The following is a 115,343-nucleotide window of genomic DNA, read 5'->3' as shown; positions in this document are numbered from 1 at the left end:
GCCGCGAGCAGCGCGGAGGATTTTTGCAAGATTTTATTTTTCATGGTTTCCTTCTTGTTATCATTTTCATCCTTTAATTTTACAACAAAGCACGCATAAAATCAATGCGCTTGCTTAAGTCCCTGGCCGGCCAGAGCGGTTTACAGACGGGCGAATGAAAATGTAAGAATTTTTTAATGTTCATTTATCGGGTGTTGTGGTAAAATATTACTCGGTTAAAAAATCAATACGTAAGGAGTTATTAATATGTTTTTAGAACTGCTAAAAGCGGCCTTTTTCGGGATCGTTCAGGGGATCACGGAGTGGCTGCCCATCAGCAGCACAGGCCATATGATCCTGTTTGAACAGTTTATCCATATGAATGTATCCAAGGATTTCTGGGACATGTTCCTGGTGGTCATCCAGTTTGGCTCCATTCTGGCCGTTGTTCTGCTGTATTTTCATAAACTCAATCCTTTCTCGCCTAAAAAATCGCCGGTGCAGAAACGGGATACCTGGTCCCTCTGGGGCAAAGTACTGGTCGCGGTCATTCCGGCTGCTGTTATCGGACTTTTATTTGATGATTTTATCACAGACAAGCTCTACGGCTATGTGACGGTAGCCATCACCCTGATCGTCTATGGGATCGCCTTTATTGTGGTGGAAAACATGGACCGCACCAAGCGTCCCACCATCCGCCATTTTGAGCAGCTGGATTACAAAACGGCTCTGTTTATTGGTGTGTTCCAGATCCTGGCCCTGATTCCGGGCACCTCCCGCTCCGGCTCCACCATCATCGGCGCCACCCTGCTGGGCTGCTCCCGCTATGTGGCGACAGAGTTCTCTTTCTTCCTGGCGGTGCCGGTTATGCTGGGCGCCAGCCTCTTAAAGATCGTAAAGTTCTTTATCAAAACCGGCATTGGCTTTACGGGCACAGAGATCGGCATTCTCTTAGTCGGTATGATCGTAGCCTTTGTGGTCTCTGTCTTTGCCATCAAGTTCCTCATGGGCTATATCCGCAAGCACGATTTCAAGGCTTTCGGTTACTACCGCATTGTGCTGGGGATCATTGTCATTATCTACGCGGTGATGTTCGCATAAAAAATTTAAGCGGTATGCTCAAAAGGCTCAAAACTTCCACGCTGTGGGGTTTTGAGCCTTTTGAGACTGTGGGCTGGGGCGCGGATAAATTTTGTTCTTCAACTTTCACGATTTTTCCCTTGACAAACTCGTTTAAAATGATTATGATTATCACAACACCTTGATGAGGAGTAGTAGGATTCCCGGAACATCCAGAAAGCTGCTGGTTGATGCGAAGCAGTTGGGAAAGGCGTCTGAACTGGCCTCGGAGTGGCACGCTGAAATCTGTGAGAGTAGGCGGAGCCGGTTCCTGACCGTTACCCCAGGAGGATATAAGGCCCATAAGGGTCCGTATCTGCCAACGAGGCAGCACCTACGCTGTAAAATTAGAGTGGTACCACGTAAGATAAAATCTTCCGTCTCTATACGTCATTGATAAAATGCATGTAGAGGCGGTTTTTTGACGTTTTGTCCAAATTTTGAAAAAATTTGGCAGCGAGTAAGGAGCGTTAGCGGACGAGCGGCAACAAAACAAACGTCTTTTCATTCGATCATTCTCCTGATCAGCATCAAAATGATTGAATGAAAAGATGATCCTTTAAACTGTCCAAATTTTGAAAAAATTTGGCAGCGAGTAAGGAACGTCAGCGGACGAGCGGCAACAAAACAAACGTCTTTTCATTCGATCATTCTCCTGATCAGCATCAAAATGATTGAATGAAAAGATGATCCGATTAAAATTTACAAAAAGGAGAACAACACCCCATGATGAACCCAACAAAATACAAACGCGGTTATTTTATGCCCCCGGAAGAATCCACCGACTGGGTGCACAAAGAGTATATTGAAGAAGCGCCGATCTGGTGCTCCGTGGATCTGCGCGACGGCAACCAGGCCCTCATTATCCCCATGAGCCTTGAGGAAAAGATCGAATATTTCAAGACCCTGGTGGCCGTAGGTTTTAAGGAAATCGAAGTCGGCTTCCCGGCTGCCTCCGAAACCGAATATATCTTTTTGAGAACCCTCATCGAGCAGGACCTCATTCCCGACGACGTCACCATCCAGGTGCTCACCCAGGCAAGAGAGCACATTATCCGCAAAACTTTCGCGGCGCTGGAGGGCTGTAAAAAATCCGTCGTCCACCTTTACAATTCCACCTCAGTGGCCCAGCGCGAGCAGGTCTTTCGGAAATCCAAGGAAGAGATCATTAAAATCGCTGTGGACGGCGCCGTCATGCTCAGAGACCTGGCGGCTGAAACCGAGGGCAACTTCCAGTTCCAGTACTCTCCCGAGAGCTTTACGGGCACCGAGGTCGATTTCGCCCTGGATATCTGCAACGCTGTGCTGGACGTCTGGCAGCCCACCGCTGACAATAAGGTCATCATCAATCTGCCCGTCACAGTCTCCATGTCCATGCCCCACGTGTACGCCAGCCAGATCGAGTACATGAGCAAGCACCTGAAATTCCGGGAAAATGTCATTGTCTCCCTGCACCCGCACAACGACCGCGGCTGCGCCATCGCCGACACCGAGCTGGGCCTTCTGGCCGGGGCAGACCGCATCGAGGGCACCCTCTTTGGCAACGGCGAGCGCACCGGGAATGTGGACATCATCACCCTGGCGCTGAACATGTATACCCATGGCGTCGATCCCAAGCTCCATTTTGATAACCTGCCTGAGATCACCGAGGTCTATGAGCGTACCACCCGGATGCATGTGTACGAACGCCAGCCCTACAGCGGCGCCCTTGTTTTCGCAGCCTTCTCCGGCTCCCATCAGGACGCCATCGCCAAGGGAATGCAGTGGCGTGAGGAAAAACACTGCGACCAGTGGACTGTGCCTTACCTGCTCATCGACCCCACCGACCTGGGCCGCCGCTACGAAAAGGATGTGATCCGCATCAACAGCCAGTCCGGCAAAGGCGGCATCGGCTATGTGCTGGAGCAGAAATACGGCTACGACCTGCCAAAGGGCATGCGCGAGGACCTGGGCTACACCGTCAAGGATGTCTCCGACCACAAGCATAAGGAGCTCTCCGCCGAGGAAGTCCGGGATATTTTCGAAAAAACCTATGTCAATATCCAATATCCAGTCACCTTGCCAGAGTACCACTTCGAGCAGGTGAGCGAACACATCAAGGCCACCATCACCATTGAGCGGGACGGCCAGAAAACCATGGTATCCGCAGAAGGCAACGGCCGTTTCGACGCGGTCAGCAACGCCCTCAAGGATTATCTGGATACCCCCTATACTGACCTGATCTACAAGGAACACGCGCTGGAAGAGGGCTCCACCTCCCGTGCCGCCGCCTATGTTGGCATCACCATGCCCGACGGCCGCACCGTCTGGGGCGCCGGGATTCACAACGATATTATCGTCGCATCGGTCACCGCGCTGGTGTCTGCCATCAACCGCGCCCTCTAAGAGGGATTTCCCTATCACTGAGAGCTGCTTACGCGGGCAGCTCTTCTTTTTTCTTTTCGCTTGTGGTTTAATTGTATTAGCGGTATAATGGTAGGAGTATACTGTATTTTGAAAACGCTGTCTCCGTTTTAAAAAGCTGTTTCCCCCATAAAGTGATTTTGAGGATAATCACGATTATAATTTGTTAGAAGAGGTGTAAGGATGAGCATCGATCGCATGACAAGGGCCTTTGTCAAGGAATTACAGCGGGCCTATTTTGAGATGAGGGATACCGAAAAAATTCTCTCAATGACCACAGAGGATGTGCTTTGGTCCGGCCTGTATCACAGCAACATCCATGATAACAGGCAGCTGAAAGCTGTCCTGGAATCCGATTTCTCCCGTTTTCCCTATCCCTTTACCATTTTGGACGCGTCTGTCGAGACCCGTGTCCTGTCCGATACCCATTGTCTGGCAGACTGCCAGATGCGCCTGCGCGCAGACACCCCCGGCCTGCCAGCGCCCGAGGTACAGCTGTCCGGCAGCCTGGCCTGCAGCCTGGTTGACGGCGCGGTCCGGCTCCAACAGCTGCACATTGCCCGGATCGACAGCAGCGCCCACCTGCCCGGCCTCAGCCAGAATGTACTCACCGCTTCCGACCCCCATATTCAGCAGTTCATTGAAAAAACCACCCGCGAGCTGCAGGACCGGAACCAGGATTTACAGCAGCTGACTGAAAATATTCCCGGCGGTATTTTTCGCTGCCTCTACGACGAAAAGCTGACCATCCTCCAGGTCAACGACGGCTTCCTGTCCATGTTCGGCTACACCCGCGCCGAGATTCATGAGCGCTTTGACGACAGCTTTATGGCCATCATCGACCCGCGTGACCGCTCCTCCACGCTGCTGGAGGTCAAACGCCAGCTGCGGCACAAAAACACCAAGCAGATCGAGTACCGCGCAACCCGCAGCGACGGCAGCACCATCTGGATTCTGGACAAGGGTCAGCTCATCAAAAGCGAGAGCGGCCCGGATTCCTTCTACTGCATTCTCATCGACGACACAGTGGGCAAGGAAGCCCAGGAAAACCTGCGGCTGAGCCTTGAGCGGCACGAGATTATCATGGACCAGACCACGGACATTATCTTTGAATGGGATATCAAAAAGGACTCCTTTATCTTTTCCCACAACTGGCAGAAGAAATTTGGCTACGAGCCCATAACTGAGAACATCAGCACCGTCACTGGCGCCAATTCCCATATCCTGGCTTCAGACCTCCCGGCCTTCACCGGGATTCTCGAGGATATCCGCCAGGGCAGCCCCTATGTGGAAACCGAGGTGCGCATCAAGAAGGCCGACGCCCTTTATATCTGGTGCCGCATCCGCATCACCGCCCAATACGATGAAAACTGCGAACCCTTCAAGGCAGTGGGCGTCATCGTGGATATTGACAATGAAAAGCGGCAGTCCCAGGAGCTCATGCAGAAGGCCGAACGCGACACCCTCACAAAGCTTTACAATAAAGGCACGACTGAAAACATCATTGAGAATTACCTGTCCCGCTGTCCTAAAAACAGCCTGTGCGCCCTGCTGATCATTGATATCGACGACTTTAAGACCATCAACGATACCCGGGGGCACCTGTTCGGGGACGCCTTTTTAATGGAGATCGCCGGCAAAATCCAGACCCTGTTCCGGAGCGACGACGTGGTAGGCCGCATCGGCGGCGACGAATTCATCGCCTTTATCCGCGATATCCCCTGTGTCAGTGTGGCTGCCAATAAGGCCCGGCAGGTCCTTGAGAGTTTTCACGGCCTCGACGAGTTTAACGCCGGCGGCCAGACCTCGTGCAGCATTGGCATCGCCTGCTATCCCGACCACGCCCAGAGCTTTCACGAACTGTATCAATGCGCCGACTATGCCCTCTACCAGGCCAAGCGCCAGGGCAAAAACCAGTTTGTTGTCTTTGATGACGCCGTCCGCGATATGGCCTTTAAAAACGCGGCGGCAGGCGTGTACAGCGCTGTGGGCTCCCACATCGATTCGGACAGCGACAACCTGCCCCAGACCCTGAGCAGCCAGCTTGTGGAGTATGTGTTCCGCATTCTCTACCAGTCCATCGACCTGGACGCGGCGGTCAACTCCATCTTTGAGATTGTGGGCCGGCAGTTTGATGTCAGCCGGGTTTATATCTTCGAAAACTCTGAGGATGACACCTACTGCACCAATACCTTTGAGTGGTGCAACGAGGGCATTCCCCCGGAAATCGACAACCTGGGCCACCTCTCCTACGAGGAGGACCTCAAGGGGCACTACCTGGATAATTTTGACGCCAACGGCATCTTTTACTGCCAGGATACTCAGACCCTGCCCGGTCCCGAGTACGCTATTCTGGCCCCTCAGGGCGTCAAATCCCTGCTTCAGTGCGCCATCAACGACAATGGCCGCTTCATGGGCTATGTGGGCTTTGACGAGTGCCGCAGCAACCGGCTCTGGACTCAGGAGCAGGTGAGCGCCCTGTCCTTTATCGCGGAGATTTTGAGCACCTTCCTGCTCAAGAAACGGGCCCAGGACCGGGCTGAGCAGTCCCTGGATGCCCTGCGGGAGGTGCTTGACAGCCAGAACGCCTGGATTTATGTGATCGAGCCAGACACCTACCGTCTGCTGTACATCAACCGCAAGACCAAGAGTATCGCTCCGTCTTCCGGGGTTGGCATGACCTGTCACCAGGCCTTTTTCGACCGTCCTGCCCCCTGCGAGTCCTGCCCAGTCCATGGGCTTGATTCTGAACACACCAGCTCCAGCCTGGAGGTTTACAATCCGCTGCTAAAGGTCTGGTCAGCCGCCGACGCTGCTGTGATCTCATGGAAAAACCAGCCCGCCTGGCTGCTGTCCTGCCACGACATCACCCGCTATAAAGAAAATCAAAATAAAAAAGACGCTTAAAAATAAAAGCTCAAAAGACTCAAAAGCCCTTTGGCAGGGTTTTGAGTCTTTTGAGCCTGTTTTTATTGTCTGGTCATTTTAACTGTTTTTATACTTTTCCCAGAACGACACACCGCCCTTTAGCACGCGCAGGTCCGTAAAGCCCTCCTGCGCGAGCAGCTTCTGGGCCCTTGACGCCCGCATGCCCGACCGGCACACCAGCACAATGGTCTTATCCTTAAAAGGCGCGAGGGCCTCCAGCTGCGAGGGCAAAAGCTTGAGCGGAATGTTCACCACACACGCCTGATCCTCAAATTCATTGTGAATTTCCATTTTGTCCCGAATATCCAACAAGACGGTGTTCCCGTCATTTTTTTCCAGTAAAGCATCCAATTCGTCCGGTTCAATATTTTTTAATTCCCGACTCATGTCATTCACTCCTTTATATTTTTAATTTATGAATCTTCCAAATCCCTGACCTGGATAATCTCACGTTGTTCGGCCGCCTGCTTTCGGGCAATCCGGTCATTTGTCAGCGTCCGCACCACAGAGTACAGCACCGCGAAGCCCGGTATGCCTAAAATCATGCCCGTAAAGCCGAAGAAGCTGCCGCCCAGCAGCATGCCGATCAGCACCCACAGCCCCGAGATCCCCACCGAGGTGCCCACCACCTTGGGGTAAATCACATTGCTTTCCACCTGCTGCAGACAGATGATATAAACAATAAAGATCAGGCAGTACACCGGCTTAACCACCAGCAGAATCAGCCCGCTGGGCACCGCACCCAGAAAGGCCCCGAAAATGGGGATAATGCTGGTCACCCCCACCAGCACGCCGATGAGCAGGGCGTAAGGCACCCGCAGGATGGCCAGCCCGACAGCGCACAGGGTTCCGAGGATAAAAGCCTCCGTAATCTGTCCGGCAATAAAGCCGTGGAAGGTCTGGTTGGCCGTGCGGCCCACCTCATTGATAAACGCCCTGGCCTTATCCGGGATATAAGCGTACATGAGCTTATCCTTGAGCGCCAGCAGACGCTCCTTGTCTGCCAGCATATAGACTGAGATGATAAAGCCCATGAGAAAATTGAACACGCCCTGGGTGATGCTGACCGTTGTGTTGACAATCTCAGGCATGGCCCCGATGAGGCCGCTGCTGATTTTGGGGAACAGGTTCTGCCACTGGCTTGAGAGCTGGTTCCAGGCGTCCTCGGGCAGGTGCAGCCATTCCAGAACCTGGTTGACCCAGAGGTTAAAGCTGGCCACATAGCCCGGAAATTTAGTGATGAGCATCTCGACGCTTTTCTGGAGCTGAGGGATCACAAAAGTGACCACTCCAGTGATCAGAAGCCCGATAAAGATAAAGGTCAGCACAATGGCCGCGGCCCGCTTCCCTTTTTCCCGAAGCCTTCTGCCCCGTATCCGGTTCATGAATTTAAAGACATAGCGTTCGCAGAAGCTCATGGGGATATTGAGCACAAAAGCAATGGCGATCCCGATAAGAACCGGCATGATAATATCCACCAGAATCCCCAGGCCGTTCCAGATATACCGGATATTGACAAGCGCCATGAGCAGACAGACAGCATATGTGATCAAAAGGATAGAATCCTTCAAATTTTTCTTCTTAAACACCCTCTGCCGCTCCTTTCATTTTTGTTCTCTCTCTAGTATACCCACTTTGTATTAATTTTGTCTGAGAAAAAAAGAACCCGTATCGCGGCGATACGGGTTCTCTCTTTTATATTAGTTTCGTCTGTCTCTTCTTCTGTCAAGCTCGGATAAAATCTTTTTGCGGATACGGATATCCGTTGGGGTGATCTCAACCAGCTCGTCGTCATTGATAAATTCCAGCGCTTCCTCTAAGGTAAAGACCTTTGGATCAATGAGCTTTAAAGCTTCATCCGCTCCCGAGGAACGGGTGTTGGTCAGTTTCTTATTTTTAATGGGGTTAACGACCATGTCGTCGCTGCGGTTGTTAATGCCGATGATCATACCCTCGTAAACCGGGGTGCCAGCGCCTACCATCATGGTGCCGCGGTCGCTCAGGTTAAACAGCGAGTAGGCCATGGTCTCGCCGGTAACGCCGGAGATCAGCACGCCGTTCTGGCGCTGTGGAATCTCCCCAAAATAAGGCTCGAAAGAATCGAAGCGGCGCACCAGGGTGCCCTCACCGTGGGTATCGTTGATGAATTCGCTCTGGTATCCCAGCAGGCCGCGGGTCGGCACCAGATATTCCAGCTTGGTCCAGCCCTCCTCGGCGGACATGCTCACCATGTTGCCCTTGCGCACATTCAGCTTGGAGATGACCGTACCGGAATACTCGTCCGGCACATTGATGATCACGCTTTCCACAGGCTCCAGCTTGCGGCCCTTTTCATCGCGGTGCATGATAACCTCCGGCTTGGAGACTGCTACCTCGTAGCCCTCACGGCGCATGTTCTCAAGCAGAATGGATAAGTGCAGCTCGCCGCGGCCTGATACGCGGTAACCCTCTGTGGTGCCCTCCAGCGGCTCAACCGTCATCCCAACGTTAACCTCCAGCTCCTTCTCAAGGCGTGCCTTGATGTGGCGGGTGGTCACGAATTTACCGGTTTTCCCGGCAAAGGGCGAGGTGTTGACTAAGAAGTTCATGGACAGGGTCGGCTCCTCAATCTCGATGAGCTCCATGGGCTGTACCTGGTCCACTTCACCGATAGTTTCCCCGATCATAATGTCCGGAATCCCGGAGACCACGACTATGTCGCCGGCCTTGGCTTCCTTGACCTCAACCCTTGAGAGGCCACGGTACACAAAGATCTGCCCGATCTTCACCCGCTTAAAGCTGCCATCACGCTTGCAGACCTCCAGGTTGTCCCCGGTATGGATGGTGCCCTTGTCGATGCGGCCAATGCCCAGACGGCCGATATAATCGTCGTAGCCCAGGGTGGATACCTGCATCTGCAGCGGTTCCAGGCTCATATCCTCCGGAATGCCTACATGCTTCACGATGGTCTCAAACAGCGGGGTCAAATCCGTGCTGTCGTCGTCCATGTCGTACTTGGCGATCCCCTGCTTGGCAACCCCGTAAAGGATCGGGAAGTCCAGCTGTTCGTCATTGGCCTTGAGCTCTACAAAGAGGTCGAAAACCATGTCGACCACTTCCTCGGCCCGCTGGTCCTTCTTGTCAATCTTGTTGATAAACAGAATCGGGCGCAGTCCCTGCTCCAGGGATTTGTTAAGGACAAAACGGGTCTGGGGCATGGGGCCTTCGCTGGAGTCTACCAGCAGAATAACCGTGTCAACGGTCTTTAGGATACGTTCAACCTCGGAGGAGAAATCCGCATGGCCCGGGGTATCCACAATGTTAATCTTGATATTATCATGCATAATGGAGCAGTTTTTGGAATAGATGGTGATCCCACGCTCTCTCTCCAGATCATTGCTGTCCATAATGCAGTCAACCACTTCCTGGTTATCTCTGAAAACGCCGCTCTGGTTCAGCAGCGCGTCGACCAGCGTCGATTTACCCGCGTCAACGTGGGCGATAACCGCAATATTGATAATTGGTTGTTCTTCTTTCATATGTTTCCTGCTTTCTTCATTTAAAAATTTTAGCTGTATCCGGTGTTTTGAGTCTTTTGAGCATGGGGTTAAATGTTTTCCGCATACAGTCAAGAGGTATAATCAGAAAAAGATACCCAGGGCCTCCCCCTGGATATCTTTTCAAAATTGCATTGATTGAAAATTAATCCGTCCTTTATTATACTTCAAAAACAGCCTCAGCACAAGTGTTTTATGAAAAAAACTGAAAACTGAACACCGTTCCTTTATTTTCTGCTCAGATTCTCATAAATCCTGCAGAAAGCCGTCATAAACGCTTCGCGCTCGGTCTCTGGAATGCCCTCAAAAGCCTCGCGCTCCAGGGCTTTAAAGGCATCCTCGATCTGGGCTGCGCGGTCCCTGCCCTTATCCGTCAGATAAACATACAGAGAGCGGCGGTTACCGTTCTCTGAGCGTCTTTCGATGAGCCCCGCTGCCTCCATCCGGGGCAGCAGGCTGGTGACGGTCGCCGGCTCAATCTGGCATCCGGCAGCGATATCCTTCTGGACACTGCCGTCGTTGCGGCTCAGGTACTCCAACACCTTGGGCTGCCCGGAGGACAGTCCCGTGCCCTGCAGGGCCGCGTAAAGACGCTTGTTAAAAAGGCTCTGGCTGACAAACAGCAGGTTGTGAAAGCTCTGGTTCATTCTCTTTTCCTTTCCAGGAACGCTCAAAGGCGTCCTCAATCACCGCGGCGGCGCCCTCAACGCCAAAGACGGAGGTATCCACCGACAAGCTGTAATTTCCGGCGGCGCCCCAGGTCCGTCCGGTAAAGTGCTTATAATGGCTGGCCCGCTCCCGGTCCTTCTCAGCGATCTTCTGTCTGGCGGCCGCCGCACCACAATTTTCCTTTTCCATGATCCGGCGGACCCGGTCCTCCAAATCCGCGCTGAGATAAACATGAAAGCAATCCGGCCGGTCCCGGAGCACATAATCGGCACAGCGCCCCATGATCACACAGGGGCCCTGGCAGGAAAGCTCACGGATAACCCGGCTCTGGACTTCAAACAGAGCGTCCAGCGGCGGCACCTCGCCGGGCGCCATGGCATAATTGGAGGCCACCAGGTCGTAGAGCAGGCTGTTGGTGTAGCGCTGCTCCTCCTGCTCGACATATTTCTTGGTATAGCCGCCCTCGGCGGCAGTGCGCCGGCTGATCTCATTGTCATAGAAGGCCATCTTCAAATCGTCGGCCAGCTGCTGGCCCACCTCATTTCCACCACAGCCATACTGGCGGCTGATGGTAATCACCGGGCAGCGGCAGGGCTTGTCCTCCGCCGTATCGTCCGCTTCCCGCACGCCAAAGAGCTTGTCCCGCAGAAAGCCGAGGTGCCGGCTGTAAAATTTGACAATGGTTCCCACAATCAGGGCCGAGATAAGTGTCCCCTCCCGGATACCCTGCAGGCCGTGGAAAAAGACCAGCGACAGGATGCAGGCCGTAGACATCAGGGTCACGTCAAACCCCACCTTGACCGATCCGAACTGCTTTTTAAAGGTCACCGCAATGGCATTCACAATCCCCTCGCCCGGTACCAGTATCACATCCGCAAAAACCTCCAGCGTAATGCCAAAGGCCAGAATCGCGCAGCCGATCAGCAGAAAGGCCAACTTCATGGCATAGTTCCCCGGGTTTAAGCCCCCGAGCAGCAGCATACTGATATCAATGAAATAACTGAACACCACGTTAACCACAATCTGCAAAAGCTGAATTTTCTCAAATTTTCTGCGCAGCAGAGCGATCTCCAGAATAATGAAGATCATATTGAGCACGAATGAGAATTCACCCAGGGTCGGCTCAAACCGCAGGCTCAGCACATAGGGCACACTGGAAATCGGCGAAGTCCCCAGGCTGGCCTTTGTGATAAAACTGATGCCAAAAGAGTTGATGAGAACCCCGATGGTAAAGACAATATAGCGCTTAATTTTTTCTCCTGCTGTCATCCTCCACACTCCTTTTAAATAATTAGAACTCTAATTATTATACTTCTAATCATTTGAAAGTCAAGGCGATTCAGACGTGTTTTTATTTTTAAACACGACCGTGTTCTGCTATAATAAGGGCAGACGAAAAGGAGTTGACCATGATTTTTCAAACACCCGAAATCTTTGACACTTTCAGCTGCCTGGCCGGGGACTGCCCGGATACCTGCTGCGCAGGCTGGGAGGTCGTAATCGATCCAGAAACCGAGAAACGCTACCAAAAAACTGACGGCCCTATGGGGAACCGTCTCCGGGAGGCCATGACCCTGGACGCGGACGGCGACTGTATTTTCATCAACCAGGCTGGCCGCTGTCCCTTTCTCAACCATAAAGATCTCTGCGATATCCAAATCGCCCTGGGCGAGGATGCCCTGAGCGAGACCTGCCGCCTCTACCCGCGCTTTTATGGGGACTACGGAAACCTCCAGGAGGCTGGCCTTTCCCTGTCCTGCCCAGAGGCCGCCAGGCTCATTCTGTCCGATCCAGCGCCCATGCGCTTCGTGACCTCCCAGAACGACGCGCCTTCCCGTTACGATCCAGAGCTCGATGCGCTGTTCTGCACGCGCATGCTCAGAGCGCGGCGTCTTGGCCTTGCCCTGCTGCAAAACCGCCGATTCACAATCTTTGAGCGGCTAACCCTGCTGCTCCAGTTCGCCACCCGGCTCACCGCCCTTCTCTTTATCAGCGATGAGGCGGCCGAAAGCGCTCTTTACACAGCATTCTCAGAGGATAAACAGCTCACCCAGACCCTGTCCGCCCTGCGAAGCACACCTCAGCCCGCCGGCTTGAGTCCCCATGACACATTCTCAGCCCTCTTCAGCTGTCTCGGCCAATGCGAGCACCGCCAGCGCAGCTTCACCAGTCAGCTGGAAAAGGTCCAAACGTGCTTCAGGACAGTGCCCAACCTGCCGGACAACACCGGATTTCAGCGTCTACACGCCCATTATTACGAGCATTTGAGCGTGTACCACCTGTTCCGCTACTTTATGGACTGCGCCTGGTCCTGCGAGCCCCTGCTGCAAGTTCAGCACATTGCCCTGGCCTGCCTGTCCGTCTACGCCCTCTCCCTGAGCCAATGGTTTGAAAATGGCCGCTCTCTGTCCGAAAAGGAGCATCAGGCTGTCTTCTGCGCTTACTCCCGCGAAATCGAGCATTCTATCCCAAATCAGGCCCTTCTGAGCGAGCACCTGACCCTCGACCTGGAGCTGAGCGCCCCAGCGCTGACCGGTCTGCTGATGACCTTTCCATAATTTTTTAAAACTCCCATTCCATGCTCAAAAGTCTCAAAACCTCTAAAAATTAAGTTTTGAGTCTTTTGAGCATGGAATCAAAAGATTAAAAATAATTTGATACATAAAAAACCCCGGAATGCATTTTCCGGGGTTTTGTGATTTTGGTATAATTAACGTTTTGAGAACTGTGGCGCACGACGTGCTTTTTTGAGACCGTATTTCTTTCTTTCGGTCATTCTTGGGTCACGGGTTAAGTAACCGGCTTTTTTCAGTTCTGGTCTTAAGTTGGCATCGGCTTCGAGTAAAGCTCTTGCGATACCATGACGGATTGCACCAGCCTGGCCGGTGAAGCCGCCGCCGTATACATTGACGATTACGTCAAAAGTATCGGTGGTTCCTGTTAAGGTTAATGGCTGTCTTGCGATCACTTTTAAGGTTTCCATACCGAAGTAATCATCGATATCACGGCCGTTGATGACGAATTTGCCTTCGCCTGGTAATAAACGAACTCTGGCGACAGAGGTTTTTCTTCTACCTGTTCCAAAATATTGTACTTTTGCCATTCTATTTTTTCTCCCTTCTTAGCATTAAATTTCTAAAGCTTCTGGTTTCTGCGCAGCATGAGGATGTTCATTGCCTGCATAAACCTTTAATTTGGTCATGATCTGGCTACCCAGTTTATTGTGGGGAACCATGCCTTTAACCGCTTTGGTAACCAGTAATTCTGGCTTGTCTGCTAAGAATTTTCTGTATGTTACTTCCTTTAATCCGCCTGGATGTCCGGAATAAGTTTTGTATAATTTCTGATCTAATTTGTTACCAGTTAATACAATTTTATCTGCATTGATAATGATCACAAAGTCACCGCAGTCTACGTGTGGTGCAAAATAGGGTTTGTTCTTTCCTCTTAAAATGTTGGCTACTTCTGTTGCTAAACGGCCTAATACTTTTCCTTCGGCGTCAACAACGTACCATTTACGCTCTATTTCATGAGATTTCGGCATTTTTGTTGCGTTTGAATTCATCTCAAGCTCCTCCTTCATTCTTCTAAAAAACTCGGTTATTCTGGGTTTAATCTATAGTGTCTTTCCGGTAAAAGTGGGGGTTACCGGAACACGTTCATCAATGTATCGGGGCTAGTGATACAATAACGTCCACGCTATATTCTATTACATCTCACCTGGTGTGTCAATTCTTTTTTGCTTAATTTTCCGGCTTTTTTGATGTTTTTTCAATACAGCACTTCCCGCAGAAAAAGCCCCTGGGGCGGGGCGGTGATTCCCGCCTGTTTTCTCTCACAGGAAGCGATGATTCCCGGCAGCGCTTCTGCCTTTATCCTGCCCATGCCAATTTCCGCCAGGGTGCCGGTCATAATCCGGACCATGTTATACAGAAAGCCATTGCCTGTATAGGTCATGCGCAGCAGTGCTCCCTCTTGCTCGAAGGCGATGGCGCGGATGGTACGGACTGTCCCCCTGACGCTGCTGCCAGCAGCCATAAAGCCGCGGAAGTCGTGCTCACCCAAAAAAGCCACTGACGCTGCCTTCATGCTGGAAACATCCACAGGGTAGTGGATATGCCAGCTGTATTCGGCGTAAAACGGGCTCGAAACCGGGTTTAAATAGAGCTGGTAGGTATAAACCTTGCCTTTCGCCGAATAACGGCTGTGAAAGCCTTCTGGCGCCTCACAGCTTGACAACACGCGGATATCTCCGGGCAGTCTAGTATTGATGGCGACCGCAAAGCGTTCGGGGGGCACGCGGCTATGGGTATGAAAGTTTGCGCTTTGCCCAAGGGCGTGGACGCCCGCATCGGTACGGCCGGAACCGTAAAGGGTGACTGCTTCACCGGTCACGTCCTCGATGGCGCCTGTCAAGACCTCCTCGACGGTGAGTGCGTTTGGCTGGCGCTGCCATCCGGCGTAGCGGGTGCCTTTGTAGGCGATGATCAGCTGAATATTCTTCATAGTATGCTTCCTTAAATAAATCGGGACCGGCAGATTTTACCGGTCCCGGATGTTTTTTATGCTCACGCTGGGAAAATCAGCGGTATGGTGATAAACCGCGACAGAATAAAGACAGCGATCATGACAAACATGACCACAAAGGCCCAGCCGTCGCGCTTTGCGAATTTGAGCTGGTTCATGCGGGTGCGGTTTTCGCCGCCCCGGTAGCACCGCGCTTCCATGGCGGTTGCCAGCTCATCGGCCCGCCTGAAGGCGCTGATGAACAGCGGCACCAGTATGGGAATCAGGGCTTTGGCCCGTGAAATGATGTTGCCGGTCTCAAAATTGGCGCCTCTGGCCTTCTGTGCTTTCATAATCCGGTCGGTTTCTTCCATGAGCGTCGGAATAAACCGGAGGGCGATAGACATCATCATGGCCAGCTCATGGGCATAGCGGCGCACAAAGGGAATGCCCTTCATGCAGAACTCCATACCGTCGGTCAAATCGATGGGTGAGGTGGTCAGGGTCATGATGCTGGTGCCCACGACTAAGAAAATCAGACGCATGGCCATAAAGACGGCGACCTTTACCCCTTCCATGGTAATGCGCAGCGGTCCAAGGCTGGCGATTTCAGTCCCTGGCGTCATAAACAGATTGAGAATGACGGTCAGCAGGATAATAAAGATCAGCCCCTTGACACCGCGCACAATGTAGGACAGCGGAATCCGGGAGGCGATGATCACGCCGACCAGCAGCGCGAAGGCCGCGATATAGCCCCACAGGTTGTTGACGACAAAGAGCATGACAATGTAGGCAAAGGTAAAAATGATCTTGGTCCGGGGGTCGAGCCGATGGATGATGGAATCGGTGGGATAGTACTGTCCGATGGTGATATCTTTAAACATCGCTTTCCCTCCCCACAACCCGCTCGATCTCCTGCCTTGCAGCTTCGACGGTAAAGATATCCTCCCGGATATCTGGATATTTTTTCTTAAGCTCACGCATGAGGTAGGTGACCTCCGGTACGGCCAGCCCGATGGACTCGAGGATGTCGATTTGGGTAAAAACCCTGGCCGGGGTATCGAAAAAGACGACTTCTCCGGCGTGCATGACAATGATTTTATCCACCAGCTTACCCACGTCCTCCATGCTGTGAGACACGAGGATAACCGTGATTTTCTTTTTTTCGTGCAGGGTCTTGATCTGGTTTAAAATCTCGTCCCGTCCGCTGGGGTCCAGGCCTGCTGTGGGCTCGTCCAGGATGAGCACATCGGGGTCCATGGCCAGGACACCGGCGATGGCCACTCGGCGCATCTGCCCGCCGGACAGCTCAAAGGGCGATTTGTCCTTAACTTTTTCATAATTCAGGCCAACCATCTTGATGGCGTGCTTTACCCGCCGGCTGATCTCCGCTTCGTCGAGCCCCAGGTTTTTAGGGCCGAAGGACACGTCCTTTTCCACGGTCTCCTCAAACAGCTGGTGCTCAGGATATTGGAAAACCAGTCCAATTTTATGGCGTATCTGGATCAGGGCTTCCTTTTTCTCGGTAAAGATGTCTGCCCCGTTAAACAAAACGGTGCCGCCTGTGGGCTGAAGCAGCCCGTTGAGGTGCTGGATCAGGGTGGATTTTCCAGAGCCGGTATGGCCGATGAGTCCCACAAACTGGCCGTCCTCAATGTTCAGGTTGATGTCTTTCAGTGCCTTAAACTCAAAGGGGGAGCCCGCGGAGTAGGTATGATCTAAATGTCGTATTTCTAGTGGCATAGCGCATTCACCATTTCTTCGATATGAAGGATATCGTCGGGAATATTGTAGCCGGACTGGCGTAAATCATGGGCCAGCTCGGTCATCTGTGGGACGTCGAGTCCGATTTCTTTCAGCTTGTCCACCTGCCGGAAGATTTCTTTGGGTCTGCCCTGCATGACGATTTTACCTTTATCGAGTACAATGATCCGGTCTGCGTCAATGAGCTCATTCATATAATGGGTAATGTGCAGCACGGTCATTTTCTTTTCTTCGTTCAGTTTTTTGATGGTCCGCATGACTTCTTTTCGGCCGGATGGGTCGAGCATGGCGGTAGGCTCATCAAAAATGATGCAGTCGGGTTCCATGGCCAGTATGCCGGCAATGGCGATCCGCTGCTTCTGGCCGCCGGACAGCTGGTGGGGCTTCTGCCTGCGGTAGGCTTCCATGGCGACGGTGCCGAGTGCCTCGTCCACGCGCCTGCGGATTTCCTCCGGCGAGATGCCCAGGTTTTCCGGACCAAAGGCCACATCCTCTTCCACGATGGTGGCCACCAGCTGGTTATCGGGGTTCTGGAAAACCATGCCCGCGGTCTGGCGGATATCCCAGAGGTGTTCGGGATCTTTCGTATTCATGCCATTCACAATGACGTCGCCGTCTGTGGGCTGGATGATGGCGTTGAGGAGCTTTGACAGGGTGGACTTACCAGAACCGTTATGGCCGATAATGCCCACGAACTCCCCGCGTTCTATACTGAAATCGACGCCTTGCAGCGCGATGGTGTTTTCATTTTCATTGGTTTTGGGGTATTCATAGAACAGGTTTTTAACCTCGATGATTTTTTCCATGAGCTTCTCTTTCTGTTTAATGCAGGGCACGCTCTGTGCTCCCACTTAATTTTCGATAGCATTTTAAAATTTTCACTAAATCGTCAAAAGGGATTAAACCTTGCGCAAGGCTTAATCCCATTTTCGTTTATACTAATTCAATTACTGCCATTTCAGCACCGTCGCCTCTGCGTGGTCCAACACGGTAGATGCGTGTGTATCCACCCTGTCTTTCGGCGTATTTAGGTGCAATGTCATCGAACAGGATCTTTACAACATCATCTTTTGTAATGTATGCTAACGCCTGTCTTCTGGCATGTAAGTCGCCTCTTTTACCCAAGGTGACCATTTTGTCTGCCATTCTTTTTACTTCTTTTGCGCGGGTAACGGTTGTCTCGATTCTACCGTGCTCAAAAAGTGAAGTGGTCAGATTTCTGAGCATTGCTCTTCTTTGATCGGTTGGGCGGCCTAATTTTCTGTATCCAGCCATTATTCTATCACTCCTTTGTCTTTTCGTCTTCTTGACTCAGAGATAACCCGATTTCAGCCAGCTTGTGCTTGATTTCATTTAAGGATTTACGGCCAAGGTTACGCACTTTGATCATATCCTCTTCGGTTTTCTGAGTTAATTTTTCAACGGTATCAATATTTGCCCTTCTCAGGCAATTGCTTGAACGCACGGATAATTCCAGCTCTTCGATGGACATTTCACGGATACGTTCTTTTTCATTCTCTTCTTTTTCAACCATGATTTCGACACTGTTTGCATGGTCGGTTAAATCAATGAAAAGATTCAAATGTTCATTCAGTACTTTTGCTGATAATGACAGGGCTTCTTCGGGTGTAGTGGTCCCATCGGTCCACACTTCCAGAGTCAGCTTGTCAAAATCGGTTATCTGACCGACACGGGTATTTTCCACCAAAAAGTTGACCTTACGGATTGGTGAGAAAATGGAGTCAACCGGTAAGGTACCGATTGGCATACCCGGGTATTTATTTTTATCAGAAGCGACATAGCCGCGGCCCTTTTCCAGACGCATTTCCATGTTCAGGGTTGCGCCCTTTGCGAGGGTTGCGATGTGCATGTCGGGATTTAAGATTTCCACATCAGCGTCGGTAATGATATCACCAGCGGTGATCTCGCCTTCGCCTTCTGCTTCGATACGGACGGTCTTCGGTTCATCTGAAAAAATTTCAGCAGCCAAACCTTTCATGTTCAGCAGGATTTCCACAACATCTTCCCGTACGCCGGGAATGGTTGAGAACTCATGAAGAACACCGTCTATTTTAACGGAAGTGACGGCAACGCCCGGGAGGGAGGAGAGCATGATCCGTCTTAAGCTGTTGCCTAAGGTTGTACCATAACCTCTTTCCAAGGGTTCGACGACAAACTTGCCGTAGGTTTCATCTTCTGATTTTTCAACGATTTCGATAATTGGTTTTTCAAATTCGATCATTTAATCTTGACCCTCCTAAATTTAAATTTTTCAGTTCCATAACGTGAGGGTTACGCGTACCGGCGCAGAGCGCCGGCGAATGTCTCATTGTCATTTTATCCTATTATTTAGAATACAATTCGACGATTAGATGTTCAGCAATTTCAACATCAATATCTTCTCTTGTCGGTCTTCCGATAACTTTTCCGCTTAAAGTATCTAAATCTGCTGATAACCAAGGAGCGACAGCTCTGTTTTCAGTTGCTTCAAGAATTTCTTTAAATTTAGGTGATTTTTTGCTTTTTGCCTTTACTTCGATGGTATCGCCTTCCTTGATCAGGTAAGAAGGTACATTGACCTTTTTGCCGTTAACCAGGAAATGGGCGTGCTGTACGAGCTGGCGGGCTTCTTTTCTGGATGTTGCTAAGCCAAGACGGTAAACAACGTTGTCCAAACGGGTTTCCAGGATTTCTAACAGGTTAGAACCGGTAATCCCCTTCTGTTTTTCAGCTAAATCAAAGTAATGTGCGAACTGTTTTTCCAGAACGCCATAGATTCTTTTAACTTTCTGTTTTTCACGTAACTGTAAGCCGTATTCAGATAATTTTGTACGTCTTTTACCATGCTGTCCTGGTGGTGTCGGTCTTCTTTCAAACGCGCATTTGTTTGTAGAATAACATCTTTCACCCTTTAAGTATAATTTCATGCCTTCACGTCTGCACTGACGGCATGATGCTTCTGTATATCTTGCCATACTATTCTTTACACCTCCTATTAGACTCTTCTGCGTTTAGGCGGACGACAGCCATTGTGCGGGATTGGGGTTACGTCTCGGATGAGGGTAATTTCAAGGCCCGCTGCCTGTAAGGCACGAATCGCTGCTTCACGACCTGAACCTGGTCCTTTGACCATTACTTCAACACTCTTTAAACCGTGTTCCATTGCAAGCTTTGCAGCCTGTTCAGCAGCCATCTGAGCTGCGAAAGGTGTGCTTTTTCTGGAACCTCTGAAACCTAATTCTCCGGCACTTGCCCAAGATAAGGCGTTTCCTGCAGTGTCAGTGATGGTCACAATGGTGTTATTGAATGAAGATTGAATGTGGGCCTGGCCGCGTTCAATATTCTTTTTGATTTTTCTTTTCTTAGAACGGATAACTTTCTTAGCCATGATTCAACCTCCTATTTGCTCTTTCTTCCGACTGTTTTCTTCGGACCTTTGCGGGTGCGGGCATTGGTTTTAGTTTTCTGTCCACGGACAGGTAAACCTCTGCGGTGTCTTAAACCTCTGTATGAACCAATTTCGATCAGTCGTTTAATATTTAAATTAACTTCACGACGCAAATCACCTTCTACGGTGTATTTTTCATCGAGAATGTTTCTTAATGCGTTAACTTCATTTTCGGTTAAGTCTTTAACTCTGGTGTCAGGGTTAATGTTTAACTCTTTTAAAATCTTATTGGAAGTGGGACGACCAATTCCATAAATGTAGGTTAAGCCTACTTCTACCCTTTTATCTCTGGGTAAATCGACGCCGGCAATTCTTGCCATATGGTTAGTACCTCCTAAATTTTATTGGTCATGTATATGATGACCTGGAACCCCGGATTCCTTGCTTATTTTTCCTAGTCCCATGTTCGACAGGCCCCTTGTGGGTTATGCAATCAGACCTGTGCCTCTATATCATGCGTGCGGATTAATTGCCGCGGCCGCACGCTTGTTTTAGTCCAAAGGGTTCTATTAACCCTGTTTCTGTTTGTGTTTAGGATTTTCACAAATTACCATTACACGACCGTTTCTCTTAATGATTTTGCATTTTTCGCAAATCGGTTTTACTGATGGTCTTACTTTCATTGTTTGTTTCCTCCTTTATGATCTGCCTTTTCCCCGCCATACGATACGCCCACGGGTCAAATCATATGGGGACAATTCTAACATAACTTTGTCTCCAGGTAAAATCCGAATGTAGTTCATTCTTAATTTTCCTGAAATATGCGCCGTTATCTGATGCCCATTCTCTAATTCTACTAAAAAAATCGTATTTGGTAAAGCCTCAATGACTTTACCTTCGACTTCAATCACGTCTTTTTTGCCCATTGATCAAACCTCCTCACTTTTACCGTCATCAATCTCGCCTAAAAATGGTTCAAGACATTTTCTGATTTCGGCATTGTTTACTTTATCACCGTTTTTCAATTTCTCATGCAATATTGTGACGATCTGGTTTGTCTTTGCCAGGTGCCTGACCTTTTTCTTTTTGGGGTTACTTACTTTTCTAAGCTTTCCATCACAGATCGTTACGTAGTTCTGATCCAGAATCTCGTAGACAACCATGACCTGGCCTTTATCCCGTCCGGCTAATGGCCGGACAATCTGTCCCACTTTTAAATCATCCATCTTCATTACCCTTAAAGCATCGTGAGTATCTCAGGCGCTTCTTTGCCTGTAATGTAAATTGTATTTTCATAGTGAGCGGATAAGGAACCATCCGCAGTCACAACGGTCCAGTCGTTCGCTAAAAGTTTTACGTTGTAAGTCCCCGCATCGACCATCGGCTCGATGGCAAGGCACATTCCCTGGCGCAGTCTAGGCCCGTGACCGGGTTTACCGTAGTTTGGAATGGGCGGATCTTCGTGCATTTCGCGTCCAATGCCATGTCCCACATAGTCCCTTACCACTGAGAACCCGTTTGCTTCCACAACTTCTTGTATCGCATGGGAGATGTCTGACAGGCGGTAACCTTCTCTGGCATACTCGATGCCTTTAAAGAAGGACTCTCTGGTCACATCAATGAGTCTTTGCGCTTCCTCGGAAATTTTACCCACCGCATGGGTTCTGGCAGCGTCGCCGACATAACCGTCTAACGTCGCGCCGAGATCCACGGCGATAATATCCCCTTCCTTTAACTTGCGGTTCCCGGGAATGCCGTGAACCACCTCGTCGTTAACGGAAGCACAAATGGAATTTGGGAAGCCCTGGTAACCCAGGAAGGTTGGGTACGCACCCTGTTCCCGGATAAACTTTTCAGCGATCCGGTCCAGATCCAGGGTTGTCATACCCGGTTTTATTTTTGATTGAATGAGCTCGTGGCACTCGGCGACAATTCTGCCGGCGCGCCGCATCGCTTCAACCTCATTTTGTGATTTTATGGTAATCATATTACCGGGCACCACCAAGCGCAACTTTGATAGCTTCTGCAACCTCTGCAGGAGACTGGGTACCGTCTATGGTAACCAGTTTACCCAACTTGTCGTAATAGCCTACTAAAGGAGCGGATTCTTCTTCGTATACGTCAATCCGGGTTTTTACCGTTTCCGGTTTATCGTCATCTCTCTGGATTAAGGCTGTGCCATCATTGTCACAGATGCCTTCGGTCTTTGGTGCGTTGTAGCGGATGTGGTAGGTCGCGCCGCATGCTGGGCAGCTGCGTCTGCCGGTAATCCGGTCAACTAAGATGTCTGAAGGAACGGAAATGTTCACAGCGAAGTCCAGGGGATGACCCATTTTTTCGTTAAATGCTTTCAGTGCTTCTGCCTGTGCGACGGTTCTTGGGAAACCATCGAGCAGATAACCATTTTTACAATCGTCTCTTTCGATCCGGTCTTCTACCAATGCGATGACGAGTTCGTCCGGCACCAGTTTCCCGGCGTCCATATAGGACTGTGCCTTGACTCCGAGCGGTGTTTTATTTTTTAAATTTTCTCTGAAAAGATCTCCAGTGGAAATATGAGGAATGGCATAGGCATCTGCGATGCCCTTTGCCTGTGTACCTTTTCCAGCACCCGGAGGTCCTAATAATACAACTCTCATTTTCTTATCTCCGTTTTTACTATTTTAAAAATCCTTGATAATTCCGCATGGTCATTTCTGACTCGATTTGTTTAACTGTTTCCAGTGCAACACCGACGATGATCAGTAAGCTTGTACCACCGAACTGTAAGCTGACGCCGCCCATGAAATTTCCGATGATGATTGGAATGATCGCAATCAGCGCGAGGAAAATCCCACCAAAAAGGGTCAGGCGGTTCATAATACGGGATAAATACTCAACGGTTGGCTTACCTGGCCGTATACCGGGCACATAACCACCCTGTTTCTTGATGTTATCTGCAATATCGAATGGATTGAAGGTAACAGCGGTGTAGAAATAGGTGAAGGCTACAATTAAAACGATATAAATAATGGTTGTTACCGGTGCGCCCCAGGCAAAGTATTTAGATATCCAGGCTGAGAAGCCGGAGTTCGGGAAAAACTGTGCTAAAGTTGCCGGGAAGAGGGTTAAGGAACTGGCAAAAATGATTGGGATAACGCCTGCCATATTCACGCGGAGCGGAATATGGGTGCTCTGTCCGCCGTACATTTTACGTCCGACCACTCTCTTTGCATACTGCACGGGTATTTTACGCTGCCCTTCGGTAACGGCCACAACGGCAACCGTTGCGATGATGATACCGATGACGAGTAAAATAACCGCGACGATCGACATGGTTCCAACCTGTACGTATTGATAAACCTGTACGATCGCATTTGGAATTCTGGAGATGATACTGATAAAGATAATCAGTGAAATCCCGTTGCCGATGCCGTTTTCTGTGATCTGTTCGCCTAAGAACATCAGGAAGGTTGTTCCTGCTGTAATACAGAGCACAACAACGAAAATGGTAAAGGCATTCTTTTCGGTTAAAAGTCCACCATAGGATAAACTCATCCCCAAGGCTTGGATAATTGCCAGCACAATGGTTAAGTAACGGGTATACTGGGCAATTTTTTTACGTCCTTCTTCGCCTTCTTTTTGTAATCTTTCTAATGCTGGTATGGCAAATGCTAGAAGATTCATGATGATGGATGCATTGATGTATGGGGTGATGCTCATGGCAAAAATCGTAAAATTACCAAAGTTCCCCCCGGAAATGATGTTAAACAATCCAAAAATTCCGCCATCATTAACAAGGTTCGCAAGCTGCGCGGTGTCAATGTAAGGGACGGGAATAAAAGAACCCAGACGATAGACGAACAAAAGCGCGATCGTATAGATCATCTTGCGTCGTAAATCCGGAATTCTCCATGCATCCTTCAAAGTAGAAATCATCTAAATCACCTCTACCTTTCCTCCTCGGGCAAGGATTTTTTCTTCAGCAGATTTGCTGACTTTGTTCGCTTTAACGGTTAAAGCTTTTTCCAAATCCCCTTCACCCAAAATTTTTACACCAGCTTTTAATTTGCGAATGAAACCATATTCTAATAATAACTCAGGTGTTACTACAGTATTTTCTTCAAAAGCGTTTAATTCGCCAACATTGACGATGGCGTATTCTTTCTTGAAACGATAGTTTGAGAAACCACGTTTTGGCAGTCTGCGCGCCAGTGGCATCTGACCACCTTCAAAGCCCGGACGTACGCCGCCGCCTGAACGTGATTTTTGGCCGTCCTGTCCTCTGCCGGCAGTTTTACCCTGTCCGGTTGCGGTACCGCGGCCTTTACGCTTGGTATCTTTCTTAGAGCCTTCTGCAGGTCTTAAGGTATGTAATCTCATCGTACACCTCCTATACTTCTTCAACGTCGAGCATGAAATCTGTCTTGTGGATCATGCCGCGAATCTGAGGGGTGTCATCATGAACAACGGTCTGTCCGATTTTCTTAAGACCCAGGGCTTCAATCGTCTTACGCTGTCTCTGATTGCGACCGATGATGCTTTTCTTAAGTGTGATTTTTAATTGTTTCGCCACGATGAACGCCTCCTAACCTAAAATTTCTTCAGGTGTTTTGCCGCGTTTGGCTGCTACTTCTTCAAGAGTGGTTAAACGTGCTAACCCTTCCATTGTAGCATTGACCATATTGCGGGCATTATTAGTTCCTAAAGATTTCGTTCTGATATCTTTAATTCCTGCTAATTCGCATACAGCACGAACAGCGCCGCCGGCGATAACACCGGTACCAGGTCCGGCAGGTTTTAAGAGCACTTTGCCGGCGCCATCTTCGCCCTGTACTAAATGCGGAATGGTTGTTCCAACAAGTGGTACTTTGATTAATGATTTTTTAGCGGATTCAATGCCTTTGCGGATCGCGTCTGGAATTTCCATTGCTTTCCCTTTGCCGACACCTACATAGCCGTTTCCGTCTCCAACAATCACTAAACAACTGAATCTAAAGTTACGACCACCTTTTACAACCTTGGTGACACGGTTGATGGTAACAACTCTTTCCTGTAAATCCAATGTGTTCGGATCAATTTTATTACTCTGCATCAAGCGACCTCCTTTACTTAGAATTTTAATCCGGCTTCACGCGCGCCGTCTGCTAATTCTTTTACTCTTCCAGTGTAGATATAACCGCCTCTGTCAAACACGACATCTTCAATGCCTGCTGCCAGTGCTTTTTTGGCAATGGCTTCGCCGACCATTTTCGCAGCGGCTTTTCCGCCACCATTTTCAACCTGATCTCTCAGATCTTTGTCAAGGGTGGAAGCAGAAACCAGGGTGATACCTTTGGCATCATCAATGATCTGTGCATACATATTTTTATTGCTTCTGAATACGTTCAGACGAGGTCTTTCATTTGTTCCGGCAATTTTTTTACGGACTCTTAAATGTTTTCTCAAACGTAATTCGTTTTTATTGATTTTTTTAATCATTCAGATTCACTCCTTTTTCTTACCTGTCGGGCATAGCCGTTAATGATTAACCAGTTTTACCAACTTTACGACGGATATGTTCGTCCGCGTACTTAACACCATGTCCCTTGTAAGGTTCAGGCAATCTCTTTGCACGGATATTGGCAGCGTGTGCGCCAACGGCTTCCTTGCTGATGCCTTTGACAATTACTTTAGTCTGTCCATCACAAACGGTCTCAACGCCTTCCGGATCTTCCATTTCGACAGGATGGGAATATCCAAGGTTCATGACCAGTTTGTTGCCTTTCTTTTCAGCTCTGTAACCAACGCCACTGATTTCAAGGACTTTTTCAAATCCATTGCTGACGCCGGTTACCATGTTGGCGATCAGCGCACGGGTTAAGCCGTGTAAGGATTTGTGTTCTTTATTTTCAGATGGTCTTTTAACGATCACTTCGTTCTCTTCAATTTCGATAATCATATCAGGATGGAACTCTCTAACCAGTTGACCTTTAGGCCCTTTTACAGTTAAGGTATGTCCATCTAATTTGATTTCGACACCAGCGGGAATGGCAACTGGAGCTTTACCGATTCTTGACATTTTCGTATACCTCCTGTTAATTTGTTACCAGACGTAACAGATTACTTCGCCGCCTACGCCGGCTCTTCTAGCTTCTTTATCGGTTAAAACGCCCTTAGATGTAGAAATGATTGCTACACCCAGTCCGTTTAATACTTTTGGGATTTCGTTGTTCCCAGCATAAACACGCAGGCCCGGTTTAGAGATTCTCTTTAAACCAGCAATAACCTTGCTCTTGTTTTCGCCGTATTTAAGTGTGATTTTGATAATGCCCTGTTTGTCATCATCAATGAAATCTACTTTATTGATATAACCTTCTTCCAAAAGAATTTCAGCGATCGCTTTCTTTTCTTTGGAAGCCGGCATTTCTACAGTTTTGTGACCTGCATTGTTTGCATTTCTGATTCTTGTCAGCATATCTGCAATTGGATCAGTCATTGTCATGCTTAGTGCCTCCTTTTCGTTTGTGTAAGCCGTACTTACCAGCTGGCTTTACGAACACCAGGAATTTCTCCCTTATAAGCCAATTCTCTAAAACAAATTCTGCAGATACCAAACTTTCTTAAGTAAGCATGTGGTCTCCCGCAAATCCGACAACGGTTGTATTCACGTGACGAATATTTTTGTTTTTTCTGCTGTTTTTCTTTCATTGCTTTTTTAGCCATTGTAACGAGCCTCCTTATTTAGCATACGGTAAGCCGAGTAAGCTTAACAGTTCGTGCGCTTCCTCGTCAGTTTTAGCCGTGGTTACGAACATAATGTCCATCCCTCTGATCTGTTCTACCTTGTCGTAGTCAATTTCAGGGAAGATTAACTGTTCCTTGATACCGAATGCGTAGTTGCCTCTGCCGTCAAAAGACTTGTTGGATAAACCTCTGAAGTCTCTTACGCGAGGGAGAGCGATGTTAAACAGCTTGTCGCAGAATTCGTACATTCTGTCGCTTCTTAAGGTCACTTTAGCACCGACATTCTGTCCTTCTCTTACCTTAAAGTTTGCAACTGACTTTTTAGCCTTGGTTACAACCGGTCTCTGACCGGCGATGATGCCTAAGTCAATAACCGCAGCTTCCAAAGCCTTTGAATTATCTTTACAGTCCCCTAAACCCATGTTGATTACAACCTTTTCCAGTTTAGGAACTTCCATTACATTTTTATACTGAAATTTCTCTTTCAAAGCCGGTACGACTTCGTTGAGATACTTATCTTGCATTCTAGCCATAATGTGCCTCCTTCCCCAGATTAGTTATCGAGAACCTGTCCGCATTTCTTGCAGACTCTTACTTTTTTACCATCTTCTGTAATCTGTACGCCGGTACGAACGCCGCGGCCGCATTTATCACAGTTCAACAATACGTTTGAAGCGTCAATTTTGCCTTCTTCGCGGATAATGCCACCCTGCTGCATTGCCTGGGATGGTTTTTTATGCTTGGTCAGAATGTTGACACCTTCGACACGTACTTTTCCTTCGTCAGGGAAAGCGGCTAAAACCTTACCGGTTTTGCCTTTATCTTTACCAGAAATCACCTGGACAATATCATCTTTTTTTACATGCATCTTGTTAGCCATATGGTCACCTCCTAATTAAAGTACTTCAGGAGCCAAAGATACAATTTTCATATACTTCTTGTCTCTTAACTCTCTCGCAACAGGTCCGAAGATACGGGTTCCTCTTGGATTTTTATCATCTTTTATCAAAACAGCTGCGTTCTGGTCAAATTTGATATAGCTTCCGTCATCACGGCGTACACCGCGTTTTGAGCGAACAACAACCGCTTTTACAACGTCACCTTTTTTAACGTCTCCGCCAGGTGCAGCACTTTTTACAGCGCATACAATCACGTCGCCAATGTTGGCATAACGTCTTCCTGAACCACCGAGAACTCGGATGCATAACAATTCCTTTGCACCGGTATTATCAGCAACTTTCAATCTACTTTCTTGTTGAATCATCCGAAATACCTCCTTCCGGGCACTAAATCTTATAATGCCTTTTCTACTATTTCAACTAATCTCCAGCGTTTATCTTTACTAAGTGGTCTTGTTTCCATGATTTTAACGGTATCGCCAATGCCACATTCGTTATTTTCATCATGTGCTTTAAACTTAACTGTATTCTTAACTCTTTTCTTGTAAAGAGGATGTTTTACAAAAGTTTCAACAGCAACGACAATGGTCTTGTCCATTTTGTCACTGACTACGCGACCAACACGGGTTTTTCTTTCATTACGTTCCATCATCAGCTAAACCTCCAGTTTTTACGCTTCAGCCGATTTTGCGGCGCGTTCCTGCATAATCGTCTTGATACGTGCGTAAGTTTTCTTTACTTCCTTAATCCGCATCGGATTTTCTAATTGTCCGGTAGCGTGCTGGAAACGCAGGTTGAATAATTCTTCCTTTAAATCTCCAAGCTTGCCTTCTAATTCTACGTTCGTTAATTCTCTTAATTCTTTTGCTTTCATACTTATTCACCCACTTCTTCCTGTGCTGCACGAGTGATAAACTTGGTTTTGATCGGCAGCTTGTGCTGAGCAAGACGCATCGCTTCTCTTGCGACATCTTCAGGAATACCTGAGATTTCAAATAACACGCGGCCCGGTTTAACAACGGCTACCCAGTATTCTGGAGCCCCTTTACCGGAACCCATACGCGTTTCAGCTGGTTTGGCGGTAACTGGCTTGTCCGGGAAAATCTTGATCCAAACCTTACCACCTCTTTTAATATATCTGGTCATGGCGACACGGGCAGCTTCAATCTGATTGGCTGTGATCCATGCCGGCTCTAAGGCCTGGATCGCGTAATCACCGTAGGTGATTTTGTTACCGCGGGTAGCCTGGCCTTTCATACGACCTCTATGTACTCTTCTACGTTTAACACGTTTCGGCATTAACATATTGTATGTCCTCCTCTCTTAGTTTGCTTCTTTTCTGGGAGCTTTACGACGGTTATTGTTTCTTTTGCCTCTGGAATCTTCTTCCTCGCTGACGGCTAAGATGTTTTCACGTCCTGTTAAGATTTCACCTTTGTTGACCCAAACCTTGATGCCTAATTTACCATAGGTTGTGTCGGCTTCAGCGAAACCATAATCGATATTGGCACGCAGGGTCTGCATGGGTACATTCCCCTGAGCGTAGCCTTCTGTACGTGCCATTTCAGCACCGTTCAGACGGCCGGCAACCATGGTTTTGATGCCCTTAGCGCCTGCGCGCATGGTGCGCTGCATGCACTGCTTCATTGCACGACGGAAAGAAATTCTTCTTTCTAACTGGCCTGCAATGTTTTCAGCGATCAACTGAGCATCCATATCGATGTTCTTAACTTCTACAATATTGATGAAGACTGTTTTGCCAGTCATCTTTTCAAGTTCTAATCTCAGCGCTTCAATACCAGCACCGCCCTTGCCGATGATCATGCCGGGTTTAGCAGTATGAATGTGGATTTTAATCTTGTTACCGAAACGTTCGATAACGATTTTGGAAATGCCCGCCTGGAATTGGCTGGCCTTGATGTATTTACGAATATCGTGATCTTCAATTAAGCAATCCGCAAAATCTCTGTCATTTGCATACCATTTTGCATTCCAGTCTTTAATCACGCCCACACGTAAGCCGTGTGCATTAACTTTTTGACCCAAACCTGATTCCTCCTATTCCTGTACTTCGTATTCTTTTAAAACAGCTGTGATGTGGGAAGTTCTCTTCTTAATTGGAAAAGCACGTCCCTGCGGGCCAGCTTTGTATCTCTTTAAGGTTGGTCCCTGATCGGCGTAGATCTGATCGATATACAGTTTTTCAGGATCCATGTTATGGTTATTTTCCGCGTTTGCTAAGGCAGATTTTACGACTTTTTCAGTGATTTTCGCGGCTTTGTTCGGTGTTAAAGCCAAAATACTTAAGGCTTCTCCGAGGCTTTTACCTCTGATCAAATCAGCCACTAATTTAGCCTTTCTGGATGAAACACGTACATATTTAGCTGTAGCTCTTGCTTCCACTTTGCACCCTCCTTTTGGCTATTTCATTTTTGTTTTCTTTTCGCCGGCATGGCCTCTGTAGGTTCTTGTGGGCGCAAACTCGCCGAGTTTGTGACCAACCATGTCTTCAGTGACATATACAGGCACATGCTTTCTACCGTCATGAACAGCGATGGTGTGTCCAACCATCTGTGGGAATAAAGTGGAGCTTCTTGACCAGGTCTTCAGCACGTTCTTTTCGCCTTTTTCGTTCATTTCTTCGATTCTTTTAAGCAGCTTTTCGCTGACGTAAGGTCCTTTTTTTACAGATCGACTCATATTTTAACCTCCTATGCTTATTTCACGTTACGACGACGTACGATATATTTATCGGAAGGTTTATTCTTCTTACGTGTCTTATAACCAAGTGCCGGTTTACCCCAAGGCGTAACTGGGCCAGAGCGGCCAACCGGAGCACGGCCTTCCCCACCACCGTGTGGATGGTCATTCGGGTTCATAACAGAACCACGAACCGTTGGGCGGATGCCCATGTGGCGTTTACGGCCCGCTTTACCAATGCGGACATTCTGGTGGTCTAAGTTACCAACCGTACCGACAGTCGCGCGGCATTCCAGGCGCACCTGGCGCATTTCACCAGATGGCAGACGCAGGGTTGCGTAGTTGCCTTCCTTGGCCATCAGCTGGGCAGAAGCGCCGGCTGAACGGACCATCTGGCCGCCCTTGCCCGCTTTTAATTCGATGTTGTGTACCAGTGTACCAACAGGAATGTTTTTCAGCGGCAGGCAGTTGCCAATGGTGATTTCTGCTTCAGGACCAGAGACGATGGTGTCGCCAACCTTTAATTTTAAAGGCGCGATGATGTAACGTTTTTCCCCATCCGCATAGTGGATCAGCGCGATGTTGGAGCTACGGTTCGGATCGTATTCGATACCGGCAACCTTGCCCGGTACACCGTCTTTGTTTCTCTTGAAGTCAATGATTCTGTATTTTCTCTTGACGCCGCCGCCCTGGTGTCTTACGGTGATACGACCGTAGTTGTTACGACCAGCTTTGGATTTTAAAGGCGTCAGTAAGGATTTTTCCGGTTCTTTTTTTGTTACTTCGTCAAATGTATTGACGCTCATATTTCTGCGTCCAGGGGACGTCGGTTTGTATTTTTTAATACCCATTATTCGCAAACCTCCTGTAGTGTTAAATGCTTATCGGGTCTTAGGCTTATACGCCTTCGAAGAATTCAATGGCCTTGCTGTCTTCAGTCAGTTTAACGATGGCTTTTTTCCAGTTCTTTCTTCTGCCTTCGAAACGGCCCATTCTCTTCATTTTACCGTTCATGTTCATGGTCGCAACTTTTTCGACCTTCACATCGAAGATTTCTTCAACGGCATTCTTGATTTCGATTTTGTTCGCATTTTTAGCGACTTCGAAAGTATATCGGTTGAATTCACTATCATCCATGCTCTTTTCAGTGATCAGCGGACGAATGATAATATCGCGAGGATTCTTCATTATGCATATACCTCCTCAATTTTTTCTAAAGCGTCCTTGGTCATAACCAGAACGTCGTATTTTAACATGTCATAAACATTCAGTTCACTGACCGTTGTGGTCGCTACTTTCTGGATGTTGTTTGCAGAGCGGACAACCGTATCGTCCTTTTCTGCGGTTACGATCAGAGCCTTCGGCGCGTTGATGGCGCTTAAGATGCCGACCATTTCCTTAGTCTTGGGCGCATCCATTGTCAGCTGATCCAAAACTCTTAATTCATTGTCCTGAGCCTTCGCTGAGAAAACAGAACGCATGGCCAGGTTACGAACCTTTTTGTTAACCTTCTTGCTGTAATCTCTGGATTTTGGAGCGAAGATCACGCCGCCGCCAACCCATAAGGGAGAACGGCTTGTGCCGGCACGTGCGCGGCCAGTTCCTTTTTGTCTCCAGGGCTTTCTGCCGCCGCCTCTGACCTCGGAACGGGTTAAGGTGCCTTTCGTGCCCTGACGTTTATTTGCAAGCAGTGCTACGACCACTTCATGTACAACCGGTTCGTTGGGTTCGATTCCGAAAACTCTTTCGCTGAGTTCCACGTCACCAACGACATTTCCTTTTACATCTAAGATGTCCATTTTTGGCATTTGAATTCCTCCTTTCAAGCTAAGATATTCTATGCTTTAACGCTGCTTTTGATGGAAACCAGTGAGCCTCTAGGACCGGGAACAGCACCCTTAATGAGCAGAATGTTATCTTCTGCAGAAACCTGAACAACTTCCAGATTTAAAGCAGTGACATTCTTATTCCCCATCTGACCTGGTAAGTTCTTACCCTTCATAACACGAGCCGGGTAAGCAGAAGCACCCATGGAGCCTGGGCTTCTGTGGTACTTGGAACCATGAGCCATCGGTCCTCTGGACTGTCCGTGACGCTTGATAACGCCCTGGAAACCCTTACCTTTGGATTTACCGGAGATATCAACCTTGTCACCGGCTTCAAACATGTCCGCCTTGATGACCTGTCCTGTTTCAAAAGCATCGTAATCGTCTAATTTAAATTCACGGATGACCTTTTTGTACGGGGCGCCGTGTTTGTCGTAATGACCTTTTAAAGGTTTGGTTACGCGTTTTTCCTTCACATCGCCGTAAGCGAGCTGAATGGCTTCGTAACCGTCAACGTCCATATTTTTCTTCTGGACAACTACACATGGACCCGCTTCCACAACCGTTACCGGGATTACCGTACCGTTTTCTGTGAAAATCTGAGTCATACCAATTTTCTTGCCGATAATTGCTTTTTTCAATTTTTTCCTCCTATATCATTGGATCGCCGCGCGATCATAATATTGTGTGTGGTTGACTAAAAATTATAATTTAATTTCGATATCAACGCCTGCTGGCAGATTCAAACGCATTAAGGCGTCTACTGTTTTCGGTGTTGGATTTAAGATGTCGATCAGGCGCTTGTGTGTGCGCATTTCGAACTGTTCTCTGGAATCCTTGTACTTGTGAACCGCTCTTAAAATCGTGATGACTTCTTTGTCAGTCGGAAGCGGAATAGGGCCAGAAACACTCGCACCTGTTCTCTTTGCTGTTTCAACGATTTTTTCAGCTGATTGATCGAGTAACTGATGATCAAAAGCCTTGAGTCTGATTCTAATTTTTTGTTTTGCCATACCTAAATTTACCTCCTTGTATGTTTTTTGCAATAGCATTTAGGTACGTCAACCGCCTTGTCAACTCTGCCGGGTGTTTCATTCTAAAACTTTTAAAAAAAGCGGCCTGAAACAGCCGGTTTCAAGGGGTTGTCGTCCGATTCTGTGATCGTGACATACTCCATGGGAATTACCTGAATTAGTAACAGCAACTTCCCATCTCATCGCAGATAGTCAACCTTGTCTATTATACATGCCAGGGCGGGCTGACGCAAGCTTTTTAAGAAAATAAACATCTTTTTTTTGACGCGCCATGAAAAGACGTTTACATTTAAGAAAGTTTTAAGAATTTGTACTTCTTTACAGTAACGCACTGCCAAGTTTCAGTCCCAAACTTTCATAACACAATTTTCAAAAAAGTCCGCCTGCGTTATGAAAAACGGCCAGAACCCGCATGGATAAAAGCTTTGAGCCCCTGAAAAAGTCATAACGCGTATAACGCACATAACCAGGGGCAGGTTTTTGAATGGAAAATGGAGAATGGAGAATTGCAGTGCATATCCGCCCTGACAGATTTGATTGGACGCGGCCTGCGGCCGCACCACCGTGACAGAACCTAAAGAGACGAAGCCTTTTACCTAAGGAAGGAAAAAGCGGCCTGCGGCCACTGCGCCTCACAACCATATCTTCCTCGCTAAAGCCGACCTTTTATCTCACCAGTGTCCGGCTGTTCCGATCAAGCGGCACGATTTCCGGCCGTTTTCCACAGCGCCTGGTCCTTTTTTCTTATCTGGATAAAAGGCGCAGTCTCGGGCTACGCCACAACCTTGACGTGTCTGGGTCCCTCTTAGGTTGCTACCGCTTCGCAGTAGCACCGAGAGCGCCAGTCGCACTTGCTCCCGGCTTGCGCCAAAGGGTACGGCGCGTTTCAGACCGTACCGCTAGGCTCAAGAGACAAAGCCTTTTTTCCTTATCTGGATAAAAGGCGCAGTCTCGAACCGCGCCGCATCCTCACAAAAAATCCCTACAGGCAATCCCTCAAAATCACCTCAGGCCGTTCATCCCAGAAATAAGCGCCGATGCCCCGCAGGCCGAGGTGCGCGGCCAGCACGGTGCCGATGGGCACTGGCGCTGTGTCCGGCATCCCCGCCATCTTCAGCTTATTCTGCAGTGACACAATAAGCTCCTGGCATTCCATCGGGTCGGCATAGGCAATGCCAATGGTCTGGTCCCTGTAGTCACCGATCTTGTCAAGCACCTTCTCCACCAGCGCCGCCACTGCCTTCTTATCGCCGCGCACCTTGCCGATGATGTTGAGCTCACCCTGATCCACATAGACCACTGGACGGATTTTCAGAAAATCACCCACCACAGCGACCCCCTTAGACACACGGCCGCCCTTGTTCAGCCACTTCAGATCCTGTACCGAAAAATAAAACTGGGCATGGGTTTTCAGCTTCTCCGCCGCGTCCGCCAGCAGCGGCAGATCCGCCCCGGCGTCCAGCAGGCGGATCAGCTCCATGGCGATGAGGCCGACACTGCCGCCGCTCTGCAGGCTGTCCACCACAATACACCTGAAATCCGGGTAGGCCTCCTGCACCTCGCGCAGAATCATCCGCCCAGTCTGGCAGCTGCCAGACAGCTTGGAGGTAAACGCCAGGTACAGCACCTCGTCGCCTGCCTCGGCATAAGCCTCAAAACGTTTTTTAAAATCGCCGGGGCTCACCTGTGAGGTGCCGGGCATAATGCCCTGACGCATATAGGCATGAATTTCCTCCAGATTTATCTCCACCTTATCCCGGTAGGCGCGCTCCTCCACAATCACATTGAGCGGTATCATATCCACCTTCGGATGCTTCTGAAAAGCCTCCGGCATATCACACATACTGTCAATTAAAAGTCGAACCATTCCTGTTTCCTCAATCTGTTTTCATTTTTTAACCTTTAAATCATACCATTTTCTTCTCATGCTTTCAACACCCTCGGTGCTTCTCTCCGGCCAAAAACGCGCCCGGTTATGTGTGTTATATGCGTTATGACTTTCTCACACCCGCAACCCCTCTGCCCATGCGGGTTTCGGTCCATTCTCATAACGCACAGCCCGCTTTTTGATTTTTGCGTTATGAACTGCCCGGGTGCTGTGATATAATAAAAACACCTTATCATCAAAGGAGATCACCATGTTTTCAAATTTAACTCTGCGAAAAATCATCGCCTACGGCTCTGAGGATTACGACCAGGCGCTGGCTCTCCGAGACAGCCTGCTGCGCAGGCCCCTGGGGCTGAGCCTCTATGACGAGGACCTGAGCGGCGAAAAAGATGCTTATCATCTCGGCATTTTCAAAGGCCCGGCGCTGGCCGCAGTGCTGGTGCTCATCCCAAAGGACAGCGCCACGCTCCAGATGCGCCAGGTAGCTGTTTCCCAGCCGCTGCAGGGACAGCACCTCGGCGCAAAGCTCGTCGCCTTTGCCGAAAGCTTCGCCGCCACCCAGGGCTTTACCCGCATCGTCCTCAACGCCAGGCAGACTGCTGAAGCCTTTTACCACAAGCAGGGCTACACGACGGTGAGTGAGCCCTTCGTGGAGCTGGGGATTGGGCATGTTAAAATGGAGAAGGATTTGTCAATGGAGAATTGAGAATGGAGAATTATCGTGGAAACACCGGCGGAAAGATCGTTGACAGTGGATCGTGAATAGTGGATAGTGGATAGTTTTGGTGGAAACACCGGCTTTGCCGGGTTTCTTTTTTTTTGGCGTCGGCCATTTTTATCTGGTTTTCAGTGTAGCGTCCGCAGCTGAAATTTTAATTCAAACTACAAAAAAGCCTCCCGAAATCCCGAAAACTGTTTTTAAACAGCGAATTCGGGATTTCGGGAGGATTTTTAAGTTGCGGACGTAAAATCAAGCCAGCCACGACACTGCCATCGCCCTCCATCAAACGCAGCCAAAGGCTGCCGTTTGCTCCACAACTATCCATTATCCACTATCAACGATCAACTAAAAAAGGATCAGACTCGCAAAAAGCCTGATCCTCTAAATTCTATTCTCTTTTTAAATTGGTTTACAAATTATTTCAAAAATCCTGTTCATCCTTTCGGATGATTTTTCTTTCGGATGATTTTTGAAAAATTTGCATTTGCTTCGTTGCCGGACTCAGCGTCAGTCTGTAATAATCTTAGCAACGGCACCGGAACCTACGGTACGGCCACCTTCACGGATCGCGAAACGTAAACCTTCTTCGATCGCGATTGGGGTGATCAGGGTGATTTCCATTTCAACGTTATCCCCTGGCATGACCATTTCGACGCCTTCTGGTAATTTGATATTACCGGTTACGTCGGTTGTTCTGAAGTAGAACTGTGGTCTGTAGCCATCGAAGAATGGGGTATGGCGGCCGCCTTCTTCTTTGGTCAGAACGTATACCTGGGCGGTGAAGTGGGTGTGTGGGTGGATGGAGCCTGGTTTCGCCAGTACCTGTCCACGTTCGATCATGGTACGGTCGATCCCACGTAACAGGGCGCCGATGTTGTCGCCGGAGCGGCCTTCATCTAACAGCTTACGGAACATTTCAATCCCGGTTACAACGGTCTTTTTGATTTCGTGAATCCCGACGATTTCGACTTCGTCCCCGACGTGTACCACGCCACGTTCGACTCTACCGGTTGCGACGGTACCACGGCCGGTGATGGAGAAGACGTCTTCTACTGGCATTAAGAATGGTTTGTCGGTGTCGCGTTCGGGTTCTGGAATGTATGCGTCTACTTCTTTCATCAGTTCGACGATTTTGTCGCCCCATTCGCCGTCTGGATCTTCTAAGGCTTTTAAAGCGGAGCCAATCACGATTGGTGTGTCGTCTCCTGGGAATTCGTATTCGTCTAACAGTTCTCGAACTTCCATTTCGACCAGTTCTAATAATTCTTCATCGTCAACCATGTCGGCTTTGTTTAAGAATACGATGATGTATGGTACGCCTACCTGACGGCTTAACAGGATGTGTTCACGGGTCTGTGGCATTGGGCCGTCTGCTGCGGATACGACTAAGATCGCGCCGTCCATCTGGGCTGCGCCGGTGATCATGTTTTTAACGTAGTCGGCATGGCCTGGGCAGTCGACGTGTGCGTAGTGGCGGGCGTCGGTTTCATATTCGACGTGGGCGGTTGAGATGGTGATCCCACGTTCTCTTTCTTCTGGTGCTTTATCGATGTTGTCGAAGGCTACCGCTTCACCGGTTCCGAAACGTTTGTTTAATACGGTGGTGATTGCTGCGGTTAATGTGGTTTTACCGTGGTCTACGTGACCGATGGTACCAATGTTAACATGTGGTTTGGATCTTTCAAATTTTTCTTTAGCCATTTTGTTATCTCCTTAAAGATTATAAATTAATTTAAATAGATACGATTTGATGCGCGCCGTTTTTTCCATATTCCGGACGGCTTCACTCAGCATATTATACAATAGCATCCGGGGGGTTTCAAGCTTTTTTGTTCCAAAACTTAAATAAAATTGGGATAAAAAAAATAAGCCGGAAGCATCCGGCTTAAAATTTGATCAATCGGTGGCAGACTACGCCAGGCAGACGTTCTTAGCCTGCAGGCCGCGCGGGCCCTGTTCGGTGTCAAAGGTTACCTTGTCGCCGTCATTTAAGGTCTTGAAGCCATCGCCAACGATGGATGAGAAGTGTACGAATACGTCGTCGCCGTCTTCTCTTGAGATGAAACCAAAACCTTTATCGCCATTAAACCATTTAACTGTACCATTATTCATTGTGGTACCTCCTAGAAACTGTATTATATTCGCAATCGTAAAATAAAAAAACACATATTTTTGCAAACCCTCTTGTCACCAAGCTTACATTGAACTTAAGTAGACAAAAACGACTTGCAAAAATATGTGAAATCAATTGATACTCTCTTAAATACACTCCTAGTATAACCGACCCGACACTCCTTGTCAAATCGCCTTAAGAAAATACGGTTTTCCTTAAGAAACGAAGCCCCGGCCGTCTGGGCCAGGGCTTCGCGAGAGAAAATTGGGAGAGTGAATTGTTCGTTAAAATAAGAGGTCTGTGTGTTCGAAAATATATATACCCGCCGGCCGCCTTTTTTAAACACCGCCAGACACTGTCCCCCAATCTTTTTATCCCTGACCGCAGATCTCCACGCACGCCTCAGTACGGAGGGTGGTCACTATGTGCTTGGCGTTGGCCTGGAACATAATTCTGTTTATTATCCGCCATCATTCTTTTCTTCTAAAAATTACAGTTCGTTTCGGCAATCGTCTCGATTGTTCTGTTCGAAAAAATGATCAAAAATTTCTTGCCGTCCGGCGAGAGGCTCCGGCCACTTTTGTGCGCTTTTTGCTTTTATCTTTTATTTTTCAACGTAACCAGTATCCCTAAAGAAATGACGCCCAACACTGCCAGAACGCCTAAAAAGTAATTGCCTTCATTACCGGTTGATGGGTTCTTGCTTGAGAGACTTGTTTTGTCCTGGCTATTTCCAGAGCCATTCTGGCTGACTCCTGCCGCCTCATTGCCGTCTCCGGCATGATTGTTTTCTTCTTCGCTCCACGACGCCCACAGCGTTGTATTGCCGGTCACCACATCCTGGTCAAAATTCCAGTAAACGGGATTGCCCTCGGCGTCTAAATGACTGTACCATCCCTTGAAAACATAGCCATCTCTTGCCGGATTATCCGGTTTATCTGTAATTTTGCCGCCTTCTGGCACCGTTGCTTTAAACCAGTCGCTGTACTCCGTCCCATTTTCCGGGTCGAACACGACAAGGTATGCTTTGTTCCACACGGCCCACAACGTCATGTTTTCTTCCCCGACCGGGTTGTTAAAATCCCAAAGCAGGGGCTTGTCATTTTCGTCATATGCGTACGCCCATCCCCCAAAGATGTACCCTTCGCGCTGGGGATCGGCGGGGATGTCTGTAACTTTGTCGCCAGGCTTGACGACGGTTTTATAAAAATCTGGATACGTGGTCTTTCCGTCATCCGGGTCAAAGGCGACGATGGTGCCATTTGCCCAGGCTGCCCATAATGTGGTGTTCTCAGTTACAACGTCGTTCTCAAAGTTCCATAAAATCGGGCTGCCCGCGCCGTCATACGCGTATGCCCATCCTTCAAAAATAAAGCCGTCCTTCTGAGGTTCGGCGGGTTTATCTGTTATTTTTCCGCCTGCCGGAACGGTTACCTTATACCAGTCATTATAGCCTGTTCCATCCTCCGGGTCAAAGACGACCTGATAGGCTTCTCCCCAGACGGCCCACAGTGTGGTGTTCTCAGTTACAACGTCGTTCTCAAAGTTCCATAAAATCGGGCTGCCCGCGCCGTCATACGCGTATGCCCATCCTTCAAAAATAAAGCCGTCCTTCTGAGGGTCGGCGGGTTTATCTGTTATTTTTCCGCCTGCCAGAACGGTTACCTTGTACCACTCGTTATATCCACTCCCGTCATCCGGGTCAAAGATGACCTGATAAGTGGCCGGGTTGTCCTCAGCGGCGTGAACTGCTGTAAAAGGCGAAAAGCTTAAAAGCAGAACCAGACAGGCCAGCAGATAGAGCAGCCCGCTTTTTTTAGTGCAATTTCTTTGTTTCATTTAATTTCTCCTTTGGAAAATATCATTAAAAATGCCGGAGCATTCATAATCACAAGCATTCGGAAAATATTCTTTTCTAATAATGGCACTTAAATAATACTGCCTTTTGTCTGTATCTGCAATTCCCAAAAAAACTTATCACGCCAAAAATGTGACACGTGTGTGCTTTTTTCTGAAAGGCCATCCCACACTTTTAGTTTGTGTCTTTATACCCGTTTGGTAATAAATCAACCCATAGAAGCTCATCAAAAATAATAAAGATCTGCCTCGTTCCCGGTGTGTCATCACGCCCGAAAACAAAAAAGCCGCCAAAATAGGCGGCGCATGAGCTGAAACATAAAAAACGGCTGTGTAAGCCGTTCATTCTCATTCTATGGAGCCCTTGTCCGGATTCGAACCGGAGACCCCCACCTTACCATGGTGGTGCTCTACCTGCTGAGCTACAAGGGCATGTTATTTTTTTAAGTTTTGATAATTGTTTCAGTTCGCTCACAGAATTGCCACGATTTGTCTTGATTCGTCTTTCAGACGAAACAAATCGATCAATTCTGCGAAAGCGATTCACACCAATCTTTTCCACAAAGATTGGGTTCTCTGCTTTTGGTGGGGAGAGATGGATTCGAACCATCGTAGACTCAGTCAACGGATTTACAGTCCGCCCCCTTTAGCCACTCGGGCATCTCCCCATGTAAGGCTCACAAATGCTTCGAAAATTTTATAACCTTTCAGGAGAATTTCCGTATCATTTGCGTTTGTCTCGTTACCGCACGCCCGCTAACGCTCTATGCGTGCTGCCAAATTCGCTTTGCGAATTCGGACTCAACATCGACAGCTTCTATATGATACTCTATTCTGATAGGATAGTCAAGCCCTTTTATTAAAATTTTTAGATTTTTTTTCGAATCCGCTGGATCGCGTTGTCCACAGCCTTTTTTGACCGGCCGATCTTATCGCTGATCTCCTGGTGGGACGCGCCCTTCAGGTAATAATAGAGTACCTGCTTTTCCAGCTCTGAGAGCTCGCTCTTAGCCACCTGGCTGAAATGCTCCACAGCCTCGCGGGTCACCAGCTCCTCATTGGGGTCCAGCGCCGCGGTGGAGGCCACCAGATCCAGCAGCGTGGTCTCCGGGTCGTCCTCTGAAACGGGTGAGTAGAGTGAGACCGTATCGCCCATTGGGCTGTGCTTCGGCCGCTTCGCCTTTGTGACCACACTTTTGATCCGGTTTTCCACACACAGTCCGGCAAAGGTTTTAAAGCTTGTGCCGCGGTCCTCGCGGTAGTCCCAGATAGCGCCCAGCAGTGCAATCATGCCCTCCTGGATCAAATCCTCCTGGTCGCCGCCGATATAGTAAAAGGGCCGGGCCTTCTGCGTCACCACACAGCGGTATTTTTCTACAATGGCCACCACTGCTTCCTTATCACCACTCTGGGCTTTTTTCACAAGTTCCAGATCCTTGTCCATCAATCCTCCACATTTCCTTTTCTCAGTTCTTTCATAACCGCCAGCACCTCGTCGTCCATGTAGTCCTCCAGCTTGTTGCGGGTATCGCTCTCGGTTCTGCGGTACTGCTTCCTGACCTGCTTCGCGCTCTCACGCATGGCCTGGATCAGCTCGCGGGACGGGACCCGCTCCCCGCCGCCCGCCAGCACCACACGCTGAAGCGTATAGTCTGAGGTAACCACCTTGACCGTGTAGGGCTTAGGCAGGCTGAATACCAGCTTTTCAATATAGGTATCCGCGGTTTTATTCTTCTCGGTAAAAACCACCTTGATACGGCCGCGTATTTCCTCGCGCCGCGGGCCGCTTTCCTGAGAGTAGGCGTCAAAAACCAAAACCGTTTCATAGCCCATCAGCCCGCTGTAGCTGTTTAACTGCTCAATCAGATCCTCACGGGCCTCCTCCAGGCTGAATTCTGTCAGCCCTTCCATCTCTGCCCAGTGATGGATCACGTTGTAGCCATCGACAATCAGATAGGTTTTTATTTTTGACACCTCCCTTCATCCTGTACGGTTCCGCGCCCTGCTGCGGTACGGTCCGAAACAGACCGTACCTACTGGTGGCGCTGTCTGGCCGCCTCGCTCAGGATAATGGCCGCCGCGGCAGACGCGTTAAAAGAATCAATGTCGCCGTAAAGCGGAATCGAAACGCTGTAATCGCACTGTTTTTTCACATTGGGACTGATCCCCTTGCCCTCGTTGCCGATGATGATGGCCAGCTTGCCCTTAAAATCGTTTTTGTAATAAGGCGCCCCGTCCATATCCGCCGCCATAATCCAGAAGCCCTTTGCCTTCAGATCATCAATACACTGTGTCAGGTTGCCGACCTTGACAATGGGGGTATGGGCCACCGCGCCTGAGGACGCCTTGACCGATACGGCCGTCAGGCCCGCTGACCGGCGCTTTGGAATAATGACGCCGTGAACCCCGCAGAGGTTGGCGCTTCTGATAATCGCGCCCAAATTATGCGGATCCGTCAGGTGGTCTAAGATCACCACAAGGGGTTCCTCGCCCCTGGCGGCAGCTTTTGCCAGCACATCCTCCATGCTGCTGTAGGGAAAGGGCGCCATCATTGCTGCCACGCCCTGGTGCGGCTGTCCGTCCGCCAGGCCCTCCAGCTTGATTTTTTCCACACTCTGGACCACAATGCCCCGCTTGCGCGCCTTTTCGGCAATCGTGCCCAGCACATGGTCCTTATTGTCCTTGAGGATCAGAAGCTTATCGATCTGCTGTTCTGAGCGAAGGGCTTCCATCACCGGGTTTTTGCCGACAATCACAAAGCTGTCATCCCCGTCATCGTCCTGTCTGCGCGCGTCACGCCGCTTCAGGTCCGCCCGGTGATAGCTTTCCTTTTTCTGTTCCCGTCCACGGTCGTTCCGTGGCTTTTTACGATCATTCTTTTTCATTTTATACCTGCTTATTTTTATTTTATTTTAACATTGAATCATTAAATAAAGATTATTTAAAATTTAGTGGATAGTGGAGACTTATCAACTATAAAATCACCTTTCGTTCTATCCCTGCCGCTTCCTATCAGCTTTACCCAAACGCCCACGGCCGGTAAATATTACCGGTCGTCCGCTTCCCCATCACGCCGCTTTCTGGGCGGCAGTGGGCCGAAATACTGGTAGAAATAAGTTTTGATGGTGCTGTTGTAGAGCTTGCGGTTTTTTGTGGCTTTTTTGCCAAAATAACGCTCAAATTCCGGATAGCCCGTGATAATAAAGTAGGACCAGTCCTCCAGCCCGGAAAATGCCTCACCCATATCGCGGTAGAGCGCCTGAATTTCCTTTTCCTGCCCGATACGTTCGCCATAAGGCGGGTTGGTGACAATGACCCCGTAACGCCTTTTAGTCGCCACAGACTGAACCGGCAGCTTCTGAAAAGCCACATAATTGGTGACGCCAGCCAGCTCTGCGTTGATACGCGCCTGCTTCAGAGCTGCCGGGTCAATATCCGACCCCAGAAGGCGGAATTCACGGTCATTGACAGCCGCCTTGGCGTTTTCCCGCGCTTCCTCCCACAATTTCGCCGGTATGGCCGGCCATTCTTCAGAAACAAAGCTCCGTTTCAAACCCGGCGCAATGTTTTTTCCCATCAGAGCCGCCTCAATGACAATGGTTCCAGAGCCGCAAAGCGGGTCGAGAAAGACGCGGTGTGGCTGCCAGCGCGACAGATAAACCAGAGCCGCTGCGATGGTTTCCTTGAGCGGAGCCTCATTACCGTACTGCCTGTAGCCGCGCTTGTGCAGACCAGAGCCGCTGGTGTCAATGGAGAGAACCACTTCGTCCTTTAAAATCTGGATATGGATGGGATAGTGTCCCTCCGTCTCTTCGAACCAGCCCACGCCATAGACTTTTTTCAACCGCTCAACCACCGCCTTCTTCACGATCCGCTGTCCGTCCGATTTGCTGAACAGCTTGGATTTTACGCTGGTGATCTTGGCCGCGGGAAAGACCCCTTTTACCGGAATCCAGTCCTCCCAGGGCAGCGCCTTTGTTTTTTCAAAGAGCGTATCAAAGGTTTCTGCCCGAAACTGCCCCATTTTCAGCAGAACCCGGTCTGCGCACCGCAGCCATAAATTGGACGCCACAATGGCAGAAAGAGGGCCGGTGTAGTAAACCCGCCCGTTTTCAACCGCCTCGATTTCATATCCCAGGCGTTTAATTTCATCCTTTACCACGCTCTCCAGCCCAAAGGCCGTCGTTGCGATCAGATGTACTTGTCTGTTCATAATTTTCCTTACTGTTTATTTATTTTTTCGCATTAAAACTGAGAAGGGCGTGTGCTAAAGCCACGCCCTTGAACTGCTAAAATGCTTTTATTTCTTCGTCTCTGCCAAAAACCATAAATCCGCCGTATCCCTTGCCTTCATAATAATTGATCTGCTTGCCGAATTTCTTCTTCATGGCGACCAGATTCACGGTGTAGCCGTCCGCCCTCAGCTTGTCGGCACAGGGAATGACCTCCGTCATAGCGTCCTTACCCGCGTCATAGAACAGCAGAATCCGTTTGTTTTCAGACGCTTTATCTGCCTGTTCCTCCAAAAGAATGTTGACGATCCGTTCAAAGCCGATGGAAAAACCAACCGCCGGAACCGAATTTTTAGCATACTTGCCGATCATGTTGTCATAGCGCCCGCCGCCGGCAATGGAAAAACCATACGGTCCATAGCTGACTTCAAAAATCTGGCCGGTATAATACCCCATGCCGCGGATCAGCGTAAAGTCAAAGACGACGTGATACCTGCCGCCAGACAAAGCGTTGCTGGTTTCAATGACCCTTTTCAGATCAGCCACAGCCTCGGGCTCATCGACCTTGCTGCCGATGTTGTCCAGCGTAATGGTAGCCGCCTCGTCCACGAAAGCACCCACCATTGCCGCATCATAGCCCTTTTCGATAAGCTCCTTTTTCACACCGTCCGCCCCGATCTTATCCGCCTTGTCCAGGGAAATGCAGACCGAGCCTGCATCCTCTTCCTTAAAGCCCGCCTTTGCGATAAAGGCGTTCAGCAGCTTGCGGTCATTCACCTTGATGGTGAAGCCCTCAAAGCCGATGGCCATGAGCGCTTTGGAGGTCGTGTTGATCAGTTCCATCTCAGCCGATACGGTAGGATCACCGATAATATCAATGTCGCACTGCTTAAAGGAACGGTAACGCCCCTTCTGCGGGCGCTCCGCCCGAAACACATTGCCAATCTGGATGGCTTTAAAAGGCGTTTCCAGCTCACCGGCATTGTTTGAGTAAAAACGGCTCAGCGGCAGGGTCAAATCAAAACGCAGGCCCATATCGCAGAGATCCGACACAGTGCTTCCCTCATGTACCTTAAGCTTGTCACCGCGTTTTAAAACCGTGAAGAGCATCTTCAGGTTTTCGCCGCCGTCGCTGCCGAGCAGCAAATCGATATTTTCAAGGGCCGGCGTTTCAATCCGCGAGAACCCATGACTTCTGTAAATTGCCAGGATCTGCTGTTCTAGCTGATCCCGGATAAGCATTTCCCGGGGCAGAATATCGCGCGCGCCCCGCACTGGATTTGAACTAATCAATTCGGTCACCTCTTATACTAATTTAATCTGACGATAGACTTTCTTGCCCTTTTTAACAATGATGGCGTCATCCTTGAAATCGGCCGGCGTGATAAGCGCCTTGATGTCTGTAATTTTATTGCCGTCCACTTCAATACCGCCCTGCTGTACCAGTCTGCGGCCTTCGCTTCTGGTTGGGATCAGGCCAGCCGCATCCAGCAGTGTCAGGATTTCCATACCGTCGCCCAGCGCATCCCTTGACAGATCCACGCTCGGGATATCGTCGGTTTTTACGCCGCCCGCAAATAAGGCTCTCGAGGCTTCCTGTGCCTTGTCCGCATCCTCTTTGCTGTGAACCATGGCGGTAACCTCATAGGCCAGGATTTCCTTGGCTTTGTTGATTTCAGAACCCTCCAGGGAGCCCAGACGGTGAACCTCATCCATGGGCAGGAAGGTGAGCATGGCCAGACATTTTTCAACGTCAGCGTCTGCCACATTCCGCCAGTACTGGTAGAACTCGTAGGGTGAGGTTTTTTCAGGATCAAGCCACAGCGCGCCTTTGGCGGTTTTACCCATTTTAATGCCCTCGCTGGTGGTCAGCAGAGAGAAGGTCATACCATACACGGTTTGGGCGTCCTTGCGGCGTACAAGCTCGGCCCCGGCGATGATATTGGACCACTGGTCGTTACCGCCAAACTGCATTTTGCAGCCGTAGTTTTTGTGCAGCACATAGAAATCATAGGCCTGCAGCAGCATGTAGTTAAACTCGAGGAAGGTCAGCCCCTTTTCCATTCTGGACTTGTAGCATTCTGCGGTCAACATCCGGTTGACAGAGAAGTGAGCGCCCACATCTCTTAAGAAGCTGATATAGTTTAATGGCAGAAGCCATTCCGCGTTGTTGACCATCATGGCACGGTCATCCTCAAAGGTCAGGAATTTTTCAAAGACCTTTTTAAATTTTTCGCCGTTTTCAGCAATCCGTTCCTGGGTCATGACCTGACGCAGATCCTGTCTGCCGGAAGGGTCCCCGATCATGGTGGTGCCGCCGCCGATCAGGGCAATGGGTCTGTGCCCGTAGCGCTGCATGTGCGCCATCACCATAATCTGAATAAAATGGCCGACGTGCAGGCTGTCTGCTGTCGGGTCAAAGCCAATATAAAAGGTGACCGATTCGCTGCCCAATAATTTACGGATTTCTTCCTCATTGGTACACTGCTCGATCATACCGCGTTCTTTTAGTACGTCAAATACATTTTCCATTTGTCTATCTATCCTTTCAAAAGTGTTTTATTTCTCTATAAAAGATCCTTCATATTTTCATTAATTTTATCCGTAACCTCTTCCTGAACCGTCGTCTTACGCCGCTCCCACCGGACCAGCGCCTCGGTGACAAACACCTTGATGACCGCAAAAAACGGAATGGCCACAAACATGCCGAGCGGTCCGAAAAGGCTTCCGCCCACCATGACGCAGAACAGTACCCAGAAGGGGTTCAGCTCCACGATTTTTCCCAGCACGTTTGGTCCCAGCACATTGCCGTCAAACTGCTGAACGATGAGAATCCAGATCGCCACCCCGAGAGCCTTTGCCGGGCTGTACAACAATGTCAGGAAAATACCTGGGATAGCCCCGATAATCGGGCCAAAATAAGGGATAACATTGGTCACACCCACCACCAGCGCGATGAGCGGCGCGTATTCCACCCGCAGCACCAGAAGCCCAATGTAGCAGATAAGCCCGATTAAGGCCGAGGTCATGATTTTACCAGAGAAGTATTTATAAAAAACACCGTCAATGGTACGGATGGCCCAGTTAAAACCGCTGTTGGCCTTTGGGCTCAGGATTGTCCGGTTCAGCCGTTTCAGCTGGCGCTCAATATTTTCCTTGTCCAGCATCAGGTAGAAGCCGGAGAAAAAGACTGCCACAAAACCGATTAAAAAGCTGGTGGTTCCCTTGGCAAAGCCAACGGCAATGTTTCCAATCTGCTTAACCGATTCGGAGTTGAAATTCATATTGCCAAAAATAAAATCCATGGTATCCTTGGCGTTCAGGTTCTGGACCGAAGACAGGTCCAGCTGTATCATGTCCACCAAATCCTTAAAGAAACCGCCGCGGTGTGACAGGTTTATCAGAAAAGTATTGATTTCCGCCGCATAGGTGGGTATACTGCTCACTAAACCGAGCACACTGTCAATAATGGCCGGTATCGAGATATACATGAACAGGATCACCACGATCATCGTGATGATATAGACGACCAAAACTGCCAGAAGCCTGACGAGTTTTGGTTTTTTCTCACTTCCTTTAATGTACTTAAAGGCTTTCTTCTCAATCCACCGCATGGGGCGGAACAAAAAGTAGGCCAGCACTGCCCCCATAATAATGGGCAGCAGAATTTCAAAGGCTGATCCAACCACATTGCTGATCGCTGAGAGAATAAAGCCGAGATTGTCGAGTATCTTATAAAACAGAATAATGGTAATGACGCCTAAAACCGCATAGGTATAGTATTTCAAATACTGCTTATCAAATTTAATGCGCATTCCCTGCACCTCCTGTCTTAAAAAATAGATTAACAACCTCCATCTTACCATTTTAAGAGAAAAAATTAAACAATTTTCTAAGAAATCTTTGAAAAATTTCAAATTATCATGTATACTTGAACAATGATAAAACAAACAAGGCAGTTAACACTGAATTTATAAAATTCCGGACCAAGATAAAAAGCGATCCCCAGGCATTGCCGCTCCGTTTTTTATCGGCGGCCCTTTTAAGGAGCATCCATGTTATTTTATATATTATTCATCATTGGAGGAATCGTTGTTGACCAGCTAACCAAATATCTGGCCGTTACATTTTTGTCGCCCGTCACCACTGTCCCAGTCATTCCCCATGTTTTTCACCTGACCTACGTGGAGAATACCGGCGCTGCTTTCAGTATCTTTGCCGGGAAGCAGATCTTCCTGATCCTTCTCACCCTGATTTTTATTATCGTGCTGGTCTACTTCTTTGTCATCATGCCAAAGACCAAGCGGTATTTTGACGTCAATCTGGCGCTGTCTATGATCATCAGCGGCGCCGTCGGTAATCTGATCGACCGTATCCGCCTGAACTATGTGATCGACTTTTTCGACGTCCGCCTCATTGGCTTTGCCATTTTTAACATTGCTGATATTTTTGTTGTCGTCGGGTGTATCCTGATGGTGATCGCCATTTTCAGAAACAAGGAGCTGCTCAACAACCCGCCGAGTCTGGCTAAAAAAAAACGACAGCGGGCCGCGCAGACATTAAAAAAACCCAAGACCAGCGCAGAAGCCGATAACACGGCAGCAGAGCACAAGACCGAAGAAGTCCAGGGGCTGAACAAGGACGTGCTCTCAAAGCGAAAGCCGCGAAAACGCCGCCGGAATCTGGAGCCAGAGGTCAAGACAAAAATCGAAAAGCTGCCCGAGCATTACAGCTCCATCGATTTTGAGCCCGGGCCGCCGCCGGAAGAGCCGGAATTCCTCCAGCACAGAAAGAAAAAAGATTCCGAGGATTAATCCACAGATTAAAACACCTCCTGAAACGCCAGATTCTGGTTTTTCGGGAGGTGTTTTTTTAGTGGACTGTCCATTCTATTCCAGCACAGCCACCATATCTTTTTCCGTGATCTGGATATGAGCTCCAGCCGCTTCACTGGCTTCTGCGCAGCGGTGGCCTGCAATATTGTCAATAATCTTCTGATGCTGGCCGATCAGCGGCGTCTTGTCCTCAATGTGATGAACATATTCCACACGGACACGCTGCATCTGCTCTCTGAGAGAGTTGATCATCTGGATCAGGCGTTCGTTTCCTGTTGCGCGGTAAATCGTTTCATGAAACGCAATATCGTAGTTGATAATGCCTTCTTCATCATTTTTAAGGGCAGACTCCTCAAAGCCTCGGTTGCTTTCCTCCAGCTTTTTGATATCCTCCTCTGTCGCGTTCTTAGCTGCCAGCTCAGCGGACAGGGCTTCCAGAGCGCGTCGGATTTCCATCATATCCCGGAGATCGTCGATGGACATGGGCGTAACATAAGCGCCCTTTCTCGGCACCATTTTTACAAGCCCCTCCAGCTCCAGCTTACGGATCGACTCACGCACTGGCGTACGGCTGACGCCCAGCTGTTCTGCCAGCTGTACTTCCATCAGGCGCTGTCCCGGCTTCAGGTCTCCGTTGATAATAGCGTTTCTAATGGTTTCAAACACGATTTCTCTCAGCGGCTTACACGAGCTCACATCAAGGGTTAATTTAATTTTTTCTTTTTCTGCTTCCATGTTCTTTGTATCCTCTATTCTATTTCTGTTAAAAATGTTAATAAATCATTCCGTCTAAAAGCCTCACAGGCCTTTTCTGCCGTGGCATTGTCCAAAAAGTAACCGATCACCGTTGAACCGCTGCCACTCATAATGGACGCGAAAGCGCCAGATTCCAGCATTTTTGCTTTCATCTCACCAATTTCTGGATAATCCTGGAAAACAACCTGCTCAAAGGCATTGCCCACAGTGCTGCCAAGGGCCGCATAATCCTCTGTCTCTACCAGCTGGATGACTCGATCGATGTCCGGATGCACCACATGCTCCGCACTGTCCAAACGGCCAAAAGCCCAGGGTGTCGCAATGTTTATCTCAGGCTTTACCACCAGCACTGGCAGCTTTCTAAGAGGCTTCACCGGCTTAATGATCTCACCGATCCCTTCTACCAAGGCCATTCCCTTATAACAGCAATATGGAATATCCGCGCCGATGGTGCTGCCAAAAGCAAGCATCTCCTCAAGGCTCAGGTTCAGCTCCCAGATCAGGTTCAGTCCCAAAATGGCCGCCGCCGCGTCAGCACTGCCGCCGGCCAGCCCTGCCTCACTTGGAATGTTCTTTTTAATGTCGATATGGACACCCCGGTCGATGCCGAAACGGGCCCGTAGCTTTTCAGCCACCCGATAGACCAGATTGCGCTCATCGGTCGGGATTTTAGGATCACTGCAGGAAATACAGATTCCCTGGCCGCTGTTTTTAAACACAAGTGTATCCGACAAAGCCACCGAATGGTTCACCATGCGCATCTCATGATAGCCGTCAGGACGTTTGCCGGTAACGTCCAAAGAAAGGTTTACCTTTGCGGGCGCCCGCACTACATATTCTTTCATACATCCATCCTTCTCATTTATACTCTGAGCACATTGTATACATTATAACACAAGACAAAGTAAATTCAACTGGTATCTTTAAGTTTGTCTAAAAATTATCAGTAAGTTTAAATGCAATTTCATGTATTTCTTTAAGCAAATAGTGTATAATTAGGGATACTTTAATTAAGGGAGCATCTAAATGAAAAACATAGAGGATTACAAGGCTGTCATCTTCGATTTTGACGGTACCCTTGTAGATTCAATGGGGCTGTGGCACAGCATTGACCACATTTATCTGGAGCGCCATCACAAGGTCTGTCCTGAAACCCTGCCCTATGAGATTGCCGGTAAAAGCTTTACCGAGACCGCAGAATATTTTAAGGAGCGCTTCGAGCTCGAGGACTCCATCGAAGACATCAAAGCCGAATGGGTGGCGATGTCCCACGAAGAATATTTAAACCACGTACACTTTAAGCCCGGAGCCCTGCGGCTGATCCGCGATTTACACAGCCGGCGCCAGCGCATTGCCATCGCGACCTCCAACAACCGGGAGACCACCGAAGCTTTTCTGCAAAAGCACAATGTGCTGAGCTACTTTGACATTCTCTGCTTCACCACCGAGGTCGGAGCGGGAAAACCCAACCCGGCAGTTTTTAACCAGGCGGCACAGCTGCTGTCCCTGACGGCAAATAACTGTCTTGTCTTCGAGGATACGCTGGAGGGGATTCAGGCCGCCAAGGCCGCTGGCATGGATGTGATCGCCGTGGCGGATTTATGGCAGGGCGACCATCTGGTCAAAATCAAGAATCTGGCCGATGGCTTCATTCAGGATTTTACAGATTTAGAATAGAAAGGAAGGCTCCGATGTCCATCAACTTTCAAAATGACTGGGAGGATACCCTCCAAAAAGAATTTCAACAGGAATACTACCAGAAGCTGCGGCGCTTCTTGCTTCACGAGTATAAAACACAGACCGTGTACCCGGATATGTATGACATTTTTAACGCATTTCACTTCACGGCCTACTCAGATACCAAGGTCTGCATCATCGGCCAGGACCCTTACCATGGCAGAGGACAGGCCCATGGCCTTTCCTTTTCTGTAAAGCCAGAGGTGGCTGTACCGCCGTCGCTTCAGAATATTTACAAAGAACTGTACGACGATCTGGGCTGCTCGATCCCCAGCCACGGCTATCTGAAAAAATGGACCGACGAAGGCGTTTTGCTGCTCAACGCAGTGCTCACCGTGCGGGCAGGCCAGCCAGCCTCCCACAGAGGCATGGGCTGGGAGCAGTTCACAGACCATGTCATCGAAATGCTGAACAAACGCGAGGACCCCATCGTCTTTATTCTGTGGGGCGCTTTTGCGCAGTCCAAAATCCCAATGATCACCAATCCGGCCCATCATATTATAAAATCGCCCCATCCCAGCCCTTTCTCGGCCGCCCGCGGTTTCTTTGGCAGCCGGCCGTTTTCAAAAACCAACGCCTTTCTCGAAAGCATTGGCAAAAAACCGGTTGACTGGCAGATCGATCCCCTTTAGAAACGAGGTTCATCTTGGATTTAACAATTTTACTCTGGATTCAGGCACATATGCGCTGCGATGTGCTTGATTTTATTTTCAGCCTTATCACAAAGCTCGGCAATGCCGGCGTTGTCTGGATACTGCTTACCCTTTTGCTGCTCATCCGCAGAGATACCCGCTATACAGGTCTGGTCATGGCCATCGCGTTCATCCTGTCGGCGGCAGTGGTTAATCTTGGTATAAAACCCCTCATCAGTCGGCCTCGTCCCTTTCAGGTCCACCCCATCGAGCTTGCCATCGCCGCGCCTTACGGAACCTCCTTTCCATCCGGCCACAGCGCCACTTCCTTTTCGGCTGCCTGGGCCTACTTTATCACAAGAAAAAACCGGCTTCGCTGGGGACTTTTAGCGCTGGCTGCTGCCATTGCTTTCTCACGCCTGTACCTCTTTGTCCATTTTCCAACAGATGTGCTGGCTGGTATCATCATTGGCATTATCCTGAGCTATCCCGCAAAGCTCATAGCTGACAGGCTCGTAAAAAATGGTAGGTGGGGAATCCATGCTAATCCGTAAAAAAATATCTCCGTTGATTATCGTTATCCTGATCCTGATCACAGGCGCCTTTCTGCTCTATCACTGGGGCATCCTGCAGTTTAACCATCCTGACGCCGAGACCTACCCCGTGCAGGGCGTTGATGTCTCCACCTATCAGGGCGCCATCGACTGGCCAGTTCTGGCCGACAATGGCCTGACCTTTGCCTTTATCAAGGCTACCGAAGGCAGCAGCTTTCAGGATGAGAACTTCAAATACAACTGGGAAAACGCCGGAAAAACCCATCTTAAGGTCGGCGCTTATCACTTTTTCAGCTATGAAACCAGCGGCGCCACCCAGGCAGAAAATTATATCAAAACCGTTCCTGTCAAGGACGATGCGCTGCCGCCTGTGGTGGACATTGAATTTTACGGCAGCTACACTCGTTATACCGCGCCGGATAAAGAAACCACCCGCAGGGAGCTGACAGAGCTTTTAAACCGCCTGGAAAGCCATTATGGCAAGCGGCCCATCATCTACACCTCTACCAAGCCCTACGCCACCTACATCGCCGATTATTACAATGATTATCCCATCTGGATCCGGAATTTCTACGCCTGTCCCATCCTTTCGGACCACCGGCAATGGACCTTCTGGCAATACTCAGATAAAGGCTCTCTCTCCGGATATACAGGTTATGCGCCCAACATCGACCTCAATGTTTACCGCGGCAGCTATGATGAGTTCATGGCTCAGTTCGGATACTAAAAAAGCTGTTACCCTATCGGCAACAGCTTTTTTTAATTGGTGATAACCTGTTTCAGGTATTTGATAACCAGATCCGCAAAGCGGTTAATATCTTTTATATAGGCAAAATCCTTGCCGTAAATCAGCTTCTCAGCCGGCAGGTCTCTTTCCTTGCCAGTGAAGACGCCAAGCACCATAATCCCCTGCTGGCGTGCCCTGCGCACCTCGACGGCCGTATCCCTCACAGCGGTGGCACCGCGGTAGGCCTCCTCGAGCGTCTGGCTCTGCCCTTTCCCCACTTTGATATCATTGGGCCGCCCGTCGCTTAAGACAATAAGAATTTTATTATCCTCTGGACGGCTTTTCAATTCCTCAACCACTGCCTTGATGGCTAAACCATCCCGGTTATTGCCTGTGCAGTAATACTCAAAAATATTTTCATTGGCCCTCAGATTTGACTCATAATCACGGTAGCGTTTCAGGATCGTGTAATCCAGAAAGCTGTTAAACCCCATAACGCGGTTAGGGATGCCGTTCAGGGTCAGTGCCTGGGCCAGCACATAGGCCTGGCTGGCCACCAGCGCCTGGTTGCGCCGCTGTGATCCACTGGAGTCAATGAGAATATCCACCACGTAGCTTCCCTTGTCATTATCCAGCGTGCGCACAAACACCTTCGTGTTACTGCTGCGCCCGACCCGCCACAGCTTGTTGGGCACAAGCATCCCCTGGTCTGACGGTATCTCATCCTTAAATTCTTCCTGAACCAGCGTCCGGGCAATACTGTCCCGCAGCTTATGGATATTGCGCTTGTGGATGCGCTTGTTCACACCATAGGCCAGCGTATTTTTTACCTTATGCCGCCCAACCAGGTTTTTCTGGAATCCGTTGTCACAATTACTGCGGATCACCCCATCCGTCAGATGAATCCTGCAGTTTTCATGCACATCGCGGCATACCCTGTTCTGCAGCCTCCGGACCTCTGGCGTTGAGAGATAGGTCTTACCAAAATGATAGGAGACCTTTTCATAGATTTTATCCAGGTCCTCTGCCTTGATACGGAGAACCCGATTATCTTTAACATCACTGTTAAACCCACTGCCCTCGCCATTATCACCCAGAAGAGATTCGGCGATTTCATCCAGGCTTTCATCCAGCTGCATTTCTTCTTCAAGCGCGTCATCATAGAATTCTTCCATCATAAAATCGTTGAAGTCACTCGGCTCCACATCGCTGCGGCGTTCCTCCCCGATAACCTCCCCATCCTCTGAGTAGACATAAATGGGAAAATACCGGATATAGACAGCTTCGACGCCCTTCAGCATATCAATGGTGTCCTCGCAGCCGCTGAGGGATTTGATTTCCTTGATCAGACCGTTTGTCGCCACATCCATCCTGGGCATTTTACCAACCTTTTCCAAAACCAAAGCGTGTCTTGCCTTTTCAAGGAGGTTATCGGTATGCATCTTGAAATAATCGGTCAGAATGTCATCATAGGCTTTTTTCCGAATATCATAGATTCCCGGCCGTTCTTCCATAAGCTTTTCCTCTACCAGCACATCTGTAGCCATCTGGATCAGCCCCAGGAGTATATCCTTGTCCAGCCCTGCCTTTACCCGGCTGATGATAAAACGCTTCACTGCGTCCCAATTGATGTATTTACGCCGTCCCCCTGCTGTGATCCCCTGGTATAGGGCTACATCTTTGGAGATAAAGCTTTTTTCACCAGCGTCCATATTCTCATCGTAATTGCCGGAAATCGTCCACATCAGATTTGTCACGCGGTTATCGAAATCCAGGTCGTCATAAACCCATTTTGCCGGTTCTGCCATTTTCATCCCTCCTTTCTTCTGTGATGCTGCTTGTCTGAGCTTTAAAAAATATCCTCAGCCTTCCAGTCCTCCCGGATACGCGTCCGGATAACATCGTAGACAATTTCTTTTTCATACTGGTCAAAGGTTTTCCCGATAACGCCCATATTGATGGCAAGCATTGGACGCAAGCCCCTGCGTATGGTGCGGAGACTGCCCATGATTCCGCGAAGATCCACCGATTTGGTTGAGATTTCAGAGTTCATGGCCTTTTCCTGTAAATCCAGGAAAATACCGGCAAACTGCTTCAGCATATCCTGCTTGGCGTCTGGAAATTCATCGGCTAAGATAACCATCAGGGTTTCTTCATCAATCTGAGGAATATCAATGGTCATAAAACGGGAAACCAGAGCTTCATTCAGCTCTTTAGTCCCGGCGTATTCATAGTTCATGGTTCCGATAAAGCGGGTGGCAGGATTCAGGCTGATCTTTTCATAGCCTGGCACATCAATGACCTTACGGTAGTCGAGCGCGGAGTGCAGAACGACCAGCGCGTCATTTTTAGCCATATTGATTTCATCAAAGACGCCGAACCCGCCGTTCACCGCACATTCATAAACCGACCCGCGGCGCAGGCGGACCTCATTGTCAATAAACGTATCTGTTCCGATCAGGCTGGTGCTGTCCGTATTGACATGGAAAGATGTATTCCACTGGGGTCTGCCGAAAAGCTCGCACAGGTTATCGGCCAGGACATTTTTCCCGGTCGCCTTTGGGCCGGAAAGCAGGATATTTTCACCCTCAAGAATCGCGGTGATGCACATTGCCCAGATGTCTCTGCCATAAAAGATGGTCTCTGATTCAGGCACACGGTCTGCCAGATCTGCCTCAACCGGGTACTCTTGTCTAAAACGCTTTACATCGTCAATCAATTTTTCACTGATGCCCTGTTCTAAAAGTTTGTTATAAAGTTCCAATTCAATCTCCTTTTGTCTTTTCTCATCATTTATTTTTCTCTACCGCGTGATAATACGCTTGAGATAGGTTGTAACAATATCCGCAAAATGCTTAACATCCCGGGTATAGATAAAGTCCTTTCCGTAGATCAGTTTTTCGGCCTTAAGCTCCTGTTCATTCCCGGTGAAAACACCCAGGACTGATATTCCACGCTGTCTGGCAATGCGTACCTCCTTGGCCGTGTCGCCTACAGCAAGACCTCCGGTATAGGCTTTTTCCCCCCTGAATGGATTTTTATTTCCCTTGCGCTCCAGGTGCATGTCATTGGGCTTACCGTCACTCAGTATAATGAGAATCTTATTCTCCTCATCCCTTGTATAAAGTCCATCACAAATCCCTTTGATGGCCAGGCCATCCCGGTTGCTTCCCTCACAATAATATTCAAAAATATTCTCAGTCTCCCTCAGGGGATCATCATAATTTCTAAAACGCTTGAGGACCGTAAAATCCAGAAAGCAGTTAAAACCACTGACCCGGCAGGGTATTCCCGCCTCGATCAAAGCCCGGGCAATGATGTATGCCTGAATCGCAACTAAGGCCTCCCGTCCCTTTTGGGAGGTACTGCCGTCCAGCAAAAGGTCGACCACGTAGCCGCCCTTATCATTGCTTTCAAAACGCCTGAATATCCTGGAACAGGGTGTTCTGCCCACACGCCATACCTTGGCCGCATCGATATCTCCTGAATCGCTGGCAACCGGATAGCGGGCTCTCTCCGCGACCAGTGTGCGGATCAAAGCATCGCGAAGGCGTTTGATCGTTCTGGCGTACACCCTCAGGTTTGCCTGGTAAGCATCCTGGTTTCTTTTCAGATCCTTTTCGGCATATTTTCTCTGAAACTCACCATCACACTCACTCCGCAGGACTCCCTCCGTATAGTGGAGCCTGCAGTCTCGGTGAACACCCTTGCAGAGCCGGCTCTGAAGCTGCTTGACCTGGTAGGACTCCAAGTATGAGCTGCCGCAGTAATGCGCCACCTGCTTATGCATATTATCAATCTGTTCCTGATCAAGATAAACCACATCTGCTTCTGCGATATTTCCAGACATTTCCTTTTGGTCACTGTTTACCTGGAGCGATTCGCGGCTCATCATCGCTGAAATAACACTATCGACAAAATCCTCTGTGTTAATATCCTTTTCTTTATCCTGGTGCAGAACCACATTCCAATCGAGAGGCCTTGTATCCCTTAATCCCTGCCACTCAATATAGACGGCGTCTACTCCTTCAAGGAGCTCTGCTGTTGTCTCTGAGCTTCTCAGTCTCAGTAAACGCTCTGCCAGCTGCTGGGCTTCTTCTCTAACCGAAGGAGCAGCACCCGCCAGTGTCTCAAAGATGGCAAATTCCACCTGATCGAGTATCTTATTGGAATCTGGCGCTTCCATCAATGCAATCATCTCTGAACAGGCTTCGTTCTGAATATCCGAAATTCCTGGTCTTTCTCCAACCAGACGGTCTATGACCATCGGGTTAGCCGCATGAAGAATCAGCAGCTGGAGCCGGTCACGTTTAAATCCCTGGCGTCTCCGCCAGCCAACATAGGTGTCAACCAGCTGCCAATCTATAAAGCGACGGCGGCCACCTGCTGTAATGCCATAATAAAGCGCAATATTTTTAGAAAGATTGGTTTTTTCCGCTGTGCTCATCTGCTCCTTATAATCCCCGCAGATGGTCCACATCAGGTTCGTTACACGGTTATCAAACTCAAAGTCATCATATTCCCAATGTAAATTTTCCCCCATTATTTTTTCCTCGATGTTCTTTTATAATATCCCCAGTTTATCACTTATTCTTTAAATTCGCTACCCTATGAACGGGTAAAATAATGCTATTCTATTTTAACACACTAGCCAAACAAATGCTGTTGCAAAAAACACAAAACCGACATTTAACAATGCCGGTTCTCGTTTTTAATCTGTTCATTATGATATTTTTTCAGCATGACCGTTCCCGCAAGAGAACCGCTCCCCGCCAGAAACAGAATGGTGCTTGTCCCCACTCTTTCCGCAATTCCAGTATTTGGATTTTCTGTACTGGTTTGGACTGCTTCCTGCACTGGACTGTTATCTTCTTTTGCCATGACCAATACCTGAGGACTAAAAGCCAGGCAAAATAAAAGTATTGCTATAATGATTGAATGATTTATTTTTTTCATGATAAGACTCCTCATATTCTATAAGTATTTAGTTAATACCCTATTGGCAAAATTTGACACATTGCCTTAAAAAAGTCTTATTCTTCTTTGTCTGATTCCTTGCTCAATAAAAAAAATAATGCTGATGATCCGAGAATGGCAACCAGAAAAATCAAAGCCATGCCTACGTCACGAATTTTTATGTACAGGCTATTTTCTGAAATACTGGCGTATGCTTCGTAAGCCCTCACTCCGCTGTAAAGCAAGGATGTCTCTTTCTCTGTCTCCTCATCCGTTTTAACTGGCGTGTCATCACCTTTGCCCATTTCTTCTCTTTGCTCAACCTCCTGTTCAAGCTGGAGAGATCCCTTCTCCTTAACATAAGTAAAAAAGAAGCTGCTGATAACAAACATTACAATACCCAGAAAAGCCAAAAGGCCTTTAGTAAACTTATCCATCTTTTTTACTCCTTCTCTATTATGGCGTATCTCCTATTATAAAAGACCTTTTCCTCTTTTAAACATGGTTTTAACAAATTTCACGAAAAAAGTGTGACACTTCTGTGCAGAAATAAAAAAGGCCCATACCTCTATTGGTATGGGCCGCATAATATTTACAGCAGATAGTCGGGAAGCTCATGAAGCTTCTTCATTTTTTCTTTCAACTCTTTTTTTATTTTTTCTTCAAGCTCTATTTTATTCTGTGCTTCCTGAGCTTCTTTTTCTTTTCGTTCTTTTTCGATACGGATCGCTTCTTGGCGTTCAAATTCTTTCTTTTTGGCCTCTTCCGCTTTTCGTTTTTCTTCCGCTTCAGCCTTCTTCTTAGCCTCTGCCTCGGCAGCTGCTTTCTTTTTGGCTTCTTCCTCGGCTTTTGCGTTGGCGGCCGCTTCTTTCTCAGCCTTCTTTTTAGCTTCCGCTTCAGCCTTTTCTTTCGCTTTGGTGGCTTCCTCGGCTTTTTTCTTAGCCTCTTCCGCTTCTTTAGCCTTAGCCTGGGCTTCTTCAGCCGCTTTTGCTTTCGCAGCTGCTTCTTCCTCGGCTTTTTTCTTGGCCTCTGCGTCGGCTTTCGCTTTGGCCTCAGCTTCCTGTTTTTTCTTCAGCTCTGCCTGAGCCTTTTTCTTGGCGGCTTCTGCTTCTTTTGCCTTTTGTTCCGCCAGTTTTTCTGCCTTCTCTTTTTCAGCGGCTTCTTTTGCCGCCTGCTCATCAGCCTCTTCTTTGGCTTTTTTTTCTGCTTCCTCAGCCTCTTTTTTTGCTTTTTCAGCGGCTTCAGCCTCAGCTTTCTGGCGTGCCGCTTCAGCTTTCTTTTCTTTTTCCTCAGCTGCTTTTTCGGCTAACTCTTTTTCCTTTTTAATGGCTTCGGCTTTCAGCTTTTCTGCTTCAAGCTTGGCAGCTGAGGCATGATCCTCTTCTTTCGGTTCTCCCATAATCTTTTTCTTTAAATCGTCGATGATTCCCACTTCGTTATCCCCCGTATTAGTAGAATTTTCATCTGTCAAAACCTTAGAAGCCAGTTCGTTTTTTTCTTTAATGGTACTATTATGTGTTTTTAATTCTGATTTTAATTTGCTTTTCCTAGCCATTTAAAAGCCCCCTTTGGATTCTATTTCTTTAAATAAATTCAGATAATCTTCAGCGCCATTTGACCTTGGTTTATACTCAAAAATAGACTGCTTGAATATCGGTGACTCTACCAGGGCAATATTCTTTCGAATATAGGTATTCATAAACTTATCGCCAAAGCTTGCCTTTAGATTATCATATTGAAGATTGTTAATATTATTGCGTACATCATGAAGTGTTGCAAAAAGAAGAGTAATATCTTTATCGATTCCTAATGACTTGCTGATATATTCCAAGGTTTCTTCCAAAAGATGTACCCCGTCCACAGCATAATACTCGGTTTGTACTGGAATGAAAATATCGTCAGTGACAACAAGTGCATTAGTTGTCACAATACTGAATGACGGCGAGCAGTCAATGATACAGTATTCATAATCGTCTGCCACGGCCTCCAGCTTGCGTTTTAAAATAAACTCACGCCCATACATGCTTGCAAGCCGCGGCTCAATCGTTGCCATCAGAAGACTGGAAGGAATGATATCAATGTTATCGCTTACTTGATAAATAACATCCCTGGCTTCTTTTTCGTCAGTAAACAAATGGTAGATACATGGACGGTCCAGATCGTACTCCATAAGAGAGTTGGTCAGATTGCTCTGCATATCACAGTCGATATAAAGCAGCTTTCCTTTTATCTTTTCTCCCAGCAGATATCCGAGATTGATGACGGATGTGGTCTTTCCACAGCCGCCTTTTAAGTTAAATAAACTGATGGTTTTCACGTCGTTCCCTCTTATCTTTTTATTTTTTATAAAAGATCATAGTGCTATAATCGCTTATAAAAAATAAAAGGTCTATATATGAAAAGATGTTTAGATGGAATAGCTTCCATCTAAACATTTCATGCGTTTTAGAAAATGACTTTCTTAATATCTTTATGCGGTGACGCGATTACTGAGTAACTTGTGATAACACCTAAATCGCGCATATCTGCTTCTGCGGCTTTAATCGCCTGTTTAACAGAAGCAACTTCACCAGTCAATAATACAAAACCTTTACCACCCAAGCCTCTGGCTATTCTGATTTCAATCAGCTCGACATTTGCAGCCTTAACAGCCACATCGCCAACGATAATTGAAGAGATTGCATTAATTGTTTCAACGATACCAAGAGCTTTGACATCTTCGATTTCTCCCGCACCTAACATAGCCGGTAATACATCCGGATGAATGTTCGGAATAACGTGGGATTCGAGTACATAGATTCCACCGATGTGCTCACCGTTTCTAATTGATGCCTGAACGGCCCCTACGTCACCGGAAATTATGGTAACATATTTCCCGGGACATAAAGGAGAGGCCATCATTAAATCAACATTTCCGGCTTTCAGCATATCATCAGTGGCTTCGATGCCGATAGGAATACTCTTAAATTCTATAAAACCTACTGCTTTTTTCAAAATACCACTTCTTTCTATACTGTGAATTCAATGCTTATTTGCTACAAATTACGTATAATTACTAGATTAAAAAATTAAAGAACTGATGGTAATAACATCATTAACAGGCTAAAGTTAACTAACTGCCATACCCAGATAGTAGCTGCTGGAGGGTCAATATGAGAATCAGCATAACTATTGAAAGTTAATGCCATCATTTCGCCCCATACAGAGGTAATAATACCCATGACTGCGCCACCTAAGATTGCTAAGAACGGATTTAATGTAGCAGCGAAAACGATCATAGCTGTTGTGCCTGCTGGCAGGATTACGTGGTGGTATCCTTCTAAAGGAAGACCCATACATAAGAACGCCAGGGATACAGCAGCAATACCGAAACCGATGGAACCGATGTTATTGAATAAGTATAAAGCTTCATCAGAACCAGCTACACCTAACTGACCTAAAGTAGCAGCTAAACCACCGATAGCAACACCAATACCTAAGCCTACCATTACTAAGAAGCTTAAGCGTTTGCCTTCTGGGAAGTATTTTCTCTTTTCAGTACCTGTGTATTTACCGGTAAGACCAGATTTTGTGAAGATCAAACGTACTAAGATGTCAGAAATAAATACTGTTAAAGCAACAGTATCGGTCCAACCTGCATAGCTGAATACCATTCCGCCAAGAACAGCACCTAATAAATACTGAATTAAGAAACCAATAATACCAAATACACCACCGACTAACAGAACACCAGCATCTCCAGTTTTGAATAATGGAGTAACGATATCCTGGCCGTCATCTAACAGGTTTTTGCTCTTAGCGTAAGCAGCACCGGCTACAGCACCACCGAATGCTACGTGAGGTCCAAAGAAAGAACCAAAGCTTAATGCACTAATCATAGGAGCACCAGCTTCTCCGCCAAAAATAGCAGCAATTACAGTTAAACCTGTAAATACAAATGAAGGAACACCACCGATAGCAGCAGCTAATAAACCACCGCCAAACGCGGTAATTAACATTGTAAAGTCCATAATTATCCCCCTTATTAAATTATTTAGGACCGGATGGTAATTTTACCATCTTCAACGGCAGTTACTTTACCGTCGATACTTGCGAAAATACGGGCGCCAAGGCTTCCTTCTGGAATTTCTCCGATCAGGGTACCCTTCTCAACAACATCCCCTACACTCACAACCGGCTGGGCAGGTGCACCAATGTGCTGTGCCAGCTGAATGGTTACTTCAGTGAACTGTTTGTCGCAATCGACCATCGGAGCTGGCTGATCATACTCATCCAGACCCAGACGTGAAATTAAACGATGTACGTTAAACTGTTTTGCTGATCTGAAAGGATCAGCTTTTTCGGGTTTGTCGTGATGTGGGTTTTTAATGCCTTTGCTACCTAATTCCCGCTTGAGTGTGATATTGAATTTCCAAGGCTGGAGATCCATAACACACGCATATTGACATAAGCCACATTCACAGCATAAGAAAGCATTTGTAGCTTGAGTGGTCGTATCACAAGTTGAGCCATAGGCCGCGATTCGCATAAGCTTGTGCGGTTCAAGGTTATGCCCCAGACTGTGTCTCGGACAAACTTCTGTACATAAACTACACTGCATACACGCCATTCCAGCTAATTTTATCGTATCCTGGATGCTTCTTGTCTTTGATTCGATCAACGGATGATCGCTCGGTAAAACAATAAAGCCCTTTGTGGTCTTTGTGACATAGGAGTCGATGTCGACAATTTTCCCCATCATTGGACCACCATTGATAATGACAAAATCGGAAATGGTTGTTCCGCCAGCCAGCTCAAGTGCTTCACGAACAGTAATTCCCAGCGGAACCTTTGTCGTGATTTTATTGCGGACTGCCCCCGTAACAGTAATATATTTATCCACTACGGGCTTGTCCTCGTTCATTATATCATAAATATTGAGAAGTGTCTCTACATTTATGACTAAAGTTCCAACATTTAATGGAATTCCACCCTCTGGAACAATTCTCCCTGTTGTTTCATATACCAGTGTTTGTTCATCACCGGCAGGATAGAAATTATTCATAATGTGAAGGTCGATTTTAGGAAAATTTGGTAAGTCCTGTCTTAAAGCGCCAATTGCCGGAATATATTTCTTTTTAAGTCCGACAATGCCTGCCTTTGCCTTGGTATGATCCATAACAGCCTGAAGAGCCACCAGCATGTGGTGGGCTCTCTCAGCCATTAACTGTTGGTCAACTCTTAACAAAGGCTCACATTCAGCACCGTTGACAATAACTGTATCAACTTCAGCGTCGATTTTCACATGGGTTGGGAAGCCAGCCCCGCCGGCACCAATAATACCAGCGCTTTTGACTATTTCAACTAAATTTGTGCTCATGAGCAACACCCCTGTTATTGTTATTTAATATCGAATCCCCCAACGAGCACACATCTTCTTCTTCTTGCGAAGGATTTAGCAGATGTTAAGCCTTCACCGGTCGGGCCTGCAATCGTGAATGTCGGATAACCTTCACCACCGAAACCAATACCAGCGTAGGAAGGACCATTTTTAACGAAAATGGTCGTCTGGATTCTCTTAGCCATTTCGGTTAATTTATCTACATTTTTGGAATGCATGATAGCGGTGTGTCTGTTTCCATGTTCAAGTTCAACAGCAACATCGATACCTTCATCAACGTTAGCAACACGAACGATTGGAAGAATTGGCATCATCAGTTCTTCTACAGCTAACAGATGATCTTTAGAAGTTTCACAGATTAATACGCGTGTATCTTCAGGAACATCAAGGCCAGCTGCCGCTGCGATGTATTTAGCAGATTTACCAACAAAATCACGGCTCAGACGTCCTTCAGGACAAACCAGATCTGCTAAAGCGTCAATGGCTTTTTTGTCGGTGATTTCATACGCGCCGTTTTTCTTCATGTTGAAAATCAGATAGTCTGCTACCTGATCAACAACAACAACTTCTTTTTCTGCAATACATGGCAGGTTATTGTCGAAAGAACAGCCGTCGATAATATCTTTTGCTGCTTTTTCGATATCTGCAGTTTCGTCAACCAATGCCGGTGGATTACCAGCGCCGGCGCCAATGGCTTTTTTACCACTGGAAAGAACCGCTTTAACAACACCAGGACCGCCTGTTGCAACTAACATTCTGACTTTAGGATGAACCATCATTTCGTTAGCAGCTTCAATGGTCGGATTAGCACAGGTTACGATTAAGTTTCTCGGGCCACCGACGGAAACAATTGCTTCATTTAATAATTTAATGCATAAGAAGCTTGTTTTCAAAGCCTTTGGATGGGGTGAGAAAACAACCGCGTTACCAGCAGCTAACATACCAATACTGTTATTAACAATGGTTTCGTTTGGGTTTGTAGTCGGTGTAATCGCACCGATTACGCCGAAAGGTGATAACTCGAGTAAAGTACAGCCGTCGTCACCAGCCCATGCTTCTGTCAATAAATCTTCAACGCCTGGTGTACCAGTTGTTGCAAGACGGTGTTTAGCTAACTTGTGTTCATAGTTACCCATACCAGATTCTTCAACAACCATCGCGCAGATTGTTTCAACATTTTCTTTTTTGAGCATGATTTCACGCATTGCAGCAATCATCTGACGACGCAGTGCCAATGGTTTTTTCATGTACTCTTTCTGGGCAGCTGCAGCAGCTTCAATTGCAGCGTCCATGGTCTGGAAAACGCCGTCTTTGCCGTCTACTACCGGAGCACCGGTTTCTTCAGCATAGTCGATCTGATCCATTACCTTTTTTACAATATATTCAATACCTGTTGTATCAATATTCATACAGATTTCCTCCTGGATTCCTCTATTAAATCTTCTCTCTTATAAAATAGCTAATGCGCTTTGTGCAATGGCCATATCCTGGTCTGCTGTACCGCCGCTAACGCCGATACCGCCGACAACTTTTCCCTCAACAACGAGTGGATAACCACCACCGAAGGTCACAATACGGCCTTCATTAGTAAATTGAATTCCAAAGAGTGCTCCATCTTCTTTTGCCAGATCAGTAACCTTATCGGTAGACATTTTCAACGCATTGGCTGTATAAGCCTTGTTAACTGAAATATCCATACTGGCAAGCAAGGAATCTTCCATTCTTTCAAAATACGTTAAATTACCACCTGCATCAACAACGGAAAAAACAATAGGCACACCCATTTCTTCTGCTTTAACCCTTGCTGCTGCTCCCATTCTCTTAGCAGTTGTCAGAAGTGAAAAGTCTTTTTTTTTCTCTTCTTCAGGAGCTTCTTCTGAAGGCGCTTCAGCCATTTTTATTTTTTCAACGACTCGTCTGACGACTTCTTTCACCATTTCGTTGTATTCTTCAGTTCTTGCGAGAACGAAAAGCAGATCGGAAAGACGGTTGGCAAATTTCACCAGTTCCGGTCTTACATCCGGATCCTTGTGGGTATATTCCACAATTCTTCTTTCGCCGCGCCGTACAACTGTACGAGCCAGATGCAAGGCTGAGGATACAGGGTTTTTCCCTGGTACAATAAACGATTTTTGCGGGCCGATAACGGAAAGGTAATAGTCGAGTTTTTCTTCCATAAAGTCAATGTCCGCCTGGGAAATCCCATCCTTTAACATTGCTTTGCCCTTTTCATCACTGGCGAGTTCCGCACCTAAAACGAAAATTCTTTCTTGTAAATGGTGGAGGATTTCGCGGATGTCATTGTCTTCAGATAAAGAATAGGCCAGGCCAATGGCTGAATTAGCTTCATCCATTGTACCGTAAGCTTCTACCCGAATATCATCTTTAGGCGTACGATTACCGCCGAACAAACCGGTTTCACCTTTGTCACCGCCTCTTGTATAGACATTTGGCATATTTTTACCTCACTAAACAATTTGAATTTCGTCAACAATTCCAACGATAGTCATATCAAGCGGTGCCAGCTTGTCACCGTAAACATAACGGGCCGTACTACCGGTCGTTACAATGACGGTTTCGCCAATACCCGCGCCGACAGAATCGACCGCAATGGCAGTGGACTGGCTGGAGTATTTTTCAAACTCCCCGTTTTCATTGATTTTTTTGATAATTAAAAGCTTGCAGCCCACAAGGTTTGAATCCTTCTGGGTTGAAACCACATTACCAACTACTTTTGCTAAATGCATTCAATCACCTACTATATCTTTTCTACATGAAGACCAAGGGTAGCGATTGCTTCCTTAGCATATTCTGTAATGATAGCGTCCGCAGGCACTTTGATCACTTTGCTGTTGCGGTGTAACAAGACATCGCCGCGGCTGATGATACGTTTTACAATCATTCCATCATCCGGTTCAAAGGGATCGGATTCCTTGACTGTCTGTTCAGGCGCTGCACAGGCACTGCTCTGAAGCGCGTCCTTGCAGCTGTCTTTTCCAACACAGCCGTCATACAGCTCATCTGAGCTGACCAGCTTGATTCCAAAGCTTTTTAAAGCCTTGAGGTTATTTCTCAGTAACTCACGGTAGCCTTGTGGGGATTTTCCCATACCCAGCTGTGCTCTGACACTGTCATCCGGACAGGCGCCATTGATCGCGCAGACAACTGGTGTTCCGGCCATAATTCCGTGGTTGATGAGGGTGAGCATTTCATTATCACAAATACCATGAGCAATTTTTGCCGCGGTATTAACAGTTGTCGCTGCAATAATGATTTGATCAACTTCACCGTAAAGTTCTTTCTGGGCTACCTTGGAACCACTGTTATAAATGGTGTCTAAGCCTAAGGTTTCCTGTATATAGCTCGGAGTGAATACGTGCATCGCCTCATCCGAAAGGAAAACCTTTAATTGCCAACCATCATTTTTTAACTTGACCAGTGAATCCATTGCCTGTTTAAACCCGATTGCCGCGCCGGAAAAAACAACCAGCGCCGTTTTAGGTTTATTTTTTATTCTTTTGATGACTTCTTCGACAACCTTCTGGATAAAAGCGTCCATGAAGGCTTCACTGTTAATCAAATCTTTTAAGTCCAAATTATATCACCACATTCCTTACCTTTGACAATTAAAGGCTATCCCTAAAGGAGTTACCAACAAAGGTTCTACGGGTTTTACTGTTTTGATGCCGATTTCTTTTTCAAAAACCTGTTCAAATTTATCAAAAACACAGGCCCCGCCGACCACATAAATGGTGTCGACATCATAGCCCTGGATAAAACGATGGACAATTGACGCCATCTTTTCCACAACTGGTTTAATGACTGGAAATATCTTTCGCTGGTCTTCATGCTTTTTCATTTCTTCCGCTTCTTCAAAGCTGATATGATAAGCGCCTGCGATGACAAGACTCATATGAGTCCCGCCTGTTGCTTCATCGGCTGTAAAAATGACCTCGCCATTTTTCAGAATACTGATACCCGTCGTACCACCCCCAACGTCTACAACAGCGCCGTTCTGGATCCCCAAAACGGTTGCGGCAGCCGTCGGTTCGTCGACTACGTTGGTAACGGTAAAATCAGCTGAATCCACAACATTGGAAATAATTTTAGTGTTTCCATCCATAATTCCAGGTGGGATAGCGGTTGCGGCATTGGCATACGTTAGATCAACGCCAATAATTTTTTCGACTTCGGCTTTCAATGTTCTGACGATGTTCACCGCCCCGAGGTAATCCACGACAATCCCGTCTCTTACAACGTGAGCGCCCTGGGTAGCACCTGCTACCGGACGGTTATTTTCGTCAACAACAGCTACAACGATGTTGGCTGTACCGAGGTCGACGCCAACCTTCAGGTTTCCCTGATATGGGTTTGCTCTTTTGGCTCTGATCAGTTCGTTAAACTCTAGTATTGTGTCATTACCGCTCTTCCAGTCCATTATTTCTCCTGCTTTTTAACAATTTTTAAAATATCATTATTTTTCAGTCCGGCGGCGTTGGCTTCATCGGTATCAATATGCATTTCATAAGCATATTTGGGTGACACGCGTACCAACACATCGCGGAACAGCGTAGGACGCAGCCCGCTGCTTTCTACACCTACACAATCGCCATCCTTCAGTCCCAGCTGTTCTGCAATGTCCGGAGTCATGTGAATGTGACGCAGTGCCGCGATGGCACCATGATCCAGTTCAACACGGCCGCACGGTCCTTCCAGAATAAGTCCCGGTGTCCCTTCCAGCTTCCCGGATTCACGAATCGGCACATTCACACCTAAGGTTCGTGCATCGGTCATTGAAAGTTCAATCTGGGTTTCATTTCTTGCTGGTCCTAAAACTCTAACTTTAGGAAATTCACCTTTGGGTCCAATGATTTTTACACATTCTTCACATGCAAACTGACCAGGCTGTTTAACATCTTTCATATTTGTAAGCTGATGTCCTTTGCCGAATAAAATTTCGACATGTTCCTGTGTCAAGTGAAGATGTTTATTGGAAACGCCCAAGGGCACGCGATTGGGAGCATCTTTTTCTGCCATTAATTTCTTGACAGTGTTGATGACAATCTCTTCAATCACTTTTCTTTCAATATCATTCATTCGCTTACACCTTTTCTTTAAGATCTATGGATCTGCTGTTCGCAAGGATTATTCTTCTTCTGTCGGTTGTTCTTCGACTGCTTCATCTTGTTCTTCAGAAATAGGCGCCAGTGTTTTTTCCACGGCGGTTGTCGGTTTTTTCTGGTCATACTTGTTAAAAACCCAGTAAGAATCCAGTTCCATCCGATCGCGATCCTGTTCCGGATCAAAGCCCATTGTCTGGTTGTTATAGATCATCGGACCCAGCCCATCGGCCGGCCGTGCAATCACTTTGGTACTAAAGACGCCGCGTCCTTTGGCACAGGCAGCAGTTGCCGCTTCGACAGCAGCCTTAACCGCGCCCACATCGCCAACGACTTTAATGGTATGCATTCCGTCGCCTTTAGCGGATTCCAGTCCAAGCAACTCGACATTTGCTGATTTCACAGCAGCATCAGTGGCTTCAATGGCTGTTGCCAGCCCAATCGCTTCAATCAACCCTAATGCTTGTCTCAAATAAATCCCCCCTCACTATTTAGCACTGCCAATATCTTTAAAAGGCATTCGTTTTACAAGTCTGGCCGCATTTGCGCCAATGGCTCTAAGGGTATTCTCATCGTCCTGAAGACAGACTGAAAACAACGGAGCGTTTTCTTTCAGCTTGATGTAATGTAAAACAATACTGTCGCCGATGCCGATGCCCACACCGAGATGTGAGACCTCAGCTGCTTTGTAAGCCAGCTCAACGCCGTCATTGTTGTCCCGTTCTTCAAGAGAATAAGGTAAACCTTCTTCTTCGATGCCTAATAAAACCTGTGTGACAATGCTTTTATTGACAGAGTTTTTATTGTAATAAACCTTTATTTCTGGTTTTGGAGCTTCGAAGTTCACGTTCATGTTATTCACCTTCGCCGTACGCAAGTACTAAACCGGTGGCAACTGCGTTTCTTGGACCTTCTACACTTCTTATATTTGCTCTACCTGCTACAATACTGAATTTTGATAAAGCATCCGTTACCAGCTGCGGAATCTCGAAGTCGAGTGCGGAGCCGCCGACCAATGTAACAAACTCAATGTCTCTTACATTACCGGTTGGGCTGACGCGTTCCAATGAACGAATCGCGTTCATAACAAAAACTTTGGTTTTTGCTTCTCGGCGCACTGTACGGATTCTTTCCAGCGAATGGTTGCCCGGAATCGGAACCATGCCACTTGGTGTCAGAATAACGACACGTGCAAATGATCTCGGATCTAATGGTTCATCAAAAAATTGAACAGTTCCATCTTCATGACGAATATGGAATAAGCTTTCTACCTTTGCTAAAGGATATTTTTTAATATCTTCTGCCAGACCTGAGTCTTCGAAACCAAGTTCTGAACCGATAAGCATGGTGACCATGTTACCAGCGCCTGCCAGATGGATAGAATGTATTTCGCCAGCCCTGTTAATAATAGCAGCATCTGTCGATCCTGCGCCCATGTCAATGATCGCGAGCGGCTTATTGCTCCCCGGGGTGGTTAACGCACCGCGGATCGCCATGTCAGCTTCAACACCGCCGACTTCAACCTTAACGTTCAGTTCTTTTTCAAGAACTTCAGCAATCATGTTCATCTGTAATTTATCAGCCTTAACCATCGCGGCGATACCAACGGCGTTTTCCATGGAAAATTCGTCGGCCATACCACCCTTTACGCTCTGAGGCACAAAGGTGTCGACAGCTAATAAATCCTGGATTTTAATGTTCTGAGGATTCTGTTCGGTCAGGTTTGACAAAACCTGTCTTACCTTTTCGAGCATACCGCCAGCGTTTGTTCCGGCTTCTCCCTTAACATCTTCAACAGGCGCAACGCTCCGGATTGCATCCATGATGATTTCCGCACCTTCATCAACATTAACTTCGGCTTTTTTATGTTCGCCCTGGATAATGATTTTACCGGCTGGGATTTTACGTTCTTTAACGTCCCCTGCTGGCGTTTTGATGACAACGGCAGAACGGTTCCCGATCAAGGCTCTTGATACAGGAACAACCTGTTTGGTTTCATCTGAGGATAAATCGAAGACTGTTGCAATCCCATAAGGATTGGATAATTGTTCAACAACGGCTCCTGGGGCCGCTACTTCTACAGCAGCACGCATTCCTAGCGGAACCTTATCAATTAAAGAAACTTCATCGACAATCGGGATCGGTTTATTCAAACGGTTATTAATTAAAACGCCATCATCACGCTGGACAATGGCACCATTTACAAAAATGCCGTTTGCAACGGCCTGATTAATAATGCTGGAGGAACTCTCGAAGTCAACTTCGCGCGGAATGATGACAATAACCGAGTCGCCTTTTTTAACATTATTAATTTCCCTTATATTTACAGTAACACCAACGCCGGTCCCCAATCCTCCCGGTGTGGAAGGATTGTGACCGATCATGGTTGATTCTGTAATAATTGTCTCAGTAATAGTTTCCATAGCCACATCACCAATAACTGGAGCGGCTTCATTGATTCTAATTAAATCAACATTATCAACAGTTAGATTTGCTTTTTCTAGGGCTTGTTTTAGAGAGGCGAACACTCCATGAATGTTTTGACGTGTCCCTTTCATACCAGTGGTACTAACGATGCCACTGCTCAGGAACTCAGGTTTTCCGTCAGTATATCGGGCAAGTGCCGTTTCGGTACTTGCATTACCAATATCAATACCTGCAATAATCATATCGCTTCCTCCAAACAATTTCCTGGATTATGTTGTGCTTACTTAAATTCTTTAGATCTCTTTCTTACATAGTAAACTTCAGCGGCTTCTGCTACTAAAGCTGCAGAGATAGGTGCATTGTACTGAGTTTTCAGTTCTTCTGAGATAGCTAACAGTTCATCTTTAGTAGATTTGTAAGGTCTCAGTGCATTGTAGATTTCAAGTAAACGAGCATCTGGAACAGCGATTAATTCAGCAGCTCTTCTTAAGTTGCCTGCGAATGCATCACGATGTACAGATTCAGCTACCTGAGCCTGTAATTCCAGAGTTTCTGGTCTGATTCTTAAATCTTCAGCGGTTAATTCACCAGCTAATAATTTATCCAGTGTTAATTCTTTGTACTGTTTGCCAGTAGCAGAGATAATTAATTCTGGTCTCTTATCACCGATTGGGTAATCTTCTTTTGTAACTTTGTCGCCACAAGCACAAGAAGGTGCTTCAGCTGGTGCAGCTGACATAGACGCCATAACTTGTTTAACGATCTGTTCTAACATTTGTTCTTGAGTCATTCTATCCACCTCCTATTTGAATGTAACTTTCATTTCTACAGGTTTTTTACCTGGCACAACATGTTCTGTTTCTTTAATGTGTAACAGAGCAGCTTTAGCCTGATAAGCAGGACGAGCCATCTGGTCATTACGAACCGGAACTGGAGCCGGGCTTTCGCCTTTAGCGTATTTAGCAGCATTTTTACCGATTGCACGATAGGTGTCTAAATCGATCAAAGGAGCCTGAGAGAATAATTCCAAGTTAGATAACTGTGGTAAATCTTTCTGGTGGATTAAGCAGGTGCCTTTTGACTGTAAGCCAACAGCAACGCCAGAACCACTCAGTTCAGCAGCGTCATGTCCGCATACAGCAACGTCGGAGCTTCTGTATACTTTGATAACACGAGCTTTTAAGCCTTCTTCTTCGATACCGGCAATAATTTCTTTTAAGATTTTATCATGAGGTACGCCAACAATATTTTCTGTCTGGAATTCAGCAAAAGCTGGAGCTAAACCAATCAGAACTTCGTCAGCAGCAACGCCCTGCTGAACATCCCCTACTGGAGTTAATTCAACAGAACCTGCAGCAGCAGCGGCAGAAGCAGCCGGAGCAGCAGGAGCAGCATCGCATGCAGGAGCAGCGCCGCTCATTTCATTTAAAACATCTTCGATGATACTTTTTAACATTTGTTCATTAATAGCCATTCTACTACACCCCTTTCCTTAAATGCTGGCTGGGTCAACAGCCCATGGAATATCCTGAATTTCTTTCCATCTTTCATCACTGATTACATAACCAGTCATTGGACCATGGTAGTCATTCATGTAGTTAACTGCAGAAATAACTTCCCAGTCAGATGTGATCATAGAAGCGGTGTGTAAGTAGTCACCAGCACATTTCTGTAACTGAATGTTGAAGATAGATTCAGCAACATCTCTCATGCCGCCGCGATCTAATGCTTTAACGAAGTCAACAGCGGTTGCGCGGTTTACTAAGTCTTCAGCAGCTTTCAGGTCAGCAACTACGTCACGGTCAGGCATATCCTGAGAACCGTTAGCGTATGTACCAGCTTCAACTTCTTCATCGGTGATTTCTGGTAAGCCTAATTCGCGGAAGATAACCTGCATAGCACGGGCAGCTTTTGCACGGGCAGCAACAACAGTATCTTCATCAGCAGGCTGTAAGCCGGCGTCGATCTTAAGGTCACGCTGGATTACGTTCCAGTCATCATAGTCTTCAGCATCCCAGTTGGAACCTGCGAACATGTTGTCGTAGTTTGGTGTAGAAGAGTAACCAGAACAGATATAGTCAGTACCTGGTACCATCTGCATTAATGAACGAGCAACTCGACGAAGGTCAGAGTGGGTGAAAGTCTGGTCATTAGAAGAAGCACATTCAAGGTCTAAACATGCTGCTAATAAGTTTTCAGCCAATACTTCACGGATACCGCCAGGTACGCCGGCAGGTACACCGATACAAGATACGGAACCATTCTGAGTACCCTGAACACCAGCGCCTTTTGTTACATATAAGCAGCGGGCTTCTAAGTATAACATGGATTTACCTTCGGCATAACCCATCTGTACTTCAGAACCGGAACCGGATGTAAAACGCATCTTCAAACCACGGGAAGCGTAGCAGGATGCTAAGAAAGCTTTAGAGTAAGGAGTATCATCGCCATCCATGAATACTGGTTCTGTACCATATACAGAAATCGTTTCAGCATAAGCGGTGTAGCCCTTCATACCTAAGTCAAGTTCGGTAGCTTCTTCAACAGCACACTGTGTTAAGATACCAGGACGGCCAACATTTGCGCCAACCATGATAGCTAAAGCGTTGAAAGGAGCGTAACGAGCGATACCAACGGTTGTTTCCATTTCGTCGAAACCACGGATAGCAGCTTCAGCAGCGTCACACGCGATCTGAACCATGTTATCTTTAACGTTGGTAACGTGGCACTGGTTAGAAGGCATTAAGCGGGCACGCATTTTTGTCTGCGCCATCATCATTTCCAGTACTGTCATGTTACCTAAAACTTCGGTAATTTTAGCAGGAGTAATGGAAGTAGTAATGTCTACAACAGTCGCTCTTGGTACGTTGATATCACAAAGCATACGAGCAATTTCCAGAGAATCCATTGCCATGTATTCCTGTGCTTTTTCGGTGCGGATACCGTAGTTAGCGATGAAGGTGTCGAGCATATCGAATTCTGCTCTTGTCTTACCGTCCATTTCTACGATAACGCCGTTTTCAATTTTTAAGCTCGGAGTAGGGTCTCCGGGGTTATTCATTGCAATAAGACCTACTTCAGGCCATTCTTTTACGAAACCGTCCTTTTTAACCGGACGAGCATCTAACGCTTCAAATCTTTTTGATCTCATAGTCATTCCTCCTCTTTTCTATAACTATTTCGCTACTGCTTCTTAAATATAAGGAGTTGTAGAAGATGGTGCAGGACCAGCCATAGCTTCCAGAGCTGGTTTACCAACTTCTCTTGCAGCGTAAATAGCTTGACGAACAGCACCTGCGTCGCCAGAGAAGAAAATCATGGACTCGTTTGAATACTGTGTGCCACCATTGTCAGGTGAAGCATAACCAACTAATTCTACGTTAGCAGCTTTCAAAGCAGCATCAGACATTAATACGCCGATACCTGCAGGAGCGCCTACAACGATACCGAAAGCTTTGCCGATTGGAGCGCCTAATACCATGTTGCAAGCGAAAGAAGCTCTTGCTGTGTACTGGAATTCCAGATGGCCAGCGTCGTTTCCGTATACATCGCCGAAAGTTCTGTTTAAGTCATTTAAAGCGACTTCAACAGCACGTTTAGCATCAGATACGTCTTCAGCACCGAAAATAATTAAAGAACCGTGACCAGCGCCACCTTTTGTATCTCTTGCGAATTCGCAGGAAACAACTTCTGTGTTGGTAGCTTTAACAGCTTCATCAGCTGCGAAAACCTGAGGGCCAGCACCAGTACGAGCGGATAAAATACCGATTGATCTATATTTAGGGTCAATTTTCATTGCTTCATGTAACTGAGAGTCTACATTAGCGATTACGAAACCAATGGTGTCACCAATGGCGGTTCCAACGAATTCAGTTAAGCCACAAACACCAGTTGCTGCTGCACAAGTACCTGTTTCTTCAACTTCGTCCATTTTTTTCATGACTTCTTCCATCAATTTGTTCATTAAATCATCTTTCATTAATCTACACCTCCATTAAATTTAGATTAAAAACTAGGTAACATTTTTTCCACATCTTGATGTGGTCTTGGGATAACGTGTACAGAAACAACCTGACCTACTTTGTCAGCTGCAGCTGCGCCAGCGTCTACGGCTGCCTTTACAGCACCAACATCGCCACGAACCATAACGGTTACTAAACCAGAACCGATTTTTTCATAGCCTGTTAATACTACGTTTGCAGATTTAACCATTGCATCAGCTGCTTCAATACAGCCAACAAGACCTTTGGTTTCAATCATACCTAAAGCTTCATTTGTCATAAGCTTTGCCCTCCTTGGTTGATATTAATATTCTTACTGTTACTATTTTAATCCATATGCGGGAGTAATTACTTGCACTATTCTTATAAAATTATTGTCCGATCTCTGCTTTTTTTGAAAACGGTTTTCAATTTGGTTTCTTTTTGTCTTTTAGCTTTTAAAGTCCTATCTTTTTTTGTCTTTTCCCGATATTATTTTGTGAAATTTCGTAAAATAAAAACAGGAAGTGCATTTTTTCACAACACTTCCTGCTTTCAAGACCGCTTTTTGACTGTTTTTTATTTGTCCATCTTTTTTGCTTTAAGAAAAAAATCAAGAAATTTCCTTTTCATCTTCTTTTTCTTCACCGTTGTCTCCCTTTCGAAGACGTCTGTATTCCGTAGGCGTCATTCCAGTACTTTTCTTAAAAACCTTACTGAAATAATTGGGCTCATGATAGGATAAATCCAGGGCGATATTGATAATCGGCACATCCGTGTTGAGCAGCATATCTTTGGCGATCTCGATTTTCCGTTCGGTGAGGTAGGTGACAAAGTTGACGCCAGTTTCCTTTTTAAAGATTTTACTCAGATAGTAGGAGCTCATGTTGGCGTACTCGCCCACCTGGTCCAGAGAGATATCCTTATGGCAGTTTCTATCGATATAGTTCAGGATGTCCTCGATATTATTCTTCCGGTTTTCCTTGTTGTCCATGAGATGGTCGAAAATTTTATCGATGACTTTCATAATCTCGACCTTCAGGTCGTAGCGGTTTTTATAAGAAGTCACGAATTGCTGGTTGTTTTTCATGCGCAGCGGGCTTTTGATGTCATAACCGCAGGTATCCATGGAGACAATGTTCAGCTCTTCCATAAAATGCTGTATTTCGTTCTGGATCGACATCAGGTCGTAGCCATAGTGGTCATAGAGCAGATCCAGGTATTCGGTGAGCACATTGCGGGTGTCACTGTATTTTTTCTGGACCACCGCGAAGATAACCTCGCTCATCTTTTCATCAAATTTATTTTTGGCGTTTGCTTTTAATGTAGAAATGACCATATTGATGGATTCCATGAGCTGCTGGGGCCGGATGGGCTTTAGCAGGAAATCATCCACCCGGGCTTTGATGGCCTGGTGGGCAAAATCGAACTCGTTAAAAGCAGTGATCAGAATGACCTTTTTCTCCTGATCTTCTTTTTTAATGGCGCGCAGCACATCAATACCATTGATTTCCGGGATATTGATATCCAACAGAACAATGTCAGGGTCCAGCCGTCTGATCTCGTCAAGGGCGACCCGCCCCGAAGACGCTTTTCCAATAACCGTGATATTTTTACCGTACTGACTTAAAATCAATTCAATCGCTTCAATTTCCAGATGTTCGTCTTCTACGATAAATAATTTATACATTTAAACCTCTCCCTAATAATGCCTTACGGGGTATCTTAATCATCACTTCAGTCCCTTTACCAACCTCGCTGTTGATCTTAATACCAAATTCAGGGCCATAATAATATTTTAGCCGTTTATTGGCATTGTTGATGCCAATACCCGTATTTTTGTCATTACCCTGCGCTTCTGGGTCGTAGTTACCATCAAGGATCTTTTCAATCAATTCCGGAGCGATTCCCTTTCCATCATCAATAATACGGACCGTCACGATATCGCCGTCCTGTTCTCCGGTGATCATTACCTTGCCGCCGGCAGCATGGGGTTCAATCGCATGATTAATCGCGTTCTCCACAAAAGGCTGGATCGTCATGAAGGGGCACATCACCTCTTCGGCGTCCTCGTCGATGTGAATGGAATAATCCAGACGTTCTCCCAGGCGCATCTTTTGAATGGAGAGGTAATTGCGCACATGCTCGACCTCTTCCTTCAAAGTAACGATATTGGTGTTTTCCTTTTTTAAAGTATAACGCATCATATCCGAAAAGGCATAGATCATCTCCTGGGTCTTTTCGGCGTTTTCAAGAAGGGCCAGACGCCCGATGGTGTTGAGGACATTAAAGAGGAAATGCGGATTGATCTGAGCCTGCAGCGCCTTGAGATCAGCTTCCTTCAGGGCCGCCTCCACTTCACTTCTCAGCTTGACCTCTTCCATGAGCTCGAGGTTCTTATTGTGCAGTTCCTCCTGCATGATATGAATCATCTGCTTTTCGACCAGATAATTGGCAATCGTATACAAAAGGTCCGCAGCAGCGTGAACCTGTTTAAGAGTGGTCACCAGCGTTTGATCATAAAGCTTCTGAAGCTCCGGATTACCTGAGAAATCGGTGAGCTCGGAAACAGACCCGAGAGGCAGCTTTTTCATCCCCTCCTCGTCAATCCGGACCTGTCCGGACATAATGGCGCCCAGATAGTTCCCCTTGACCATGATCGGAACCGCTAAATCTACGAGGCCTCCGTGACAGATATAGATCGAGGGTTTTCCGGAACGGGCAGACTCAATGCCTCCGTGAGCATCGGAACGATAGCAGCACTCGAGACACTTGGCGTCCTCGCGCACCTTGGTGCAGTAGCCGGAAAAATTACTGTATTCCGTAATGGGATTTCCCTTGTAATCTACGGTAATGGTCGCAAAACCTGTTGCATCTGAAAAAGAATCTTGAATTTTCTGCAGCACTTCCACATCGATGATATCAGTGATTTTTAATAAGACTCTCATAGATTAACCTCTTTATCTTAATGATCATACTTCAAAAACTCTTGTTTGAATAATATTATAACACAAACGTGCACTTTTTTAACCATATTTTTGACATTTTAGATTATTTTGACTGAAATAGGCATTAAATTGTCCAATAATCAAGAATCATTTTAATTTGATGGCAAAATATTCCTTTTTTATTTCCTTTCCTCTTTTAAATACAAAAGTCACATTTTTACTCCTGTAACCTTTTTAAGGTTTATTTAAAGATTCCAGGCGCGAAAAACAGCAATATTTTGCCGCCGGAGGCTTCTTGGATTGACCTTTGCTTTTCTTCTGTCTTATAATAATAACAGAAAATATAAAGGAGTATTGCCCATGTCCACACAAACCGATCTTTTAAAAATACTGGAGGAAAACCGGGGTGAGCCCGTGTCCGGAGAAGCGCTGGCAGAAAGGCTGAGCCTTTCCCGGAGTGCTGTCTGGAAGGCTGTCAAAGGACTCCGAGATAAGGGCTACCAGATCGAGTCCAAAACCCGGCAGGGCTATACGCTGCGCAAAAGCAACGACATTCTCTCCGCTGCCTCCATCGCGCCGTGGCTGAAGGACCCGTCACAGGCAGACCGCCTGGAGGTCTACCCTTCCCTTGACTCAACCAACAGTTTTGGTAAAGAGCGGGCCCTGGCCGGCGCGCCCGACGGCACGGTCATCATCGCTGAGTCCCAGACTGGCGGACGCGGACGCATGGGACGCACCTTTTTTTCGCCCGACGGCTCCGGCATTTATTTAAGCATTATCCTGCGGCCCGGCACCGCCATCAGCCAGTCCCTTTTCATCACCATCGCGGCCAGCGTGCTGATCCGCCAGGCCATCGCGGACGTCACTGGCCTGGAGCCTGAGATCAAATGGGTCAACGACCTTTATATAAAGGATAAAAAAATCTGCGGTATTCTCACCGAGGCCGCCGCCGACTTTGAAACCGGCAATATTGACTACATTGTCCTCGGCGCCGGCATTAATTTTACCGAGCCAAAGCAGGGCTTTCCTGAGGAGCTCCGGTCTGTGGCGGGCGCGCTCTTTAAGGCAGCCCCGGACGGCCAGCTCAGGAGCCGCCTGGCCGCCGGGCTGGTCAACAGCCTGAGCCGTCTCACCTGTATTCCCGATCCCGGCGCTGTCATGGCCGATTACAGGAAGCACTCCATGGTGATCGGAAAGCCGGTCACTATCCTGAGCGGCAGGGAAACCCTGGAGGGGGTCGTCAGCGACATCAATGACGCGGGGCACCTGATCCTGAAAAAAGACGATGGAACCTTTCAGTCCATCGTCTCTGGCGAGGTCAGCCTACGACTGCGATAATTTCAGGGAGCCGGATGTTTTCTGCCGCTCCTTTCCATTTTTCTTCTGATTAAAGTTCAGCAGCATGGCTGAGCTGATGATGACCGCCACCGATCCCACATTGTGGACCAGCGCGCCGGCCACCGGTCCCATGATCCCGGTCATGGCCAGCACAACGGCCACGGCGTTGAGGGCCTGGGACAGAAAAATATTGACGCGGATCGTCTGCATGGTTTTTCTGGAAAGGGCCGTCAGATAGGGCACTTTCATCAGATCGTCCCCCACGAGCACTGCGTCGGCAGCGTCCATGGCGATATCTGAGCCAATATCGCCCATGGCCAGGCCCACATCGGCGGTCTTCAGAGCTGGCGCGTCGTTGATGCCATCGCCGATCATGCAGATCTTCTCCTGACCCTTCCGCTGGAGCCTTTTGATGACGTCGATCTTATCCTCTGGCAGGCAGTCGGCCTCAACGGTGTCAATGCCGGCCTGCTCTGCCATATAAAGGGCAGCGGCCCGGTGGTCGCCGGTGATGAGCGCAGTTTTAAGCCCCTGCACCCTCAGTTTCTCAACCATTTTCGGCGCGTTATTGCGCAGCGTATCGGCCAGCACCGCGTAGCCCGCTGCCTTTCCGTCCACAGCGATATAAATAAGGGTGCCACCCTCTCTCAGGTATTTTTTTGCTGATTTCTCAAGCCCTTTTGTCACAGAAACGCCCATAGCGTCAAACAGCTTTCGGTTTCCGGCCGCAATTTCATGCCCCTCCACCACTGCGTGAACGCCCTTGCCAGGCAGCATCGCAAATTCCGACGGCTCTGGCAGCGGTTCCTTTTGCCCCTCAGCATAATAGGCTGAGACTGCTTTGCCAAGAGGATGCTCCGAGCGGGCTTCAGCAGCGGCGGTCCATTTAAGCAGCGCGTCCCTTTCCCATGCCTGCTCACACTCAAAGGCCCGAACGCAGGGCTTTCCGTAGGTGATGGTACCGGTTTTGTCAAAGGCAACGCGGCCCACAGACGCAAGCCGCTCCAGCGCATCGCCAGACCGGATCAGGATCCCATTTTTGGCCGCGTTGCCGATCCCTGCCATGATGGCTGTGGGCGTGGCCAGCACCAGCGCGCAGGGACAGAATACTACCAGAATCGTGACTGCGCGGGTCAGCTCACCGGTGACCAGTCCGGTGACAACGGCAGCGGTCAGCGCCAGCACCACAATGACAGTGGCCCATCGATCTGCCAGGTGCGATATGGGGGCGCGGCCCGCGTCAGCGGACTCAACCAGACGGATCATCCGTTTCAGGGAGCTGTCCTCAGCTGCCTTGGTCACCTGGATATCCACGGCGCCAAACTGGTTCATGGTGCCGCAGAATACCGCGTCGCCCTTTTCCTTATCGACCGGCAGGGATTCTCCGGTCATCAGGGATTGGTCCACCGCTGTATCTCCGCTGAGCACGATACCGTCTACGGGTATTTTCTCTCCGGGCAGCACACGCACTGTCTCACCTACTGCCACGTCCTCCACATCAACGGTAGCTTCCTGCCCATCCCGCATTACGCGGGCTTTTTCCGGCGTCAGGTCCACCAGACGCTCGATGCCCTTCCGGGCTTTATTCACGGTTCTTTCCTCTAAATAACCGCCAAGGGTCATGATTACTGCGATCTCGCCCGCTGCGAAAACCTCGCCGATGGCCACTGAGGCAATGATCGCGATGGAGACCAGCACATCCGCCCGGATGTCAAATTCCTTTATCACCGCAGCTACCGCGCCGATGATGATCGGCAAACCGCATAAAACAACAGCAATCCACGATAAATTAACGCCCAGACGGCCGCCCGCCACAAAGTGGATTCCCAACGCCAGCGCTGAGATGACCATGGCCGCAACCGTTCTTTTTTCCTCATCCTTAAGCCAGTTCATCATGATTTCCTCCTTATCTACTCTATACCCCTATAGGGTATATTTATTCTTTAAAAAAGTCAAGCGGAAATCAAAAATTTACCTTTCGTTTTTTTCGGTGCGGCGCGTTTCAGACCGTACCCAAAAAACAACCCGTATCGCGGCGATACGGGTTGAACCTTACGGCTTCTCTTTTGTCTCTCTCTTTTTCAGCCACCGGAACAGCAGTACGGTCATGGCGATGGTCAGAAGGGCCGAGGGCAGGCCCACGACAATGACAAAGGTCTGGAGGGCGTTGATGCCGCCGCCGAGCTTGAGCACAGCCACGCCGAGAATGGCGATGGCGATGGACCAGGACAAGCGGTTCCAGCGGGCCGGCTGGCTGATGTCCGTCATCTCCTTTGACGCGATGCAGCCCATGGTAAAGGCGCAGGAATCCACACAGGTGGCCAGGAAAACAAAGTAAAGGAGGATCACACCCACGATGATCACATTTTTAAGGGGCAGCTGGTCCAGCATGGCCAGCACCGCGTAATTGCTCCCCTGTTCGGCGTTGATCTTTGCCAGATCCACCACGCCGCTGCGCTGCAGCTTGAGGGCGTAATTTCCCAGCACGCAGAAAATCGCCATGGTTCCGGCCGAGCCGGCGCCCATGATGCCGAAAACCAGTTCGCGGACGGTCCGTCCCTTGGATACTCTGGCGATAAAAATGGCCATGAAGGGCACTGAGGCCACCCACCAGCTCCAGTAAAAAACCGTCCAGTCCTGGGCAAAGGTTCCGCCGCCGAACACATCACTGTAGCTGTTCATGCGGAGGAAATTGCTGAGCAGGGTGCCGAATTCCTCGACCGAGGCGGCCAGAATATAGCGGGCGCCGCTGGCAAAAAAGATAAACAGAATGACGCCGATGAGCAGATACATGTTAATATCGCTGAGAATCTTGATGCCTTTGTCAAGCCCACGGTAGACGCTGATGGAGAAAATGAACATCCAGACCACCAGCACTGCCACCTGAAGCTCTGTGGTGTCCGGCAGCCCGGTAATCTTACAGATGAGCACAGAGAGCAGGGGCACCCCCAGGCCGAGGGCCGGCGCAAAGGTGCAGAAAGTCGCAAAAATCGTCACAATGTCAATGGCTTTGCCCGGAACGCCTTTCGCGGCTTTCTCACCGATCAGGTCGGTCATCACGCCGGATATTTTCAGGTTTCTGCGCTTCAGCACCAGAAAATAATAGGAGACCACCAGGCCGGACAGGGCGTAAAAGGACCAGGCCACAGGCCCCCAGTGAAACAGGCCGTAGGGAATGGCAATGTTAAAGGCCTCGAGGGAGTAGGGCTCGTAGCCGAAGGGCGGCGACGCGATGTAATTTAACGGCTCGCACACGGACCAGAGGATGGCGGAGGAGCCAATGGCCGAGAAGAAAATCATGGCCAGCCAGCTGTAAAAGCTGTAGGCTGGCTTCTCCCCCTCGCCGCCGAGGCGGATTCTGCCGTACCGGCTGCAGCCTACCACAATACAGACAATGAACACCCCCAGACCGAAAAGCAGGAAAAACCAGTCGAATTTTGTGATGACAAAGTTCCTGAGCACACCAGACACCGAGAGCGCCTGCTCCGGAAAGGCCAGGCAGGCCGCAGATACCAGGAGCATGAGCAGCAGCGCGCCGAAAAAAATGGTTTTATCAATGGGGATTTTGTTTTTTTGCGGGTCCATATTCCACTTCCGTTTCTTAAATTCAAAAACAAAGACGGGCTTGCCTGCAGCGCGCCCGTCTATGCTGTTTACTTGATTAAATATTTTTCAATAACTTTCATCTGTTCCGGTGTTTTTTCCGGTTCCTGGTAGGCAGCCAGGCGTTCAGCTACCTTTTCGGATGCCTTTTCTTTAACGGATTTTTTATCCTCTGTCTGCCAGGTGTTGTAGTCTACCTTCACAAACAGATCCGGCACATAGTGCTCGTTGCGGTATTCCTTAGGGGTACGGCCAGACATGAAGTTGCCTCTCGGGCCCACCTTGCTGATCTCTTTAGTATAATCTTTATTGTAGTCAATGGCAATCCCCTGGGTCATACGTTTCAGCATTTTAATGAGCTGCTCGTCTGCCACATATTTTTCCAGAGAGCTGACATTAAAGCCGCTGAGCATCCCACAGCTGAAGAAGATCAGGTCTGTGCCGCTCAGGGTGCCGCTCATCAGGTTGAGGGTGGATTCGACCCCTGCCTGGTAGTCAACATCAATGGCGTCGTTGAGGGCGCCGGAGGTTCTGAACGGCATTCTGTAATATTTGGCCATGGCGGCGCTCGCCAGGGAGATAAGGGCTGTTTCGGTATTGCCCAGCGCCATGGATACGGCTCTCAGGTTTGTGGAAGTGGAGGTGCTGCCGTAGAAAATCGGCAGACCGGGCTTGATGAGCTGGATAAGCACGGTAACGGCCAGCAGCTCTGCGTTGTTCTGGATAATGGTGCCCAGAATGGAGGCCGGGCTTGTGAGGACCGGCAGAGAGCAGGTTGCCAGCTGCATGGGCTGATTGAGCTCACAGTAGGCAAACATGGCGTCCAGGCTGTCCTTGACCCATGCCAGCGGTGAGATCGGGCTGATACAGCCGACGGCCACGTATTTGTCGTGGACATCCACGAAATCCTGGATCATTTTAACCACATTGGTGGCAACCGTACCGGAATCGTGCAGCTTGGTTGCCAGGGCTGTCAGCGAAATCGGCAGAGTTGTGTAGTTTAACAGGGCAGCGGCCATGTTGTAGGAGCGGTCTTCTCTCGGGACGTCATAGGTATCGCAGAGCAGAAGATGGGTCATGTCGATGCAGTCGCTGGTCTGTACCAACTTGCAGATATCGACGTAATCGTGCATTTCGGCAAAGCGGAACTCGCCGTTTTCCATGACGTACGGCGGGCTGCCGGCTGTGGCCATGGTAAGGCTTCCCCCGCCCATGTGGTAGTTTGTGCCGTCTGGGCGCAGAATATCAAATTCCTGGCTGACGGTGGACAGGCCCTTGGCAATGAGCTCATCGGTAAAATGAACGGTGTAGCCATCCACTGTAGCGCCGTGTTTTTTGAAAATTTCAACCGCGCGGTCATCCTCGAACACGCAGCCGGTTTCTTTCAGTAATTTTGCGGATTGTTCATGAATAAATTCAACATCCTTAGCCTGTAAAAACAGTTTTTCAAGTTCCATATGTTATTCTCTCCTTCAGGTTCCCTAGTTGTTTTCTTAATTTATGCCTGTGTTTCTTCAGCGGGTTCTTCGATTGAGATCCCCTTTTTCTTATTGTAGACCAGTACCAGCAGCGCGCAGCCCATGGACAGGATCGCGCTGACGCCCAGGGCAATAAAGATGTAGGTATAGGCCTGGTTGCCGTAAGCGTCCAGCCATTTACCGGCAATCGGTGATACGAACATATCTGGCAGGAAGCCGATCAGTGACAGAATACCAGAGGCAGAGCCGAAGATGGCTGCCGGTACCTTGGTTTCTGTGAACAGGGAGGATTCAACCCCATATGCCCCGCTTAAGAAGAAGGACAGGATCATGATCAGGATAATGGCCGGAATCATAAAGCCTGCGGTCTGCGGCGCCAGAACAATGACAAAGAGGCACACAGCCGTAATGGCCATACACAGCAGAATGGTTTTGGCCGGCGATTTGATCTTCGTCGCGAGGGCACCGATGATCGGTGATGAAAAAAGCGAGGTACCGTACATACGGATATTGCCCATGAGCGCAGCCATGGCGACGCTGGCGCCGAATACGGCCTGTACATAAGGCACTGTATAGCTGAGTGAGGTATAAACTGTGTAGGTGAAGAACATACACAGGGTTGTCAGCCATACACCAGGGTGTTTGACAGCTGCCACCAGCTCAGATAAGTCGAATTTTTTCTTGGTTTTGATGATTTCGCCTTCAAACTTCGGAATCAGGAAGAAGGAAGCCAGGGCAAAGGCGATGTTTAAGAACGCGTAGAACATGAGCACCATGTTAAAGCCGGAAGCCGGATCTGCAAAGAGGTCAAAAATCCACATGGAGATAAAGTTGACCACTAAGCCGAGAACCCCGACGATCCCGTAGCTGATGCCAATGTTTCTGGAATAGGTGTTGTCTGTGCTGACCAGACGGATGCCCTTATAGCGGACGCCCCAGTAAATAAAGGTCGTGCAGACCCCCATGAGTAAAAAGATCACCTTCAGGGTCTCATAGCTTGGCAGTGTCGCGTACCAGAATGTTAAAATTGCAGAAAGTCCAAAGCCGGCAGTCGCCAGGTATTTGACGCGAATTTTGTCTGCCAGAATACCGCCGGGCAGGTAAGAAATCATGGCAGTTGTGCCATAAAGGCCGTAGAGCACACCAAGCTGTTCGTTTGAGAGCGCGAGACTCTGTAAAACCGGTTCATAGAAGACATACCGGATCAGGAATGTCAGATAAACCACTACTGCACCGGAGCTGATAATACCGATTACCGCGTTCCGGGTAAAGCCGCTGATGCTTTCGTTTGTTACTTCGTTTTTATTCATTTTTCCCCTCCATAAAAACTGATAACACTTGGGTCCGGACCATGTGTCATATACAAGTATGCTACAACTATAACACGTGCAACGGTTTCTGTCAATAGAATTTGATTAAAAAATATATAACAGTTGATATAACTGTATATATCAACAGCATGTCATTCCATAAATCCCGCCGAAGACTTTTCTGGTTTTGTGGCAAATTCCCGCTGTTCGCAGATTAAAAAACCTTCTCTCATGCAAAAACGACAACCTTCGGAAGTCGTTCTTGAAATCGAGCCAAGTGTTCTTTTAATCTTCGGACAGCTCTGGATTGTAGTAAAGCCTTCGGCTCTGCTTTGAATCAGGCAGTCATCGGATGTTCTCTTAACCCGAGGACTGCTCTTTCTCTCTTAGCCCATTGCCGCTTACGTTAAAGCTTTTTCACAACCCAAAAAAAGGGTATCGCGGCGATACCCTTTCGCTTTAATATTTCATTTTTAACTGCATTTCCTCGCAGGGCACATAGGTCTCCGACACTCCGACGAGCTGGCCGTTCTCGGTGCGGTAGGTCTGCTTGAACTCAAAGACGCCGTCGTCAGCGTCGATGAACAGCGTGTCCCGGACCGGGGCGTTGTCAGTCATGAGGGTGATCTCAAGCTCCTTGTAAATGTCGTAATTGCCCAGCACCAGGTTCAGCGAATCCATGAGCCGCTCCGGATTTCGGACCGGCGAGGCGCTCCGGACATTGTGGATAATATACTTGACGTCCAGACCAATGGGCATGTCCCGGTTGTAAAGAATCCGCACTGCCCGCAGGCAGCGGGTCCGGGGCGGCACGTCCAGGCCAAAGCGCTCCCGCAGGGCCGCGCCGCTCACCTCCTCGATCTTCTCAAGGCGGATATCGGTCAGGTGGTCGATGCTTTTGATCTCGTGGAAAATCATGGTGTAGGTTTTATGGTTGCTCGAGCTCACAAAGAACCCCTTGCGGTCCACCACGTACACATAGCCGCGCTCCTCCAGAATGGCCAGGCTCTTTTTTACCGTGACCGGCGTGGTCGTGTAGATTTTTGAGAACTCCCGCAGCGAGGGGAGCTGCTCCTCAGGCTTGTACTCGCCCTTTTCAATTTTGGCCTGAATATCGTTCAGAATAAATTCATAGGTCTTCACCGCGCACCTCTACACTCTGGAATTGCCGCGGAGGCGGCACAGGTCGCTCTCCACATACAGTTTGCCGTAGCCAATGGGAATATCGTCGGAATCATACAGCTTCTGCTCAAAGAGCATCATAAATTTCTGCTTTTTCCGGGGCTCCCCGGTCATTTCCTCGAAAAAGGCGCCGGTGTCCACGTCGGTCATCACCCCGGTCACAAAAATCTCCTCCCAGTAGCCGAAGCCATAATTCTCGCCAAAAATAATGCTGACCATATCGCGGTAGCTGAAGCTGTCCTCCTTGATGTTCATGCCCGGAAAATAGGGAATATACTTCTCATCCAGGGCCACAGGCCGCTCCCCTTGGAACAGCATGGAGCGGATGCAGACAATCTTTGTCTTGGGAGCCACCTGAAGGTGGTAGACCAGCTCGATGGTGGGCGCCATGATTTTGGCGTGGATGAGCTTGGCGTGGCTGTAGCCGCCGCGGATGATCTCGTCAATTTTAAAGCCCACCTCAAATTTGTTCAGGGAGTACTCCCGCACATAGGTCCCCTTGCCCGGGGACGACATCAGGTACCCCTCGCCCACGAGCACCTCGATGGCTTTGCGGATGGTCATGCGGCTGACGCCGTACTCCTCGCAGAGGCTGTTCTCCGACGGCAGCAGGTCGCCGGGCTGATAGATATTGCTGAGGATTTTGATCTTAATGGAATCGGCAATGTTGAGGTATTTGACTTCATTTTTGCTCATCTTTTAACCATCCCTGACAGATTTCCACCCCTTTGATGGCCGATTTGGTGTAGGCGTCCGCGCCCACGAAATCGCTGACGGTTTTGTTGGCCACACAGCCGCCGATGATGATTTTGACCTGGTCCCGCATGCCCGCCTCCACAAAGGCGTCCACCACCTCCTTGACCGAGGGGATGCAGTCTGTGAGCACAGCGCTCAGGCCGATGATCTCACACTTGTACTTTTTGGCTGCCTCCACAAAATCCTGGGCCTTGACGTCCACACCCAGGTCTCTGACGATGAACCCGCCAGCCTGCATAGCGCCCTTGAAAATAGACTTGCCGATGTCGTGGATATCGCCCTCGACGGTTCCCAGCAGCATGGTCTTTCCAAACTCCCCGGCCTCGATGCTGTCGTAAATATCACACATGTTGGTGTACTCCAGCACATTTTCAAAAATAATGCCCACCACCATAAGGTCCGCGATGGAATACTCGCCGCTCTCATAGCGCAGGCCGACCTTTTCCAGCCCCTTATTGAGGGCCATCCAGATATCCTTAGGCGGTGTTCCTGCCGCCACACAGCGTTTCACAATCTTCAGAACCTTTTCTTCATCCAGCTCCTCGATGGCATTGATCAACATTTCTAACATAATGCTCTCTCCAATTTATTTATCCGTTTATATAAATTTAAAATAATGAATCTCGGTCGACAAAGCAGTCTCGCTCAGTGGATCGTTGATAGTTGATAGTGGATAGTTATAGAACGCTTTCGCCAAGGCTCAAGCGAGTTAAACAGTAGCCTTCGGCCGCTACGGCATGCCAAAAACTTTGAGAGACGAAGCCTTTTACCTAAGGAAGAAAAAAGCGTCCTGCGGGAAGCAGAGAACCCGAATCTTTGATTCGGTGTGAATCGCTTTCGCAGATGTCATCGGTTTGTTTCGTATGAAATACGAATCACAACAAACCGTGGATCATCTGTGTTCCTTGACGTGTCTGGGTCCCTCTTCGGTTGCTACCGCTTCGCAGTAGCATTAAGAGCGCCGGTCGCTCTTGCTCCCGGCTTGCGTTTACCACAGCGCCTGGACCTTTTTTCTTATCTGGATAAAAGGCGCAGTCTCGGACTTCGCTACTTTTCCAACCGTTTGCTCTTTGTCGACGGCCGGACGACCAACGGTCTAAGAGAATGGGCAAAATGCAAGGCGCGGCCTTTTTTAAATGAAGGCGCATATCTACAATATGTAACTGAATTTAAAAAAGGCCGCAACGCAGCAGTTTGCCCATTGTCGACTCCCCGGCCTAAGAGAAAGGACAAGATGCAAGGCGTGTGCGTTTTTAAATGAAGGCGCATATTCATAATATGTAACTGAATTTAAAAACGCTCACAACACAGCAGCTTGCTCATTGTCGACGGCCGGACGACCGCTGTAGTATACTTGTCTAGCCAAATTATATCACAGATCCCACAAAAATAGCTTTACTTTTTTTAACACTTCGGATAATAATTTAAAATTGACGGATGCCGGGGCAAATGGTAATATATCTTAGGAATTAACCCCATTTTTTGAACAAAACAATTGACGGAGGGCATTTATGCATATTCGACCAAAACCCTGGGCCCGGCCCGAGCTCTTATCCTGCGGCTTTTTTATCCCGGAAGCCACTGAACTGCGGGGGCACTGGCAGGAGGCTTTTGAGCGCAGGGCGCCGCTGCACCTGGAGCTGGGGTGCGGCAAGGGTACTTTTATCGCCGCTCTGGGCAGACGGCATCCGGAGATCAACTATCTGGCAGTGGACATGATCGACGCGGTGCTGGGGCTGTCCAAGCGCAACGTGGAGCAGGCCTACGCGCCTGAAGCGGTGGACAATGTCCGTCTGACCGCCTGGGACATTGCCCGCATTGGGGAGATGCTCTCGCCGGAGGATGTGGTAGAGCGCATCTACATTAACTTCTGCAACCCCTGGCCCAAGCGCCGTTACCAGAAAAAGCGGCTGACCCACACCCGCCAGCTGGAGCAGTATAAAAAATTCATGGCCCCTGGGGCGCAGATCCACTTCAAGACCGACGACGACCCTCTGTTTGAGGCGTCGCTGAAATACTTTGAGGCCTCGGGCTTCCAGGTGTCCACGCTGATCCGGGACCTGCACGCGTCCCATGAATACCCGGGCAACATCGTGACCGAGCACGAGCGGATGTTTGCAGACCAGGGCATCAAGATCAAACTGGCAATCGCTATCAGGTGAAAAGTTGAAGGTTGAAAGTTGAAAGTGAATGTACGCTCTTGTTAAACACAAAAGCGATTAAGTGCGGCCAAAGGCCGCATCCAATCAAATGTGCACAGCACATTTGCACCTGAACTTTCCACTTTCCACTTTCAACCTTCAACTCAAAAAAACTGCTTTTCTATTCTTAGACTCGGTTTTAAACCGCTGGAAAACATTTTAAAAGGAGACAAACTTGAGAACAATTTTATGGTTTATCCATTTCTGGCTGTATCAGCTGGCTCTTTTGCCCAGCCGTTTTAAGGCACGCAGGCTTGCAAAGGCGGGCGACATGGCCGCCCACGACGCGCTGGTGCGCCGAAAGGTCGGCCCCTGGGCCAGGAGCATGATCCGCACTGCCGGGGGCACCGTGCGCGTGGAGGGGCTTGAGCATATGCCCGAGGGGCCTGCGGTCTATGTTTCCAACCACCGCAGCTACTTTGATATTCCCCTGGTTCTGGGCTATCTGGGCGACGACACCAAGCCGCTGGTGGCCAAGAAGGAAATCGGTAAAATCCCCCTGATCCACGCGTGGATGGAGGAGCTGCACTGTGTGTTCCTGGACCGGGACAACCCGCGCGAAGCCATCAAGAACATCAAGGAAGCCGAGCATTGGGTGGCTGAGGGCTACTCCATGGTCGTCTTTCCAGAGGGTACCCGCACGAAGGATGGGTATCTGGGTGAATTTAAGGCCGGGGCGTTTAAAATCGCCCAGAACAACAAGGTGCCTGTGGTTCCCTTCTGCATGAAAGACACAGACAAGCTCATGGGGCGCAACACCCTGTGGATTCATCCGGCCGAGGTGGCCATCCGGGTGCTGCCGCCCATCGACACTGAAGGCTACACCCGGGCCGACTGGAAGAATCTGCCAAAACTGGCTGAAGAAAAGGTGCGCGAGGGGCTTACGGCCATGAACGCTGAGGGGTTTCATTAAAAAAAGCGGCCTGCGGCCGCACCCAATCAAATTCGCACCGCGAATTTGCACCAGAACCTTCCACTTTCAACTTTCAACCTTCAACTTAAAAAGAGGTACGGTCTGAAACAGACCGTACCTCTTTTTTTCACGCCCCGGCTGGCCGGATGCCGTCCAGCACGCGCATCCATTCCTCCACTCTGGCGTCTGAGGGCATGCGCCAGTCGCCTCTCGGGGACAGGGATACAGTGCCCACCTTGGGGCCGTCGGGCAGGCAGGAGCGCTTGAACTGCTGGGTAAAAAAGCGCCAGTAGAAATTGCGCAGCCACTTATACAGGGTGGCGTCGTCATAGGCGCCCCCAAAGGCGCGCCGGCTCAGATAATAGATTTTATCCGGGCGGTAGCCGTTCCTGAGCACATGGTACATAAAGAAATCGTGGAGCTCATAGGGGCCCACCAGATCCTCGGTTTTCTGGGCGATTTTGCCCGACGCGTCCGGAGGCAGCAACTCAGGCGATACGGGCGTGTCCAGCACGTCGTAGAGAATCCGGCGGATCGCTTCGTCTGGGTTCTCATCGGCCACATAGCGCACCAGATACCGCACCAGGGTCTTGGGAATGCCGCCGTTGACCCCGTACATGGACATATGGTCTCCGTTGTAGGTGGCCCAGCCCAGGGCCAGCTCGGACAGATCGCCGGTGCCGATGACCAGGCCGTTCAGACGGTTGGCCAGGTCCATGAGGATCTGGGTGCGCTCTCTGGCCTGGGCGTTCTCGTAGGTGACGTCGTGGACATTCAGGTCGTGGCCGATGTCCTCCAGATGGCGGGTGGCCGCGTCCTTGATGGAAATCTCGTGGAAGGTGGCGCCCAGAGAATGAATCAGGCTGACCGCGTTGTCGTAGGTGCGGTCGGTGGTGCCAAAGCCAGGCATGGTGACCGCGTGGATGCGCTTTCGGTCAATGCCGAACTGGTCGCAGACATTTACGCAGACCAGCAGGGCCAGAGTGGAGTCCAGGCCGCCGGAGATGCCCACCACCATGGCCGGATCACCGATATGGGCCACACGGCTGCCCAGCGCCATGGTCTGAATGTTAAAGATTTCCTCACAGCGCTCATTGCGGCGGCTGATGTCTGCAGGCACAAAGGGCTGCGGATTCACTTCCCGCAGGCAGTCCTGGGCGTCCTGGGCATTAAAGAAGCATTCCATAAAACCGCCGTCTCCCAGGATGTCGGCCGAATCCCCAAAGGAGGTCTGGAGCTGGCGGTCGTGGGCAATGGCCTCCATGTCCAGATCGGCTACCACTAACTGGCCCTCGGTCCGAAAACGGCGGGAGCGGGCCAGCTCGCTGCCCCGCTCGCAGATCAGGGCGTCGCCGCCAAAGACGAGATCCGTGGTGGATTCGCCATAGCCGCAGGAGCAGTACAGGTACCCGGCGTTCAGGCGGGCAGACTGCTGGCGCACCAGGGCGGCCCGGTAAGCGCTCTTTCCAATCACCTCGTTGCTGGCCGAGGGATTGACAATGATGGTCGCCCCCTCGACGGCTTGACGGCAGCTCGGCGGCACCGGGGCCCAGAGATCCTCGCAGATTTCAATGCCAACCAGCACATCCTCCCAGTCCTCATGACGGAAAAGCAGATCGGTGCCTACGGGCACAGCCGCGCCAAAGCAGCTGATGTCTGTGGCGCGCAGCTGTCCGGCGGAGCGGAACCAGCGTTTTTCGTAGTATTCCTGATTGTCCGGTACATAGGTTTTGGGCACAATCCCCAGGATCTCCCCGTCTGACAGGGCTACCGCGCAGTTGTAAAGCCCGCTGCCCACTGCCACAGGCGCGCCCACCACGATGAGCATGGCTCTGCCCTCGGACCATTCCCTGATTTTATCCACAGCCGCCGCCGCTGCTTTTTGCAGGGTGCGCTGGAAAAACAGATCGCCGCAGGTGTAGCCAGTGACGCACAACTCCGGAAAAACCACGATGCTCACCTGTTTTTCATAAGCTTTTTCGCACAGGCTCAAAACCGCATCCGCGTTGGCTGCGCAGTCCCCTGCCTTGATGACTGGCACCGCACAGGCGGTACGAATATATCCTAAATCTTTCATATTTACCCTTTCTATTTCATTGTAATCATTATCTTTTTTGACAGGCGGGGTGTGGTGTGAAAAGCCTGCCCCCAGATATAGTTTTGCTTTTATCTCATTATACCCCGAATTGGATTTATGAACAAGTGTGGATAACTAAGGGGTTTTATCCACAAGTTGTGCATAAACTTTTCCAGAACTTTATCCACAGATTCTCCACTTTTCAACAATGGATTTATGGGGATTTTTCCACTTACCCACCAGGTTATAAACATTATCCACAGGAAAAACGTATGTTTTCCACAGTTTTACACATTTTCAACCGATTTTTATAAACAAAGTCCAAGTTATCCACAGTTTTGCACAGGCCTATATCTTGTGTCAAGAGGGAAAATCAATGGAGAATTGAAAATTGAAAATTGAGAATTACAAGTGCAAAATGCTGACGCATTTTGATCAGACGCGGCCACAGGCCGCCATCAGGATCGCTTGAGCCAAAGGCGAAAGCGTTCTAAAATTCTCCATTATTCATTTTCCATTCTCCATTAAAAAAGGGGTATCGTAACGATACCCCTTTTGATTAACGGCTTCCCTTGTTTTTGTAATTCATGGCCGCTTCCACAAAGCTGCTGAAAAGCGGGTGGGCTTTGTTCGGGCGGGATTTGAATTCCGGATGGGCCTGGGTGGCAATGAAGAAAGGATGGTCCCTGAGCTCGACCATTTCCACTAAAACGCCGTCCGGTGACATACCGGAAAAGACTAAGCCCTTTTCGGCCAGCGTCTGAATATACTCGTCGTTGACCTCATAGCGGTGGCGGTGGCGTTCCTCGATGGTCTTTGCGCCGCCGTAGGCCGCGCAGGCGCGGGAGCCTTCCTTGAGCTCACAGGGGTAAGCGCCCAGACGCATGGTACCGCCCATGTTCTGGATTTTTTTCTGTTCCTCCATGAGACTGATCACCGGATAAGGTGTTTCCTCGTCCAGCTCGATGCTGTTGGCGCCCTCAAGGCCTGCCACGTTGCGGGCGAACTCGATAACGGTGAGCTGTAAGCCCAGGCAGAGCCCTAAAAACGGAATCTTGTTTTCACGGGCCCAGCGGATGGCCTCAATTTTACCCTCGATGCCGCGGTTGCCAAAGCCGCCGGGCACGATGATCCCGTCTACATCCTTCATGATACGGTCCACGTTCTGTTCGTTTAAATCCTCGGAGTGCACCCACTTGATGGTGACCTCAGCGTTGTTCGCGATGCCGCCGTGGCGCAGGGCTTCGGCGACGGACAGGTACGCGTCATGGAGCTCGACGTACTTGCCCACCAGGGCGATGGTCGCCTTGTTTTCCAGGCTCTTGGCGCGGGTGACCAGCTCCTTCCACTCGGTGAGGTCCGGGTCCTTGCAGCGGATTTTGAGCTTGCTGCAGACCAGACGGGCCAGGCCTTCCTTCTCAAGCATCAGCGGCACTTCGTACAGCTCCGGCGCGTCCAGGTTGGTGACCACTGCGTCCTTGTCCACGTTGCAGAACAGGCTGATCTTATCCTTGAGGCCGTCCTCTACTTCCTTTTCGGAGCGCAGGACAATGATGTCGGGCTGAATCCCGATGCTGCGCAGCTCCTTGACGGAGTGCTGGGTAGGCTTGGTCTTGAGCTCGCCGGCTTTGCCCAGGTAGGGCAGCAGTGTGACATGGATGTAGAGCACATTTTCCGGGCCCAGGTCGCCCTCAAACTGGCGGATGGCTTCCAGGTAGGGCAGGCTTTCGATATCGCCCACGGTACCGCCGATTTCGGTGATGACGACGTCCGGGTTGGCCGCGCTCTCAGACACACGCAGAATGCTTTCCTTGATCTCGTTGGTGATGTGCGGGATAACCTGTACGGTACCGCCCAGGTAGTCGCCCCGGCGTTCCTTGGAGATAACGTTCCAATAGACCTTGCCGGTGGTCACGTTGCTGTACTGGCCCAGGCTCTCGTCGGTAAAGCGCTCGTAGTGGCCGAGGTCGAGGTCGGTCTCTGCACCGTCGTCAGTCACGAAGACCTCGCCGTGCTGGTACGGGCTCATGGTACCCGGATCATAATTGAGATAGGGGTCAAATTTCTGAATGGACACCTTCAGGCCTCTGGCCTTGAGCAAACGCCCCAGGGATGCACTGGTGATCCCCTTTCCAAGTGAAGAAACCACACCGCCGGTTACAAATATATACTTTGTTTTCATTACGCCTCCTGATTTTTAAGGATCACAAATCCCCTCAAAACGGTTTACGCTTATCTGGACCGTTCCTCGGGATTTGCGTTTGTTTCGTTGCCGCTTGCCCGCTAACGCTCCTGCGCGCTGCCAATTTTTTTAAAAATTGGACGAAACATCAAAAAACACTGCAAAAAAGTGGTTTTTTTTTTGCAGTGATGCAATTAACAATATATATATCTATTTTACCTTTTCTTTCAAAAAGTGCAAGGGAAAGTTTTAAAATTCCTGAGAATTTTCTGGTTTCTTTTCTAGTGTCTGCGCACTTTCCTTAGAACAGCGGTGACCGCCAGGAGCAGCACAGCGCCGAACACACCAGCGGTGGCGGCCCGCGTGCCGGTATTCGGGTTCACAGAGGCGGCGGGCACCTGAGGCGGGACCTCGAAGCCGTGGGGCGGCGTGATGTCTGGGACGCCCGGGTCGGCCGGCGGCGTTACCGGCGGGTCCACCGGCGGATCGACGGGCGGGTCCACCGGTGGCTCTTTTTTGGCAAAACCGACGTCTGCGGCCTCCTGCTCCGGCGCGTCCAGGGTGATTTTCTGCCGCTGGTTCTCGGTGGTGCAGACATAGCCGTCGCCGCGGTCGCTCACGCTCACGGTGTACGCGCCGTATTCCAGATCGGTGAAGCGGTAGTAGCCGTTGCTGTCCGCAAAGGTCTCGGCCACCTTGTCCCCGGCCTCATTGTACAGGGTCACCACGATGTTGCCCACTGGGGCTTCGGTGTCGTGATCCCATTTCTTGTCCCAGTTGTCGTCGTAAAAGACATTGCCGCTGATGCTGCCGAGCTCTTTGGGCTCTGGCGGCACGCCGCAGTCCCGGCACTGGTTGGTGATGTTGTAGCCGCTGTAGATGGTGTCATAGCCCGGAACCGGGTCCTCGACTACCGTGTAGGCTACCAGGCTGCCGTCATCGCCTGTTTTGTCCAGGTTCTCGAAACGGTACTGCCAGTCCGGCCCATAGACGGTCTGGGCGGCGATTTCGACGCCGTTGGCCATGAGGTGTACCCGCACGCTGCCCGGGCGCTTGCCGGAGGCGTCGTTGTCGTCACCCCAGGTCTTGGTGCCGGTGATCTGGATTTTCTCCTTGGCCGGGTGCACGTTGACAATGTCGTTGCCGTTGTAGTCGGCACTGTAGCCGCCGGGCAGGTCGATTTCCTTGACGGTGTAGACGATGGCGTCACCGTTCTGGTCGTAGCCCGGGATACGCTCAAAATTGTAGGTCCAGTTGTTTTCTGCGGACATGACCCGGGTCTGTCCCTCGACTGGTGTGGCGGCCGCGCCGCCGATGCTCTGCATGAGCTGGACGGTGACGCTCTCTGGCCTCAGGCCGTCCTGGTTGTTCTTGTCGCTCCAGGTCTTGCGGCCGTGGAGGCTTGTGACTTCGTCGCGGACATTGGTGAAATTGAAGGGGTTCTCCGGATCCTGATAGCCGCCGTAGCCGGCCGGGACGGCCTCGGTTACGGTGTAGGTAATGGTTTTGCCCTCTGAGTCGAATTTGTCCAGGCCGCGGTATTCGTAGGTCCAGACATCGCCGTCCTGCTTGCTCCACTCTGGCGTCTTACCGGGCTGTTCCACGCCGTTGGCCATGAGGATCAGGTCCAGGTAGGGCCTGTTGGCGCTGTGGCCGTCTTTCCAGGTTTTGGTGCCTGAGACGGTGACGGTGGGGATGCGCGTGTTGGTGATGTTATAGCCCTGATAACTGGTGGTGTAGTGCTCGATGGGGTCTTCCCGGACGGTGTAGTGGTTCGGGTTACCGGCGGTGCCGGGGTCCAGGCCCTCAAAGCTGTAGCGCCAGTCCGGGCCGGTGACGGTCTGGCTGGCTGCCTCCACGCCGTTTTTCATCAGGTAAACGGTGATGCTTTCCGGGCGCAGGCCCTCGGCGTCATTATTATCGTCCCAGGTCTTGACGCCAGCCACCTCGATGGTGGGCCGGGCCGGGTGGGCGTTGATGATGTCGGTGCCGTCGTAGCTGGTGGCGTAATCGTCTGGGTTGACGCCTTTTTCGGCTACGGTGTAGATGATGTCGCGGCCCTGGCTGTCGTAGGCGGGCAGGTCTTTAAAGCTGTAGGCCCAGCCGGTGGCCTCGTCCATCACTACGGTCTGGCCGTCTACGGGCACAGCGGCGCCGTGGTCAATGCTCTGCATGAGCTGAACGGTAACCGCAGCTGGCCGCAGCCCGTCTTTGTCGTCATTGTCCTGCCAGATTTTTCGGCCCTCCAGGCTGGTGACGCCTGTGCGGGTGTTGGTGATATCATTGCCGTTTACGGTGGTGGTATAGCCGTCCACCGGGGCTTCTTCTACGGTGTAGGTGATAAGCTGGCCCTCTTTGTTGTATTTCAGCAGGTTTTCAAAGGTATAGATCCAGGTGTTGCTCTCATAGGTCCAAAAAGGCACCGCGTCCTGCACTACCTCGCCGTCTGCCTTGAGGGTAAGCGTAATATTGGGGCGCTGGCTGTTGTCCTGGCCGCCGTCCTGCCAGCGTTTCTGGCCTGTGACCTCGGTGTAGCCAAAGCGGATATTGGTGATGTTATTGCCGTCGTATTCGGCCTTGTAGCCGTCGGGAACGGCTTCTTCCACAGTGTAGGTGATGCGGCGGCCGCCTGCGTCAAACGCCTCGAGGTTGTCGAAGCTCCAGGTCCAGACGTCGCCGGTCTTATCCCAGGCCGGTACCGCGCCTGCAACCGGGGTGCCGCCCGCTTTAAGGGTCAGCGTGACCTCGGGCCGGGCGCCGCCGCCGTCCTTCCAGGTCTTGGTGCCGGACAGGCTGGTCTTGCCCACGCGGGTGTTGACCAGGGTGTAGCCTGCGCTCATATCGCCCTGGGTCTGGCTGGTGTAGCCGTCCACTGCTGTCTCTGCGATGGTGTACTGGATGGCCTTGCCGTTTTCAAATTTGAGCAGGCTGTCAAAGCTGCCCTTCCAGCCGTTGGCCGCGTTCAGGGTCAGGCTTTCCAGGGTGGGTTTGCCGTTTTTGAGCAGCCTGACCACGATCTCGCCGGGCCGCGCGCTGGCGTCGTCCACATCATTCCAGAGTTTCTGCACCGGAATGCTGATGGTTGCCGGGGGCACGTAGTAGCCAACGTCGGTGTTGGTCACGTTGGGGGTGGCTGGATCCACAGTGTCGAGCTGGAGCTCGTTGGTCTTTGCGGCGTCGTCTTTATCCTTGGTGGTGCAAGCGTTCATGCCCGGATAGGGGCTGACCACCTGCACCCGGTAGGCATCCTCTGAGAAGGGCACATCGGTGAACACATAGCCGCCGGAAATATCGGTGGTGGTGGTGGCGATAACGGTTTTTCCGTCCGGCCCCAGCAGCTCAACCGTCACGTTTGGCAGTGGATAATCCTGGTCGATTTTGGCGTAGACGCCGTCCTTGTTGCTGTCGTAAAAGACCAGGCCGCGGATCTCGCCGTTGGTGTCGTCGGTTCTGGGGATGAGCTCGAGGTTGGTGCTCAGGCTGCCCGGATCGCCGATTTTGTAATAGGCCCAGACGTCCAGAATAGTCCGGTTGCCTTTGTTGCCTGAGAATTTCATGGCGCCGCCTGTGCTGTCCACACCTGCGCTCTGGTCGGCGTCTGCGCCGTTCAAGGCCGGAACGGTGGCGTTGTTATAGTAGATGGTGTGGCGCTCGGCATCGGTGCCGCCGCCGTTACAGCGCTCGACAATGATGCCGCCCGGGTTGTTCTCCACATCCAGAAACGGCAGATGAAGCTCGCCGCCCCGGGCCTGGAGGGTCACCTGGGTCAGGTCACACCTGCCTGCAGGCAGCACATTGCCGTCTGCGTCCTTACCATCCCAGGATACGCTGTTGATCCCGTCGACACAGGCGTTGCCAATGGTCACAATGCCGTGGTCCACGGGTTTGTAGCTGCCGTCCGCCTGCTTTTCCTGGTAGTTCCGCAGGTCAATTTTGAGCTCATAGCTGCTGATGTTCTGGGCGTTAAAAGTAAAGGTACCGCCCTCGCCCACGTAGCCGAAGCCTTCCTTGAAGCCTGTAAATTTAAAACCGCTCACGGTGCCGCTGGTGTCTGGCTCCTGGGCCATTCCCAGGGATTCCAGCAGCTCGGCATCCGGCGGGTTTAAGAAAATGCGGTCGTTGATGTCCAGTCCGTTGTCTGGCACGATGGGTGAGTTGAGCTGCAGGGAGGGGTCGTGGTTGATGAGGGTGTCGATGTCTACGCCCTGTCCCGGATTGTCGGAGTAAAAGGAGTGGTAATAGCTGTTGTTGGTGTCGTCCACGACCAGGCCGCGGTTGTTGGCAAAGAAAATAAAGCCAAAGGGGTCCATGCCGTTCATGTCCACGCAGTACTGAAACCCGTCAAGGGTGAGCACCCGCACCTTAGACTCCAGGCTGCGGCCGTTGTTGCCCATGTTCAGGGTCAGAAAATGGGTGAACACTCTGCCGGGCACCTGGGTACCGTCGGCCTTGGCCACGGTCACATCCCAGGCCGCTACGGTGCTGTCGCCCTGTCCGTTTGTCTTCCAGGCGTCGTTGCTGTCCACGTTCAGGGGGCGCGGGTTGTTCCGGTTGCCGCTGTCCAGCCTGGCGTGGAACTCGAACTCATAGTTGCCGGTCTCGGTCACCTTAAAGACCAGCGGCTTGTAGCCTGCGCCGGTGCCCGCAATGTCCGGGCCTGCCTTTTCCTGGCTGCGGTTCATGAGGTAGCCCACATTGTCGCCGGTGTTGGTGTCATAGACAAGCTCCATGCCCTGCTGGCCCGGCGCGGTGGTAAAGGGCTCGTAGCCTGAGTCATCGGCGCCGGTATAGCGCATGACAATGTCCTGCTGATTCACGTTGTCGGTGACGCTGGAGCCAAAATACAGGGTCTCCCCTGCCTTGGCGTAAACCTTGACAATCTGGTGCCGCAGCACGCCTGCGTCCTTGTGGTCGTACCACTCGGTGTAGGGGCGGTCGCCGCCCTCAGCCGTCAGCTCGCGGCTGCCCTCTGCACGCACCGGTGCAGACAAGAAAAGCAGGCCGGCCAGAAGCAGCAGCACCGCGAATAAAAAGGTCCGGAGGATCGGTAAGCGATGTGTTTTCATTTTGTTTTCCTTTTCTTAATGGTGAAAATTAGTCTTTTAAAGAGTTTTACCCATTTGATTAAGGAAAAAACAAGTATTTGCGCAGGATGCTTTTTTGTTTTTTAGGATGAAGGGTTTCCATAACAACGCATAGCCACTAACTTCTGGACCTTAACCCTGTAATCAAGGATCGCAAATGAAAAAAAGACATTTTTATATTATAATATTTATATAAAATAAACATTACTTAAAAATGCCTAATCTTCCTTATCCTGTTTTGCTGGTTTTGGGATTCTTTATTAAAATGTTAGTGGTTATGCGTTGTTATGGAGTTGATTGCTGGCCTCAAAGACTGCCGGATTCACCTGATAACCTGTAAAGGTGCGGTTTCCGTTGGTAAACTGGCCGCTTTTCAGGTAGCCGTAGTCCTCCAGAATGTTCAGATAGGGCAGCAGGTCCGAAATTTTTTTACAGCCCATGCGCGAAATGCCAAAGAGCTCTGTTTTCGAGAAGGTTTTGAGCCCCTGGGCCTGCAGCACATCCACAATCCGCCGGCAGACGCGCATATTCGGGTCCATCCCATCGCCCATATTGTAGATGATGCGCGCGTACTCGCTAAAATATTTGGCCAGCTTATAGGCCTTGTCCACAGTCTCATGGGACACCGGGGTCTCCATGATGGCGTCGGGGTGGGCGGCGCAGTGGAGGATGCCCACCAGGCGCAGCATCTCGCCGCCGAGCTTGCTCCCCCAGTCCCTTATATCCTTCATGTCGCCCTTCAGGCGGCGCTCGAACAGGGTCTCGTAGGCCATGTAGGCCATCTGGGCGCTGTCCTTGAGCTCAAGCTGCTTTGGCTTTGGCTCAAGGGTGATGTAATTATCGGCGTACAGGCTGTAGACGGCGTTGTAGTAATCGGCGTCGATTTTGGGGTCCATGGCCCGGGCGGTCTCGATGTTGCGATCACCCACCTTGGTTTTGGGCATGGTGTAGAGAAACCGGGCGTTCATGCCCCGGCCGCGCATGACCATATCGCCCATGATGGTGTCGATGATGATGGGCTGGACCATGAGCAGAATGCTCAGGTTGCTGGCGGGCAGAAGCACCGGATCCCGCCCCACGCGGTGGGTTTTGGAGCTGCCGCCGGTGTGGCCTTTGAGCAGGGCGCCCAGGGTGTGCTGGCCGCCGGTATACAGGCCCATCATGTTAGCGAAGAGGTCGCCCTCGTCGGACATGATGATCATGCGGCCGCCGTTGCGGGCCAGCTCCTGCTCCAGGGCCGCGTTGGTGGTGTCGTCCATATACAGGCAGGGCGGGCATTTTTTCTGGAAAAAGGCGATCTTTTCCTTGAGCTCGAGCATGGTTTCCTTGAGGGCTTCCCGCTCTGACGCATCCTTGCATCTTTTGTACTGGCTCTTGGCCGTCTTAAATGCCTCCTCTGCCAGCTCCTGCTCCAGCTCGTCATCAAACTGATGCTTCTGGTACTCTTTCCAGAGCTTTTGCTCGTAATCCTTGATGGGGCGCACCACTTCGTCGTAGACGCTGGATTTCCGCTCGCCGGGGTCGGCCACCACCAGGGTGTACAGGCCCAGGGGCACGGTGAACTTATCCTTTGCGCTGATCTCGTACCGCTTTTGCAGGCAGCCGCCCAGCAGGGCCAGCACGGACACGCCCACCATGTCCACCGGCACCTGCAGGCTCTCGGCCAGGGCCTCGGTATAGCGGGCGTATACGGGCGGCAGGGCGTTTACCGGGAAGGCGGGGCGCTCGATCTCCTCGGTCAGGGGGCTCAGGCGTCCCCACTCGGTGCGCACGGTCCCCGTCTCGGCGTACTCCTTCATGCGCTCCTCGTAGTGTTCATAATCCTCCAGGGCCCAGCCTTTGCCCGGGTCGCAGAGGAACTCGCCCCATTTCAGCCGGAAATCGGGATAATAGCGGACGGTTTCGTCGACTGTGGTCTGGGCGGCCTGCTCTTCTTTGGTGAGGGCTCGGTCCTCGCCGGTCTCGGGGTCGATGGCGCCGATGGTCACACTTGTAACCCGGTGGGTATGCTTGATGTAGGGCTTTCCGGGCTCCCGGTCCTTTTCCTCCACGGCCAGGGCCTCGTTAATCTTCTCCAGGCTTTCTTCCAGGGCCTTGGCCTGTTCGGGCTGCAGGGCCCGGTTGTTTGTGTCGTCGTTGTTCATGGTCACTCCTTTAATATTCGTGTCGATAAATGTCATTATAAAACGGTAAAAAGAAGATTTTTTAATGGAGAATGCAGCATTTTGTTCCTGTCATTCGCCATTTTCCATTCTCAATTTTCCATTAGAAAACCGCCTCTTGCTTTGTCTCTGCCAATACCTCTCAATATCTGCCCTCTCCTTCCCTTACAGGTAGCTTTTAAGCAGGTTTATCAGAGCCTCACGGCTCAGGGTCAGGTCGCTGTCGGGCAGGTAGTCGAAGAAATCGGTAAAGGCTTCGCAGATACCGGGCTCGTCGATGAAGACCGCGTTCAGCTGCCGGCTGTCCTCGCTGAAACGCTGGACGATCACCTGCTGCTCATCGGCCTTGATGATCTCCACATTCAGCGGCGTCCTGAATTTGTCGGAATCGACTAGGGTGAAGGCGGTCTCCCCACCCTCGACGGCGGCCAGGATCTCCCGCAGGAAGTCTTTCCGCTCCTCTGGGCGGCAGCACCGCACCACGCTCTCTGGGAAGTAGCAGATCCGTCCGGTTTCCATGAAGGCGCTCAGGCCCTCGGGGGAGAAGAAGGACCGGCTCAGGGGCTTCTCGCCGCGGTGATAGGGGCCATAGACCTCGCCCGCCAGCGCGCAGACGGCCTCCCGCCCGGGGATGTCGGGCTGTACCAGGGCCTCGATGCGCGGGCCGCTCAGGCAGAGGCTCAGGCAGGGGTGGGGCTCCAGGCTGGCGTCGCCCAGGTTTTCCCGGGTCCAGCCGTACATGTCCTCGATGTGCTCGGCCCTGCGGGTAAGCTTTGGGAGGCCCCGGCAGAGGCGGTCCGCTGCTTGCTGGTAGAAGTCCACGATGGACGCGTCGTCGTACAGAATGGCGGTTTTAAAGCTTCTGGACAGCTTTAGCACATGGCGGTTGGTGATGATGAAATAGGGCAGGAAGGTGGTCACGGCCTGGGCAGGGTCTGCATTCGTATAGGAATAGTATGGGTGGTAGCCGTCGCGGCCGCACAGGCTGAAGGACAGGATGTACTGCAGGTGGCGCAGGTTTTTCTGGATGGCGTCGTTGCGGCTGGTTTCTTTCTCCAGGTAGATAAAATGCTCGATGTCCACTGTGCCGGCCGCGCACACAAAGGCGTTGTACAGGTACTCGTAGACGAACTGGTGGTCGAAATCCAGGGCGATGGCCAGGTGCGGGGCCTCTCTGTGGTAGATCTCGTCGTTGATTACATCGATGATCACGCTGTTGATGTCGTTTTTGCCCTCGATGACCTGTGTCCCGCGGTCTAATACGGGAAAGGCCTTGTACTCCCGGCCGCTGACGTCCTCGGTGGGGGCGTAGGTATTGCCGGCCAGCTCCTCGACGAGGCGCTTGACGCTGTTGCGCCGGTAGTAGACCTTATCGCCGATTTTGGCCATTTTAAAGAGATCGTCCAGTTCCCTTTTTTCAAAGGGGGTCAGGGACAGGGCGCGGCAGAGCTTTTTATAGAAATCGGCGCTGGGCACGCGTTCCCCAACCATGACCTTATGGATGGTGGAGCGGTCGATCCTGGCTTTTTTAGAAAGCTGATAAATGGAAAATCCCGTTGCTTCCACGAAGGTGGTGAGGCGTTCACTGAATTGTGACATGGGCTTTCTCCTTTCAGACGTGAATTTTAAGATTAATAGAAATATTATATATTTATTTTTAATAAAATACAATGCTAATATTTTCATATATAAGATATTTTTTTGCAAACGATTTTCAAAGCGGCTAAAAAAATACTGCCAATGGCAGTATTTTCACCAAACAGTTTAAAACCGGAAAATTTGGAGCAGTCCGGCGTGACGCCGCGGAGCAGCCGTTGGCGTCTCGAAATAAACTGTAGAGATTGGACATTGTTTACCGGTCTGTGGCGTGCACAGCACCGGAATCTGATTTCATCATATCAGAGTTTTGCGGGGATTTCAATATGTGGCAAAAAGTGTGGCAAGGATATTTTGCAATTTTAAAGATTATTGACAGGATTTTTACAAAAAAAAGCATCCGCAAAACCTGTCCTCTTGCCTAATTTTCTTTTCATTCAAGTGTTTCAGCTTGAAAATGATTGATTCTTAAATAAAAATTAAAGCCTTGTGGGGCCGCCAATGGATTTTCTTCCAGATGCCCTGCGCGCTCGGTGCTCTTACCTCGCAGCTTCGACGGCTCTGCTTAAAATGTGCCGGATTCTTTCTCAATGAGACCGTAGGCGCAGCTCGGTAAAGCACCGAGCGCGCACGCTTAAGAGGATAGAAAATCCATTGGTGCCTCAGCTCCCCGGCAGTCCGGCCCGTATCGCGGCGATACCCTTTGACAAATCGAGAAGTATGACAATTAAAAAAGAGGTACGGTCTGTTTCAGACCCTACCTCTCATACGGTATCTTTATTTGGCTTTGCGTGCCACAACCTTTTTAGCCGCTTCGACGATGGCGTCAGTGGTCAGGTTGTATTTTTCAAGCAGCTCCAGCGCTTTGCCGGACTGGCCGAATTGATCCATCACGCCGACCTTTTCAACCGGTGCGGGTGTGGTTTCTGCCAGGACTTCGCAGACTGCGCCTGCCAGGCCGCCGATGATGCTGTGTTCTTCAGCTGTAACGATGGCGCCGGTTTCTTTGGCGGCTGCTTCGATGGCTTCGCGGTCGATGGGTTTGATGGAGCCCATGTTCAGGACGCGGGCGGAGATGCCTTCTGCCTTTAAGGCGTCAGCGGCTTCCAGAGCCTTTTCAACCATTAAGCCCATGGCCATGATGGTCAGGTCGTGGCCTTCTTTTAAGGTCACTGCCTTGCCAACTTCAAATTCATAATCGTCGTCAAAGATCACGTTGGTGTCCAGGCGGCCCAAACGGATGTAGACCGGGCCGTCGATGGCAACGGCGGCGTCCATCATGCGCTGTGTTTCAGTGGCGTCTGCCGGAACCAGAACCGTCATGTTTGGAACCGCACGCATCAGAGCGACGTCTTCCACGGACTGGTGGGAGCCGCCGTCCTCGCCAACGGAGATCCCCGCATGGGTCAGGGCGATCTTCACGTTCAGCTTTGGATAGCAGATGCTGTTGCGGATGATTTCAAAGGCACGGCCAGCGCCGAAAATGGCAAAGGTGCTGGCAAAGGGAATCTTGCCCGTGGTGGCTAAGCCTGCGGACATGCCCATGAGGTCGGCTTCCGCGATACCGGCGTTAAAATGACGTTCTGGCATCACCTTTTTAAATTCAGAGGTTTTGGTCGCGCCGGATAAATCCGCGTCCAAAACGACAATATCTTTATTTTTTTCAGCGAGTACTGCTAAATATTCGCCGTACGCCTGTCTTGTTGATTTTTTACTCATGATTAATCCTCCAGTTCTTTCAGTGCAATTTCAACCTGTTCCGCGTTTGGTCCCTTACCGTGCCAGCCGGCATTGTTTTCCATGTAGGAAACGCCCTTGCCTTTAACGGTTTTGCAGACTAAAACAGAAGGCTTGCCCTGGCAGGCATAAGCTTTTTCAAGGCCTTCGCGCAGTTCTTCAAAGTCGTTGCCGTCTGCGATGTTGATGACATTCCAGCCAAAGGCCGCGAATTTTTCATCAATCGGGTACGGTGACATAACGTCTGTGATTGCGCCGTCGATCTGCAGGTTGTTGTTATCCACAAAGGCGATCAGGTTGTCCAGCTTGTAGTGGGCTGCGGACATGGCTGCTTCCCATACCAGACCTTCCTGGAGTTCGCCGTCGCCGAGTAACACATAGGTTTTCCAGTCTGCTTTGTCGATTTTTGCGCCCAGCGCCATACCGACAGCAGCGGAGATGCCCTGGCCCAGAGAACCGGTGGACATATCCACACCCGGAATCTTCTTCATGTCCGGATGGCCCTGAAGGATGGCGCCAACCTGACGTAAGTGATCCAGTTCGGATGCGTCAAAGAAGCCCTTTGCTGCCAGGGTTGCGTACAGAACCGGCGCGGCATGGCCCTTTGACAAGACGAAACGGTCGCGGTCTGCTTTTTTGGGATCCTTTGGATCAACGTTCATCTTTTCAAAATATAACAAGCTCAAAATTTCAACTGCTGATAAAGATCCACCCGGATGACCGGAAGCGGCTTTACCAATCATTTTCACGATATCCCGGCGGATACCTTTTGCTGTTTTTTCTAAGTTTTCCATATGTTACTCCTTCTAATTTATTTTAGTTGAGCGTTGATAATTGATAGTTGACAGTTAAAGAACAAATTTGCTCTGCAAATTTGATTTAAATCAAAATCGCCTGCGATTTTGTTCAATAACGATTCACTATCCACTCTCCACTCTCAACTGACTCACTAATTATTCATTGAAATTCTTAAACCCTGCGCCCAGCACCTCCTGGGTATCGGCCAGGGTCACAAAGGCGCCCGGGTCAATCTCATAGATGATGCTCTTGAGCTTCGCGATCTGATTCCTGTAGACAATGCAGTAAACCACATCTTTGCTCTGGCCCGAATACGCGCCGTAGGCGTGAAAAATCGTGGCGCTCTTGTTGAGATCCATCCGGATGCGCTCGCAGATTTCCGGGCTCTTGTCTGAGACAATGTTGGCCGCCTTGGCGTAATTGTTGCCCGCGATGACAAAATCCATGACCTGTGTGTATAAAAACAGGACGATGATGGAATAGAGCATGATCGAGATGTTTTTAAAGGCGATCCCCGCAAAAATGACAACGCAGAAATCAATGCACATGATCCAGGTGCTCAGGGTCAGGCGTCTGGTCAGCTTGTGGAGCATCCGGGCCAGCAGGTCTGTCCCGCCGCCGGAGCCGCCCATGCGGTACAGCACGCCCATGCCGACTCCGTAAAGGACGCCGGCGAAAATACTGGCCAGAAGGACGTCGTCTGAGAAGGGCGGTATCACACCCGCCATCACGTCGACCAGAACCCCGTAGGCCAGGGTGCAGACAAAGCTCTTGAGGCCAACGCTTCTGCCCAGCACCTTGAGCGAGATCAGCTGTGTGGCCACAGAGAACACAAAGGTAACCGTCCCAACCGGCAGCCCTGTCACATAGTAGAGCACTGTGGCCAGCCCGCTGAAGCCCCCGGGCGCCAGCTTGTTGGGAATCATGAACATATTGGCAGCCAGCGCTGTCATAAAGGTCCCGAACAGAATGCCCACGTACTCAAAAATGGTACGGGCGACCTTATTATTCTTGATTTTATTATCCATTTCACATCATAAGGCAGTGGATAGTGGATAGTGAATAGTGGATCGTTATTGAACAAAATCGCCTGCGATTTTGATTTGAATCAAATTTGCAAAGCAAATTTGTTCTTCAACTGTCAACTATCAATTATCAACTCTCAACTCTCCTAAATTCCTCCAAAAAATCCATCGTTCAGTATCTCTACCTCCAGATGTTTCTCACCCATAAAATCATAGATGCGGGGAACCCGCTTGTTCACCATACAGAGCAGCTCGTAGGAGATGGTTCCCAGCTTTTCAGCCAGCTCCTCAACGGGGAGATTTTCCCCGAAAAGTTCTACCTCATCGCCGAGGGAAACGCCCTCAAGGCCCGTAATATCAACCATACACTGGTCCATACAGATATTCCCCACCACTGGCGCGCGCTGCCCGTTAATCAGTACCTCCGCACCCTTTCCGGAGAGCATCCGGCTATAACCGTCGGCATAGCCCACTGGCAGTGTCGCGATTTTCCGGTCGCACTCAGCCGTGAACTTTCGTCCATAGCTCACCGAATCGCCCGCATGAATGGTCTTGATATGGATAATGCTGGTCTTAAAGCTCATGACCGGCTTTAACGCAAGCTTTTCCTTTTTTACCTCATCCGAGGGGTAGTGGCCATAGAGAATGATCCCCGGGCGCACCATGTTAAAGATTGTTTTGTCAAAATCAATGATGGCTGCTGAGTTTTCCACATGCTTGAGCGGAATCTCAACACCCTTATCGGAAAGCGCCTTGACCACCTGGGCGTAGCGCGTGAGCTGCAAATGCGTAAAGTCCTTGTCGCTTTCGTCTGCGGTGGCAAAGTGGGTGTAAAGCCCCTCGATGCGGATACCCGGCATTTCCGCGATCTGCAGAATCGCCTCCACCGCCTCATCCCACCGAAAGCCGATGCGCCCCATACCAGTGTCCACCTTGATGTGAACCGGGTGCACCGAACCTTCAGCCACGCAGTAGTCCGACAGCGCCTGCGCGAACGCGGTCTGATAGACGCCAGGGGTCACGTCCCATTCCACCAGCTCTGGAATCTGGTCGATACCCGTACCGCCCAGGATGAAAATCCCGCAGCGGTCAATGCCCTTCTGGCGCAGGGCGATGGCCTCGTCCAGAAAAGCGACACCCAGGCAGGGCACGCCCTCGTCCTGTAAAAGCTCGGCCACATCCACGCCGTGGCCGTAGGCATCCGCCTTGACCACACCCATGATCCGGGTCTCCGGGCCCGCTGCTTTTCTGATCTGCTCAAGGTTAAAGAGCAGGTTCTCAAGCTTGATCTCCGCCCAGGTAGGCCGGTGGGCGGGAACTTCATTGAAATCATCAAAAAGATCCAAGGGAAACACCTTCTGTCTTTAGTAATTTTTAACCATTTCCAGCACCATCTTGGCCGCATTGACCACGGACATCTGGAAATTATTCTGGTAGGTTTCGACCAGATCACCGTCCGCGTTATCTGAAATGGAACGGATCACGATATAGGGAATGCCGTTGACATAGGCTGCCTGGCCGATGGCCGCACCCTCCATCTCCACACAGGCTCCGCCGAAAACCTCGGTCAGCTCCTGCTTGAGCGCCTGGGAGTCTACCCCCAGGTCAGCGGTCATCACACGGCCCACCAGAGCTGCCGCTCCGACCTTGGCCGCCGCGTCCTTGGCCAGCCTGATCAGCCGCTCGTCGGCCGGGAAAAAGGTAATGTCCATGTTCGGGATCTCGCCTCTGGGATGACCAAAGGCAGAGCCGTCCATGTCATACTGGACCGAATCTCTGGAGATCACAATGTCTCCCACGCTCAGGCCTTTGGCCACAGCGCCGCCCACACCCACGTTGATCACACAGCTCACGTCAAAAAGGTCGACCAGCGCCTGGGTGCACAGCGCCGCGTTAACCTTGCCCACACCGCACATCACAGCCACCACCGGCTTGCCGTAAAGCAAACCCTTATAGAAGGTCATTCCCGCCTTCTCACTGGTCTCGACCTGTGTCATATTGTTTTTAATGTCCCGCACTTCATCCTTCAGTGCCGCAATGATTCCAATCATATTCTATCTCCACTCTATTTTAGTTGCTTATTGATTCATTTATTAGAAATTCACAGGCAAAGAGTTTATAGTGGATAGTGGATAGTTAATGTACAAAATCGCGAACGATTTTGATTTAAATCAAATTTGCTTTGCAAATTTGTTCCTAAACTATCAACTATCAATTATCAACTCTCAACTAACAACGCGATTGCCTTTGCCGCAATGCCTTCTTTTCGCCCGGTAAAGCCGAGCTTCTCCTCAGTGGTTGCCTTCACGCTGACCTGGTCAATATCAATCCCCAGTGTCCTCGCGATGTTTTCGCGCATGGCTTCAATATAGGGCGCGCATTTCGGCGCCTGGGCCACAATGATGGCGTCGATGTTGCCGACCGCATAGCCCTTTTCCAAAGTAAGCGCGCCCACCTCAGCCAGCAGGCCCATGCTGTCCGCGCTTTTATATTTCTCATCCGTATCCGGAAACCATTTTCCAATGTCACCGAGGGCCAGGGCCCCCAGCATCGCGTCCATAATGGCATGGACTAACACATCCGCGTCCGAATGGCCAAGCAGTCCTGTAGGGTGCTCAATCTCCACCCCGCCAAGGATCAGTTTCCGCCCTTCTGAAAGCTGATGCACATCATAACCGAGTCCAACTCGAAAAGGATTCATAGGTTTACCTCCACGAATGTCTGTCATTATTATTGATAAAACCGACGGGGCAGACCTGCCCTTTCACCCTGAAAAAGCAGTGCTCCCGATAGCTGAATCTTATCATATTCTAAAAGATTTGCATAGAGAATCCCTGAACAAAAATTCATGTAATCCTATGCAAATTTACGGTTTTTCCGAAAATTCAAGAATGTGTTCATTATGTTTAATTAAGTAAAAATAGTATCGACATCTATCCGATAACAGCGGGTTTAGCTGTTGACAATTTTTACAAAATTAAAGGCATTCCCGTCGATCACTCAGCGGATTTCATCCTCCTCCGAGAATTCTTTATATACCCGGTAAGGCTTGGTAATCACACGGTAAGGCAGTGAACGCAAGAAGCCGTTAAGGTCTGCCTCCATTTCCCTCGTCATCCGCTTCGGCTTCGACATTACCCGGGAAATAAAATCATCTTTGTAGTGCTCTTTGACATATTCCTGATTAATCTGAATACCGATTCCACAGTTCTTACAGGTTATCTTATGGATCTGTCCGTCCAGATAATCAATCTCATGCTCGGTTTCCTTATCACAGTTCATGCAAAATAAATAAGCATCAACCTTACTGCTCTTTGCCATTTCACGCCTCCATTCTGTTGTCCCACCGGGACTTTTATGGCTCTATTATACCATAAATCGGAAAAACCTTCACCGCCGCCAATACGAATTAATGAATAATTAATAAATAAGAATGGAAAAGAACAAATGCGAAAATGGGCGTGGTGTGTGAAAATTGACGTCAAAGTACGTCGCGTTTCACACCGCACCTAAAAAACAACCCGTATCGCAACGATACGGGTTCAGAGTGTAGACAAATGTTACCATGAACAGACAGAGCGTTAAAGAGATGTCTGTTAATGCAGAATGGAGAATGGAAAATGGAAAATTGTCGAACCCTTTTGCCGGTGCAAAAGCGATTAAGACAGCGGCCTACGGCCGCAATTCCAATCAAAATGCGTAGCATTTTGTTCCTGTAATTCTCCATTCTCCATTTTCAATTTTCCATTAAGACAGCTTCTTGCTTTTGCTTTACCGCATCACCCTAAAGTTTCATCTACCCCGCTACAATATCCCGAACACACTCCCCGGCGATCATCAGCCCGGCCACTGAGGGCACAAAGCTCACGCTGCCCGGCGGGGTGCATTTAAGCGCTGGCACTTCCTTTGAGTAGAGCACTTTCAGCTTTCTGACGCCCCGGGCCTTCAGCTCCCGGCGCATGACCTTTGCCAGGGGGCAGACCGAGGTTTTGTAAATGTCGGTGATCTCAAAACAAGAGGGGTCCAGCTTGTTGCCGGTACCCATGCTTGAAAGAATGGGAATCCCCTTTTTCTGACACGCGCAGATCAGGGCCAGCTTGGCGGTGACCATGTCGATGGCGTCGATGACGTAATCATAGGTTTCCAGCTCAAAATCCCCGGCGTTCTCCGGCAAAAAGCACTGGTGCAGCGGGATGATCTCTGCCGCCGGGTTAATGTCCCTCAGCCGCTCCGCGGCCACCTCCACCTTAACACGGCCGACGGTCGAATGCAGGGCGATGAGCTGACGGTTGAGATTGGTGATGTCCACCACGTCCTTGTCCACCAGGGTCAGGCTGCCCACACCTGCCCGGATGAGCGCCTCAGCGGTAAAGGACCCCACGCCGCCCACGCCAAACAGGATCACCCGGGCGCGCTGTAACTGATTAAGGCCCTCGTCACCAAGGACAAGGGCCGTTCGGTCAAACTGTGTTGCCATTACATTCTTTCCGGCGCGTCAATGCCCAGAATCCCCAGGACATTGGCCAGCACCTGCTTGGTTCCCTTGATCAGGGCCAGGCGGGCTCTCATGAGCCCGGTATCCTCCACGCGCACGCGGCAGGCGTTGTAAAAGCTGTGGAACGCAGCGGCCAGATCCATGGCGTAATGGGTGATCCGGCTCGGGTCCATCTTTTCCTCAGCCACGATGATCTCATTGGGCAGGGTCGACAGCATATTCAGCAGGGTAAGCTCTTCCTTTTCCCTGAGCAGGGTCAGGTTAGCCGGCCCTTCAGCGTCTTTGTCCTCTGCCATCTGGCGCAGGATGCTGCAGATGCGGGCATGGGCGTACTGAACATAGAACACCGGGTTCTCATTGGACTGCTCGATGGCCAGATCCAGGTCAAAATCCAGATGGCTGTCCGGTGAGCGCATGTTAAACAGGAAGCGGGCAGCGTCGCGGCCAACCTCCTCGATGAGGTCCGTCAGGGTGATCATCTCGCCCTTACGCTTGGACATGCGGGCGATTTCGCCATCGCGCATGAGGCGCACCAGCTGCATGATGACAATTTCCAGATGATCCGGGTTCACGCCGGCAGCCTGCATGGCCGCTTTTAAACGGGCGATGTGGCCGTGGTGGTCCGCCCCCCAGACATTGACGCAGCGGTCAAAGCCGCGGGTCTTAAATTTATTCAGGTGATAAGCGATGTCCCCCATGAAATAGGTGGGCAGGCCATTCTGGCGCACCAAGACATCGTCCTTCTCACAGCCGAACTCACTGGTGGTAAACCACAGGGCGCCTTCCTTTTCATAGACCGCGCCGCTGTCCTGTAAGATTTTCAGGGCAGACTCGATGGCTCCCCCATCGTAAAGGCTCTGCTCTGAAAACCAGATGTCATAATGAATGCCGTATTTTTCAAGGTCGGCGTGCATTTTGTTCAGGTTCTTTTCAAGGGCATAGTCGACAAAAACGCCCTTGCGCTCAGCCTCGTCCATGGCCAGATATTTTTTGCAGGCTTGTGCGCCGCCCTCCTGGTCGATGAATTCCTCCATGTGCACCCGGATATCGTTGCCCTGATAGCCGTCCTCCGGGAAAGGAATATCCTCACCCATAAGCTGGCGGAAACGCGCGTCCAGAGAATCCCCGAACTTGGCGATCTGGTTGCCGGCGTCGTTGACATAAAACTCACGGGTCACGTCATAGCCCGTCCACTCCGCGATGGCGGCCAGGATATCTCCGATAGCGCCGCCCCTGGCGTTGCCCATGTGCATTGGGCCTGTCGGGTTGGCGGATATGAACTCAAGGTTGTACTTTTTGCCGGCATTGCCCTCGGTTTTGCCGTAGTTTTCCTGCATGGCTTCAATTTCCAGCAGCACCTCATACACCCAGTCCGCCTTAAGCTTGAAGTTAATAAAGCCCGGTCCGGCGATCTCAACCGCCTCCACGTAGGAATTGTCAATATCCATATGGCGCACGATGCTCTCAGCGATCACACGCGGTGCCTTGTGGGCCTGCTTTGGCAGCTGCATGGCAATGTTGGTGGCGTAGTCGCCGTGCTCACGCTCACGGGGCACCTCCAGATAGATCTCTGGCAACGCCTCGACGGAAAAGTCGCCGGCTTCCATGGCCGCGTCCACCGATCCCGCGATAAGCCCTTTTATCTGGTTTTCAATTTTTTCTCTGATATACATAATATCCTCCAAAATGTTTCAATTGAAAATGGAGAATTGAGAATGGAAAATTGACGAACCCTTTTTCTGCCGAAAAAGCGATTAAAACTGCGGCCTACGGCCGCTATCCAATTCAAAATGCGCAGCATTTTGTTCCAATAATTTTCCATTCTCCATTTTCAATTCTCCATTAGAAAGGGCGAACATCGTTCGCCCTTTTTTCTTAGTTTTTATAATTACTGATGCGAATGTCCAGCGTATTTTCCGTGTTGGTCATGCCCTCAACCTCGATGGCGTAGTCGACCTTGACATTGACCGGGTCCTTCCGGTCGTTGTAGGCGACGTTCACGCCCTTGGTAAAGATGCCCATGGCAATGTCGCCGTAGGGAGTGGAATAGAGCGTCACATTGCGTTTGCCTTCTTCAAATTCCATGAGGGAGTTTACTGAGCCCAGACGGATCACAGAGATTTTACCGCCCTCCACCTTTACCGTGGTGGTGGTGCCCTCCATGCCGGAGACCTCAGATTCTTTATAGGTCAGACAAGAGATGTTTTTTTCCTTATACATATCGCCTTCGGTTGAAAACTCCATCTTATCCTCATTACGGTGCTGGTCGCTCACGATTCCAGTAATCGAAAGCCATACTTTTTTTCTTTCATCATCTGTCACAACAATCACCTCCGAATCGTTATAAACTTTTCAGGCTGCTGCACAGCAGGAAGCTGCCGCCCGGAGGCGCCTTGCTTCACGCTTTGTACACTTTTAACTTTAGTGTCTCTATTAAATCATTTATGGCTTTATTTTTCAAGGACTTTCTTAAATAATCTGTGATTTAGTTGTTGACACGCTTAACAGAAGCACCCTGGATCAGTTTTTCAACCAGCTCAGCGTAAGAAATGCCCATATTTTCCCACATTTTCGGGTACATGCTGATATTGGTAAAGCCTGGCATGGTGTTGATTTCATTGATATAAATATTGTAGGTGGCGCGGGTCACAAAGAAATCCACACGGCTGAGGCTGCTGCCGTCAATGACCTCAAAGGCCTTGATGGCGTATTCGCGGATTTTCTCGAGCAGAGCGTCGCTGATCTGTGCTGGGATCACGATTTTTGAGTCCTGGTCATCGCTGTATTTCGCTTCATAATCATAAAATTCCTTGGAGGCCACCACTTCACCGGGGATCGCAGCTTTGATCTCGCCGTTTTCTTCCAGAACCGCGCATTCAATTTCGCGGGCGTTCAGGAAGCCTTCGACCACGATTTTATTGTCGTAGCGGAGTGCCTCGTTGACGCCGTCGGCAAACTCTTCCTTATTATGCGCCTTACTGATGCCCACGCTGGAGCCCATGTTGGAGGGCTTTATAAATACCGGGAAGCCACGGCCGGCGATGTCGTCGATGATGCTGTCCGGGTCTTTTTCCCAGTCCTTGCGTT

Annotated in this window: 119 protein-coding genes, 2 tRNA genes and 1 other annotated feature (2 of these 122 only partly in view); of the genes, 13 read left to right on the top strand and 108 right to left on the bottom strand. The window is 49.6% G+C overall.

The features are described 5' to 3' along the window. A protein-coding gene (locus DW091_RS01815; protein WP_074617516.1) for an extracellular solute-binding protein crosses the window boundary here: on the bottom strand, positions 1–44 show its beginning. Its footprint begins 1,255 nt before the window's first position; only the first 44 of its 1,299 coding nucleotides appear in the window; its start codon is at positions 42–44; its stop codon lies beyond the left edge, outside the window. A gap of 202 nt (positions 45–246) precedes the next feature. On the opposite strand from DW091_RS01815, the gene DW091_RS01810 reads away from it, so the two are divergent. From DW091_RS01810 to DW091_RS01800, 3 genes are all read left to right on the top strand, one after another. After that, positions 247–1,080 carry an undecaprenyl-diphosphate phosphatase gene (locus DW091_RS01810; RefSeq protein WP_118517237.1) on the top strand — a complete coding sequence of 278 codons (834 nt, stop codon included), beginning with the start codon at positions 247–249 and terminating at the stop codon, positions 1,078–1,080. Positions 1,081–1,231: 151 nt separating this feature from the next. Then, positions 1,232–1,486, top strand: a binding site (T-box leader). A gap of 338 nt (positions 1,487–1,824) precedes the next feature. Continuing rightward, positions 1,825–3,483: a 2-isopropylmalate synthase gene (locus tag DW091_RS01805; RefSeq protein WP_058693441.1), complete on the top strand. Its 1,659-nt coding sequence runs from the start codon at positions 1,825–1,827 to the stop codon at positions 3,481–3,483. Positions 3,484–3,684: 201 nt separating this feature from the next. After that, on the top strand, positions 3,685–6,408 hold the full coding sequence (locus DW091_RS01800; RefSeq protein ID WP_118517236.1) for a diguanylate cyclase: 2,724 nt from the start codon (positions 3,685–3,687) through the stop codon (positions 6,406–6,408). A 78-nt stretch (positions 6,409–6,486) separates the two neighbouring features. Here the strand turns inward: DW091_RS01800 and DW091_RS01795 are convergent, their stop codons facing one another. The 5 genes from DW091_RS01795 to DW091_RS01775 all read right to left on the bottom strand — a co-directional run bounded on the left by DW091_RS01795 (position 6,487) and on the right by DW091_RS01775 (position 11,903). Then, complete coding sequence (locus tag DW091_RS01795; RefSeq protein ID WP_058693439.1) at positions 6,487–6,816, bottom strand: rhodanese-like domain-containing protein; 330 nt, start codon at positions 6,814–6,816, stop codon at positions 6,487–6,489. Positions 6,817–6,842: 26 nt separating this feature from the next. Then, complete coding sequence (locus DW091_RS01790) at positions 6,843–8,018, bottom strand: AI-2E family transporter (RefSeq protein WP_118517235.1); 1,176 nt, start codon at positions 8,016–8,018, stop codon at positions 6,843–6,845. Between the two features lie 111 nt (positions 8,019–8,129). Then, positions 8,130–9,947 carry a translational GTPase TypA gene (gene typA, locus DW091_RS01785; protein ID WP_058693437.1) on the bottom strand — a complete coding sequence of 606 codons (1,818 nt, stop codon included), beginning with the start codon at positions 9,945–9,947 and terminating at the stop codon, positions 8,130–8,132. 245 nt (positions 9,948–10,192) lie between these two features. Beyond that, positions 10,193–10,612: a MarR family transcriptional regulator gene (locus DW091_RS01780; protein ID WP_058693436.1), complete on the bottom strand. Its 420-nt coding sequence runs from the start codon at positions 10,610–10,612 to the stop codon at positions 10,193–10,195. Beyond that, positions 10,563–11,903 carry a cytidylate kinase family protein gene (locus tag DW091_RS01775; RefSeq protein WP_118517234.1) on the bottom strand — a complete coding sequence of 447 codons (1,341 nt, stop codon included), beginning with the start codon at positions 11,901–11,903 and terminating at the stop codon, positions 10,563–10,565. The genes DW091_RS01780 and DW091_RS01775 overlap by 50 nt, the downstream gene beginning before the upstream one ends. 140 nt (positions 11,904–12,043) lie before the next feature. Between DW091_RS01775 and fliB the strand changes: the two genes are divergently transcribed. Further along, entirely contained in the window at positions 12,044–13,192 is a 1,149-nt protein-coding gene (gene fliB / locus DW091_RS01770; RefSeq protein WP_118517233.1) for a flagellin lysine-N-methylase, read from the top strand. Positions 13,193–13,344: 152 nt separating this feature from the next. Here the strand turns inward: fliB and rpsI are convergent, their stop codons facing one another. The 39 genes from rpsI to DW091_RS01575 all read right to left on the bottom strand — a co-directional run bounded on the left by rpsI (position 13,345) and on the right by DW091_RS01575 (position 35,323). Then, a complete protein-coding gene (gene rpsI / locus DW091_RS01765) occupies positions 13,345–13,737 on the bottom strand; it encodes a 30S ribosomal protein S9 (RefSeq protein ID WP_058693433.1) in 393 nt (130 codons plus the stop codon). Positions 13,738–13,761: 24 nt separating this feature from the next. Further along, the gene (gene rplM / locus DW091_RS01760; protein WP_275477603.1) at positions 13,762–14,178 is read right to left on the bottom strand and encodes a 50S ribosomal protein L13; all 417 of its coding nucleotides are present in this window, start codon (positions 14,176–14,178) and stop codon (positions 13,762–13,764) included. A 227-nt stretch (positions 14,179–14,405) separates the two neighbouring features. After that, complete coding sequence (gene truA / locus DW091_RS01755) at positions 14,406–15,140, bottom strand: tRNA pseudouridine(38-40) synthase TruA (RefSeq protein ID WP_074618090.1); 735 nt, start codon at positions 15,138–15,140, stop codon at positions 14,406–14,408. Between the two features lie 62 nt (positions 15,141–15,202). Then, entirely contained in the window at positions 15,203–16,024 is an 822-nt protein-coding gene (locus DW091_RS01750; RefSeq protein WP_058693430.1) for an energy-coupling factor transporter transmembrane component T, read from the bottom strand. Then, complete coding sequence (locus DW091_RS01745) at positions 16,017–16,883, bottom strand: energy-coupling factor transporter ATPase (protein WP_118517232.1); 867 nt, start codon at positions 16,881–16,883, stop codon at positions 16,017–16,019. Before DW091_RS01745 ends, DW091_RS01750 begins: the two co-directional genes overlap by 8 nt. Further along, complete coding sequence (locus DW091_RS01740) at positions 16,874–17,710, bottom strand: energy-coupling factor transporter ATPase (RefSeq protein ID WP_118517281.1); 837 nt, start codon at positions 17,708–17,710, stop codon at positions 16,874–16,876. Before DW091_RS01740 ends, DW091_RS01745 begins: the two co-directional genes overlap by 10 nt. A gap of 127 nt (positions 17,711–17,837) precedes the next feature. Beyond that, positions 17,838–18,179, bottom strand: a complete 342-nt coding sequence (rplQ, locus tag DW091_RS01735) for a 50S ribosomal protein L17 (protein ID WP_118517231.1) — start codon at positions 18,177–18,179, stop codon at positions 17,838–17,840. A gap of 7 nt (positions 18,180–18,186) precedes the next feature. After that, positions 18,187–19,146, bottom strand: a complete 960-nt coding sequence (locus DW091_RS01730) for a DNA-directed RNA polymerase subunit alpha (protein ID WP_013382257.1) — start codon at positions 19,144–19,146, stop codon at positions 18,187–18,189. Positions 19,147–19,249: 103 nt separating this feature from the next. Continuing rightward, positions 19,250–19,879, bottom strand: coding sequence for a 30S ribosomal protein S4 (gene rpsD, locus DW091_RS01725; RefSeq protein ID WP_058693427.1), 630 nt, complete (start codon positions 19,877–19,879; stop codon positions 19,250–19,252). Between the two features lie 20 nt (positions 19,880–19,899). Beyond that, positions 19,900–20,295 (bottom strand): 30S ribosomal protein S11, encoded by a 396-nt coding sequence (rpsK, locus tag DW091_RS01720; protein WP_333519749.1) that lies wholly within the window; start codon positions 20,293–20,295, stop codon positions 19,900–19,902. Between the two features lie 8 nt (positions 20,296–20,303). After that, complete coding sequence (rpsM, locus tag DW091_RS01715) at positions 20,304–20,672, bottom strand: 30S ribosomal protein S13 (RefSeq protein WP_013382260.1); 369 nt, start codon at positions 20,670–20,672, stop codon at positions 20,304–20,306. A 189-nt stretch (positions 20,673–20,861) separates the two neighbouring features. Then, on the bottom strand, positions 20,862–20,975 hold the full coding sequence (rpmJ, locus tag DW091_RS01710) for a 50S ribosomal protein L36 (protein WP_013382261.1): 114 nt from the start codon (positions 20,973–20,975) through the stop codon (positions 20,862–20,864). A gap of 15 nt (positions 20,976–20,990) precedes the next feature. Continuing rightward, positions 20,991–21,218, bottom strand: a complete 228-nt coding sequence (gene infA, locus DW091_RS01705) for a translation initiation factor IF-1 (RefSeq protein WP_013382262.1) — start codon at positions 21,216–21,218, stop codon at positions 20,991–20,993. Positions 21,219–21,221: 3 nt separating this feature from the next. Continuing rightward, positions 21,222–21,518: a KOW domain-containing RNA-binding protein gene (locus DW091_RS01700; protein WP_038354277.1), complete on the bottom strand. Its 297-nt coding sequence runs from the start codon at positions 21,516–21,518 to the stop codon at positions 21,222–21,224. Positions 21,519–21,529: 11 nt separating this feature from the next. After that, the gene (gene map / locus DW091_RS01695; protein WP_074618088.1) at positions 21,530–22,279 is read right to left on the bottom strand and encodes a type I methionyl aminopeptidase; all 750 of its coding nucleotides are present in this window, start codon (positions 22,277–22,279) and stop codon (positions 21,530–21,532) included. A 1-nt stretch (position 22,280) separates the two neighbouring features. Beyond that, positions 22,281–22,931 carry an adenylate kinase gene (locus tag DW091_RS01690; protein WP_058693425.1) on the bottom strand — a complete coding sequence of 217 codons (651 nt, stop codon included), beginning with the start codon at positions 22,929–22,931 and terminating at the stop codon, positions 22,281–22,283. Between the two features lie 19 nt (positions 22,932–22,950). Then, entirely contained in the window at positions 22,951–24,210 is a 1,260-nt protein-coding gene (gene secY, locus DW091_RS01685; RefSeq protein WP_058693424.1) for a preprotein translocase subunit SecY, read from the bottom strand. Next, positions 24,211–24,654 carry a 50S ribosomal protein L15 gene (gene rplO / locus DW091_RS01680; RefSeq protein WP_013382267.1) on the bottom strand — a complete coding sequence of 148 codons (444 nt, stop codon included), beginning with the start codon at positions 24,652–24,654 and terminating at the stop codon, positions 24,211–24,213. Positions 24,655–24,664: 10 nt separating this feature from the next. Then, positions 24,665–24,847, bottom strand: a complete 183-nt coding sequence (rpmD, locus tag DW091_RS01675; RefSeq protein ID WP_013382268.1) for a 50S ribosomal protein L30 — start codon at positions 24,845–24,847, stop codon at positions 24,665–24,667. Positions 24,848–24,859: 12 nt separating this feature from the next. Next, positions 24,860–25,366 carry a 30S ribosomal protein S5 gene (rpsE, locus tag DW091_RS01670; protein ID WP_038354266.1) on the bottom strand — a complete coding sequence of 169 codons (507 nt, stop codon included), beginning with the start codon at positions 25,364–25,366 and terminating at the stop codon, positions 24,860–24,862. A 17-nt stretch (positions 25,367–25,383) separates the two neighbouring features. Continuing rightward, the gene (gene rplR / locus DW091_RS01665; RefSeq protein ID WP_058693423.1) at positions 25,384–25,752 is read right to left on the bottom strand and encodes a 50S ribosomal protein L18; all 369 of its coding nucleotides are present in this window, start codon (positions 25,750–25,752) and stop codon (positions 25,384–25,386) included. A 46-nt stretch (positions 25,753–25,798) separates the two neighbouring features. Next, entirely contained in the window at positions 25,799–26,332 is a 534-nt protein-coding gene (gene rplF, locus DW091_RS01660) for a 50S ribosomal protein L6 (RefSeq protein WP_058693422.1), read from the bottom strand. A gap of 24 nt (positions 26,333–26,356) precedes the next feature. Then, complete coding sequence (rpsH, locus tag DW091_RS01655; RefSeq protein ID WP_013382272.1) at positions 26,357–26,755, bottom strand: 30S ribosomal protein S8; 399 nt, start codon at positions 26,753–26,755, stop codon at positions 26,357–26,359. A 35-nt stretch (positions 26,756–26,790) separates the two neighbouring features. Next, positions 26,791–26,976 carry a type Z 30S ribosomal protein S14 gene (locus DW091_RS01650; RefSeq protein WP_013382273.1) on the bottom strand — a complete coding sequence of 62 codons (186 nt, stop codon included), beginning with the start codon at positions 26,974–26,976 and terminating at the stop codon, positions 26,791–26,793. Positions 26,977–26,990: 14 nt separating this feature from the next. After that, positions 26,991–27,530, bottom strand: coding sequence for a 50S ribosomal protein L5 (gene rplE, locus DW091_RS01645; RefSeq protein WP_013382274.1), 540 nt, complete (start codon positions 27,528–27,530; stop codon positions 26,991–26,993). A 20-nt stretch (positions 27,531–27,550) separates the two neighbouring features. Next, on the bottom strand, positions 27,551–27,877 hold the full coding sequence (rplX, locus tag DW091_RS01640) for a 50S ribosomal protein L24 (RefSeq protein WP_013382275.1): 327 nt from the start codon (positions 27,875–27,877) through the stop codon (positions 27,551–27,553). A gap of 15 nt (positions 27,878–27,892) precedes the next feature. Next, positions 27,893–28,261, bottom strand: a complete 369-nt coding sequence (rplN, locus tag DW091_RS01635; protein ID WP_013382276.1) for a 50S ribosomal protein L14 — start codon at positions 28,259–28,261, stop codon at positions 27,893–27,895. A gap of 29 nt (positions 28,262–28,290) precedes the next feature. After that, positions 28,291–28,548 (bottom strand): 30S ribosomal protein S17, encoded by a 258-nt coding sequence (gene rpsQ, locus DW091_RS01630; protein WP_058693421.1) that lies wholly within the window; start codon positions 28,546–28,548, stop codon positions 28,291–28,293. An 18-nt stretch (positions 28,549–28,566) separates the two neighbouring features. After that, positions 28,567–28,770 (bottom strand): 50S ribosomal protein L29, encoded by a 204-nt coding sequence (rpmC, locus tag DW091_RS01625; protein ID WP_058693420.1) that lies wholly within the window; start codon positions 28,768–28,770, stop codon positions 28,567–28,569. 2 nt (positions 28,771–28,772) lie between these two features. After that, entirely contained in the window at positions 28,773–29,201 is a 429-nt protein-coding gene (gene rplP, locus DW091_RS01620) for a 50S ribosomal protein L16 (protein WP_013382279.1), read from the bottom strand. 18 nt (positions 29,202–29,219) lie between these two features. Further along, entirely contained in the window at positions 29,220–29,942 is a 723-nt protein-coding gene (gene rpsC / locus DW091_RS01615; RefSeq protein ID WP_038354268.1) for a 30S ribosomal protein S3, read from the bottom strand. A 12-nt stretch (positions 29,943–29,954) separates the two neighbouring features. Then, on the bottom strand, positions 29,955–30,299 hold the full coding sequence (gene rplV, locus DW091_RS01610) for a 50S ribosomal protein L22 (protein ID WP_013382281.1): 345 nt from the start codon (positions 30,297–30,299) through the stop codon (positions 29,955–29,957). Between the two features lie 18 nt (positions 30,300–30,317). Next, positions 30,318–30,596 carry a 30S ribosomal protein S19 gene (gene rpsS / locus DW091_RS01605; RefSeq protein WP_013382282.1) on the bottom strand — a complete coding sequence of 93 codons (279 nt, stop codon included), beginning with the start codon at positions 30,594–30,596 and terminating at the stop codon, positions 30,318–30,320. A 17-nt stretch (positions 30,597–30,613) separates the two neighbouring features. After that, on the bottom strand, positions 30,614–31,447 hold the full coding sequence (gene rplB / locus DW091_RS01600) for a 50S ribosomal protein L2 (RefSeq protein WP_058693419.1): 834 nt from the start codon (positions 31,445–31,447) through the stop codon (positions 30,614–30,616). 46 nt (positions 31,448–31,493) lie between these two features. Further along, the gene (rplW, locus tag DW091_RS01595; protein WP_013382284.1) at positions 31,494–31,784 is read right to left on the bottom strand and encodes a 50S ribosomal protein L23; all 291 of its coding nucleotides are present in this window, start codon (positions 31,782–31,784) and stop codon (positions 31,494–31,496) included. Continuing rightward, the gene (gene rplD, locus DW091_RS01590) at positions 31,784–32,404 is read right to left on the bottom strand and encodes a 50S ribosomal protein L4 (RefSeq protein WP_058693418.1); all 621 of its coding nucleotides are present in this window, start codon (positions 32,402–32,404) and stop codon (positions 31,784–31,786) included. Before rplD ends, rplW begins: the two co-directional genes overlap by 1 nt. Positions 32,405–32,433: 29 nt before the next feature. Then, positions 32,434–33,063, bottom strand: a complete 630-nt coding sequence (gene rplC / locus DW091_RS01585) for a 50S ribosomal protein L3 (RefSeq protein WP_058693417.1) — start codon at positions 33,061–33,063, stop codon at positions 32,434–32,436. Between the two features lie 63 nt (positions 33,064–33,126). Then, positions 33,127–33,435, bottom strand: coding sequence for a 30S ribosomal protein S10 (rpsJ, locus tag DW091_RS01580; protein WP_058693416.1), 309 nt, complete (start codon positions 33,433–33,435; stop codon positions 33,127–33,129). A gap of 1,003 nt (positions 33,436–34,438) precedes the next feature. After that, a complete protein-coding gene (locus tag DW091_RS01575; protein WP_118517230.1) occupies positions 34,439–35,323 on the bottom strand; it encodes a DegV family protein in 885 nt (294 codons plus the stop codon). 271 nt (positions 35,324–35,594) lie between these two features. Here DW091_RS01575 and DW091_RS01570 point away from each other — a divergent pair, with 271 nt between their 5' ends. After that, positions 35,595–36,050 (top strand): GNAT family N-acetyltransferase, encoded by a 456-nt coding sequence (locus DW091_RS01570; protein WP_118517229.1) that lies wholly within the window; start codon positions 35,595–35,597, stop codon positions 36,048–36,050. Positions 36,051–36,572: 522 nt separating this feature from the next. Here DW091_RS01570 and tuf read toward each other — a convergent pair. The 12 genes from tuf to DW091_RS01510 form a co-directional block, all read right to left on the bottom strand. Further along, positions 36,573–37,766 (bottom strand): elongation factor Tu, encoded by a 1,194-nt coding sequence (gene tuf, locus DW091_RS01565; RefSeq protein ID WP_058693315.1) that lies wholly within the window; start codon positions 37,764–37,766, stop codon positions 36,573–36,575. A 210-nt stretch (positions 37,767–37,976) separates the two neighbouring features. Continuing rightward, positions 37,977–38,177 carry a cold-shock protein gene (locus DW091_RS01560; RefSeq protein ID WP_038352544.1) on the bottom strand — a complete coding sequence of 67 codons (201 nt, stop codon included), beginning with the start codon at positions 38,175–38,177 and terminating at the stop codon, positions 37,977–37,979. A gap of 598 nt (positions 38,178–38,775) precedes the next feature. Further along, positions 38,776–40,017, bottom strand: a complete 1,242-nt coding sequence (locus tag DW091_RS01555) for an InlB B-repeat-containing protein (RefSeq protein WP_118517228.1) — start codon at positions 40,015–40,017, stop codon at positions 38,776–38,778. A 374-nt stretch (positions 40,018–40,391) separates the two neighbouring features. Continuing rightward, positions 40,392–40,467 (bottom strand) — tRNA-Thr (locus tag DW091_RS01550). A 151-nt stretch (positions 40,468–40,618) separates the two neighbouring features. Beyond that, positions 40,619–40,703, bottom strand: a tRNA-Tyr gene (locus tag DW091_RS01545). A gap of 200 nt (positions 40,704–40,903) precedes the next feature. Beyond that, positions 40,904–41,479 carry a sigma-70 family RNA polymerase sigma factor gene (locus tag DW091_RS01540; RefSeq protein WP_074617941.1) on the bottom strand — a complete coding sequence of 192 codons (576 nt, stop codon included), beginning with the start codon at positions 41,477–41,479 and terminating at the stop codon, positions 40,904–40,906. Next, on the bottom strand, positions 41,479–42,009 hold the full coding sequence (locus DW091_RS01535; RefSeq protein ID WP_096918656.1) for an NYN domain-containing protein: 531 nt from the start codon (positions 42,007–42,009) through the stop codon (positions 41,479–41,481). The genes DW091_RS01540 and DW091_RS01535 overlap by 1 nt, the downstream gene beginning before the upstream one ends. Before the next feature lie 59 nt (positions 42,010–42,068). Beyond that, complete coding sequence (gene rlmB, locus DW091_RS01530) at positions 42,069–42,920, bottom strand: 23S rRNA (guanosine(2251)-2'-O)-methyltransferase RlmB (RefSeq protein ID WP_096918655.1); 852 nt, start codon at positions 42,918–42,920, stop codon at positions 42,069–42,071. A gap of 161 nt (positions 42,921–43,081) precedes the next feature. After that, a complete protein-coding gene (locus DW091_RS01525; protein WP_074617943.1) occupies positions 43,082–44,248 on the bottom strand; it encodes a class I SAM-dependent RNA methyltransferase in 1,167 nt (388 codons plus the stop codon). A 76-nt stretch (positions 44,249–44,324) separates the two neighbouring features. Further along, the gene (gene hisS, locus DW091_RS01520) at positions 44,325–45,569 is read right to left on the bottom strand and encodes a histidine--tRNA ligase (RefSeq protein ID WP_224168721.1); all 1,245 of its coding nucleotides are present in this window, start codon (positions 45,567–45,569) and stop codon (positions 44,325–44,327) included. 3 nt (positions 45,570–45,572) lie between these two features. Next, positions 45,573–46,799, bottom strand: coding sequence for a tyrosine--tRNA ligase (tyrS, locus tag DW091_RS01515; protein ID WP_096918653.1), 1,227 nt, complete (start codon positions 46,797–46,799; stop codon positions 45,573–45,575). A 35-nt stretch (positions 46,800–46,834) separates the two neighbouring features. Continuing rightward, a complete protein-coding gene (locus DW091_RS01510; protein ID WP_058693406.1) occupies positions 46,835–48,082 on the bottom strand; it encodes an AI-2E family transporter in 1,248 nt (415 codons plus the stop codon). Between the two features lie 240 nt (positions 48,083–48,322). Here DW091_RS01510 and lspA point away from each other — a divergent pair, with 240 nt between their 5' ends. Then, a complete protein-coding gene (gene lspA / locus DW091_RS01505; protein ID WP_074617944.1) occupies positions 48,323–49,081 on the top strand; it encodes a signal peptidase II in 759 nt (252 codons plus the stop codon). Between the two features lie 75 nt (positions 49,082–49,156). Here the strand turns inward: lspA and DW091_RS01500 are convergent, their stop codons facing one another. Next, a complete protein-coding gene (locus DW091_RS01500; RefSeq protein WP_058693404.1) occupies positions 49,157–49,837 on the bottom strand; it encodes a GntR family transcriptional regulator in 681 nt (226 codons plus the stop codon). A 14-nt stretch (positions 49,838–49,851) separates the two neighbouring features. Then, a complete protein-coding gene (ispE, locus tag DW091_RS01495) occupies positions 49,852–50,703 on the bottom strand; it encodes a 4-(cytidine 5'-diphospho)-2-C-methyl-D-erythritol kinase (RefSeq protein WP_058693403.1) in 852 nt (283 codons plus the stop codon). 181 nt (positions 50,704–50,884) lie between these two features. Here ispE and DW091_RS01490 point away from each other — a divergent pair, with 181 nt between their 5' ends. From DW091_RS01490 to DW091_RS01475, 4 genes are read left to right on the top strand one after another with little or no spacing between them, the layout of a single operon-like run. Further along, the gene (locus tag DW091_RS01490) at positions 50,885–51,535 is read left to right on the top strand and encodes an HAD family phosphatase (protein WP_058693402.1); all 651 of its coding nucleotides are present in this window, start codon (positions 50,885–50,887) and stop codon (positions 51,533–51,535) included. A gap of 14 nt (positions 51,536–51,549) precedes the next feature. Further along, positions 51,550–52,227 (top strand): uracil-DNA glycosylase, encoded by a 678-nt coding sequence (locus tag DW091_RS01485; protein ID WP_058693401.1) that lies wholly within the window; start codon positions 51,550–51,552, stop codon positions 52,225–52,227. A gap of 14 nt (positions 52,228–52,241) precedes the next feature. Further along, a complete protein-coding gene (locus DW091_RS01480) occupies positions 52,242–52,781 on the top strand; it encodes a phosphatase PAP2 family protein (protein WP_118517227.1) in 540 nt (179 codons plus the stop codon). Continuing rightward, positions 52,768–53,508 (top strand): GH25 family lysozyme, encoded by a 741-nt coding sequence (locus tag DW091_RS01475; RefSeq protein WP_118517226.1) that lies wholly within the window; start codon positions 52,768–52,770, stop codon positions 53,506–53,508. The genes DW091_RS01480 and DW091_RS01475 overlap by 14 nt, the downstream gene beginning before the upstream one ends. 32 nt (positions 53,509–53,540) lie before the next feature. On the opposite strand, the gene DW091_RS01470 is transcribed toward DW091_RS01475, so the two are convergent. The 26 genes from DW091_RS01470 to DW091_RS01345 all read right to left on the bottom strand — a co-directional run bounded on the left by DW091_RS01470 (position 53,541) and on the right by DW091_RS01345 (position 78,319). Continuing rightward, entirely contained in the window at positions 53,541–55,316 is a 1,776-nt protein-coding gene (locus DW091_RS01470; protein ID WP_118517225.1) for a VWA domain-containing protein, read from the bottom strand. A gap of 41 nt (positions 55,317–55,357) precedes the next feature. Then, positions 55,358–56,272, bottom strand: coding sequence for a MoxR family ATPase (locus DW091_RS01465; RefSeq protein ID WP_074617949.1), 915 nt, complete (start codon positions 56,270–56,272; stop codon positions 55,358–55,360). Positions 56,273–56,311: 39 nt separating this feature from the next. Further along, positions 56,312–58,051: a hypothetical protein gene (locus tag DW091_RS01460; protein WP_118517224.1), complete on the bottom strand. Its 1,740-nt coding sequence runs from the start codon at positions 58,049–58,051 to the stop codon at positions 56,312–56,314. A gap of 146 nt (positions 58,052–58,197) precedes the next feature. Further along, positions 58,198–58,464: a hypothetical protein gene (locus tag DW091_RS01455; RefSeq protein ID WP_058693395.1), complete on the bottom strand. Its 267-nt coding sequence runs from the start codon at positions 58,462–58,464 to the stop codon at positions 58,198–58,200. A gap of 77 nt (positions 58,465–58,541) precedes the next feature. Then, positions 58,542–58,901, bottom strand: coding sequence for a hypothetical protein (locus tag DW091_RS01450; RefSeq protein ID WP_074617951.1), 360 nt, complete (start codon positions 58,899–58,901; stop codon positions 58,542–58,544). A gap of 155 nt (positions 58,902–59,056) precedes the next feature. Beyond that, positions 59,057–60,019 (bottom strand): hypothetical protein, encoded by a 963-nt coding sequence (locus DW091_RS01445; protein WP_118517223.1) that lies wholly within the window; start codon positions 60,017–60,019, stop codon positions 59,057–59,059. Further along, positions 60,020–60,781 (bottom strand): ParA family protein, encoded by a 762-nt coding sequence (locus DW091_RS01440; RefSeq protein WP_058693392.1) that lies wholly within the window; start codon positions 60,779–60,781, stop codon positions 60,020–60,022. 128 nt (positions 60,782–60,909) lie between these two features. After that, entirely contained in the window at positions 60,910–61,458 is a 549-nt protein-coding gene (locus DW091_RS01435) for a BMC domain-containing protein (RefSeq protein WP_013382318.1), read from the bottom strand. Between the two features lie 74 nt (positions 61,459–61,532). Beyond that, positions 61,533–62,474, bottom strand: a complete 942-nt coding sequence (locus tag DW091_RS01430) for a hypothetical protein (RefSeq protein ID WP_058693391.1) — start codon at positions 62,472–62,474, stop codon at positions 61,533–61,535. 23 nt (positions 62,475–62,497) lie between these two features. Next, positions 62,498–63,823 (bottom strand): 4Fe-4S dicluster domain-containing protein, encoded by a 1,326-nt coding sequence (locus DW091_RS01425; RefSeq protein ID WP_058693390.1) that lies wholly within the window; start codon positions 63,821–63,823, stop codon positions 62,498–62,500. Between the two features lie 20 nt (positions 63,824–63,843). Then, the gene (locus DW091_RS01420; protein WP_199678116.1) at positions 63,844–65,253 is read right to left on the bottom strand and encodes an aldehyde dehydrogenase family protein; all 1,410 of its coding nucleotides are present in this window, start codon (positions 65,251–65,253) and stop codon (positions 63,844–63,846) included. Positions 65,254–65,292: 39 nt separating this feature from the next. Then, the gene (locus DW091_RS01415; RefSeq protein ID WP_058693389.1) at positions 65,293–66,300 is read right to left on the bottom strand and encodes a cob(I)yrinic acid a,c-diamide adenosyltransferase; all 1,008 of its coding nucleotides are present in this window, start codon (positions 66,298–66,300) and stop codon (positions 65,293–65,295) included. 12 nt (positions 66,301–66,312) lie between these two features. After that, positions 66,313–66,591, bottom strand: coding sequence for a EutN/CcmL family microcompartment protein (locus DW091_RS01410; RefSeq protein ID WP_013382323.1), 279 nt, complete (start codon positions 66,589–66,591; stop codon positions 66,313–66,315). Between the two features lie 11 nt (positions 66,592–66,602). Next, positions 66,603–67,439 carry a flavoprotein gene (locus DW091_RS01405; protein WP_058693388.1) on the bottom strand — a complete coding sequence of 279 codons (837 nt, stop codon included), beginning with the start codon at positions 67,437–67,439 and terminating at the stop codon, positions 66,603–66,605. An 18-nt stretch (positions 67,440–67,457) separates the two neighbouring features. Beyond that, positions 67,458–68,282 (bottom strand): ethanolamine utilization protein EutJ, encoded by an 825-nt coding sequence (gene eutJ, locus DW091_RS01400; protein ID WP_058693387.1) that lies wholly within the window; start codon positions 68,280–68,282, stop codon positions 67,458–67,460. Beyond that, positions 68,282–68,941: a phosphate propanoyltransferase gene (locus DW091_RS01395; RefSeq protein WP_096918643.1), complete on the bottom strand. Its 660-nt coding sequence runs from the start codon at positions 68,939–68,941 to the stop codon at positions 68,282–68,284. The genes eutJ and DW091_RS01395 overlap by 1 nt, the downstream gene beginning before the upstream one ends. A 48-nt stretch (positions 68,942–68,989) precedes the next feature. Then, positions 68,990–69,436, bottom strand: coding sequence for a BMC domain-containing protein (locus DW091_RS20640; protein ID WP_058693386.1), 447 nt, complete (start codon positions 69,434–69,436; stop codon positions 68,990–68,992). A gap of 15 nt (positions 69,437–69,451) precedes the next feature. After that, entirely contained in the window at positions 69,452–69,817 is a 366-nt protein-coding gene (locus tag DW091_RS01385) for a glycerol dehydratase reactivase beta/small subunit family protein (RefSeq protein ID WP_058693385.1), read from the bottom strand. Between the two features lies 1 nt (position 69,818). After that, positions 69,819–71,633, bottom strand: a complete 1,815-nt coding sequence (locus tag DW091_RS01380) for a diol dehydratase reactivase subunit alpha (RefSeq protein WP_118517222.1) — start codon at positions 71,631–71,633, stop codon at positions 69,819–69,821. A gap of 38 nt (positions 71,634–71,671) precedes the next feature. Continuing rightward, entirely contained in the window at positions 71,672–72,181 is a 510-nt protein-coding gene (locus DW091_RS01375; RefSeq protein ID WP_058693383.1) for a diol dehydratase small subunit, read from the bottom strand. 12 nt (positions 72,182–72,193) lie between these two features. After that, on the bottom strand, positions 72,194–72,865 hold the full coding sequence (locus DW091_RS01370) for a propanediol/glycerol family dehydratase medium subunit (RefSeq protein ID WP_013382331.1): 672 nt from the start codon (positions 72,863–72,865) through the stop codon (positions 72,194–72,196). A gap of 18 nt (positions 72,866–72,883) precedes the next feature. Continuing rightward, positions 72,884–74,542, bottom strand: a complete 1,659-nt coding sequence (locus DW091_RS01365) for a propanediol/glycerol family dehydratase large subunit (protein WP_058693382.1) — start codon at positions 74,540–74,542, stop codon at positions 72,884–72,886. A 42-nt stretch (positions 74,543–74,584) separates the two neighbouring features. After that, positions 74,585–75,370, bottom strand: coding sequence for a propanediol utilization microcompartment protein PduB (pduB, locus tag DW091_RS01360; RefSeq protein WP_013382333.1), 786 nt, complete (start codon positions 75,368–75,370; stop codon positions 74,585–74,587). A gap of 26 nt (positions 75,371–75,396) precedes the next feature. Then, positions 75,397–75,672, bottom strand: a complete 276-nt coding sequence (gene pduA, locus DW091_RS01355; RefSeq protein WP_013382334.1) for a propanediol utilization microcompartment protein PduA — start codon at positions 75,670–75,672, stop codon at positions 75,397–75,399. A gap of 312 nt (positions 75,673–75,984) precedes the next feature. After that, positions 75,985–77,061, bottom strand: a complete 1,077-nt coding sequence (locus DW091_RS01350) for a response regulator (RefSeq protein ID WP_058693381.1) — start codon at positions 77,059–77,061, stop codon at positions 75,985–75,987. After that, the gene (locus DW091_RS01345) at positions 77,054–78,319 is read right to left on the bottom strand and encodes a PocR ligand-binding domain-containing protein (protein WP_038352517.1); all 1,266 of its coding nucleotides are present in this window, start codon (positions 78,317–78,319) and stop codon (positions 77,054–77,056) included. Before DW091_RS01345 ends, DW091_RS01350 begins: the two co-directional genes overlap by 8 nt. A gap of 360 nt (positions 78,320–78,679) precedes the next feature. Here DW091_RS01345 and DW091_RS01340 point away from each other — a divergent pair, with 360 nt between their 5' ends. Next, a complete protein-coding gene (locus DW091_RS01340) occupies positions 78,680–79,657 on the top strand; it encodes a biotin--[acetyl-CoA-carboxylase] ligase (protein WP_118517221.1) in 978 nt (325 codons plus the stop codon). Here the strand turns inward: DW091_RS01340 and DW091_RS01335 are convergent. The 7 genes from DW091_RS01335 to DW091_RS01305 all read right to left on the bottom strand — a co-directional run bounded on the left by DW091_RS01335 (position 79,643) and on the right by DW091_RS01305 (position 88,557). After that, entirely contained in the window at positions 79,643–81,553 is a 1,911-nt protein-coding gene (locus DW091_RS01335) for a cation-translocating P-type ATPase (protein ID WP_058693379.1), read from the bottom strand. The genes DW091_RS01340 and DW091_RS01335 overlap by 15 nt on opposite strands. A gap of 156 nt (positions 81,554–81,709) precedes the next feature. Further along, a complete protein-coding gene (locus DW091_RS01330) occupies positions 81,710–83,242 on the bottom strand; it encodes a BCCT family transporter (RefSeq protein ID WP_058693378.1) in 1,533 nt (510 codons plus the stop codon). 68 nt (positions 83,243–83,310) lie between these two features. Then, positions 83,311–84,717, bottom strand: coding sequence for a trimethylamine methyltransferase family protein (locus DW091_RS01325; protein WP_058693377.1), 1,407 nt, complete (start codon positions 84,715–84,717; stop codon positions 83,311–83,313). 41 nt (positions 84,718–84,758) lie between these two features. Beyond that, positions 84,759–86,048 (bottom strand): MFS transporter, encoded by a 1,290-nt coding sequence (locus tag DW091_RS01320; protein WP_058693376.1) that lies wholly within the window; start codon positions 86,046–86,048, stop codon positions 84,759–84,761. 459 nt (positions 86,049–86,507) lie between these two features. Next, positions 86,508–87,191: a GntR family transcriptional regulator gene (locus tag DW091_RS01315; protein ID WP_058693375.1), complete on the bottom strand. Its 684-nt coding sequence runs from the start codon at positions 87,189–87,191 to the stop codon at positions 86,508–86,510. A 9-nt stretch (positions 87,192–87,200) separates the two neighbouring features. After that, positions 87,201–87,926 (bottom strand): GntR family transcriptional regulator, encoded by a 726-nt coding sequence (locus tag DW091_RS01310; protein ID WP_058693374.1) that lies wholly within the window; start codon positions 87,924–87,926, stop codon positions 87,201–87,203. Further along, positions 87,913–88,557, bottom strand: coding sequence for a cobalamin-dependent protein (locus DW091_RS01305; protein ID WP_058693373.1), 645 nt, complete (start codon positions 88,555–88,557; stop codon positions 87,913–87,915). The genes DW091_RS01310 and DW091_RS01305 overlap by 14 nt, the downstream gene beginning before the upstream one ends. A gap of 940 nt (positions 88,558–89,497) precedes the next feature. Here DW091_RS01305 and trmB point away from each other — a divergent pair. Both trmB and DW091_RS01295 read left to right on the top strand, forming a co-directional pair. Then, complete coding sequence (gene trmB / locus DW091_RS01300) at positions 89,498–90,148, top strand: tRNA (guanosine(46)-N7)-methyltransferase TrmB (protein ID WP_118517220.1); 651 nt, start codon at positions 89,498–89,500, stop codon at positions 90,146–90,148. Between the two features lie 214 nt (positions 90,149–90,362). Next, positions 90,363–91,100, top strand: a complete 738-nt coding sequence (locus DW091_RS01295) for a lysophospholipid acyltransferase family protein (RefSeq protein ID WP_118517219.1) — start codon at positions 90,363–90,365, stop codon at positions 91,098–91,100. 127 nt (positions 91,101–91,227) lie between these two features. On the opposite strand, the gene DW091_RS01290 is transcribed toward DW091_RS01295, so the two are convergent. The 16 genes from DW091_RS01290 to DW091_RS01210 all read right to left on the bottom strand — a co-directional run. After that, positions 91,228–93,177 (bottom strand): NAD(+) synthase, encoded by a 1,950-nt coding sequence (locus tag DW091_RS01290; protein ID WP_118517218.1) that lies wholly within the window; start codon positions 93,175–93,177, stop codon positions 91,228–91,230. A 559-nt stretch (positions 93,178–93,736) separates the two neighbouring features. Next, positions 93,737–95,359: a CTP synthase gene (locus tag DW091_RS01285; protein ID WP_058693369.1), complete on the bottom strand. Its 1,623-nt coding sequence runs from the start codon at positions 95,357–95,359 to the stop codon at positions 93,737–93,739. 281 nt (positions 95,360–95,640) lie between these two features. Next, positions 95,641–100,425, bottom strand: a complete 4,785-nt coding sequence (locus tag DW091_RS01280; RefSeq protein WP_118517217.1) for a Cna B-type domain-containing protein — start codon at positions 100,423–100,425, stop codon at positions 95,641–95,643. 293 nt (positions 100,426–100,718) lie between these two features. After that, positions 100,719–102,587 (bottom strand): YfjI family protein, encoded by a 1,869-nt coding sequence (locus DW091_RS01275; RefSeq protein WP_158577802.1) that lies wholly within the window; start codon positions 102,585–102,587, stop codon positions 100,719–100,721. Between the two features lie 183 nt (positions 102,588–102,770). Then, complete coding sequence (locus DW091_RS01270; RefSeq protein ID WP_158577801.1) at positions 102,771–104,204, bottom strand: helix-turn-helix transcriptional regulator; 1,434 nt, start codon at positions 104,202–104,204, stop codon at positions 102,771–102,773. 774 nt (positions 104,205–104,978) lie between these two features. Next, positions 104,979–105,920, bottom strand: coding sequence for a transketolase family protein (locus DW091_RS01260; RefSeq protein WP_058693363.1), 942 nt, complete (start codon positions 105,918–105,920; stop codon positions 104,979–104,981). A gap of 2 nt (positions 105,921–105,922) precedes the next feature. Beyond that, positions 105,923–106,732 (bottom strand): transketolase, encoded by an 810-nt coding sequence (locus DW091_RS01255; RefSeq protein ID WP_058693362.1) that lies wholly within the window; start codon positions 106,730–106,732, stop codon positions 105,923–105,925. Positions 106,733–106,891: 159 nt separating this feature from the next. After that, a complete protein-coding gene (locus DW091_RS01250) occupies positions 106,892–107,764 on the bottom strand; it encodes a YitT family protein (RefSeq protein WP_118517213.1) in 873 nt (290 codons plus the stop codon). 143 nt (positions 107,765–107,907) lie between these two features. Further along, complete coding sequence (alr, locus tag DW091_RS01245; protein WP_118517212.1) at positions 107,908–109,107, bottom strand: alanine racemase; 1,200 nt, start codon at positions 109,105–109,107, stop codon at positions 107,908–107,910. Positions 109,108–109,125: 18 nt separating this feature from the next. Continuing rightward, positions 109,126–109,812, bottom strand: a complete 687-nt coding sequence (locus tag DW091_RS01240; RefSeq protein ID WP_096918626.1) for a 5'-methylthioadenosine/adenosylhomocysteine nucleosidase — start codon at positions 109,810–109,812, stop codon at positions 109,126–109,128. 167 nt (positions 109,813–109,979) lie between these two features. Further along, positions 109,980–110,462 carry a 2-C-methyl-D-erythritol 2,4-cyclodiphosphate synthase gene (gene ispF, locus DW091_RS01235; RefSeq protein ID WP_118517211.1) on the bottom strand — a complete coding sequence of 161 codons (483 nt, stop codon included), beginning with the start codon at positions 110,460–110,462 and terminating at the stop codon, positions 109,980–109,982. Positions 110,463–110,761: 299 nt separating this feature from the next. Then, a complete protein-coding gene (locus DW091_RS01230; protein ID WP_074618039.1) occupies positions 110,762–111,082 on the bottom strand; it encodes a bh protein in 321 nt (106 codons plus the stop codon). Between the two features lie 475 nt (positions 111,083–111,557). Next, entirely contained in the window at positions 111,558–112,238 is a 681-nt protein-coding gene (locus tag DW091_RS01225) for a tRNA threonylcarbamoyladenosine dehydratase (RefSeq protein ID WP_118517210.1), read from the bottom strand. Continuing rightward, entirely contained in the window at positions 112,238–113,932 is a 1,695-nt protein-coding gene (gene argS / locus DW091_RS01220; RefSeq protein WP_118517280.1) for an arginine--tRNA ligase, read from the bottom strand. Before argS ends, DW091_RS01225 begins: the two co-directional genes overlap by 1 nt. Before the next feature lie 199 nt (positions 113,933–114,131). Further along, positions 114,132–114,578, bottom strand: coding sequence for a DUF1934 domain-containing protein (locus DW091_RS01215; RefSeq protein ID WP_058693355.1), 447 nt, complete (start codon positions 114,576–114,578; stop codon positions 114,132–114,134). Between the two features lie 163 nt (positions 114,579–114,741). Next, positions 114,742–115,343 carry the 3' portion of a D-alanine--D-alanine ligase family protein gene (locus DW091_RS01210; protein WP_058696326.1) on the bottom strand. 448 nt of this gene lie beyond the right edge of the window, so only the last 602 of its 1,050 coding nucleotides appear in the window; the start codon falls outside the window, past its right edge; its stop codon occupies positions 114,742–114,744.

The organism is Eubacterium sp. AM05-23, from assembly GCF_003477535.1.
Taxonomy (GTDB): domain Bacteria; phylum Bacillota; class Clostridia; order Eubacteriales; family Eubacteriaceae; genus Eubacterium; species Eubacterium maltosivorans.
The sequence above is the reverse complement of the archived record's forward strand: the minus strand, read 5'-3'. Positions and strand labels throughout refer to the sequence as shown.

Excerpts from the sequence above, each read along its gene's own strand:
- ispE (WP_058693403.1), bottom strand. The coding sequence starts at position 50,703 with ATGAAAGAATATGTAGTGCGGGCGCCCGCAAAGGTAAACCTTTCTTTG.
- DW091_RS01490 (WP_058693402.1), top strand. The coding sequence starts at position 50,885 with ATGAAAAACATAGAGGATTACAAGGCTGTCATCTTCGATTTTGACGGT.
- truA (WP_074618090.1), bottom strand. The coding sequence starts at position 15,140 with ATGAAGAATATTCAGCTGATCATCGCCTACAAAGGCACCCGCTACGCC.
- DW091_RS01305 (WP_058693373.1), bottom strand. The coding sequence starts at position 88,557 with ATGTTAGAAATGTTGATCAATGCCATCGAGGAGCTGGATGAAGAAAAG.
- DW091_RS01485 (WP_058693401.1), top strand. The coding sequence starts at position 51,550 with ATGTCCATCAACTTTCAAAATGACTGGGAGGATACCCTCCAAAAAGAA.
- DW091_RS01510 (WP_058693406.1), bottom strand. The coding sequence starts at position 48,082 with ATGCGCATTAAATTTGATAAGCAGTATTTGAAATACTATACCTATGCG.
- rpsI (WP_058693433.1), bottom strand. The coding sequence starts at position 13,737 with ATGGCAAAAGTACAATATTTTGGAACAGGTAGAAGAAAAACCTCTGTC.
- DW091_RS01560 (WP_038352544.1), bottom strand. The coding sequence starts at position 38,177 with ATGAATAATGGTACAGTTAAATGGTTTAATGGCGATAAAGGTTTTGGT.
- rplX (WP_013382275.1), bottom strand. The coding sequence starts at position 27,877 with ATGGCTAACAAGATGCATGTAAAAAAAGATGATATTGTCCAGGTGATT.
- rplW (WP_013382284.1), bottom strand. The coding sequence starts at position 31,784 with ATGAAGAATCCTCGCGATATTATCATTCGTCCGCTGATCACTGAAAAG.
- DW091_RS01570 (WP_118517229.1), top strand. The coding sequence starts at position 35,595 with ATGTTTTCAAATTTAACTCTGCGAAAAATCATCGCCTACGGCTCTGAG.
- DW091_RS01470 (WP_118517225.1), bottom strand. The coding sequence starts at position 55,316 with ATGGCAGAACCGGCAAAATGGGTTTATGACGACCTGGATTTCGATAAC.
- DW091_RS01250 (WP_118517213.1), bottom strand. The coding sequence starts at position 107,764 with ATGGATAATAAAATCAAGAATAATAAGGTCGCCCGTACCATTTTTGAG.
- DW091_RS01800 (WP_118517236.1), top strand. The coding sequence starts at position 3,685 with ATGAGCATCGATCGCATGACAAGGGCCTTTGTCAAGGAATTACAGCGG.
- DW091_RS01345 (WP_038352517.1), bottom strand. The coding sequence starts at position 78,319 with ATGAGAGTCTTATTAAAAATCACTGATATCATCGATGTGGAAGTGCTG.
- DW091_RS01225 (WP_118517210.1), bottom strand. The coding sequence starts at position 112,238 with ATGGCAACACAGTTTGACCGAACGGCCCTTGTCCTTGGTGACGAGGGC.
- rplF (WP_058693422.1), bottom strand. The coding sequence starts at position 26,332 with ATGTCAAGAATCGGTAAAGCTCCAGTTGCCATTCCCGCTGGTGTCGAA.
- fliB (WP_118517233.1), top strand. The coding sequence starts at position 12,044 with ATGATTTTTCAAACACCCGAAATCTTTGACACTTTCAGCTGCCTGGCC.
- tyrS (WP_096918653.1), bottom strand. The coding sequence starts at position 46,799 with ATGGAAAATGTATTTGACGTACTAAAAGAACGCGGTATGATCGAGCAG.
- DW091_RS01350 (WP_058693381.1), bottom strand. The coding sequence starts at position 77,061 with ATGTATAAATTATTTATCGTAGAAGACGAACATCTGGAAATTGAAGCG.
- DW091_RS01730 (WP_013382257.1), bottom strand. The coding sequence starts at position 19,146 with ATGATCGAATTTGAAAAACCAATTATCGAAATCGTTGAAAAATCAGAA.
- DW091_RS01445 (WP_118517223.1), bottom strand. The coding sequence starts at position 60,019 with ATGGCTAGGAAAAGCAAATTAAAATCAGAATTAAAAACACATAATAGT.
- DW091_RS01805 (WP_058693441.1), top strand. The coding sequence starts at position 1,825 with ATGATGAACCCAACAAAATACAAACGCGGTTATTTTATGCCCCCGGAA.
- DW091_RS01775 (WP_118517234.1), bottom strand. The coding sequence starts at position 11,903 with ATGACAGCAGGAGAAAAAATTAAGCGCTATATTGTCTTTACCATCGGG.
- rpsM (WP_013382260.1), bottom strand. The coding sequence starts at position 20,672 with ATGGCAAGAATTGCCGGCGTCGATTTACCCAGAGATAAAAGGGTAGAA.
- rplN (WP_013382276.1), bottom strand. The coding sequence starts at position 28,261 with ATGATTCAACAAGAAAGTAGATTGAAAGTTGCTGATAATACCGGTGCA.
- DW091_RS01320 (WP_058693376.1), bottom strand. The coding sequence starts at position 86,048 with ATGAATAAAAACGAAGTAACAAACGAAAGCATCAGCGGCTTTACCCGG.
- DW091_RS01430 (WP_058693391.1), bottom strand. The coding sequence starts at position 62,474 with ATGGACTTTACAATGTTAATTACCGCGTTTGGCGGTGGTTTATTAGCT.
- typA (WP_058693437.1), bottom strand. The coding sequence starts at position 9,947 with ATGAAAGAAGAACAACCAATTATCAATATTGCGGTTATCGCCCACGTT.
- DW091_RS01310 (WP_058693374.1), bottom strand. The coding sequence starts at position 87,926 with ATGAGCAAAAATGAAGTCAAATACCTCAACATTGCCGATTCCATTAAG.
- DW091_RS01370 (WP_013382331.1), bottom strand. The coding sequence starts at position 72,865 with ATGGCTATTAATGAACAAATGTTAAAAAGTATCATCGAAGATGTTTTA.
- rpsJ (WP_058693416.1), bottom strand. The coding sequence starts at position 33,435 with ATGGCAAAACAAAAAATTAGAATCAGACTCAAGGCTTTTGATCATCAG.
- DW091_RS01280 (WP_118517217.1), bottom strand. The coding sequence starts at position 100,425 with ATGAAAACACATCGCTTACCGATCCTCCGGACCTTTTTATTCGCGGTG.
- DW091_RS01745 (WP_118517232.1), bottom strand. The coding sequence starts at position 16,883 with ATGCCACTAGAAATACGACATTTAGATCATACCTACTCCGCGGGCTCC.
- eutJ (WP_058693387.1), bottom strand. The coding sequence starts at position 68,282 with ATGGACTGGAAGAGCGGTAATGACACAATACTAGAGTTTAACGAACTG.
- rpsD (WP_058693427.1), bottom strand. The coding sequence starts at position 19,879 with ATGGCAAGATATACAGAAGCATCATGCCGTCAGTGCAGACGTGAAGGC.
- trmB (WP_118517220.1), top strand. The coding sequence starts at position 89,498 with ATGCATATTCGACCAAAACCCTGGGCCCGGCCCGAGCTCTTATCCTGC.
- DW091_RS01500 (WP_058693404.1), bottom strand. The coding sequence starts at position 49,837 with ATGGAAGCAGAAAAAGAAAAAATTAAATTAACCCTTGATGTGAGCTCG.
- DW091_RS01475 (WP_118517226.1), top strand. The coding sequence starts at position 52,768 with ATGCTAATCCGTAAAAAAATATCTCCGTTGATTATCGTTATCCTGATC.
- DW091_RS01575 (WP_118517230.1), bottom strand. The coding sequence starts at position 35,323 with ATGGTTCGACTTTTAATTGACAGTATGTGTGATATGCCGGAGGCTTTT.
- DW091_RS01375 (WP_058693383.1), bottom strand. The coding sequence starts at position 72,181 with ATGACTCAAGAACAAATGTTAGAACAGATCGTTAAACAAGTTATGGCG.
- DW091_RS01275 (WP_158577802.1), bottom strand. The coding sequence starts at position 102,587 with ATGAACAACGACGACACAAACAACCGGGCCCTGCAGCCCGAACAGGCC.
- DW091_RS01555 (WP_118517228.1), bottom strand. The coding sequence starts at position 40,017 with ATGAAACAAAGAAATTGCACTAAAAAAAGCGGGCTGCTCTATCTGCTG.
- DW091_RS01420 (WP_199678116.1), bottom strand. The coding sequence starts at position 65,253 with ATGAATATTGATACAACAGGTATTGAATATATTGTAAAAAAGGTAATG.
- DW091_RS01450 (WP_074617951.1), bottom strand. The coding sequence starts at position 58,901 with ATGGATAAGTTTACTAAAGGCCTTTTGGCTTTTCTGGGTATTGTAATG.
- DW091_RS01415 (WP_058693389.1), bottom strand. The coding sequence starts at position 66,300 with ATGCCAAATGTCTATACAAGAGGCGGTGACAAAGGTGAAACCGGTTTG.
- infA (WP_013382262.1), bottom strand. The coding sequence starts at position 21,218 with ATGGGCAAAAAAGACGTGATTGAAGTCGAAGGTAAAGTCATTGAGGCT.
- rpsS (WP_013382282.1), bottom strand. The coding sequence starts at position 30,596 with ATGAGTCGATCTGTAAAAAAAGGACCTTACGTCAGCGAAAAGCTGCTT.
- lspA (WP_074617944.1), top strand. The coding sequence starts at position 48,323 with ATGTTATTTTATATATTATTCATCATTGGAGGAATCGTTGTTGACCAG.
- secY (WP_058693424.1), bottom strand. The coding sequence starts at position 24,210 with ATGATTTCTACTTTGAAGGATGCATGGAGAATTCCGGATTTACGACGC.
- DW091_RS01260 (WP_058693363.1), bottom strand. The coding sequence starts at position 105,920 with ATGAGTAAAAAATCAACAAGACAGGCGTACGGCGAATATTTAGCAGTA.
- DW091_RS01650 (WP_013382273.1), bottom strand. The coding sequence starts at position 26,976 with ATGGCTAAAAAAGCAATGAAAGAAAAACAGCAGAAAAAACAAAAATAT.
- DW091_RS01365 (WP_058693382.1), bottom strand. The coding sequence starts at position 74,542 with ATGAGATCAAAAAGATTTGAAGCGTTAGATGCTCGTCCGGTTAAAAAG.
- DW091_RS01255 (WP_058693362.1), bottom strand. The coding sequence starts at position 106,732 with ATGGAAAACTTAGAAAAAACAGCAAAAGGTATCCGCCGGGATATCGTG.
- rplE (WP_013382274.1), bottom strand. The coding sequence starts at position 27,530 with ATGGCTAGAATGCAAGATAAGTATCTCAACGAAGTCGTACCGGCTTTG.
- DW091_RS01425 (WP_058693390.1), bottom strand. The coding sequence starts at position 63,823 with ATGAGCACAAATTTAGTTGAAATAGTCAAAAGCGCTGGTATTATTGGT.
- DW091_RS01750 (WP_058693430.1), bottom strand. The coding sequence starts at position 16,024 with ATGTTTAAAGATATCACCATCGGACAGTACTATCCCACCGATTCCATC.
- rplR (WP_058693423.1), bottom strand. The coding sequence starts at position 25,752 with ATGATTAAAAAAATCAATAAAAACGAATTACGTTTGAGAAAACATTTA.
- tuf (WP_058693315.1), bottom strand. The coding sequence starts at position 37,766 with ATGGCTAAAGAAAAATTTGAAAGATCCAAACCACATGTTAACATTGGT.
- pduA (WP_013382334.1), bottom strand. The coding sequence starts at position 75,672 with ATGACAAATGAAGCTTTAGGTATGATTGAAACCAAAGGTCTTGTTGGC.
- rplM (WP_275477603.1), bottom strand. The coding sequence starts at position 14,178 with ATGCCGAAATCTCATGAAATAGAGCGTAAATGGTACGTTGTTGACGCC.
- pduB (WP_013382333.1), bottom strand. The coding sequence starts at position 75,370 with ATGAAAGATGATTTAATGAACAAATTGATGGAAGAAGTCATGAAAAAA.
- rplD (WP_058693418.1), bottom strand. The coding sequence starts at position 32,404 with ATGCCAAAAATGGACATCTTAGATGTAAAAGGAAATGTCGTTGGTGAC.
- DW091_RS01330 (WP_058693378.1), bottom strand. The coding sequence starts at position 83,242 with ATGGACCCGCAAAAAAACAAAATCCCCATTGATAAAACCATTTTTTTC.
- rpsE (WP_038354266.1), bottom strand. The coding sequence starts at position 25,366 with ATGCAGAGTAATAAAATTGATCCGAACACATTGGATTTACAGGAAAGA.
- DW091_RS01525 (WP_074617943.1), bottom strand. The coding sequence starts at position 44,248 with ATGAACAGACAAGTACATCTGATCGCAACGACGGCCTTTGGGCTGGAG.
- DW091_RS01795 (WP_058693439.1), bottom strand. The coding sequence starts at position 6,816 with ATGAGTCGGGAATTAAAAAATATTGAACCGGACGAATTGGATGCTTTA.
- DW091_RS01740 (WP_118517281.1), bottom strand. The coding sequence starts at position 17,710 with ATGGAAAAAATCATCGAGGTTAAAAACCTGTTCTATGAATACCCCAAA.
- DW091_RS01700 (WP_038354277.1), bottom strand. The coding sequence starts at position 21,518 with ATGGATGATTTAAAAGTGGGACAGATTGTCCGGCCATTAGCCGGACGG.
- rpsH (WP_013382272.1), bottom strand. The coding sequence starts at position 26,755 with ATGACAATGACTGATCCAATTGCAGATATGCTGACAAGAATCAGAAAT.
- rpmJ (WP_013382261.1), bottom strand. The coding sequence starts at position 20,975 with ATGAAAGTAAGACCATCAGTAAAACCGATTTGCGAAAAATGCAAAATC.
- DW091_RS01240 (WP_096918626.1), bottom strand. The coding sequence starts at position 109,812 with ATGATTGGAATCATTGCGGCACTGAAGGATGAAGTGCGGGACATTAAA.
- ispF (WP_118517211.1), bottom strand. The coding sequence starts at position 110,462 with ATGAATCCTTTTCGAGTTGGACTCGGTTATGATGTGCATCAGCTTTCA.
- DW091_RS01690 (WP_058693425.1), bottom strand. The coding sequence starts at position 22,931 with ATGAGAGTTGTATTATTAGGACCTCCGGGTGCTGGAAAAGGTACACAG.
- rplB (WP_058693419.1), bottom strand. The coding sequence starts at position 31,447 with ATGGGTATTAAAAAATACAAACCGACGTCCCCTGGACGCAGAAATATG.
- DW091_RS01540 (WP_074617941.1), bottom strand. The coding sequence starts at position 41,479 with ATGGACAAGGATCTGGAACTTGTGAAAAAAGCCCAGAGTGGTGATAAG.
- rplQ (WP_118517231.1), bottom strand. The coding sequence starts at position 18,179 with ATGGCTGGATACAGAAAATTAGGCCGCCCAACCGATCAAAGAAGAGCA.
- DW091_RS01285 (WP_058693369.1), bottom strand. The coding sequence starts at position 95,359 with ATGAAAACAAAGTATATATTTGTAACCGGCGGTGTGGTTTCTTCACTT.
- DW091_RS01290 (WP_118517218.1), bottom strand. The coding sequence starts at position 93,177 with ATGAAAGATTTAGGATATATTCGTACCGCCTGTGCGGTGCCAGTCATC.
- DW091_RS01380 (WP_118517222.1), bottom strand. The coding sequence starts at position 71,633 with ATGATTATTGCAGGTATTGATATTGGTAATGCAAGTACCGAAACGGCA.
- rplO (WP_013382267.1), bottom strand. The coding sequence starts at position 24,654 with ATGAGATTACATACCTTAAGACCTGCAGAAGGCTCTAAGAAAGATACC.
- DW091_RS01455 (WP_058693395.1), bottom strand. The coding sequence starts at position 58,464 with ATGAAAAAAATAAATCATTCAATCATTATAGCAATACTTTTATTTTGC.
- DW091_RS01230 (WP_074618039.1), bottom strand. The coding sequence starts at position 111,082 with ATGGCAAAGAGCAGTAAGGTTGATGCTTATTTATTTTGCATGAACTGT.
- rplP (WP_013382279.1), bottom strand. The coding sequence starts at position 29,201 with ATGTTAATGCCGAAACGTGTTAAACGTAGAAGAGTACATAGAGGTCGT.
- DW091_RS01335 (WP_058693379.1), bottom strand. The coding sequence starts at position 81,553 with ATGATGAACTGGCTTAAGGATGAGGAAAAAAGAACGGTTGCGGCCATG.
- rlmB (WP_096918655.1), bottom strand. The coding sequence starts at position 42,920 with ATGAAAAAGAATGATCGTAAAAAGCCACGGAACGACCGTGGACGGGAA.
- DW091_RS01810 (WP_118517237.1), top strand. The coding sequence starts at position 247 with ATGTTTTTAGAACTGCTAAAAGCGGCCTTTTTCGGGATCGTTCAGGGG.
- DW091_RS01325 (WP_058693377.1), bottom strand. The coding sequence starts at position 84,717 with ATGGAACTTGAAAAACTGTTTTTACAGGCTAAGGATGTTGAATTTATT.
- DW091_RS01340 (WP_118517221.1), top strand. The coding sequence starts at position 78,680 with ATGTCCACACAAACCGATCTTTTAAAAATACTGGAGGAAAACCGGGGT.
- DW091_RS01395 (WP_096918643.1), bottom strand. The coding sequence starts at position 68,941 with ATGAATGATATTGAAAGAAAAGTGATTGAAGAGATTGTCATCAACACT.
- rpmC (WP_058693420.1), bottom strand. The coding sequence starts at position 28,770 with ATGAAAGCAAAAGAATTAAGAGAATTAACGAACGTAGAATTAGAAGGC.
- DW091_RS01410 (WP_013382323.1), bottom strand. The coding sequence starts at position 66,591 with ATGCATTTAGCAAAAGTAGTTGGTAATGTGGTTTCAACCCAGAAGGAT.
- DW091_RS01780 (WP_058693436.1), bottom strand. The coding sequence starts at position 10,612 with ATGAACCAGAGCTTTCACAACCTGCTGTTTGTCAGCCAGAGCCTTTTT.
- DW091_RS01460 (WP_118517224.1), bottom strand. The coding sequence starts at position 58,051 with ATGGGGGAAAATTTACATTGGGAATATGATGACTTTGAGTTTGATAAC.
- DW091_RS01385 (WP_058693385.1), bottom strand. The coding sequence starts at position 69,817 with ATGAACGTGAACTTCGAAGCTCCAAAACCAGAAATAAAGGTTTATTAC.
- map (WP_074618088.1), bottom strand. The coding sequence starts at position 22,279 with ATGATTACCATAAAATCACAAAATGAGGTTGAAGCGATGCGGCGCGCC.
- DW091_RS01270 (WP_158577801.1), bottom strand. The coding sequence starts at position 104,204 with ATGTCACAATTCAGTGAACGCCTCACCACCTTCGTGGAAGCAACGGGA.
- rpsQ (WP_058693421.1), bottom strand. The coding sequence starts at position 28,548 with ATGATGGAACGTAATGAAAGAAAAACCCGTGTTGGTCGCGTAGTCAGT.